Annotated in this window: 113 protein-coding genes, 1 other RNA gene and 2 pseudogenes (1 of these 116 running past the window's edge); 60 read left to right on the top strand and 56 right to left on the bottom strand. The window is 50.9% G+C overall.

Features of this window, described 5'->3' with window-relative positions; genetic code table 11:
- The 3 genes from B3355_RS08450 to B3355_RS08440 form a co-directional block, all read left to right on the top strand.
- Positions 1-870: the 3' portion of a LysR family transcriptional regulator gene (locus tag B3355_RS08450; protein WP_292782584.1), read on the top strand. 54 nt of this gene lie to the left of the window's left edge; the window shows 870 of its 924 coding nt (coding positions 55-924); its start codon lies off the left edge, out of view; its stop codon occupies positions 868-870.
- 162 nt (positions 871-1,032) lie between these two features.
- Positions 1,033-1,392, top strand: coding sequence for a nucleoside diphosphate kinase regulator (gene rnk / locus B3355_RS08445; protein WP_292782581.1), 360 nt, complete (start codon positions 1,033-1,035; stop codon positions 1,390-1,392).
- 1,142 nt (positions 1,393-2,534) lie between these two features.
- Positions 2,535-2,876: a PilZ domain-containing protein gene (locus tag B3355_RS08440; RefSeq protein WP_081624269.1), complete on the top strand. Its 342-nt coding sequence runs from the start codon at positions 2,535-2,537 to the stop codon at positions 2,874-2,876.
- Between the two features lie 87 nt (positions 2,877-2,963).
- Here the strand turns inward: B3355_RS08440 and B3355_RS08435 are convergent, their stop codons facing one another.
- The 15 genes from B3355_RS08435 to B3355_RS08365 form a co-directional block, all read right to left on the bottom strand.
- On the bottom strand, positions 2,964-3,614 hold the full coding sequence (locus tag B3355_RS08435; protein ID WP_292782575.1) for an NAD-dependent epimerase/dehydratase family protein: 651 nt from the start codon (positions 3,612-3,614) through the stop codon (positions 2,964-2,966).
- Between the two features lie 49 nt (positions 3,615-3,663).
- Positions 3,664-5,298, bottom strand: coding sequence for a hypothetical protein (locus B3355_RS08430; protein WP_292782572.1), 1,635 nt, complete (start codon positions 5,296-5,298; stop codon positions 3,664-3,666).
- Entirely contained in the window at positions 5,270-5,539 is a 270-nt protein-coding gene (locus B3355_RS08425) for a DUF3613 domain-containing protein (RefSeq protein WP_019883586.1), read from the bottom strand. The genes B3355_RS08430 and B3355_RS08425 overlap by 29 nt, the downstream gene beginning before the upstream one ends.
- Positions 5,540-5,556: 17 nt before the next feature.
- A complete protein-coding gene (locus tag B3355_RS08420; RefSeq protein ID WP_292782567.1) occupies positions 5,557-6,246 on the bottom strand; it encodes a hypothetical protein in 690 nt (229 codons plus the stop codon).
- Positions 6,243-7,160 carry a type II secretion system F family protein gene (locus B3355_RS08415; RefSeq protein ID WP_024930505.1) on the bottom strand — a complete coding sequence of 306 codons (918 nt, stop codon included), beginning with the start codon at positions 7,158-7,160 and terminating at the stop codon, positions 6,243-6,245. Before B3355_RS08415 ends, B3355_RS08420 begins: the two co-directional genes overlap by 4 nt.
- Before the next feature lie 2 nt (positions 7,161-7,162).
- Complete coding sequence (locus B3355_RS08410; RefSeq protein ID WP_292782563.1) at positions 7,163-8,080, bottom strand: type II secretion system F family protein; 918 nt, start codon at positions 8,078-8,080, stop codon at positions 7,163-7,165.
- Entirely contained in the window at positions 8,080-9,345 is a 1,266-nt protein-coding gene (locus B3355_RS08405) for a CpaF family protein (RefSeq protein WP_292782560.1), read from the bottom strand. The genes B3355_RS08410 and B3355_RS08405 overlap by 1 nt, the downstream gene beginning before the upstream one ends.
- Positions 9,346-9,352: 7 nt before the next feature.
- Positions 9,353-10,561: an AAA family ATPase gene (locus tag B3355_RS08400; protein WP_047516032.1), complete on the bottom strand. Its 1,209-nt coding sequence runs from the start codon at positions 10,559-10,561 to the stop codon at positions 9,353-9,355.
- A gap of 5 nt (positions 10,562-10,566) precedes the next feature.
- Positions 10,567-11,949 (bottom strand): type II and III secretion system protein family protein, encoded by a 1,383-nt coding sequence (locus tag B3355_RS08395; RefSeq protein ID WP_242402245.1) that lies wholly within the window; start codon positions 11,947-11,949, stop codon positions 10,567-10,569.
- A gap of 24 nt (positions 11,950-11,973) precedes the next feature.
- Complete coding sequence (gene cpaB, locus B3355_RS08390; RefSeq protein ID WP_292782551.1) at positions 11,974-12,903, bottom strand: Flp pilus assembly protein CpaB; 930 nt, start codon at positions 12,901-12,903, stop codon at positions 11,974-11,976.
- 27 nt (positions 12,904-12,930) lie between these two features.
- Positions 12,931-13,422: a TadE/TadG family type IV pilus assembly protein gene (locus B3355_RS08385; RefSeq protein ID WP_024930511.1), complete on the bottom strand. Its 492-nt coding sequence runs from the start codon at positions 13,420-13,422 to the stop codon at positions 12,931-12,933.
- Positions 13,419-13,868, bottom strand: coding sequence for a prepilin peptidase (locus B3355_RS08380; protein WP_024930512.1), 450 nt, complete (start codon positions 13,866-13,868; stop codon positions 13,419-13,421). Before B3355_RS08380 ends, B3355_RS08385 begins: the two co-directional genes overlap by 4 nt.
- Before the next feature lie 40 nt (positions 13,869-13,908).
- Positions 13,909-14,088, bottom strand: a complete 180-nt coding sequence (locus B3355_RS08375; protein ID WP_019883574.1) for a Flp family type IVb pilin — start codon at positions 14,086-14,088, stop codon at positions 13,909-13,911.
- A 377-nt stretch (positions 14,089-14,465) separates the two neighbouring features.
- Positions 14,466-15,611 (bottom strand): GGDEF domain-containing protein, encoded by a 1,146-nt coding sequence (locus B3355_RS08370; protein ID WP_292782545.1) that lies wholly within the window; start codon positions 15,609-15,611, stop codon positions 14,466-14,468.
- 205 nt (positions 15,612-15,816) lie between these two features.
- Complete coding sequence (locus tag B3355_RS08365) at positions 15,817-16,218, bottom strand: helix-turn-helix domain-containing protein (protein WP_024930514.1); 402 nt, start codon at positions 16,216-16,218, stop codon at positions 15,817-15,819.
- A gap of 76 nt (positions 16,219-16,294) precedes the next feature.
- On the opposite strand from B3355_RS08365, the gene B3355_RS08360 reads away from it, so the two are divergent.
- The 3 genes from B3355_RS08360 to B3355_RS08350 are packed head-to-tail and all read left to right on the top strand — an operon-like array spanning position 16,295 to position 17,628.
- Positions 16,295-16,783, top strand: a complete 489-nt coding sequence (locus tag B3355_RS08360) for a DUF2938 family protein (protein WP_292782540.1) — start codon at positions 16,295-16,297, stop codon at positions 16,781-16,783.
- A 14-nt stretch (positions 16,784-16,797) separates the two neighbouring features.
- Positions 16,798-17,037: a DUF2798 domain-containing protein gene (locus B3355_RS08355; protein WP_292782537.1), complete on the top strand. Its 240-nt coding sequence runs from the start codon at positions 16,798-16,800 to the stop codon at positions 17,035-17,037.
- Positions 17,038-17,073: 36 nt separating this feature from the next.
- Positions 17,074-17,628: a pyridoxamine 5'-phosphate oxidase family protein gene (locus B3355_RS08350; protein ID WP_292782534.1), complete on the top strand. Its 555-nt coding sequence runs from the start codon at positions 17,074-17,076 to the stop codon at positions 17,626-17,628.
- Positions 17,629-17,631: 3 nt separating this feature from the next.
- Here B3355_RS08350 and B3355_RS08345 read toward each other — a convergent pair whose 3' ends face one another.
- Together B3355_RS08345 and B3355_RS08340 are read right to left on the bottom strand one after the other, a co-directional pair.
- Complete coding sequence (locus B3355_RS08345; RefSeq protein ID WP_019883567.1) at positions 17,632-17,967, bottom strand: DMT family transporter; 336 nt, start codon at positions 17,965-17,967, stop codon at positions 17,632-17,634.
- A gap of 13 nt (positions 17,968-17,980) precedes the next feature.
- Positions 17,981-18,235 (bottom strand): hypothetical protein, encoded by a 255-nt coding sequence (locus B3355_RS08340; RefSeq protein WP_292782531.1) that lies wholly within the window; start codon positions 18,233-18,235, stop codon positions 17,981-17,983.
- A 241-nt stretch (positions 18,236-18,476) separates the two neighbouring features.
- On the opposite strand from B3355_RS08340, the gene B3355_RS08335 reads away from it, so the two are divergent.
- Together B3355_RS08335 and B3355_RS08330 are read left to right on the top strand one after the other, a co-directional pair.
- Positions 18,477-18,875 (top strand): hypothetical protein, encoded by a 399-nt coding sequence (locus B3355_RS08335; RefSeq protein WP_019883565.1) that lies wholly within the window; start codon positions 18,477-18,479, stop codon positions 18,873-18,875.
- 113 nt (positions 18,876-18,988) lie between these two features.
- Positions 18,989-19,777, top strand: a complete 789-nt coding sequence (locus B3355_RS08330; RefSeq protein WP_292782528.1) for a hypothetical protein — start codon at positions 18,989-18,991, stop codon at positions 19,775-19,777.
- Between the two features lie 71 nt (positions 19,778-19,848).
- On the opposite strand, the gene B3355_RS08325 is transcribed toward B3355_RS08330, so the two are convergent.
- Entirely contained in the window at positions 19,849-22,074 is a 2,226-nt protein-coding gene (locus B3355_RS08325; RefSeq protein WP_292782525.1) for an EAL domain-containing protein, read from the bottom strand.
- 291 nt (positions 22,075-22,365) lie between these two features.
- Here B3355_RS08325 and B3355_RS08320 point away from each other — a divergent pair, with 291 nt between their 5' ends.
- The 5 genes from B3355_RS08320 (at position 22,366) to B3355_RS08300 (ending at position 25,404) form a co-directional block, all read left to right on the top strand.
- Positions 22,366-22,944: a PEP-CTERM sorting domain-containing protein gene (locus B3355_RS08320; protein WP_292782522.1), complete on the top strand. Its 579-nt coding sequence runs from the start codon at positions 22,366-22,368 to the stop codon at positions 22,942-22,944.
- 165 nt (positions 22,945-23,109) lie between these two features.
- Positions 23,110-23,568, top strand: a complete 459-nt coding sequence (locus B3355_RS08315) for a hypothetical protein (RefSeq protein WP_019883558.1) — start codon at positions 23,110-23,112, stop codon at positions 23,566-23,568.
- 253 nt (positions 23,569-23,821) lie between these two features.
- Entirely contained in the window at positions 23,822-23,977 is a 156-nt protein-coding gene (locus tag B3355_RS08310; protein ID WP_081755146.1) for a DUF3309 family protein, read from the top strand.
- 51 nt (positions 23,978-24,028) lie between these two features.
- A complete protein-coding gene (locus B3355_RS08305) occupies positions 24,029-24,427 on the top strand; it encodes a PA2779 family protein (RefSeq protein ID WP_019883556.1) in 399 nt (132 codons plus the stop codon).
- Positions 24,428-24,444: 17 nt separating this feature from the next.
- Positions 24,445-25,404: a PA2778 family cysteine peptidase gene (locus B3355_RS08300; RefSeq protein WP_292782516.1), complete on the top strand. Its 960-nt coding sequence runs from the start codon at positions 24,445-24,447 to the stop codon at positions 25,402-25,404.
- Between the two features lie 55 nt (positions 25,405-25,459).
- Here the strand turns inward: B3355_RS08300 and B3355_RS08295 are convergent, their stop codons facing one another.
- Positions 25,460-27,076, bottom strand: a complete 1,617-nt coding sequence (locus B3355_RS08295; RefSeq protein WP_292782513.1) for an EAL domain-containing protein — start codon at positions 27,074-27,076, stop codon at positions 25,460-25,462.
- Between the two features lie 235 nt (positions 27,077-27,311).
- A complete protein-coding gene (locus B3355_RS08290) occupies positions 27,312-27,791 on the bottom strand; it encodes a DUF421 domain-containing protein (RefSeq protein ID WP_292782510.1) in 480 nt (159 codons plus the stop codon).
- A gap of 300 nt (positions 27,792-28,091) precedes the next feature.
- Here B3355_RS08290 and B3355_RS08285 point away from each other — a divergent pair, with 300 nt between their 5' ends.
- The 7 genes from B3355_RS08285 to B3355_RS08255 all read left to right on the top strand — a co-directional run bounded on the left by B3355_RS08285 (position 28,092) and on the right by B3355_RS08255 (position 35,703).
- Positions 28,092-28,247 carry a DUF3309 domain-containing protein gene (locus B3355_RS08285; protein WP_414683416.1) on the top strand — a complete coding sequence of 52 codons (156 nt, stop codon included), beginning with the start codon at positions 28,092-28,094 and terminating at the stop codon, positions 28,245-28,247.
- 231 nt (positions 28,248-28,478) lie between these two features.
- Positions 28,479-28,643 carry a DUF3309 family protein gene (locus B3355_RS08280; RefSeq protein ID WP_019883549.1) on the top strand — a complete coding sequence of 55 codons (165 nt, stop codon included), beginning with the start codon at positions 28,479-28,481 and terminating at the stop codon, positions 28,641-28,643.
- Between the two features lie 210 nt (positions 28,644-28,853).
- Positions 28,854-30,140, top strand: a complete 1,287-nt coding sequence (locus B3355_RS08275; RefSeq protein ID WP_242402247.1) for a sensor domain-containing diguanylate cyclase — start codon at positions 28,854-28,856, stop codon at positions 30,138-30,140.
- A 138-nt stretch (positions 30,141-30,278) separates the two neighbouring features.
- Positions 30,279-30,968 (top strand): hypothetical protein, encoded by a 690-nt coding sequence (locus B3355_RS08270; RefSeq protein WP_292782503.1) that lies wholly within the window; start codon positions 30,279-30,281, stop codon positions 30,966-30,968.
- Between the two features lie 136 nt (positions 30,969-31,104).
- Complete coding sequence (locus B3355_RS08265; RefSeq protein WP_292782501.1) at positions 31,105-31,764, top strand: pyridoxamine 5'-phosphate oxidase family protein; 660 nt, start codon at positions 31,105-31,107, stop codon at positions 31,762-31,764.
- Between the two features lie 243 nt (positions 31,765-32,007).
- On the top strand, positions 32,008-34,641 hold the full coding sequence (locus B3355_RS08260; RefSeq protein WP_292782499.1) for an EAL domain-containing protein: 2,634 nt from the start codon (positions 32,008-32,010) through the stop codon (positions 34,639-34,641).
- 186 nt (positions 34,642-34,827) lie between these two features.
- Positions 34,828-35,703, top strand: coding sequence for a choice-of-anchor A family protein (locus B3355_RS08255; RefSeq protein ID WP_292782497.1), 876 nt, complete (start codon positions 34,828-34,830; stop codon positions 35,701-35,703).
- A 63-nt stretch (positions 35,704-35,766) separates the two neighbouring features.
- On the opposite strand, the gene B3355_RS08250 is transcribed toward B3355_RS08255, so the two are convergent.
- From B3355_RS08250 to pip, 7 genes are all read right to left on the bottom strand, one after another.
- Positions 35,767-37,227: a porin gene (locus B3355_RS08250; RefSeq protein WP_019883541.1), complete on the bottom strand. Its 1,461-nt coding sequence runs from the start codon at positions 37,225-37,227 to the stop codon at positions 35,767-35,769.
- Positions 37,228-37,420: 193 nt separating this feature from the next.
- A complete protein-coding gene (locus B3355_RS08245; RefSeq protein ID WP_292782493.1) occupies positions 37,421-38,680 on the bottom strand; it encodes an OmpP1/FadL family transporter in 1,260 nt (419 codons plus the stop codon).
- 82 nt (positions 38,681-38,762) lie between these two features.
- Positions 38,763-40,838, bottom strand: a complete 2,076-nt coding sequence (locus tag B3355_RS08240; RefSeq protein WP_292782490.1) for a bifunctional diguanylate cyclase/phosphodiesterase — start codon at positions 40,836-40,838, stop codon at positions 38,763-38,765.
- Positions 40,839-40,845: 7 nt separating this feature from the next.
- On the bottom strand, positions 40,846-41,373 hold the full coding sequence (locus B3355_RS08235) for a YfiR family protein (RefSeq protein WP_019883538.1): 528 nt from the start codon (positions 41,371-41,373) through the stop codon (positions 40,846-40,848).
- 245 nt (positions 41,374-41,618) lie between these two features.
- Positions 41,619-43,124: a tetratricopeptide repeat protein gene (locus B3355_RS08230; protein WP_292782488.1), complete on the bottom strand. Its 1,506-nt coding sequence runs from the start codon at positions 43,122-43,124 to the stop codon at positions 41,619-41,621.
- Between the two features lie 122 nt (positions 43,125-43,246).
- Positions 43,247-44,545 (bottom strand): YhjD/YihY/BrkB family envelope integrity protein, encoded by a 1,299-nt coding sequence (locus B3355_RS08225; protein WP_292782486.1) that lies wholly within the window; start codon positions 44,543-44,545, stop codon positions 43,247-43,249.
- A gap of 27 nt (positions 44,546-44,572) precedes the next feature.
- A complete protein-coding gene (gene pip, locus B3355_RS08220) occupies positions 44,573-45,523 on the bottom strand; it encodes a prolyl aminopeptidase (RefSeq protein WP_292782483.1) in 951 nt (316 codons plus the stop codon).
- A gap of 306 nt (positions 45,524-45,829) precedes the next feature.
- On the opposite strand from pip, the gene B3355_RS08215 reads away from it, so the two are divergent.
- From B3355_RS08215 to B3355_RS08195, 5 genes are all read left to right on the top strand, one after another.
- Entirely contained in the window at positions 45,830-47,695 is a 1,866-nt protein-coding gene (locus tag B3355_RS08215; protein ID WP_019883532.1) for a PQQ-dependent dehydrogenase, methanol/ethanol family, read from the top strand.
- 245 nt (positions 47,696-47,940) lie between these two features.
- Positions 47,941-48,819 (top strand): quinoprotein dehydrogenase-associated putative ABC transporter substrate-binding protein, encoded by an 879-nt coding sequence (locus B3355_RS08210; RefSeq protein WP_019883531.1) that lies wholly within the window; start codon positions 47,941-47,943, stop codon positions 48,817-48,819.
- A gap of 226 nt (positions 48,820-49,045) precedes the next feature.
- Positions 49,046-49,528 (top strand): c-type cytochrome, encoded by a 483-nt coding sequence (locus B3355_RS08205; protein WP_019883529.1) that lies wholly within the window; start codon positions 49,046-49,048, stop codon positions 49,526-49,528.
- 177 nt (positions 49,529-49,705) lie between these two features.
- Positions 49,706-50,179, top strand: coding sequence for a c-type cytochrome (locus B3355_RS08200; protein ID WP_019883527.1), 474 nt, complete (start codon positions 49,706-49,708; stop codon positions 50,177-50,179).
- Between the two features lie 68 nt (positions 50,180-50,247).
- Entirely contained in the window at positions 50,248-51,573 is a 1,326-nt protein-coding gene (locus B3355_RS08195) for an NAD(P)/FAD-dependent oxidoreductase (protein ID WP_292782479.1), read from the top strand.
- A 59-nt stretch (positions 51,574-51,632) separates the two neighbouring features.
- Here the strand turns inward: B3355_RS08195 and lplT are convergent, their stop codons facing one another.
- The 8 genes from lplT to moaA form a co-directional block, all read right to left on the bottom strand.
- The gene (gene lplT / locus B3355_RS08190) at positions 51,633-52,799 is read right to left on the bottom strand and encodes a lysophospholipid transporter LplT (protein ID WP_047516096.1); all 1,167 of its coding nucleotides are present in this window, start codon (positions 52,797-52,799) and stop codon (positions 51,633-51,635) included.
- A 20-nt stretch (positions 52,800-52,819) separates the two neighbouring features.
- Positions 52,820-54,214, bottom strand: a complete 1,395-nt coding sequence (locus B3355_RS08185; RefSeq protein ID WP_019883524.1) for a PhoH family protein — start codon at positions 54,212-54,214, stop codon at positions 52,820-52,822.
- Positions 54,215-54,226: 12 nt separating this feature from the next.
- Positions 54,227-54,688 carry a peroxiredoxin gene (locus tag B3355_RS08180; protein WP_292782684.1) on the bottom strand — a complete coding sequence of 154 codons (462 nt, stop codon included), beginning with the start codon at positions 54,686-54,688 and terminating at the stop codon, positions 54,227-54,229.
- A 97-nt stretch (positions 54,689-54,785) separates the two neighbouring features.
- Entirely contained in the window at positions 54,786-56,264 is a 1,479-nt protein-coding gene (locus tag B3355_RS08175) for a sensor histidine kinase (RefSeq protein ID WP_047516097.1), read from the bottom strand.
- A 6-nt stretch (positions 56,265-56,270) separates the two neighbouring features.
- A complete protein-coding gene (locus B3355_RS08170; RefSeq protein ID WP_292782472.1) occupies positions 56,271-57,059 on the bottom strand; it encodes an energy transducer TonB in 789 nt (262 codons plus the stop codon).
- Between the two features lie 88 nt (positions 57,060-57,147).
- The gene (gene glp, locus B3355_RS08165; protein WP_292782469.1) at positions 57,148-58,413 is read right to left on the bottom strand and encodes a gephyrin-like molybdotransferase Glp; all 1,266 of its coding nucleotides are present in this window, start codon (positions 58,411-58,413) and stop codon (positions 57,148-57,150) included.
- Between the two features lie 11 nt (positions 58,414-58,424).
- Positions 58,425-58,994, bottom strand: a complete 570-nt coding sequence (mobA, locus tag B3355_RS08160) for a molybdenum cofactor guanylyltransferase MobA (protein WP_292782466.1) — start codon at positions 58,992-58,994, stop codon at positions 58,425-58,427.
- Complete coding sequence (moaA, locus tag B3355_RS08155; RefSeq protein ID WP_292782463.1) at positions 58,994-60,004, bottom strand: GTP 3',8-cyclase MoaA; 1,011 nt, start codon at positions 60,002-60,004, stop codon at positions 58,994-58,996. Before moaA ends, mobA begins: the two co-directional genes overlap by 1 nt.
- A gap of 129 nt (positions 60,005-60,133) precedes the next feature.
- Here moaA and B3355_RS08150 point away from each other — a divergent pair, with 129 nt between their 5' ends.
- From B3355_RS08150 to B3355_RS08130, 5 genes are read left to right on the top strand one after another with little or no spacing between them, the layout of a single operon-like run.
- The gene (locus B3355_RS08150; protein ID WP_292782461.1) at positions 60,134-60,613 is read left to right on the top strand and encodes a formate dehydrogenase subunit gamma; all 480 of its coding nucleotides are present in this window, start codon (positions 60,134-60,136) and stop codon (positions 60,611-60,613) included.
- A complete protein-coding gene (locus tag B3355_RS08145; RefSeq protein WP_292782458.1) occupies positions 60,606-62,171 on the top strand; it encodes a formate dehydrogenase beta subunit in 1,566 nt (521 codons plus the stop codon). The genes B3355_RS08150 and B3355_RS08145 overlap by 8 nt, the downstream gene beginning before the upstream one ends.
- A gap of 20 nt (positions 62,172-62,191) precedes the next feature.
- On the top strand, positions 62,192-65,083 hold the full coding sequence (gene fdhF / locus B3355_RS08140) for a formate dehydrogenase subunit alpha (RefSeq protein WP_292782456.1): 2,892 nt from the start codon (positions 62,192-62,194) through the stop codon (positions 65,081-65,083).
- Positions 65,083-65,994, top strand: a complete 912-nt coding sequence (gene fdhD / locus B3355_RS08135; RefSeq protein ID WP_292782454.1) for a formate dehydrogenase accessory sulfurtransferase FdhD — start codon at positions 65,083-65,085, stop codon at positions 65,992-65,994. The genes fdhF and fdhD overlap by 1 nt, the downstream gene beginning before the upstream one ends.
- A 15-nt stretch (positions 65,995-66,009) precedes the next feature.
- Positions 66,010-66,228 (top strand): formate dehydrogenase subunit delta, encoded by a 219-nt coding sequence (locus B3355_RS08130; RefSeq protein WP_019883512.1) that lies wholly within the window; start codon positions 66,010-66,012, stop codon positions 66,226-66,228.
- 96 nt (positions 66,229-66,324) lie between these two features.
- On the opposite strand, the gene B3355_RS08125 is transcribed toward B3355_RS08130, so the two are convergent.
- The 4 genes from B3355_RS08125 to trxA all read right to left on the bottom strand — a co-directional run bounded on the left by B3355_RS08125 (position 66,325) and on the right by trxA (position 70,113).
- Positions 66,325-68,052: an ArnT family glycosyltransferase gene (locus B3355_RS08125; protein WP_292782451.1), complete on the bottom strand. Its 1,728-nt coding sequence runs from the start codon at positions 68,050-68,052 to the stop codon at positions 66,325-66,327.
- Between the two features lie 88 nt (positions 68,053-68,140).
- Complete coding sequence (gene rpmE / locus B3355_RS08120; RefSeq protein WP_019883509.1) at positions 68,141-68,341, bottom strand: 50S ribosomal protein L31; 201 nt, start codon at positions 68,339-68,341, stop codon at positions 68,141-68,143.
- 104 nt (positions 68,342-68,445) lie between these two features.
- Positions 68,446-69,705, bottom strand: coding sequence for a transcription termination factor Rho (gene rho, locus B3355_RS08115; RefSeq protein ID WP_019883508.1), 1,260 nt, complete (start codon positions 69,703-69,705; stop codon positions 68,446-68,448).
- A gap of 81 nt (positions 69,706-69,786) precedes the next feature.
- Complete coding sequence (gene trxA / locus B3355_RS08110) at positions 69,787-70,113, bottom strand: thioredoxin TrxA (protein ID WP_019883507.1); 327 nt, start codon at positions 70,111-70,113, stop codon at positions 69,787-69,789.
- A 228-nt stretch (positions 70,114-70,341) separates the two neighbouring features.
- On the opposite strand from trxA, the gene B3355_RS08105 reads away from it, so the two are divergent.
- Positions 70,342-70,821: a TlpA disulfide reductase family protein gene (locus B3355_RS08105; protein ID WP_292782440.1), complete on the top strand. Its 480-nt coding sequence runs from the start codon at positions 70,342-70,344 to the stop codon at positions 70,819-70,821.
- Between the two features lie 9 nt (positions 70,822-70,830).
- Here the strand turns inward: B3355_RS08105 and B3355_RS08100 are convergent, their stop codons facing one another.
- From B3355_RS08100 to B3355_RS08090, 3 genes are all read right to left on the bottom strand, one after another.
- Complete coding sequence (locus B3355_RS08100) at positions 70,831-71,118, bottom strand: DUF3579 domain-containing protein (RefSeq protein ID WP_019883505.1); 288 nt, start codon at positions 71,116-71,118, stop codon at positions 70,831-70,833.
- A gap of 27 nt (positions 71,119-71,145) precedes the next feature.
- Positions 71,146-71,730: a BON domain-containing protein gene (locus B3355_RS08095; protein WP_292782437.1), complete on the bottom strand. Its 585-nt coding sequence runs from the start codon at positions 71,728-71,730 to the stop codon at positions 71,146-71,148.
- A gap of 76 nt (positions 71,731-71,806) precedes the next feature.
- Entirely contained in the window at positions 71,807-72,163 is a 357-nt protein-coding gene (locus B3355_RS08090; protein ID WP_024930553.1) for a YraN family protein, read from the bottom strand.
- A gap of 78 nt (positions 72,164-72,241) precedes the next feature.
- Between B3355_RS08090 and rsmI the strand changes: the two genes are divergently transcribed.
- Genes rsmI through B3355_RS08075 form a run of 3 tightly spaced genes read left to right on the top strand, consistent with a single transcriptional unit; the run spans position 72,242 to position 74,680 of the window.
- Entirely contained in the window at positions 72,242-73,096 is an 855-nt protein-coding gene (gene rsmI / locus B3355_RS08085; protein WP_292782434.1) for a 16S rRNA (cytidine(1402)-2'-O)-methyltransferase, read from the top strand.
- Between the two features lie 13 nt (positions 73,097-73,109).
- Positions 73,110-74,144, top strand: a complete 1,035-nt coding sequence (gene pyrC / locus B3355_RS08080; RefSeq protein ID WP_292782431.1) for a dihydroorotase — start codon at positions 73,110-73,112, stop codon at positions 74,142-74,144.
- Between the two features lie 26 nt (positions 74,145-74,170).
- Positions 74,171-74,680, top strand: a complete 510-nt coding sequence (locus tag B3355_RS08075) for a BON domain-containing protein (RefSeq protein ID WP_292782428.1) — start codon at positions 74,171-74,173, stop codon at positions 74,678-74,680.
- A 20-nt stretch (positions 74,681-74,700) separates the two neighbouring features.
- On the opposite strand, the gene ung is transcribed toward B3355_RS08075, so the two are convergent.
- Positions 74,701-75,393 carry a uracil-DNA glycosylase gene (gene ung / locus B3355_RS08070; protein ID WP_292782425.1) on the bottom strand — a complete coding sequence of 231 codons (693 nt, stop codon included), beginning with the start codon at positions 75,391-75,393 and terminating at the stop codon, positions 74,701-74,703.
- 61 nt (positions 75,394-75,454) lie between these two features.
- On the opposite strand from ung, the gene rnpB reads away from it, so the two are divergent.
- Positions 75,455-75,787, top strand: an RNA gene (rnpB, locus tag B3355_RS08065) — RNase P RNA component class A.
- 43 nt (positions 75,788-75,830) lie between these two features.
- On the opposite strand, the gene B3355_RS08060 is transcribed toward rnpB, so the two are convergent.
- Positions 75,831-76,217 (bottom strand): glutaredoxin family protein, encoded by a 387-nt coding sequence (locus tag B3355_RS08060; RefSeq protein WP_292782422.1) that lies wholly within the window; start codon positions 76,215-76,217, stop codon positions 75,831-75,833.
- 329 nt (positions 76,218-76,546) lie between these two features.
- On the opposite strand from B3355_RS08060, the gene mraZ reads away from it, so the two are divergent.
- The 20 genes and pseudogenes from mraZ to B3355_RS07960 all read left to right on the top strand — a co-directional run bounded on the left by mraZ (position 76,547) and on the right by B3355_RS07960 (position 99,483).
- Complete coding sequence (gene mraZ, locus B3355_RS08055; protein ID WP_019883493.1) at positions 76,547-76,993, top strand: division/cell wall cluster transcriptional repressor MraZ; 447 nt, start codon at positions 76,547-76,549, stop codon at positions 76,991-76,993.
- On the top strand, positions 76,990-77,979 hold the full coding sequence (gene rsmH / locus B3355_RS08050; protein ID WP_292782418.1) for a 16S rRNA (cytosine(1402)-N(4))-methyltransferase RsmH: 990 nt from the start codon (positions 76,990-76,992) through the stop codon (positions 77,977-77,979). The genes mraZ and rsmH overlap by 4 nt, the downstream gene beginning before the upstream one ends.
- Positions 77,980-77,987: 8 nt before the next feature.
- On the top strand, positions 77,988-78,266 hold the full coding sequence (gene ftsL / locus B3355_RS08045) for a cell division protein FtsL (RefSeq protein WP_019883491.1): 279 nt from the start codon (positions 77,988-77,990) through the stop codon (positions 78,264-78,266).
- A gap of 25 nt (positions 78,267-78,291) precedes the next feature.
- The gene (locus tag B3355_RS08040; protein WP_369798315.1) at positions 78,292-80,019 is read left to right on the top strand and encodes a peptidoglycan D,D-transpeptidase FtsI family protein; all 1,728 of its coding nucleotides are present in this window, start codon (positions 78,292-78,294) and stop codon (positions 80,017-80,019) included.
- A complete protein-coding gene (murF, locus tag B3355_RS08035) occupies positions 80,016-82,865 on the top strand; it encodes a bifunctional UDP-N-acetylmuramoyl-L-alanyl-D-glutamate--2,6-diaminopimelate ligase MurE/UDP-N-acetylmuramoyl-tripeptide--D-alanyl-D-alanine ligase MurF (protein ID WP_349679996.1) in 2,850 nt (949 codons plus the stop codon). Before B3355_RS08040 ends, murF begins: the two co-directional genes overlap by 4 nt.
- 7 nt (positions 82,866-82,872) lie before the next feature.
- Positions 82,873-83,976 (top strand): phospho-N-acetylmuramoyl-pentapeptide-transferase, encoded by a 1,104-nt coding sequence (mraY, locus tag B3355_RS08030; RefSeq protein WP_292782413.1) that lies wholly within the window; start codon positions 82,873-82,875, stop codon positions 83,974-83,976.
- A gap of 28 nt (positions 83,977-84,004) precedes the next feature.
- Positions 84,005-85,375, top strand: coding sequence for a UDP-N-acetylmuramoyl-L-alanine--D-glutamate ligase (gene murD, locus B3355_RS08025; protein ID WP_292782410.1), 1,371 nt, complete (start codon positions 84,005-84,007; stop codon positions 85,373-85,375).
- Positions 85,360-86,534: pseudogene (gene ftsW / locus B3355_RS08020) on the top strand (putative lipid II flippase FtsW). Before murD ends, ftsW begins: the two are co-directional and overlap by 16 nt.
- Entirely contained in the window at positions 86,534-87,634 is a 1,101-nt protein-coding gene (gene murG, locus B3355_RS08015; protein WP_292782407.1) for an undecaprenyldiphospho-muramoylpentapeptide beta-N-acetylglucosaminyltransferase, read from the top strand. Before ftsW ends, murG begins: the two are co-directional and overlap by 1 nt.
- Positions 87,631-89,025 carry a UDP-N-acetylmuramate--L-alanine ligase gene (gene murC, locus B3355_RS08010; protein ID WP_024930569.1) on the top strand — a complete coding sequence of 465 codons (1,395 nt, stop codon included), beginning with the start codon at positions 87,631-87,633 and terminating at the stop codon, positions 89,023-89,025. The genes murG and murC overlap by 4 nt, the downstream gene beginning before the upstream one ends.
- Positions 89,022-89,927 carry a UDP-N-acetylmuramate dehydrogenase gene (gene murB / locus B3355_RS08005; protein WP_292782402.1) on the top strand — a complete coding sequence of 302 codons (906 nt, stop codon included), beginning with the start codon at positions 89,022-89,024 and terminating at the stop codon, positions 89,925-89,927. The genes murC and murB overlap by 4 nt, the downstream gene beginning before the upstream one ends.
- Positions 89,924-90,844 (top strand): D-alanine--D-alanine ligase, encoded by a 921-nt coding sequence (locus tag B3355_RS08000; protein ID WP_292782398.1) that lies wholly within the window; start codon positions 89,924-89,926, stop codon positions 90,842-90,844. Before murB ends, B3355_RS08000 begins: the two co-directional genes overlap by 4 nt.
- Positions 90,845-90,861: 17 nt before the next feature.
- On the top strand, positions 90,862-91,566 hold the full coding sequence (locus tag B3355_RS07995; protein ID WP_019883477.1) for a cell division protein FtsQ/DivIB: 705 nt from the start codon (positions 90,862-90,864) through the stop codon (positions 91,564-91,566).
- 36 nt (positions 91,567-91,602) lie between these two features.
- A complete protein-coding gene (gene ftsA, locus B3355_RS07990; RefSeq protein WP_019883476.1) occupies positions 91,603-92,841 on the top strand; it encodes a cell division protein FtsA in 1,239 nt (412 codons plus the stop codon).
- A gap of 82 nt (positions 92,842-92,923) precedes the next feature.
- Positions 92,924-94,087, top strand: a complete 1,164-nt coding sequence (ftsZ, locus tag B3355_RS07985) for a cell division protein FtsZ (protein WP_019883475.1) — start codon at positions 92,924-92,926, stop codon at positions 94,085-94,087.
- 114 nt (positions 94,088-94,201) lie between these two features.
- Positions 94,202-95,137 carry a UDP-3-O-acyl-N-acetylglucosamine deacetylase gene (gene lpxC / locus B3355_RS07980; protein ID WP_292782393.1) on the top strand — a complete coding sequence of 312 codons (936 nt, stop codon included), beginning with the start codon at positions 94,202-94,204 and terminating at the stop codon, positions 95,135-95,137.
- Between the two features lie 5 nt (positions 95,138-95,142).
- Positions 95,143-95,325: a hypothetical protein gene (locus tag B3355_RS07975; protein WP_019883473.1), complete on the top strand. Its 183-nt coding sequence runs from the start codon at positions 95,143-95,145 to the stop codon at positions 95,323-95,325.
- A 673-nt stretch (positions 95,326-95,998) separates the two neighbouring features.
- A complete protein-coding gene (locus B3355_RS07970) occupies positions 95,999-97,246 on the top strand; it encodes a lytic transglycosylase domain-containing protein (RefSeq protein ID WP_292782389.1) in 1,248 nt (415 codons plus the stop codon).
- A gap of 56 nt (positions 97,247-97,302) precedes the next feature.
- Positions 97,303-98,265 (top strand): complex I NDUFA9 subunit family protein, encoded by a 963-nt coding sequence (locus B3355_RS07965; protein ID WP_292782387.1) that lies wholly within the window; start codon positions 97,303-97,305, stop codon positions 98,263-98,265.
- A gap of 6 nt (positions 98,266-98,271) precedes the next feature.
- Positions 98,272-99,483, top strand: coding sequence for a multifunctional CCA addition/repair protein (locus tag B3355_RS07960; RefSeq protein WP_292782385.1), 1,212 nt, complete (start codon positions 98,272-98,274; stop codon positions 99,481-99,483).
- A 16-nt stretch (positions 99,484-99,499) separates the two neighbouring features.
- Here the strand turns inward: B3355_RS07960 and B3355_RS07955 are convergent, their stop codons facing one another.
- From B3355_RS07955 to B3355_RS07910, 10 genes are all read right to left on the bottom strand, one after another.
- On the bottom strand, positions 99,500-100,435 hold the full coding sequence (locus B3355_RS07955; RefSeq protein ID WP_292782384.1) for a GGDEF domain-containing protein: 936 nt from the start codon (positions 100,433-100,435) through the stop codon (positions 99,500-99,502).
- A 144-nt stretch (positions 100,436-100,579) separates the two neighbouring features.
- A complete protein-coding gene (locus tag B3355_RS07950) occupies positions 100,580-100,804 on the bottom strand; it encodes a DUF2788 domain-containing protein (protein WP_292782381.1) in 225 nt (74 codons plus the stop codon).
- Between the two features lie 23 nt (positions 100,805-100,827).
- Complete coding sequence (slmA, locus tag B3355_RS07945) at positions 100,828-101,445, bottom strand: nucleoid occlusion factor SlmA (RefSeq protein WP_051502169.1); 618 nt, start codon at positions 101,443-101,445, stop codon at positions 100,828-100,830.
- A 41-nt stretch (positions 101,446-101,486) separates the two neighbouring features.
- Positions 101,487-102,143 (bottom strand): pyrimidine 5'-nucleotidase, encoded by a 657-nt coding sequence (locus B3355_RS07940; protein WP_292782374.1) that lies wholly within the window; start codon positions 102,141-102,143, stop codon positions 101,487-101,489.
- Positions 102,144-102,182: 39 nt separating this feature from the next.
- Positions 102,183-103,064 carry an acetylglutamate kinase gene (gene argB / locus B3355_RS07935; RefSeq protein ID WP_292782371.1) on the bottom strand — a complete coding sequence of 294 codons (882 nt, stop codon included), beginning with the start codon at positions 103,062-103,064 and terminating at the stop codon, positions 102,183-102,185.
- A 70-nt stretch (positions 103,065-103,134) separates the two neighbouring features.
- Entirely contained in the window at positions 103,135-104,703 is a 1,569-nt protein-coding gene (gene argA / locus B3355_RS07930) for an amino-acid N-acetyltransferase (protein ID WP_292782368.1), read from the bottom strand.
- Between the two features lie 177 nt (positions 104,704-104,880).
- The gene (gene cfa / locus B3355_RS07925) at positions 104,881-106,053 is read right to left on the bottom strand and encodes a cyclopropane fatty acyl phospholipid synthase (RefSeq protein ID WP_292782365.1); all 1,173 of its coding nucleotides are present in this window, start codon (positions 106,051-106,053) and stop codon (positions 104,881-104,883) included.
- Between the two features lie 170 nt (positions 106,054-106,223).
- A complete protein-coding gene (locus B3355_RS07920; RefSeq protein ID WP_292782362.1) occupies positions 106,224-107,153 on the bottom strand; it encodes an AEC family transporter in 930 nt (309 codons plus the stop codon).
- Positions 107,154-107,191: 38 nt separating this feature from the next.
- Entirely contained in the window at positions 107,192-108,349 is a 1,158-nt protein-coding gene (locus B3355_RS07915; protein WP_024930584.1) for a hypothetical protein, read from the bottom strand.
- Positions 108,349-109,083 carry a 16S rRNA (uracil(1498)-N(3))-methyltransferase gene (locus B3355_RS07910; protein WP_292782359.1) on the bottom strand — a complete coding sequence of 245 codons (735 nt, stop codon included), beginning with the start codon at positions 109,081-109,083 and terminating at the stop codon, positions 108,349-108,351. Before B3355_RS07910 ends, B3355_RS07915 begins: the two co-directional genes overlap by 1 nt.
- 142 nt (positions 109,084-109,225) lie before the next feature.
- Here B3355_RS07910 and B3355_RS07905 point away from each other — a divergent pair, with 142 nt between their 5' ends.
- Positions 109,226-109,777 (top strand): thioredoxin family protein, encoded by a 552-nt coding sequence (locus tag B3355_RS07905; RefSeq protein WP_292782356.1) that lies wholly within the window; start codon positions 109,226-109,228, stop codon positions 109,775-109,777.
- Positions 109,778-109,780: 3 nt separating this feature from the next.
- On the opposite strand, the gene B3355_RS07900 is transcribed toward B3355_RS07905, so the two are convergent.
- Positions 109,781-110,995, bottom strand: a complete 1,215-nt coding sequence (locus B3355_RS07900) for an NnrS family protein (RefSeq protein WP_292782353.1) — start codon at positions 110,993-110,995, stop codon at positions 109,781-109,783.
- An 83-nt stretch (positions 110,996-111,078) separates the two neighbouring features.
- Between B3355_RS07900 and B3355_RS07895 the strand changes: the two genes are divergently transcribed.
- The 3 genes from B3355_RS07895 to B3355_RS07885 all read left to right on the top strand — a co-directional run bounded on the left by B3355_RS07895 (position 111,079) and on the right by B3355_RS07885 (position 113,903).
- Entirely contained in the window at positions 111,079-111,519 is a 441-nt protein-coding gene (locus B3355_RS07895; RefSeq protein WP_047516209.1) for an Rrf2 family transcriptional regulator, read from the top strand.
- A 90-nt stretch (positions 111,520-111,609) separates the two neighbouring features.
- A complete protein-coding gene (locus tag B3355_RS07890; RefSeq protein ID WP_292782347.1) occupies positions 111,610-112,809 on the top strand; it encodes a globin domain-containing protein in 1,200 nt (399 codons plus the stop codon).
- Positions 112,810-112,889: 80 nt separating this feature from the next.
- The gene (locus B3355_RS07885; protein ID WP_292782344.1) at positions 112,890-113,903 is read left to right on the top strand and encodes a Gfo/Idh/MocA family protein; all 1,014 of its coding nucleotides are present in this window, start codon (positions 112,890-112,892) and stop codon (positions 113,901-113,903) included.
- Positions 113,904-113,966: 63 nt separating this feature from the next.
- Here B3355_RS07885 and fae read toward each other — a convergent pair whose 3' ends face one another.
- Complete coding sequence (fae, locus tag B3355_RS07880; protein WP_019883452.1) at positions 113,967-114,518, bottom strand: formaldehyde-activating enzyme; 552 nt, start codon at positions 114,516-114,518, stop codon at positions 113,967-113,969.
- A gap of 270 nt (positions 114,519-114,788) precedes the next feature.
- Between fae and B3355_RS07875 the strand changes: the two are divergent.
- Positions 114,789-115,343: pseudogene (locus B3355_RS07875) on the top strand (transketolase); the annotation flags it as partial.

Raw genomic sequence — 115,343 nt, 5'->3', positions numbered from 1 at the left:
TTCTCGGCTGCAGCCAGGAAGCTGGGCATGACCAAATCCTCCGTGAGCAAGGCGGTCGCGAAGTTAGAACATGCCTTAGGCGCCAGTTTACTTAACCGCAGTACCCGGCATCTCAGCTTGACCGAAATTGGCGCAGGCTTTTATGACTATTGCACCCGCATCAGTTATGAAGCCGAAGAAGCACAGCAAATGATTGAAAGCCTGAATGCACAACCGCGCGGCGTGCTTAAAGTAGCCGCTTCAGTGGCTTTTGGCACCTTGCATATTGCGCCTGCCATTGCTGAGTTTATGGATCGATATCCGCAATTGGAAATCGACATGACGATTACCGATCGCTTAGTGGATTTGACTGAAGAGGGGTATGACGTGGTGATTGCAATCACCAGGGATTTGCCGCAAAGCCTGGTGGCGAGAAAGCTGGCACCGATTCGACGAAACCTGTGCGCAACCCCCAAATACTTCGAGCGCCATGGCATTCCCGTCATCCCGCAGGATTTAGTCAATCATAATTGCCTGGATTATATTCACTCGGGAGACAAAGGCCTGTGGCGCTTTAACGGGCCTCAGGGCGAGGTTGCCGTCAATGTCTCTGGCAGGTTGCGGATTAATGACGATGAGGCATTGTCGCAAGTCGTTTTAGGCGGCTTTGGCTTGGCGCTATTACCGACGTTTATTATTGGTAAGGATCTGCAAGCCAAACGTCTGAAATCGGTTTTGTCTGAATACATTCCTGTAGAGCAACATGTCTACGCATTGTATTTGCCTAAGCGGAATTTACCTTTGAAAACTCGTGCCTTTATTGACTATTTGTCTGAGCGATTTGGCGCAGAACCTTATTGGGATAAAGCGTCGCCATCCGACTTGGATTGAAAAAGCAGTTCTTTTATGATGCTTGATCACTGCAACATAGAGTGATTGTAGTCATATAGGAAACAGTGATGTTCTATTGCACAGGCTTATTCTTTCCAGCTGTAGCTATTATTCTGTCCGCTTGCCCTTGGGGATGATTAGCATTTTGTATGGTTGGAAAATATGGAATCTGAAAACTTAATATTGTCGGATCAGGACTATGCGCGCTTATCGACGCTGACGCATGATGAATCGTTACGGGATGAGCTAGGCCGGGCGATTGTCGTTGCCGCGGATCAAGTGCCTGTGGATGTCGTGAGGATGAACTCACGTGTGATTTACCTGGATCAAAGCAACGATTTAAAAAGGGAAATTGAGTTATGTTTTCCTGAAGAAGCTGATCTTAAACTGGGAAAGATTTCTGTATTTTCACCGGTGGGCACTGCTTTACTCGGATTAAAAGTCGGCCAGGAAATTGATTGGCCATTCCCTAATGGCGAATCCAGACGGCTGAAGGTGGTACATGTGACTCACGTACCTTGAAGTTTTTCGCGTTGATACGAAGCGCCTTCCCGGCACATTCGGGAAAATTTCCCATATGAAAGATAGGCGCTTCCCGGCATTATTCAGTCAGGGCATGCTTTGCCACTAGGACCGTTTAAACTGAGGTGACTTATTTTAAACGGGGTAAAACATTCCCTATCCGCATTCGATTAACTGCATATTGATTCAGTGCTAGAAAAGGCATCTCTTCGGAGGTGCCTTTTTACTTTTCGAGCTTATGTGCACCTGTGCATTTGTCTTTAAAAGCGAGAAGCGTACTATCGAAAGATTTTTTGCGTTCATTAAACGCGCTGGTTTTGCTATTTAACNNTTTAACTGGTCTAACTGATTTTTTAAGCCTTCTAAATTGTCATTAAATTGCTGCTGTTTTGCTTTTAATTGCTGCGTTTTTTCTTTTAATACGGATGAGTCAGCATTAAATTTAGCAATGTCTTTATTGAATTGGTCGACCTGTTGATTGATTTTCTTTGCCGTTGGCGCATCCACTCTCTGGCGCGTTTGCACAGAGAGCGCTTGTTTTCTTTGAGAGAACTGATCATTCAGCGCATTCATTGCTGCAATCTCTGACTGCACCGCACTTGCCTCTTTTTCCAAAGTCAGCCGGGCATTCTGGTTTTCCTGCACACTATTCTCGGCTTTTAATACTTCTTCGTTCATCTGTTTTGTTTCGAGTTGAAAGCTATCAAATCGCTGCCTGATCGTGACATCAGAACTCATGCATTCTTCTAGTTCGTCAAAAGTAATCGAGGGCATGTCTTTCGTCTCTTTGCCCCATACATGGTAAATGCCAGGCAGCCTGATGGTCGATGGTTGCGGCATTTCTTCGGCAGCTAAACGAGCGTTTGCAATGACAGAGAGCGCAACCATGGCGGCTGCAAAAATATGAGTCAGAGTGTTATTCATTTTTTTCGACTAAGTATGTAGTGGTTTTTATGTGCTTAACATGACCTGGCATGATGAAATGCTCAATGAGAGTCATGCCTTACTTTAATGCATTTCTCGTTGTATTTGTTATGGCGGGATAGGATGCGTAAAGTTGATTTACCTGGCTTGGCAATCCCGGTTTTTCAACAGGTGTCTATCATATAATGCCGGGCAATTAAGTCAGTCATAGTTAGTCCATGTCTTCCAGTAGTTTGCACAATACCTCAATAGACAAGAATCGTCGCTCGTGGCACAAGAAATCTCAGTTAGTCGATAGTACGGGCTGTCAATATATCGTGTTTACACACGATATCTCTTTGATGGGAATGAGCCTCTTCGCCGACAAGCAATATAAACCCGGGCAGATATGCAATGTGCATGTGCCAGTATTTGTCGGGTCGGCACTGCGTAATTACCGCTTTAATTGCCGGGTGACGTTCTCTTCGCTGTGTGGCATGAAGGGCTTTAGAACCAATCTGGAGTTTTTGGACGTCTCTTCAGAAAATCGAAGCTTGATTCAGTCGGTGATGGCGCAATAAGCTGCATTCACTGAGCGCGATCATCACACATCCAGCCGGGCATTCCGGTGGCCCTGATCCCTTGATTTCTCTCCTCTGTTGGTTTTTTCATCCATTATTTTGCAGCTCTCCAGAGAGGATGATTTTCTCACCTGACACAGCAGGCACGTGCGTCACCAGGCATGCCGCCACTTTAGAGGCCTCTACAGCGCGCAGGTGCATGGGTAAAAGCGGTGCTAACAGTTTGAAAATAAAAATACCGAGTTTTTCAGCATGTCGTTGCGGCTGCTTTAACGCGTCACGGTCACCTAGCAAAAAAGAGGGGCGCGCGATCACCAAGGTTTCAAAGGGCAGCGTGGAGAGCTCAGCTTCGAGCTCGCCTTTAATGCGGTTATAAAAGAGCATTGAATCAACATCTGCCCCCATGGCGCTCACCAAGCCGAGTCGTTTTGCGCCAGCGGTGAGTCCGGCATTTGCCACGGCCACATTTGCGTCCAGATCTATGGCTTCAAAAGCTGCCCGGCTACCAGCTTGTTTGATCGTGGTGCCTAGTGCCAGATAAATTTCATCTAGCGGCGGCAGTGGGGGTAATTGCTTGAAGTCTACTTGATGCAGGTGGAGCTTGGGATGTTGGCGCGTGAGATCGCGTCTGGACAGCAGATGGATTTCTGAGACCGTATCGTCTTGTAACATGCGCTGCAAGATATGCGAGCCTACCAGGCCTGTTGCGCCAGCAATTAATACTCTGCGATGGGTCACTTGATTCTCCTGCGGTTAAGTCAAGGGGGGATAGACAGCCAGGCCGTCGCTACATGGCCAAAGGCTTGGCTTGACGATATTGCAAATCCTCGAGGGTGACATCCATGCCACCCACCTGGATGCCTAGTAAATTCAGTAGCGGGTCTAGCAATACACGCCCGATCTCCGCCAACAGCGGGCTGACCAGTGTGGAAATCACATTATTCACCAATCCCAGATTCAGTACACTCAGAATGGTCACATTGAGCGCGTTCGATTTTGACAGGGCGTTTTCCAGGCTGCTGCCCACCGGGCTGGAGACCGACTGCATTTGGGGCAAGTGATTCTCCACCGGATTTGCTACTGAATATTGAAGCGTTTGGGCATTGGCTGGTTGAATAGGCAGGTTTAAGCCGATATCTGCAATAGGAATACTCAACAAGGTGGACACTCTTGCTGGTCCCGTACCGGCATTGTTGGTGAGCGTGAGCGCTGCGATGCCGGGGCTGGCGTCTATTTCAACCTCTGATACGCCATCATTTTGCTGTATGGTACGCAGCCCGGCAGAGCCTTGTGCGACTTCGGTATTCAACGCAAGGTCGATGCGCGCCAACAGTGGAATGTTGACCAGAACGCCAACCCTGGCCCTGATTTGCGCCGTTCGCGCGATAGCACATAGGTTGCCACTGCCCGCTGCCGGGCCTACACTCAGTTGGGGCGGTTCAATGACCGTCACTTGCGCGCTGATATTGGTGATAGAGGCCAGGTTGAGTGTTAAAGGCAGGCTGATTGCATTGGTGCCATTGGCAATCATGGCGGCCGTGGTAATCATGGATAATGCATTCAGGGCAACAGCAGCCGCGGCATTGGTGTCAGGTGTGGTCACCGCCAGCACATCCCCCAGCTTGATGGGGACATTTTTGATGGCAATCGCCGCGATACTCTGCATGGCCGAGACCGCTTGCAGATTTGCCGCCCCACTCTGGCCTGCCGCACTGGCGAGCAGATCGAGTAGATCGCCAATTTGCATATTGGTATTGAGTAAATCCTCCAGCGTACCGGCTTGGCCGGACACAGCTAGGATATCGTGCAGCGTGATTTTGGTGGCTGCGATGCCTCGATAAGTCACTGCATCCAGGTTGAGTGGCCCACCCAGCATGCCTCCGAGCAGCCCGTTCAACAGCACGGATTGCTGGCTGCTGAGGCTGGTTGTAAAACTGCCTACACTAAACACGGCTAATGGCGGATCGGACACTGACACCGCTTCCGCCCGCAAGAGCATGGTGCCACCCATCAGCCCACCGGCGACCAGGCTTTTAGCGACTTCTTTTGTCGCCCTGACATAAATCGCCTGATGACTGCCATCAGCGGTAAATTGCCGTATGCCTTGGACGGTATCCAGCCTGCCAAGCAGGACTTGGTTGGGATTGCTGGCAAGTTGTCCGCCGTAGCCATTATTCACTGCCGCTTGCTGCGCCATTTGTACGATATTTTGCAGATTGGCCTGGCAGCCAAGATAGCGTGAGGCATGGATGGCAGACATATCTGCAATCGATTGCAATTGCTTTTGCTGCATCCACAGGCGGCCACTGTCTACCACCAGGGCAGTGAACAGCAATGCCATCAATAGCAGCAAACCGCCGGCAAGGCCGATCGCTCCGCGCTGGGATTGCGCGCTAGCGGGTGGTGGGCATTGCATGCTCATAATACTCTGGGATGGGTTTCTCAAAGCTCTTGATGTAGCGGCTATGCACTTTATCCATCACCTCGCCAGAGACCGGCTGGGCTTGGGGCGAGGCCGCTTTGCCAGAGCGTTGCAGTTCCAGCCATTGTTGCGTCGGCGATAGCGCGCGTGCAGGTGGCTGAACGATGGCCTGGTTGTCTTCCGCCATGGCATGGGTGACGCTGAAAAAGCCGCAGAGGGCGAGCGTAATAAATCGTTTCATGATGCACTCCTTGCGGTTTAAGGGCCTGCTCGACGGTTTTCCGGGGTCATTTTCTTAAGTTGCTGCATTTCCTCGGCGTCGACGCCAAATTGCCTGGCAAAAGCCTCGGCCCTGGCGGTGTCGCCTTGCTGGTAAAGCAGCAGGATGAGGTTATGGGCAGCCTGCCGGTAGTCCGGTGCAAGCTCCACTGCGGTTAAAAACTCGTGCAAAGCCGGTTCTGTTGCGCCCGATTGCATCAGGACGTAGCCATGATCATTACGGATGGTATGTTCCGTTGGCAGTGCATCACTGGCTGCCTGCAAATAGCGCAGTGACTCTTGCAAATGACCGGCATTGCTGGCAATCAGCCCCAGGCCGCGATAGGCGTACCCGGAAACGCAACTGGTGGTTAACTGCTCATAAATGACCTGGGCCTGCAAGGCGCGCCCGGTTTGGCGTAAGCCATGGGCACGCAGCAAGGCCGCCTGTTCATTTTTAATGTTGGCCGCTTCCAGGTGGGCGAGTGCAGCGTGCGGTTTGCCTTCGGCCAGCATCTGCTGAATGAATCCGAGTTTTGTGGTTTCTTCAGCGGACACATCTGTGCAAGCCTTATTGGCTGGGACTTTGATCTGTCGCAGCGATTTTGTATCGGTATCAGCAGCGAGCGCATGTGGCAAGCCATGTAGCCAAAGCCCCGCTAATACCATCATGATGGTGATCGATTTCATAAGCCGTTTGCTCCTTTCAATGCTTTCGCCAGCCCGATAAATCCTGGCCCAGCCAGGAAGATCATCAGTGCTGGAAACAAGAACAGAATCATGACCACTGTCATTTTTGCCGAGAGTTTGCTGACATATTCGCGCAACTCCGAGACCTGGCGTTGCTCGATCAGTGCAGTATATTCAGTCAGTGAATCTCTGATATTGCCGCCATAGCGCGTGACCTGCTTAAGCATGGCAATCGTGTCGTTCAACTCCATCACTTCTAATGGCGCGGCCATTTCGACCAGCGCATCCGATCGGTCTTGACCCGTTTGTATACGTTTGATCACCAGGCCGAGCTCTTCGGCAAGGTTGGGAATCAGGTCTTTGCCCTGTTGCTCGATGACCAGCAGAATATGCTCCATGGACAGGCCTGCCTCAAACAGCATGCGCAGCAGGTGCAAAAACGGCACCACCTCTTTACGGATGGCATCACGCCGGCTTTGCGCTTTCCAGCGCAGCGAGCGGCGAATGAGCACAAAGGTGGCTGCAAACACAAAAAGCAAATGAAATAGCACATTGATCAGGCTGTCCTGGTTCAATATGGCATACATGGCAGAAAAGGCACCAAGTACTGTGGGCAGTCCCCATGCGATTAGCAAGAACGTACATTTTGCCTTGGCACCCGGCCAACCTGCCTGTAGCAGCAAACGCTGCATTTCCTCCATTTCGCTGCGCGAAACCTTGTCCAGCATGTTTTGCAAGGCTTCTTCAAGATCGAGTGATCCTAATTGGGCAGAGATATGAATGCCTTCCTGGTGCAAAGCTTCGCGAAAGCGTCGCTGGATATGTCTTGGGTGGCTATTTTTTTGGGCCGTGTAAAGAAATAGCCCCGCCGCCAGTAACATCAGGATGATAGAGATCGACCAGGCCATATTCATCGTCAAACACTCCGCAACATACGCCAAAGGATGAGTGCCCCCAGCCCTTGAAATACCATGGCGGTCACTATCATGGTTTGCCCAGAGGCATCCTCAAGTAACATGTTCAGGTAGTTGGGGTTGGTTAACATGATGTAGCCAGCGATGACCAGCGGCGTCACTCCCAGCACCCAGGCCGACATTCTGGTTTCGCCGGTCATGGCGGCCAGTTCACGTCGCGCCAGCTCCTGTTGACGCACCATTTTTACTACGCTCTCCAGCATGTCACGCGGGCTGCTGCCGTGGTGATTGCTGATGCGCATGGCCAGCGCAATCAGGTTCAGTTCACGCAGATTATGTAACTTGGCTGCCTCTGACAGGCTTTCGATCATATCTGCGCCCAGGTCCGCTGCGCGCACCACGCGATCCACCACGTCGCGTAATGGCGTCAGTGCCTCGCTTGCCGCAAAACGCATAGCGCTTTCCAGGCTGCGGCCGGTACTGAGACTGCGCAATACCTGATCAATAAACAGGGGGATCTGGGCAACGGTTTGTGCCCGACGCCGATGCAAGCGGCTGTATGGCAGCAAAAAACCGAACACAAAGATCGCGGCACTGAAGATCAGCACGGCGCCCACAAAACCATAGATAAGCCAACCCACCATGCCTGTGAACATAAAGGCGACCGGGATGCCAACCATATGCTTTTTTTGCAGCTCGAACCCGGCATAGATAGAGGCGCGCACCTTAAGCAGGTGCCAGTAACTTTGCTGGTCGCCGGGTGCGACGCCGGAGACAGTACTGCCATACGGCAGCACTTCTCTGAAATGAAGCATCATGCGTTCGCGCAAACGTTTCTGTTTGCTGTGTCTGAGCATCCACACGGCGAGTAGCAACATGCCTATGGCGCCGACAATGAACGAGATGGCCAGTGTATTCATTACAGTTTCCTGAACGCCAGGTCTTGTAACTTTTTATTGCAGGGACGGACCATCGGGTGTGCAAAATGCCCGGTATTGGCGTCATAAGCATAGAGTTCATTCAGCACGAAATGACCATCCCGTACCCCTGCAATCTCGGTAATCGAGATCACTTTGCGTTGCCCGTTTGGCATACGGGCGATTTGCACCACCAACTCAATCCCGGCGGCGATCATTTTGCGCAAGGTGGCTTCTGTGCCGTGGAATTTGGCTAATCCGGCCAGCATTTCGAAACGCAACATGGCATCTTCCGGACTGTTGGCATGCACGGTACTCATACATCCGTCATGTCCGGTATTCATTGCTTGCAGCACATCCATCACTTCTTCGCCGCGCACTTCGCCCAGTACGATACGGTCTGGCCGCATGCGCAAAGAGTTTTTCACCAGTTCACGTGCAGTGATTTCACCATGGTCGTCGATATTCGATGGCCGGGTTTCCAGTCTGACCACGTGTTCGTGCTCCAGTTGTAGCTCTGCGGCATCTTCAATGGTGACGATACGCTCGCTGTGGGGGATAAAACGGCTCAAGACATTCAATAAGGTTGTTTTACCGGCGCCCGTCCCGCCACTGACAATCAGGTTGCAGCGGCGCTCAACAGCGGCGGTCAGAAATGCCAGCATATCGTTGTCTAATGTGCCGTATTGCAGCAAATCACCAGACAGCAAGGGTTGCTTGCGGAATTTACGAATAGACAGGCAAGGGCCATCAAGCGCCAGCGGCGGAATAATGGCATTGACCCGGCTGCCATCCGGCAAGCGGGCATCCACCATGGGGCTGGCTTCATCAATACGACGGCCCAAGTGTGCGAGAATGCGGCGAATCACACGTAATACATGTTCGTTATCAATGAAGCGCAACGAGGTGGTTTCGAGTCGCCCATCCCGTTCTACAAAAATCTTTTTAGGGCCGTTCACCAGAATATCGTTAATACGGTCATCCTTGATCAGGCTTTCCAGTGGGCCATAGCCCGCCAGCTCATCCACGACTTCCTCGACCAGGTTATCCAGGTCGTAACCACTGATGGGCAAGTGCCGTTCGGCGACATAGCTGATCACCTTCTCCCGCACATAGTCTGCGATGTCACTGCGGGCGAGGTCAAGCAGGCCGATATGGTCACGTTCAATTTCTGCAATCAGGTGCTGATGGAGTTGAAACTTGAGCTCCTGATAGTCTTGCGCCTGTTTCAGGCCATAATCAAATCCACGTAGCTGCAGGTTCATCATTGCCTCTCTAGTGCTTTTCACGCAGAGGCGTGATCGCAGAAATCAGTTTGTGAAGCAGACCGTCCTTTTTCTCTGAGGCAGAGACGGGGGCGTCCAGTAGTTTGTCAGCCAGTTTGCGTACACTGACGCTGTATGGGTCATTCGGCGACAGCTCAAACATGCTTTCCCCTGAATTCATGGTGGCCAGGCGCGCCATGCCTGACGAGGATAGGGTGGCCAGCAGCGGCAGGCCAAAAGACTGGGCAATACTCTCGGCATCAGGCGGCATTTTTGACAGGTAATGATCTACCACAACACCCGCGCCACTCAATGCGACTTTTTCTTCTCGCAGATGTTTGATCAGTTGCATATTCTGTCGGCAGCTAGGCACACTTTGTTCGACTAACAGCAGCACTTGATCGACATTGCCTAATAACAGCAGCAGGAAATCCGAACCGACCATGCCACCAAGATTGACGATGATTCTGGGGAAGTGTCGACGCAAACTCCGTAACAGCACGCATACATCTGCTGCCGTGAATTGTGCGCCTGCCCAGGGGTCTTCCGGCATTGAGAGTACGGTGAGGCCACTTTTATGTCGGCCAAAGCCGGTCTGGATCAGTGTGGAGTCGATTCTGCGCAGGCTGCGAATGGCATCAATAAAACTGTAGGACGAGGTCAGCCCCAGGTATAACATGGCATCCCCGTGCGGGACGCCGAGGTCAAGCAGCAGGGTAGGTTCCGTCTCTTGCACGGCCAGGGCCAGGTGCAGGGCCAGCATCGGTGAATCACTGCCAGGTCTCGCACTGATCACGGCAGTGATTTTGCCGCCATGATCTGCTTGCGGTGCATGCAGTGCCGCATCGCGAGGGGTCAGGCGTTTGACTTCAGCCACCACTTCGCTGGCACGGGTATCGGTCTTGATAAAGTCGCGCGCACCCAGGCGCATCACCGTTAATAGCAAATTCTGGTCAAAAGAGTCTGCAACGACGATCACCGGCAAGAATGGTTTGGCTGCAATAATGCCTTCAATCAACTGCGCCTCTTGCCGATAGTCGGCGGGATTCAGCTGGATAAAAATGGTGGTAGCGCCCACTGCATCCGAGAGTTGTACTATGCGCTCTGTTGCAGGAGAGTCACCGGGAATCACATCCCCTTCATCCTTGAGTGATTGGCTTAACCATTGCAGGCATTCCTGGGTCTGGGTGATGGCAATATAGCAGTTGCGTTCACTCATCTCGATTACCTCGAAAAACCGGTGGCAGGGATGCCAGCATCTGGCTGGGGCCCTTTTTGGAAAAACAAGTCACTAAAACTGGGGTTGTAATCACGCAGGTTGCCGCCCGGCAATACGGGCATGGCTGCATCTTTGGCAATGGGACGCACCAGGTGTGGGGTCACGATCATCAACAATTCCTTATCTTCACGTTCGAAGCGGGTCGAGCGGAAAAAAGCGCCGATAATCGGTAAATTTCCCAACCCTGGCAATTTGTCCACGTTTTGCAGCGTATTACGGCTGACCAGCCCGCTAAGCACAAAACTTTCGCCATCCCCTAAAGCCACGCTGGTGTCCGTCCTGCGCACACGCAGGCCTGGCACGGCCACGCCGCCACTTTGCACCGCATTGGAGAAGTCGATTTCACTGACTTCAGGCGACACCTTAAGGAATATTCTGTTTGCATCCAGCACGGTGGGCGTGAGCATGAGGCGCACCCCGTATTCTTTGTAGCGTATGGTGACGGTGCTATCGCCCCCGGCGCCAGCGCGGATGGGTACCGGAAACTCGCCACCCGCCAGGAAGCTTGCACTTTGGCCAGAGAACGCGGTCAGGCTGGGTTCTGCCAGGGTGTAGGCAAAGCCATTGGACTCCAGAATGCTCAGTGCACCGAGTAAACCCCGACTGGCATTCCCAGCCACAAAATTGAAGGCACTGGCTGTAGGCAAAAAGCCTGAGGCACTATTGAGGATGAAATCTTCACTAGGGTTACCACTAAAGGTCCCTGTCGGTCCCTTGTTAACACCGTTAAGATTGCCTGGGGACCCTAGGGCAAGCGTGGAGTTGCGACCATTTTTACCCAGGAAAAAACCTGCGCGCATCATATTCTGGCGGCTGACTTCTACCACCTTGATATCAATCTGTACTTGGTTGTCAAAGTTGCTCAACGTGGCGTCCATGGGCGCCTCGGCCTTTTTATCTATCGCCTGGCGTGCTAATGCGTGTTCTTCCAAGGAGTCTGCATCGCCAGCAATCGCTACCTGGCTGCCTGCCGGTAATAGTTTGATCGATTTGGAAAATTGCAGCCTTTGCTTTTCAATCGCCGTGCTAATGCTCACGCTGACCTTGATCTGCTTGGCGGGCGCTGCCGCCTGTTCGCTCTCCCAGATTGAAATCTCGGTCGCGCCCGGCTGTTTACCTGTAATCATGAGATTACGCGATGTCAGCATAGTGATATTTGCAATGTCCGGGTTACCTACCGCGACACGTTTGACCGCTTTGGCATGTACATACACCTGCTGGGTCCCGACAACCAGGCTCAGCTCATTGGGCTCCTCAGCCTGCGCAAGCAGCGCCAGGCTGCATAGGCAACTCAGCAGCATTGACCAGGCATATTTCATTGTTTGCATGATGTATCCTTGGCTTTCTTATTGTTATTTTTTCACGTTGACAACGTCTACCTGCTCACCGCGATGAACAATAATGCGTTGCCGTTTTGTGGCAGGCGTATGCTGTTTCACGGCAACTTTAGTGGTCTCCGCTGTGGTGCTAACCGGAGTGGCGGGCGCTATCCCTGCAGGCTGGGAAACTTCGCTAAGGCGGACAAACTGGTTGGTTGTCGTCGCTGATGCAGCTGTCCCAGGCAGTGGTTCGCCGCGCAGGGCTAAACGCAATATGCCCGTGCTATCTGCCAGCATCAGTTTTGACGTATCTTGTGCATGTACCGCCAGAATGGCAGAACGACTGTCCCGGCCATTTTTGCTGTCGATCCGGCTATTGCTCAGCCCCAGCTTGTTTGGTGTTGCTTGAGCGACTTCTTCCTGTGGGATGGGTTCAGGCTCTCCCGTCTGTGTACCGTAGGCCAGCACTTTCACATTGGTCAGCACCACTTGGCTGGAACTCACTTGCCCGGTTTCCTGGTCTCTGTGCAAATACAGCAGCACGTCTACACGATCCCCCGGCTTGATAAACCCCCCGACCCCGATCACTTCATTGACCTTGATGGCAACTGCACGCTCATCAGGCGCAAGTCCCTGGCCAAATACATTCTTGGCAGGAAAGTGCGAGGTTTTGAATGGCGTATCTTTCATGATTGTGCTGGTGGTTGCTTTACCTATCAGGTGTTGTGGGTCACTGAAGGCCTGCTTGTCATGTTGTTGCGTGGTAGCTACTTTGAGGTCTTCAGCGGTCAGCACGTGCCCGGCGGCAATATCGTTTGTGGCCAACACGTGTGAGTACGAGGGCACGACAACGGTTAATGACTCCGCAGGTTTTTTGTTGCTGATCCGATAACCGAGATAGCCGGTAACGATGGCGGCGATCACCATCAATGCCGCTAATATACGCAGGAATGTACTGTTCATGATGTCATCCTCCGTGTGGTGTCTTTTTTAAAGTTCGATCACTGCTGTGCCCGCCAGATCGGCAGGTACCCTGGGGATCTGGCCAATCACAGGTAAGGTCAGCATGGGGATCAGGGGGTCATTGGCATAACTGCTATACACCACGCGAACAGTCAGCTGGTTGCCATTCATAGACAATTGCACTTTGCTGTTAGCGGAACCCAGTACTTTATCTTTTGGCTTGGCAGGCAGCCAGTTCAGTGAATTGCCAACCACCGTTCTGACTCTTGGATCTACGCCATTGCTGAGATAAGCCGAATTATTGGCATATGCCAGACGATCCACTGCAATCGCCGCCCGCGCTCCTTCTTCCACCGCATGCACAAACGCAGATTGCATGAGCATCACAATGGCGTAATTCACCATGGCGTAGAACAGCGCAAAGAAAATAAGAAACAGCATCACAAACTCAATCGCAACCGATCCTGTTTGTGTGCCCAATCGTGGCAGGCGGAAAATTTTATTGATTGGTTTTATCATTTCACCATTCCTATGACACAGAGTAGTCCCGCGCTTAAGGCGGCCCCAAAAGGCATCCACCGTTTGGGGATTGCTTGGTTTGTCCTTAATCGAATGAATAGCATGTACACCAGGCCGAATACGCTTGCCAGCATGGCTGCAATCACGAAGGTGAGCAGCATCGTGTGCCACGGGCCAAGTAAAGCAATGACCAGCAAGCATTTGACATCACCGGCGCCCAGCATGCGTGCAGCATAAGCTGGCAATGTCAGTAGCAGGCTGGCGACGACACCAAGCGCGACAGATTGCCAGTTTGCGCCAAGCATGGCTTGCCCGGTGATCAGCAACCAGCCTATGGCGATCAAGCCTAACCCAAGCGTTAAGATGTTTGGGATACGCCTTGCATACAAATCCGCCAGGCCGATCCCCAGGCACCAGACAATGATGATTGTTTCTGCGATAGGCATAGGCTGCATTCAGTGTGCAATTGCCTGATGTTCGCAGTGATTATGGAGTGAGTGCTGTTGAAATCTGGGTAAAAATGTCGGAAATGAGGCCGTTAATCGGCTTCACGAAAGTGACCAGGGCAATGGCTACCATCGCTGCAAGCAGTGCGTACTCAATGGCGCTGGCACCTTCTTCGTCGCGCAAAAATTTTGAAATGACTACTTTAATCGTGTTGTGCATTTTGATTCCCCGAGTATTTTTTTGGGCTTGCTTTGACTTTAAGTTGTCGGCATAGACCCAAATTAATTTTACAAATGACAAAACCAACTTCTAAAGAGCGACTGAAATGATTGCTGCAGTGGGTCAGGCTTCATTGCTTTACCCAAAAAAACATTTATGTAATTTTTATAGCAACTAATGTGCCCACTTTACAACTGGTATAAGCATTATTTAAATTGTTTTTTTATAACTGTTTGATTTTTAGTGATTTTTGTTGAAAATAATTTACTATGTCTTGGCTGAAAATGCATTGGCCTTGTTTACAATTTTTGTCTAGGGATGACAAAATATGACAGAGATGTAAAAGTCTTTGTAACATTCGAGGGCATGCAAGCCCTTTAGACTTCTTTTGTGGGGCTTAATATTTGCCATTCGGCGCGATTGCGCCCATTTTCCTTGGCGCGATAAAGGGCTTTATCCGCTTCTTCTATCAGTTGTTGCATGCTGTTTTCCATCGTTGGCACGATGGTTGCAATGCCCATCGAAATGGTGACGATTTCATGCGTGGATTGTTCGTGCCGGATATTGAGCTTCTGGACAGCCGTCAGCATGCTGTCGCTGATATTGCGTGCTTCGTTTAAGGGTGTGTGAAACAGCACCACCGCAAACTCTTCACCACCGTAACGGGTGACTGAGTCGCCTGTTCTGCGCGCGCAACTATCCAGTGCTGATGCAACTTGCCTAAGGCATTCATCCCCTGCCTGGTGACCATAACTGTCGTTGAATTTCTTGAAGAAATCCACATCCACCATCATTAATGACAGCGGCACTTTGGCGCGGGAGGCTTGCGCCCAGGTCGTTGCCATGTTGGCATCAAAACTTCGGCGGTTGCCAATGCCGGTCAGGCGATCTTCCCAAGAGGCCTGTTCTGACGATATTTGTTTGAGCAAGACATCAATCAGAATTTTGCGTACTTCGCTTGCCGATGCCCACAGTGTTGCACCCACTACCACCAGGATGACCAGCACCATATGTAAGGTTTCAAAATCCAGGAACGGTGTCGCCAGCAGCAGGGGCGCATAGACGCCAATCGCAAAGGCAAAGAAAATCGGCAGGAATACGACCAGACGCGGCAGTGCCACGATGACCGCGATGAGCATAATGATCAGAATAGCGGCTTTGCTTGAGCGACCCAATAGCGGCAGTGCGATAGAGAGCGCCCCCCAGCCCAGCCCAGCCATGCCTGCGGCCATGACATGTCGGTTGATGCGTGCCAGTTCAATGCTGACATTGGCCGAGAGAAAGTCCAGGCGCCCCAGCCACCAGTGCCAGGCATGTGCAATCAGCAGCCAGGCGTACCATGCGCCTGCATAGACGCCGCCGATGTCCCAGGCCAGCATGGCAGCAGCCACCAGGCCACTGAACAATACAATCAGCTTGCCACTGTTTTTGCCGCGGTACACGTGGCGCAGCTCTTCACAGGCAAGATCATGCGGATTGAACTCCAGAGTCTTAATGGCACTTTCTCTTGTTTTATTGACCACGTTCAATCCTGTTCTAATGCGTTGATTATTTGAATGTGGCAATCGGCAGTTACAGCACTGAACATGACCGGATGCCAACGATTTATCGCATGACGAGTGTGCTTATTATGCTGCATTTTGTAGGACTGTGCCTGTTAGCTTGCTGCAAATTGTACGGCTAGTCCGGTCTAGGTCTGGTCAGGGCAATTTATGGATATTGTGTGCTTTAATCGCTGCCAGTCAGCCTGCCTTTGATGGCTGCTTTCATCAGCCTTCTGAAGGATGGGCACTCCAAGTGTGACGGCGCTTGACACACAGCGGCATGCTTGAGGCAATTGCTCATGATGGTGAGTCGTTGAATGGTCTCGTCGATATGTGCCGCTTTATCCAATAGCTTATTGCGATCCACCAGGTGTTGTTGGTTTGCGGCAAACATGGTGCTGATTTCTTGCAAGGAGAAATCAGCACATTTGGCCAGGGAGATCAGGGCCAGTTGATCCATTACATCCGCTGAGAAATATCTTTGCAGGCCTCTTCTGCCCAAGGATTTGATTAATCCTATTTCTTCGTAATACCTGAGCGTCGATGCTTTGATCCCTGTCTTTTTCACGACTTCAGAAATGTTCATTTCAGGCTTGACCTCAAGTTAGCTTGAACTTGTATAGTGCTTTACACGGTATGCATTCGTCAATAAAGGGAGCGATATGAAAGTGACTATTTTATACAATGGGGTGCTAGTCGGCCTGGTAGCGACTATGTTGTTTGATGGCTGGTTATGGGGGCAGAAACAATTAGGGTTAAAAACACTCAATTTTGCCTATCTTGGTCGCTGGTTCGCACATTTCACACAAATGAAATTCGTGCATGACAATATTGGCAAATCACCAGCATTGACTCATGAATGGGGTATAGGCGTGGCCGGACATTATGCCATTGGCATATTGATCGCTGAGCTATTACTACTGGCTTGTGGTGAGCAGTGGATGCGCGAGCCGGAAATTGGCGCAGCGCTGGTGGTTGGAATGCTCACGGTTGTTTTTCCACTGTTGATCATGCAGCCGGGTATGGGCGCCGGCATCGCATTTAGCAAAACGCCGCAACCATTCATGAATAGCCTGAAAAGCCTGCTTAACCATACTATTTTTGGCTTATGTATGTTTTTAGCCGCAGAATTGATGAATCTATTGCGTTGAATAGAACTGAGGATATGAAGATGCGTTACAAACTACCACGTAAATATACACCGGTTGTATTTGCTTTTTATATGTCTGCTGTCATGGCCTTGTTGATGTGTATGGTGATTGTGGCCATCAATACCGGTGTGGATGGGCATTATTTCATCAGGGTTATCAAAGCCTACGCACTGGCGATGCCAAGCGCATTTGTCTTTCTGCAATTGGTGAGGCCGCTCGTTGTGAGGCTGGTGAATGCAACAGTCGCGAGCTGATCATATAATAAACGCATATGATATTCGGGAGTGGCGATGGGTAAGCAGTTTCAAGCATTAAGTGAGGCACATACGCAGTTTATTGCCGAGCAGAAAGTGTTTTTTGTTGGCACCGCGGTGGATCAAGGGCGGGTGAATATTTCTCCCAAAGGCATGCACACGCTTAAAGTGCTTTCGCCGCATCAGTTGGTTTGGCTGAACGTGACGGGGAGCGGTAATGAAACTGCCGCCCATGTGCAGCAGAATGCCAGAATGACGATCATGTTTATGGCGTTGTCGGGTGATCCATTAATTCTGCGTGTATACGGTCAGGCCAAGGTCATCCATAAACATGACACTGAATGGGATACATGGATTAGTCAATTTGATCCCTTGCCTGGTGCACGGCAAATATTCGTATTGAATATTGAACTGGTACAAACCTCTTGTGGTATGTCAGTGCCTTATATGGATTATGTTGGAGAGCGCGAACAGCTTAATGATTGGGCTGCGGCTAAAGGTGAGGCTGGGATTGCGGACTATTGGCAGGCAAAAAACCACACCAGCATCGATGGGTTGCCTACCTATATTCAAGGCAAAGGGATTGATTGAGCGTTAGTGCGCCACTGCTTTTGAGAACACATTCATGATGATGACTCCAGCCAGAATAAGTGCGATGCCGATCAGGGCAGGGGTATCCAGCGTTTGGTCAAAGAATACGCGGCCCACCACGGCCAGCAGCACGATGCCCAGGCCTGCCCATACCGCGTAAGCAATGCCGATAGGGATGGCTTTTAATACCAGCGATAAAAAGTAGAATGACAAGGCATAACCGACCACCACAATCACGGAGGGAATAGCTTTGGTAAAGCCCGCGCTGGCTTTGAGTGATGAGGTCGCGGTCACTTCGCTGAGAATCGCCGCGAACAAAAACAACCAATATTTAAACATGACTCTTTTTCCTTTATGATTTCTTTGAAACCACAGACTTCTTCCAGGCGCCGGTTTTCTTCCAGGTAAAGGTGCCGCAAGTAATCAGGTACAAAATCGCCGAGAAAATATTCAGCACGGGCACCATGCTTCTGAACGCCAAAAAGAATGCTTTGCTCAATGCATGTCTGGGCGTATCAAATTCACAATTTTTGAATTCAATTAAGCCGCCAATTGCCGAGATCAATAGCGGTACCAGATAGAAGGCAGAAAGCACATTGAAGTCCATGGTTTTTCCTTGTGAAAATACGTCTGTATTGCATAACGATGTTCATTATAAAACGATCGTGGTGATGGCGGCGCTTCTGGTTTATTGCTGGCGGTTCATGGTTCGCGGTTCATGGTTGGGCTATGTCCGATAATTCCTACAACAGATTCAGCGCGAGTGGGATAGGGCGACGCTGTGCAGTACGGCATGATGGCACCTGTATTGATTTGACCAAAATCTAAAAACCGGGAGGCTGTTCATCATGAAAAAACCTAATCCAGTGCCAGGTGCGACCAGTGCTATGTCTTTGATCGCGATCACGGCAGGAGCGGTTTCCGCCGCGCTGGTGATTATGTTTATCGGGATGTTTATGACCGTGGTCTCGATTGGATCCAATCCACCAAGCGATATGCATGCCGAGGGCCCCATGGTTGCCAGCCATGTGTTGGTGGTGGATGCGGTGAGTAACAGGGCTGGTCAGCGTGCACACAAAGCTGAAAAAGGGCATTTTATGGATGCTTTATTGCGCGAGGATATGCATAACCCCTCTGCAATGGCTGCCGAGGGGCATGGCCAGCCAGCGGCAAAAGTGACACGTATTTTCGCGAATCCGATGTCGATGCCCTTTGTGTCAGCAAAATCCCGTGTGACCAGGGTTTAAGCCAGTATCCTTAAAATATTTGGACTTCTTGAATCTTGAGCATTTTTAGTGCATTGTTCGACATTGAGCGGAAGATTGGTATTAGCACACCTACAACAGTATTTATGAGAGATATGCTTCATTCTGGAAATACACATGCATCCCTCGACCAAGTATCTCGGTCGGCGGCAGACGGAACACGCTCTGAGAAGTCGCCAGGTGCTGAGCGCGGTTCAGTCGATTTTGGCAAAGTTAATCTCATTCTCATTGGTCTGATTGTGGTGATTCTGTTCGGCCTGCTATCCAAGGAGGATGGGAATACCGCCTACTCCAGCCACGAAATGCGCATGCAGACGCAAGTGGTGTCAGAAGCCGGGCCTGAAACGAATGCCTCTGCCGCCGAAGCCGATGTGCCTGAAATTACAAGCGCAAGCGCGGCCCAAAACGAGGTGAGTGCCACGCCAGCGGCGCCAGCAAAATCCTCACCTAAACCAAGCAGCAAGAAATCTAAAAAAACTGAAGCAGCAGAGCCTGAGCCGGTGCAAGCCCCCGTGGTAGAAATACATGCCAGCCAGGCACTGCCCGTGGTCGAGCCTGTGCAGCAAAAGGATACCTCAAGAAAAATGCTGGTTTTTAATATCTGGAGTGTTTCTGAGCTGAGATTAAGAAGTGCTTACACCACATTTATGAACGATAGTTCTATTCCTGCTGCGCAACTTGAGGCCAGAAAAAAAGATTATTTGAGTTTTGTGAACCATCGCGCCAAAAAATGTGGCGAGCTCGACAATAAATTTGCTGGCAATATCAACACGGTTGAGCGGCTCACGTTTAGCAAGGGTGATGTCGACATTTTGGAGTGTCACGCGGCAGAAAATAATAGTGAGTTGGATAAGCTGCACGCTTCCCGCGAGCAGAGCTTCTAGTCTGTTATCAGCGTACTTGTGATTGATCAAAGACTCCAGGTTCAGGCCTCGAGTCTTTTTTATTGATGGGCTTATAAATCCTCCAGATCAGATGGCCGCGCGCGGTAATAGCCTTGTGAGTACTGGCAACCCATTTCTTTCAGTATGTGTTCCTGCTCCAGTGTTTCAACGCCTTCGGCAATCAGCCTGATATTCAGCTGTTTACCCATAAAGATAATGGTTTTGCATAAGGCCTGATCATTCAGGTTCACTGTAATATTCTTGATAAACGATTTATCAATTTTGACATAATCAATTTTGAATTTATTGAGGTAGGCCAACGAAGAATAGCCAGTGCCAAAGTCGTCAATCGCCAGTTTGATGCCGTGCTCATGCATGCTGTTCAGGGTTTCAACCACGTTGCTGGAGGGCTCTAACAGCAGCCCTTCAGTGATTTCAAAGCAAAAGTGGTCGCCAGAAATACTGCGGGCGGCCAGGCTGGAGATGAAATGGTGAATGGGCGCGGACTGCGAGAATTGCAAAGGTGAAATATTGATGCAGATTTCTACCGGACCAAAGCGCTGCTTAATCTGCTCAAAGTCCCTGATAGTTTGCTGGAACACCCATTCGCCAAGCTCAATAATATAGCCGTTCTCTTCGGCGATACTGATAAAGACTTCTGGTGAAAGCGTGCCAAATTCAGGATGCTGCCAGCGTAACAGCGCTTCTACTTTTTCACAGCGTAAATCAGTTAAATTGAAAATCGGCTGATATTGCAGATGTAGCTGATTTTTCTGTACGGCATAGCGCAACTCATTGCTGAGATGCGTTTTTTTGGTAAAAGCATCGTGCATGCCTTCGTTAAACAGAATGAATTTGTTCTTGCCCGTGCGCTTGGCCTGGTAAAGCGCCTGGTCCGCAAACATGATCAGTTCTTCTGCCTGCAGGCTGTTGTCTGGAAACAGCGAGACACCAATGCTGATGGAAACTACAAAAGATTTTTGCTGAATCGTAAATGGCGGTGCCATCGCCGTCATCAGCTGCGTACAAAGCTGGCGCAGCCTCTCCTCACTGGCCTCCTGTTGAATCACGATTAAGAACTCATCCCCACCAAATCGGGCTGTGAGGTTAGGCGGCAAGATAATGGACTGGATACGCGCCGCTACTTTAATCAGTACCTCATCGCCCACGGCATGGCCCGCCGTATCATTAATTTCCTTGAAATTGTCCAGGTCAATAATCATCACCCCCAGCTTGTTGGGGTGGTGTGTTGCTGCCTGTAGTGCCTGGTCAAGCTCATGTTTGAGTTGAAACCGGTTCGGCAGCTTGGTCAGAAAGTCATGGTTAGCCTGGAACCAGATGGCGTGTTGTGCCGCCACGGCTTGTTTTTTGTTGGCCTGGTACAGTTTAAGTAGTTGAATCAGCAACAGTACGGCAAAAAAGGACAGGGCGGAGACCAGGTATGGTGTGAGTGGATTCTCGGGTACTCTGCGCCACACTTCCAGGATGTCCGGCGGATTGATGCCTATCTGCAGGGTCGCTTTATTCAAAATACTGCGTAGCATGGGGTCGGTATCGCTGGCCGCCATAAATACTGTGCTGGTGATAGCAGTAATGCCACTTTTTCTGATGGCCTTGATTTTGTGGAAGTCCAGATGGTAGTCAAGCACCAGTTCATTGCCGACATAGGCATCTACCAGGCCAGCGTCCAGGTATTCAAAGGCTTCATCTGCAATATCGACCAGTTTGATTTTGACGCCGGGGATCAGCTCCCTGAGCTTGTGAGATAAAGGCCCATTTCTGAAGACGGCTACGGTTTTGTGGGAAAGCTGGTCCAGTTGAATCTCGCTCTGATACAGCTTGTTGTGAGACGCGACATAAATGGCATTAGGCGTTTCCAGGTAAGGCGTGGCCAGCAGGCTGAAGCCCGTAGGCATATGCTTGCCACGGATACCGGTGACGAGCGAGACCTCATTGCTGGTGATATTGTCATGGTAATCGACGAGGGTGAATTTTAAGCCCGTGAGCTGGCTAATTTTTTGCAGATATTGAATCGAAACGCCTTTGTGCTTTTGATTCTCCAACTGAAACTCAATCGGCATCCAGCCGTTTCTCACGGCAACGCGTATATTCCGATGCTGCTTTATCCACTCTGCTTCTTGGGCTGAAAGTTGCAACCGTTGCAAATTGTCTGCGGCATACAGGCTGCCAGGCAATATTTCTTGTGCTGGTAGTGACAATGACAGGCATGTTGCGATGAGTAAAAAGCATTGTTTGATCATGCTGAAACTGGATGTGGTTGAGCGATTCAGTCGCATCCGCTCTCTCCCGAAAATACATTCTTTTATGCAAATTAAATTGTAAGTGATAGTAACGCATTGCACGGTTGAATGAGGAAACTCTTTGCGTGCCTGCTGTGTTTTCGTGTGAGGGCCAGAGAGGGGCAAGTTGTGAATGGTGCGAGAATAGCTCTTATTGATGTAAATGTATTTATTTATACTTTAAAGTAAATTTACAATTATTATCAAAGTCTGTAATATCTGTCAGGTATGAGTAAGTGCAGGGTTCTTTGGCGTTATTTTTTATTATTAAACTGAGTGGAGAAACAAATGAAACAACTGAGTAAATTTGCAGTAGCCATGTCCATGGCAGTCGGATGCTCGCAGGCATTTGCGGCGGCTTCTATTTTTGTGGTTGAGCCAGGCAGTGATGGATTTAACATCCATACTGCGGCATTTAACGGGTCCAGTTACGACATTACTAAACTTGTATTCGATTTCACGACTACCGTGACTAGCGATGCGAGCCATCTGGTCATTGATGGCTCACCTAGTTCGATTGGCGCACCTGCTGGCGGTACCGCGACTTTCTTTGGCAGCGGAGCAGTGTTCGGATTTGACTTTACGAGCTTCAATTCATTTGAATCTTTTAACTTTCAATGGGATCCAGATTCAGCGATTAACGGCGCTTATGGTGCCACAGGGGCGGATTTCATCGGTGGAACCGTGACTGCGTTTACAACCAATGGCCTTTATAAGGGTACGTTTGAATTGGTTGGTACTGGGCCGGATGTGGCAGCAGGGCTTTCACCTTATACGTCATCCGTGGTGCCGGAGCCAATGACCGGTGCAAGCTTGCTGGCTGGTTTGGGTGTGTTGGGTTTGGTTGCTCGCCGCCGCCGATCATAAGCGTTGTTTGTTTTTAACGCCTAAGCCCATCGAATTTATTGGTGGGCTTTTTTATTTGAGGCCGGTATTTGGTGATTGATTGGCAAGCCGTTTTTTTCCGGATGCGGTACCATAAAGGTCATGAATGACATGGGGTCACGAAATGCTGGGTATGGAGTCTGGTGCATGAAAAATTTAGGTGTATTGTTCGCTGTAGTTTTGGTGTTGTCAGGGTGCTCAGTTAATATGGTGAAGCTGGGTGTTTATAAAAATAAGGCGCAATTAATCGGCCCGGATGGCACGGTGTATGTCGGCAGTATTCTGATCAACGACATTAGCAATGATGGCGATATTGAGTTTGAAGAGTCCCCTTATGGCAAGCTGGCGGGTAAGTGGACAGCAACCAGCGCAGCAGCGCCGGTGGCAAGAGCGGGTGCCGCTGACGCACAAGCTGTTGATGCCGTGGTACGCCGGGCATACTCGGGCAAGAGTTTTCTGGTTGCCAATCAGAAAGCGGTACTCAATTGCGACTTTAAAGCCAACATAGAAGGTGATGGCTTATTGGGTAGCGTGTATGTGATTGGTGATGGTATCTGTATAGATGACCAGAAGCGTATGATTCCGATTCAGTTTTTCAAGTCATAGCTGCGCGCAGCGTATGTGCTTTTGCCACCATAGCCCGCGGATAGCGGGCTTTTTTATGACCAACAATTTGCTTAAGACGCTCACCGAATCACTCACTGTCAGGTTCAGATTATCAGACTATTCCTACAGTAAATTCAGCCGTCGTGACATGGTATTGGGTGCCGTGTGCCTGCATGATGGAGCCTCACACATTTAATACCAACACGCTGATTGCCCGCGTAGCCGGCAATCTTTTGCTCGAGGAGCACATACGATGCTGAGAACCCTGTTGCTGGTCATTTTGATTCTGGCTTTAATCGGTGCCTTGCCTGCCTGGCCTTATAGCTCTGGTTGGGGCTATTACCCAAGCGGTGGCCTTGGTTTGGTCGTACTGATATTGCTTATTCTTGCACTCACGGGCCGGTTGTAGTTTGATGGTTGTAATGTGCCCAATTCATTCTCTCTATAAAGGAAACTAATCATGATCATGGCTAAACGTTTTTTGAGTGCTTTTTTAGCAGCTTCGCTCTTATTTACAGGATCTATGCAAGCCGTACAGGCCGCCATGATTGGCACTGAGCAAGTCGCCGAGTCTACAATATCGGCCAAGGGTGCGCAGGACAGGGCCAAAATTGTGGATATGCTTTCACGCGATGAAGTGCAGTCGGAATTGGTCAAGCGTGGGATCGATCCTGTGGAGGCCAAGTCACGCGTAGCCGCATTGACTGATGACGAAGCTAGCAATATGGCCTCTCAACTGGATAAGGCGCCTGCTGGCGGTGGCATCATTGGCGCCATTGTGCTGGTGTTTTTCGTGTTGCTGCTGACGGATATTTTAGGATTTACAAAAATATTCCCATTCACACGTTCAGTACGTTAATAGATTTTTATCTGGATATGCGTTTCAGCTTTATCAAAGCCAGCCTGCGCCGAATAAGCCTGCTGGCTTTTTTGTGCCTGTTGAGTGCTTGTGCGGCGACCGGAGTGCGTGAAGCCACGCACAATACGCAATTGCCCCGTCACGCTGAACTGACGAGCACGCCTTTTTTCCCACAGGCACAATACCAGTGCGGCCCAGCCGCATTGGCAACTGCATTGAGTGCAGCCAATATTCAAGTGACACCAGACCAGCTGACACCAGAGGTATATGTGCCCAGCCGCCAAGGCAGTTTGCAGATTGAAATGATGGCGGCAGCCCGACGGCACGGTGCGGTTTCGGTAAAAATCCCGCCGCAACTGGATGCGGTGATGCAAGAAGTCGCCGCTGGCAATGTGGTGGTGGTCATGCAGAACCTTGGTTTTTCATGGGTCCCCTCGTGGCACTATGCCGTGGTGGTTGGCTATGATCTGGATAAGGAATTGTTGTGGTTGCGATCTGGTACTTATGAGCGCTTTGAAATGTCCTTAAGTGCTTTTCAGCGTACCTGGGCGCGTAGCGAGCATTGGGCATTTGTGGCATTGCCACCAGGCAAATTACCCGCCAGCGTCAGCGCAGATGAGGTCGCCAAAGCCTTGGTAGCTTACGAGAAGAATGCTTCTGTTGCGGCGCGAAAAAAAGCCTATCAAGCAGCCGTAAGCGAGTGGCCTGATCATCAGGTACTGTTGATGGGCTTGGGCAACGCCGCCTATGCTGCCAATGACTTACCCCTGGCAGCAGTAACCTTTCAACATATGACTGAAGTGCATCCGACTTCAGCGGCAGCCTATAATAATTTGGCCAATGTGCTGCTGGCACAGAAGCACATTGCACAGGCAGAGACGGTCGCCGAGAAAGGGCTGACTGTGGCTGGGGACGACGAAAAGTTAAAGTCTCAACTCGCACAGACGCTGGTTGAGATCCGGCAGTCCCAAAAATAACCACCAATAGTGTGAGTACTTGCTTACGTTAAAGGGTAGGTTTAATCAACAAAAATCATTCGACGGAGGATTCTGCTGTCGGCGGATGTTTGTCCAAATAAGCGTAAAAATCTTTTCGCTTGAGTGATTTTGAGAACAACCAGCCTTGTACATATTTGACGCCACGTTCGTGCAGAATTTTCGCCTGCGCAGCTGTTTCTACGCCCTCGGCCACCATATCCAGTTGTAGCGTTTTTGCCATTTCAATAATGTGAAAAGCAACATGGCTGGTGACCGCGTCGGTACCCACAGAGTCCACAAAAGTCTTATCAATTTTGAGGTAGTCGAGTTGGAACTTGGTCAGGTAAGATAGGCTTGAGTAGCCGGTCCCAAAGTCATCAATAGCCACCCTTACGCCGCAATCCCGGATATCCTTGATTGTCGTCAGCGCTTCATCATCATCAAGAAACCCCCGTTCAGTGACTTCAATCAGGATTTGATTGCCCGTCGCCCCGCTGGATTTGATCAGGGTTTGAATCAGCGATAATAAGTCGCCTGACCGGATGTCGTGCGAGGAGATATTAATGCCGACATGAAAGTCCGGATGGGTATTAAAAGCGTTGCGCATATCTTTCGCTACCAGCTCAAATACGCGCTGTGTGATTTGACAAATGACGCCAGCCGCTTCGGCAGCAGGGATAAATGTATCTGGACTGATAAATGTATTATCCGGCGTTCGCCATCGAATCAATGCTTCAGCGCCCACGCAAGTGTTGTGATGCAAATGCATGATAGGCTGATATTCCAGGTAAAACTCATCGTTCGCCAACGCGCGCAAAATAGCGGATTTAGTCGAGTACCTGGTGCGCTGCATATAGATAAATAAGCCGCCCAATAACAAGCCGACAATGATGGCTAGCGGAATCAGGATTTGAATAAAAGTCACGATATCATCGTTGATGTCCTTAAGGGGGATGGCGGCGACCACTGCCGTGACATTCAGCTGGTTGGGTGCGATATACACCAGCATCTGCCGCTCTTGATCAATAAAAGTAAGTGCTTGCTTTCCTTGGTATCTTTCTAGCCAGGCGGTGGCGATCTCGCCCTTGCCGGTATACAGCCGGTGTGACTGGATGCTGAATACGCCGATGGCAACCTCCGAGTTGTCTAGCGCCTCGATCGCGTGACTGGGCACAAACATGATGGCCCAGCCTGATTTCTCGAAAATCACCAAATGCCTGTCTTGCCAGTCAGCGATCTTGATGTTGGACCACACCTTGGTACCATCCGGCTCGGTCCGGTAGGGCTTGCCTAGCACCATGCCATCCAGCAGTTCTGAGATGGAGGAACAGGCGATTTTATTGTCGCGGATATGTGCAACGCCTTGCAGAAAGAATCCTGATACATTGAATTCCTGCATTTTTTGTACCTGTTGCGGCAGGCAAGCATCTTTTTCGGCCACTGACGAAAAGTAATTCACGACATTGGCAAACTGCTGGCGTGTCGTACTCATGCGCATCAATACACCAGAGGTGATTTCCCGCAGGTGTTTCGTTTCTTTGGAAACCGCCTGGTTATGGGCAATGATTAAAGACAAGAAGATGGAAATCGAGGCGGTGATCGCAATTAGCAGCACAGTAATGCCAGTCACAATTTTTTTGTTACGCCAGCTTTTCTTTAATACGTGATCCATTTGATGCCTCCTCCCAAACGTCAGTTTCATCGCTATCGTGTCTATTGGCCAATCGGCATTATGGGATAGGCGTATGCAACCTGGAGGTGATCGAATGGGCGCAGAGTGCAAGAGTGATAAGCATAGTTTTTTTCGTTAGTGTTATTTGAATATCGATCTTGATGCTGTGAGAGACGCATGAAGCTGCGTTACTTTTACAACGCGAGAATAAACGTTAATGTGAAGAATGTCATTGTTACTTATCGTCGTGAATAATACTGAGCTGACCATCTGACTCTAATTGCATTTGTTTGACTGCTGAAATATGCTCAATGCCATCTTCACGTAGCTTGGCCAGGATATCGTCTTTGGTAATAAATTCGCGACGCATGGCACGTGTTTGCAGCACTCCGTTACGAACCAGCACCAATGGTGGTGCTTCCATCACGCGCCTGATCCATTTATTTTTGTAGCTGAGCCAGTCAATCAAGATATTCCAGCAAACCAATACGCTGATCAGCACCAGGCCGTCCATGATCGATTTAGCATCCCCGCTCATCGCGTTTTGAGAGGCATCGGCCACAATGACCACAAATAAGAAATCACCGACACCGACGCTGCCCATATCCCGGCGCAAGATGGATCTGAAGATAAGAAACAGGAACCAATAGACGATGGATCCTCGAATCACAATTTCCCACAAGGGAACGCTTAAGCTGAACGCCTCTGTATCCATGTCATTCACCCCATTTCATGATGTGCAAAGAGTCTACAGAAATAAAGCAATTGTCTTAATCAGCGCCAGATGTACTTGTTGTAGGAAAAACAAGCTATATCAAGGATGCAAAAAAACGTGCCTTATTCATTCCTACAGCAATTTCAGCCGCAGTGTCATGGTCAGTGTATTGCCATGACGGCATGATGAAGCCTTACTCATCTTGAGTATTACTTAGCCTGGGTATTCTTAATTTTTATATTCTGAATCTCGGTATTCAGGCCTGCTGTTGAGGCCGGTTTGAATCAATGACTGGAGCGTATGATGTTCAGCACTGTCCTGATTGTTATCCTCGTTGTGGCGCTGATTGGCGCCTTGCCAGCCTGGCCGCATAGTGCAAACTGGGGTTATTTTCCAAGCGGCGGCTTTGGTTTATTACTGTTGGCATTGCTGTTACTCACATTTTCTGGAGGGTAAGCGATAAGTGGTGCCACTTTAAAAATTCTACGTACGTTGATTCAGGTAGTTAATCATTAAGCACGCAGGCGCATTCCTACAAAATATTCAGTATAAATCTCATCGTTTTTCCTTATGCCATGCTGCATAATGAAGCTGGCAATAGAGTTAACTATTTCTCGCTTCAACCATTCAATATGTCTTTGCTGACTGCATGTGCTGTCAGTAAGCGTTGGATTGCAGGAGAACGACATGCTGGGTACGCTGCTGATAGTGATTTTCACGCTCGCTTTAATCCATGCTTTTCGTACCGGATTCTACCGCGTGAGTTGGGGCATGGATCCAGGCCGTGCGCTGACTGTATTGATCGCCGTCTTGATTATGATGGCGTTTGCGATTGGTTTCGTTGATCTTTAACGTACGATCAGCTGCGTGATAACACTTTTCGAGGAGATAGTGATCGCGTGAATCATTTTGAATGATTAAAGAGTAAACCTGTTGTTCTTTCTCAAAAAGAGTGGGATGCGCCTGGCGTAGAATGCAACATGGAACCTTTTGTGAAGTGAGCCAGTGCGCCCAAAACTTAGCCAAACATTTAAAAGCCAACTGATTGCAGCGTTTGCGGCAATGTTGGCTTTTTTGTTTTGGCATTTTCTGCTGGATTACCAACGCCAGAAAGCAGAGGGGGAAGCCTATCTGGAGGCAGCCTCTTATGGCAGTTTGCTGCGCGCTGAGCTGGATCGCGAATTAAATTCCCTGCTATTTATTTCTAATGGCCTGTCCAGTTTTATCAAGGTCTATCGCAATGAGCTGAAGCAGGACAAGATGCAGGCGATCTTAGCCGACCTCTGGTCCAACGCCCATCATGTCAGGAACCTGGCAGTGGCCGTGAATTACAAACTGACTTATGTCTATCCTGAAAAGGGCAATGAGCAGATCATCGGTATCGATTATCGTGAGGTTGCCTCGCAATGGCCCAAAGTGAAGCTGGCGATTGAGTCTCATGAGGGGGTGCTGGATGGCCCGCTGGATTTGATACAGGGTGGTAACGGCATGATTTATCGCTTCCCGATTTTTGTCGATGGCCATTACTGGGGCATTATGTCGACGGTGATTGATACCCATAGCTTTTTGCAGGCGGCTTTTCAGACTGTGCAAAATCCTCAGTTTTCATTTGCGATCAGGACGGTAGAGCAGAAGCGCGTGTTTCATGGCGATGCGGCGTTATTTGATCAAAAGAACATTTTTATTCAGCAAAGCGAAGTGCCCAATGGCAAATGGGAGTGGGCCATCGAGAATAAAAATAGCCATCATCTGCCTAGTCGCAGCCTTGGCATGGTGTTGAGTGTATTGTTAAGCCTGTTGGTCGGCGGTGTTGCCTACTTCTTCGCCCAGGAACGCTATTATTTGTCCGAAGGGGCGCTCATGGACAGCCTGACCGGTTTGCCGAATCGCCGCTTGCTTGAAAGTCGTTTGAACTATGCACACTCAGAAGCCAAGCGCGATCACAAGCGATTCGGCCTCATGGCACTGGATGTGGATCATTTTAAAGCCATTAACGACCAGTATGGCCATGATGTGGGCGATGAGGTCATTAAAGCAGTGGCGGCCAGGTTGAAGTCCAATATGCGCGATATGGATACTGTGAGTCGGCTCGGTGGTGATGAGTTTGTGATTGTGGTCAAAGACCAGATGTCTGAGCAAGGGTTGGTTAGAGTCGCGACCAAGTTACGGGATATTTTCAATGTACCTATGTTGATTAATGATAGGGAAATCGCCGTGCATTTGAGTATTGGACTCACTTTGTATGATCCTGCATCCGATGTCACCTTAAAGCAATTGCTTAAGCAAGCCGACATGGCACTTTATCAGGCTAAGCATAGCGGCAGGAATACTTACAGCGTCTGGAAGTAAACCAGCATTTGTTACACGCGCCCAGCGTGTTAGTATGGTATTTTTATTGACGTAAATGTATTAATGAAATGCGCTCATATCGTTGTTGTTTTGTCGCTTCACCTCGCCATCATCCCACGGCTTAATGCTTCAGAAATCATGCCCGAGCCTGCGTTTATTGAACCTGACGCAGCGCACAGTGACCGCTTGTTAAGGATTCCCGAACCCATGGTGTATGACCTGGTGAGACCCTTAGGTGTCAGGCAGGGTGAAATGGAGATCAATGCGCTAGGTGACTATAACCCTTATAACGGTGATTTTAGCTGGGCACCAGAGTTGGAGTATGGCCTGGCGGATGACCTGGCGATGGAGGTCGAGCTGCCGTTTGAGGATGCCAGCCATGAGCGCTATAAAGTGGCGATCCAGCAAACACTGGGGGTCGACTATGCGCAAGGCACAGCCAATGGCTGGCAAGCATTTGTCGATGTGAACAAGCATACCAAAGCCATGTCTGCGGACGCGACATACATCCATGCCCGGCAGTGGACAGACCAGTGGTCGTCGTTAAGTATGCTGGGCTTGCGTGTACACAATATTAACCGCAGTGCACAAGTAGACTATTTGCTGAACAATACGGTGTTTTATGATGTCTCACCGCGGCTGACACTGGGCCTGGAGCTTAATCAGGAAATCAGCACTGGCGGCACCTGGCGTTATCGGCTTACACCGCAGGTACATTACGACGCCAGCCAGTATTATACTTTGCAGATGGGGACCGCCTGGTCGACGCTGGATCATCCGGAAAAAACACAGCGGCTGTGGAGTTTTCGCCTTATCCGGGTGTTTTAATGACAGCATGGAGTGGACATCCTACAATAGTGCCGTCTGGGTCACGCGTTTAGCCAGCTAGGCATTAAGCGCAGCGTGGTAGCCAGCGTTTACACATCATTGAATAGAATCATTGAATAAAGCCGTAGGGGGAAATATGAGTCGTTTGTTTGGAGAAACACACCGCAAGGTGCAGGACCAGCAAGGCACCAGGAAGCTGGCAGACCGCATTGAAGAAATCGCCTGCAAGACCGAGATTGATGAAGATGCCAAAGGATTTATAGAGTCGCTGGATATGTTCTTTTTATCCACGGTGGACCACAACGGGCGACCGACAGTGTCATATAAAGGTGGATTTACCGGTTTTGTGCGCGTGATCGACGACAAAACGCTGATTTTTCCGATTTATGATGGCAACGGTATGCAGCTATCTGTCGGCAATATGGTCGAGAATGCAGAGATTGGCATGCTGTTTATTTCGTTCGAGCGCCCGCACCGTATTCGCTTGCAAGGGGTGAGCAGCGTGTCTAATGAGCCTGCTTTGCTTGCCATGTATCAAGAAGCCGAGTTTGTGGTGAAAGTGACGTTGTCTGAGTTATGGCAAAACTGTCCGCGCTATATTCACCGCTATACCCGTGATAGCAGCTCGCGTTATGTGCCTGTGGCAGAGTGCCAGACGCCGTTGGCGGAGTGGAAGCGCCTGGAGTTCGTGCAGGATGTGATCTCCGACGAAGATGCCAAAAAAGCGCAGGATGCCGGTTTTATTCAGGTGGAAGACTGGATTGCCAAGATTAAGGCAGGAGCGCCAGACGTTTAGAGAGTATTAAAAGCCAGGGTTGATACAAGCGCAGGCGTTTTCCTGCGCTTTTTTATTGATCAGTATTCCTGCAAGCACCAATCTGGTGCCAATGAAAAAAGATTTTTGTGGTAAATATCGTCAGCATCACGTTGTACAAAAAGACAATTGCCGTAAATGTTTGTATTATTCTGTCGATAGTATTGTTAAGCTTTTTTTGACTCAGCCTTTTTAACTAATCTCAGGGTCTACATCTGATTGCCCATGAATAAGTTTGCAGCCATGTTTACACGACACTTCTATCGTCGCGTCATGACCTTGCTTTGCCTGCTGGGTTACAGTGCTATGCTGTTTGCCAGCCTGCCTGCGCGCGATGCCCGGGCAGAGGCGATTACTGTGATTAGCGATGATAATTACCCGCCTTATTTGTTTAAGGATGCCAACGGTAACACGGTAGGCATCGTGGCTGATTTCTGGAAGTTGTGGGAGCAGAAAACCGGCGTGAAGGTGACGCTGGTATCGACCGTCTGGGAGCAGGCGCAGCAGCAGTTACTGAGTGGGCATGCTGATGTGATCGAGATGATTTTTCGCGACGCCGAACGCGAACAACGGTACACCTTTACCAAGGCTTATGCCACGCTGCCGGTGGGCATTTATGCGCACGAAAGCCTGAGCGGTCTGGCATCCCCTGAGGTGCTGAGTGGATTTACTGTCGGTGTACAAAAAGGCGATGGCTGCATCTTCAAATTAAAAGAAGCGGGCGTGAAATCGTTTCGCCTCTACAACAATTATGAAGAAATCATCCAGGCCACGTTAAGTGGGCAAGTCAAAATCGTCTGCATGGATGATTACCCGGCGCATTATTACCTGTATCGCATGAATGCAGATAGCCAGATTCTGCGTGCGTTTACCTTGTATCAAGGACAGTTTCACCGCGCTGTCAGAAAGGGCGATGTGCGCACACTGAGCTTGCTTGAGCGTGGTGCCGCTGCCATTAGTCCGGCTGAAATGACGGCGCTGGAATCTAAGTGGAAAGGCAGTTCTCTGCAACGCGGGGTGTACTCCAAGCAGGTGATTTTGACATTAGCATTATTGCTGGTGGTCGGCTTAACGTTGCTGTTGCTGATTTTCATGTTGCGGGTCGCCGTGAAAAGAAAAACCGCCGAAATAGAAAGCAAGCGTGAAGAGCTGGAACTTGAGCGCTTGCGCCTCACCAACATTATTGACGCCACCCGTGCCGGTACCTGGGAGTGGGATGTACAAACGGGGATGTTCCAGTTTAATGAGCGCTGGGCAGAGATACTTGGCTATACCCTGGAAGAGCTGGTGCCACATAATCTTGAAACAGCGAAACGCTTAACGCACCCCGATGACTGGCAAACCTCCATGACGCTGGTAGCGCGTCATTTACAGGGGGAGATCGAATTTTATGAGTGCGATATCCGCATGCAGCATAAAGCGGGGCATTGGATCTGGATTGTGGATCGTGGCCGCTTGATTTCACGTACGGCTGCGGGTGAGCCAGCGATGATGCGCGGCACACACATTGATATTACTGATAAAAAACAGGCCGAAGCTGCAATCTGGCGGCAGGCGAATTATGACAGCCTGACCCAGTTACCTAACCGCCACTATTTTCATCATCAAATCAAAGAGGCGATTGCTGCGGCTGCGACAAGGCAACAGCGATTGAGCCTGCTATTGCTGGATCTGGACAGGTTTAAGGAAGTGAATGACAGCCTTGGCCATCGGCGTGGTGACGAGCTATTGATGGAGGTTGGCCAGCGTATTCGCCAGTGCGTATCGTTGCCAGCCACCGTGGCCAGGCTGGGCGGCGATGAGTTTGCGATTATTGTGCCAGAAGGCTTGCATGCCGATCTGCAAGGCTTGGGTAATCAGCTGATGCAGGAGATTTCCAAGGCGTATATTCTGGGCGGTGAGCGTGTGTTTGTCACGGTTAGTATCGGTATTAGCCAATATCCTGAAGACGCATTGCATGCCGAAGAGATAATACAGCACGCAGACCAGGCTATGTACGACGCAAAAAGCCGCGGCCGTAATAGCCTGCGCTTCTTCTCATTGGCGATTCGTGAGGCACTCTCGCAACGCGTGAATCTGGCGCGTGATTTACGCATGGCTTTGGACAATGGCGAATTGCGTGATTACTACCAGCCGATTGTCAGTTTGCATAATGGCAAAATCGTCAAAGCAGAAGCACTGATGCGATGGCAGCATCCTGAGCGTGGCCTGATTAGCCCGGCATTGTTTATCCCGGTGGCAGAAGAAACCGGTGACATTATTGCCATGGGTGACTGGATTTTTCATCGCGCTGCGCAACACGCCATGCAATGGCAACCCTTGATGGGCGATGACTTTGCCATTAGTGTCAATAAATCGCCGGTGCAATTTATTGAGCAACTCAACTTGCAAAGTGATTGGGTGCATGCATTGCGCGCGATGGGCGTAGAAGGTAAGCGTATCGTCGTGGAAATTACTGAGGGCTTATTGCTCAATCCGGATCCGGTGGTCGAAGAGCGCCTGCTGCAGTTTAGAGACATGGGCATCCAGGTGGCGATTGACGATTTCGGCACGGGCTACTCTTCGCTCTCCTATCTTAGCAAGTTCGATATCGACTATCTCAAAATAGACCAGTCATTCACGCGTAATCTCAATGCGGGCAATGAAAGCTATGTGTTGTGCGAAGCGATTATTGTAATGGCGCATAAGCTCGGCCTGAAAGTGATTGCTGAAGGCGTAGAGACAGCGCTACAACGTGACTTGCTGATGGATATTCATTGCGATTACGCACAAGGTTTTTTCTATTCACCCCCCGTGCCAGCGGATGCATTTGAGCAAATGCTGGTGCAGCAATCGCGCGAAGCTGCCATTGCCAGATAGCCGCGTTGACTACCGCACGGCTTAGGTTTACCCGAATGGGCTATCTGATGCGAGAAGTAAAAGTGTTATAAGTCACTTATACGATCATAAAACATTATTTATGATGACGATTATTTGGCTATTAAAGGGTGATGTATGAATTGGGTGTTCAAAAGTGCGGTTATTGCCACACTTGCAATGCAAAGCATGGCTGCCTCGGCTGATGTGCTGGATTTTGGCGTAGCTGGCCAGTTTAATGTATTCGTGTTTAACAACTTTACCAGTAGTTATAGCGATGTTGAAGGCGCGGTAGCCGTGGGCGGTAACTTTAATGTGACTGGCTATGCGGTGAATGAGCTCAACAAAGCGGTCGCTGGTAATTCGCTGGTGGTTGGCAACAATCTGACCTATAACAACGGCAGCGTGAAGAACGGTAACATTGATGTAGGTGGTACGACCAGCACTTCCAGCTTTGGTTTTACCGGTGCTTATACTGATAGCGACCCTATCAATTTCACCAATGAGCGCACTTATTTGCTCAACCTGTCTGCCAGCCTGAATAACCTGGTGAATACTGGAACAGCGACTTACAACTACAGTGGCTTGCAACTCACTGCCAGCAACAATAGCAGTGCGCAGATTTTTGATATTGATGGCAGTTTTTTCAACTCCAGAAACAATACAACTTTTAGTGGTTTTTCAGCAGGCCAGACCATTATCCTGAACATCTCAGGCAGTGGCTTGACCTTTAATGGCGGCACCGGTACTGACTTTGCCAGCTATGGCTTTAATGTGGTTTATAACTTCTATGAAGCCACGGCATTGAGTACCGGTTCTGGTGCAACAGGCACCATACTGGCGCCACTGGCGGACATCACTGGTGGCTTTACGGCGATCAACGGTAACGTGATTGCCAATAGCTGGAACACCAATACCCAGGTGAACGTTACTGGCATGTTTAAACCGACAGAAATTACCGGCCTGGTGGTAACGCCGGTGCCAGAGCCTGAGTCTTTCGGCATGTTGCTGGTGGGTTTGGGTGTGGTGGGATTGCTGGCGCGCAGACGCAAATATCACGCTTGATCAGCGTAGCACGATAAAAAAAGCTCAAGCATATGCTTGAGCTTTTTTATTTCAACACTGGCTTTAGAACTTCATGCGTAAACCGGCACCGTAGCTGGTCACGTTCGTGTAATTCGAAGCGCTTGGATATTTGTCGCCCGAAAAATGGTTGGTGGTATAAGCCAGATAAGTATCGAAACGCTTATTCAGTTTATAGTCCAGCATCGCCGTCCAGGTATCGATCTTACCCTGCGAGTTGGTGGATACGGTAGGGCCGTCAATAGCATCCGCCTTGGTCAGGTAATAGCCGATGGACGTTGTCAGGCCAGCCAGTGCAGGCACGCGCTGCGCAAAGTCAAAGTTGGCACCGAGGTAATACACATAGTTATCCTGCTTATAGCCTGGTTTCAATGCAGAGTTTGCCACGCCGCCAAAGACGGTTTGATCATAGATAGAGTGATAATCAATGGAGCGCGAGGATGATGGTTGTAATTGATACCATTCCACACCACCGATGATTTTCAAATCTTTCGTTGGTAACCATTTACCAGTGAGCAATACAGCTTGCGTGTTATATAGGGACACCGCAATGGTGTCATTCGCCAAAGGGTTGCCAGCTCCGGCAATCCCAGACTTCACTGAATCGAAGAATCTATCGTAGGCCAACTGCACGCCGAACGCACTGCTTTCGTAGCCCAGTTGAGTGGTATAGCCATTGCCGTGCGAGGTGCCCGCTGAGTTACCGAACTGGTTGATGACAGCATAGTTGATTTTGTCATGGCTCTCCAGCTCGTAAGTATTGGCATATTTGAGAGAGTTTTTCATGCGTGAGTTTTCAGACACACCACCGCCACCGCCGACGGTACCGCTTTCACCCAATGGTGAAAAACTATCCGCTTTACCGTTAGGGTCATAGGTCACTGTGATCTCAAAGAACGGGTTGTACTGCGTACCATAGGTCAATTTACCCCATGAGCCCGCATCAATCCCTGCCCAAGCTTGGCGGGTAAATAATTCACCGTTCATGGAAGAGTTCGCGCTGACGCTGGAGTTGGCATTGGTACCAGAGTTGTCTGCCAGTGTTTGTGCTGCATCATGCAATTTCATATCCAGCGTATTAAAGCCAGCTTCCAGTTGGTAGATAAATTTAAAGTCATGATCCCATGCTTGCAGCTTGGCGACTTCGCCTTTAAAGCCCAGGCGTGAACCCTGCCAGCCGCCATTTACCCAGTTGGTTCTGGAGGTTGTTCTGTCGGTTTTTTTTGCGCCCGAATAAGGATAAAAGTTATTCGCTAACTCATAGTTCTCTGGCAAAGAGTGATTGATATGCGTCAGGCCGATATCGACCAGACCGTAGACCTGAAAGTAGGAAGGATGATCACCCAAGTCGAAATTGATACGAAACGGGTTGTCCTCGTTCATAAAACGTGACACCAAAGAAGGGGATTCTTGTGAGGTCGTGCTGGATTGGTCTGCCTGGGCTGCGAATGCCTGGCTAATTGCCAGCGGCAGTAATGCCAGTTTGAAAAAGTGCGCTATGGTCATCTTCTATCCTAAAAAGCGATGTTTCGGGTTGTTTCAAGACAGGCATTTTCAATCTGCTAGATGAAGTTTAAATGACAAGCGGCTTACACGAAACTTACAAGATGAAATATGCGCTTGTGAGATGTCATGCGAGACAGCCGTGATGCCATCAGCAATCACGGCTGGATAGGGGTGTTTTCAGTCCTGGCGCGGCTTAGAACTGGTGTGTGAATTGCATGCTGAGAATATCAGCGCTGCCATCATATTTGCCAGCAATCAGGCCTCTGCTAGGTACAGCGGTCCGTTGATCATCGTAAATTCTGGCTTCTTTAATAAAAAGATGCGCATAGCCTACATCAAATTTAGTCTGCGGACTATATTGCCAGCTGGCACCCAAAGAAAGCCAGATGCGGTCATTGCCAGGAATGCGTGCGGTTCTATGGTTGTTATCGATGGCTTCTTCATCATAAGCAACACCGGTGCGCAGTTTTAAGGTGTCTGTGTAACGATAGTTGACGCCCAGAGAATAGCGCAGCGTGTTGTTCCAGTGTTCTTGGGTTGAGCCTACCTCTGTATTGGAGCCATTGTCACGCATGATCGTGAGTGTCTTAAATTGGCTCCAGCGCGTCCAGGTCACATCCGCCAGTAAATCCCAGCGCTCATCCAGGCGACTAAAACTGCTGAAAGACAATGTTTCTGGCAAGGTTAAATCTGCAGTGATATCTGTATTCAGGGTCCGGCCAGGAACCTCGTTTAATGCAGTAAAAGGTGAGCGTGCATCACCTTTTAAGTGTTGCTCGACTTTGGAGCGAAATGCCAGGCCTAATCGGGTATCAGGCGTTACTTGGTAAATCGCTCCCAAGTTATAGCCGAAGCCCCAATCTTTGCCTTTGTTGTTAATGGAGGATTCTGCTGCGCCTAAATTAACTGCGCTGGTAAGTTCGGCTTGTGCCCACATGGCAGAGACGCCAAAGCCAAATGACCATTGATCGTTTAGTTTCCAAGCCAATGACGGATTAATGTTGACCGTTTTGAGTTCTGATTTTAGGGCATGGAAACGCCCGAGCCAGTTTTTATCATATTCAGTTTTGAGGCCAAAAGGCGTGCTGATACCTAAACCAAATTTGAATTGTTCGTTGATGTCTTGTTTGTAAAACAGGTTTGGGATGGCAGCTAGGCTACCTAGATTCCCACCTTCTGGCCCGATGGGTGTACTGTTCTTATTGTCAAAATCGCCATTGGTCTTGATGAAATGCAAGGCACCGACGATCTGACGGCCTTCCAGATAAGTCATCCCGGCCGGGTTGAAGAAGATTGTGCTCGCATCTTCGGCGATGGCAGAAGCACCGGCGTAGGCATTGCCCAGGCCGCTCGCGCCTTGCTCAAACAGCGCAAAGCCGGCAGCCTGGCTGGATAACTGGTAGCCTGAAAATAGCAAGCCGATGAATAAGTAAGATGGTTTTAAACGTAGCATATATCTCCCTGATGGCTTTTTATTGTTTATTTTTATATAACGGCTAAATCCGGCTATTTTTGATTGTCGATGCCTGTATTTTTTAGACTTCTGACCCTGCAATTTTACGAAAAACGCTCGGAATACTTTCCGGAAACTCGGCCATGAACGCTGTGGTTTGGCTGGCAGACAAGGCGGCGCTAAATAAATAGCCCTGCACATGGTGGCAGAGTTTGTATTGCAGGTATTCAAACTGGATCGCGCTTTCTACGCCTTCAGCAACCACTTTCAAATTAAGGCTGACCGCCAGGGCGACCAAGGCGTCGACAATGGCGATATCGACTTTGTCTTGCGGGATGCCCGCCGTAAACTGCTTGTCAATTTTGAGGATATCGACTGGTAATTGCTTGAGGTAATTCATCGACGAATGGCCGATGCCAAAGTCGTCGATGGCAATGCCTATGCCCAATTGTTTGAGTGAATAAAGAATTTGCTTGGCCGACTCAATATTGCGCATCACCATAGACTCTGTGATTTCCAGATTGAGCGTGCGTGGAGACACATGGTAAAAGTCCAGCGCATGGCGGATGGTGTCTGACAAACTGTCATCATCCAGTTGGCGCGAGGAAATGTTCACGTTCATGAACAAGTCACGGTCGAACATTTCCTGCCACATCGCCAGTTGTTTGAGTGACTGGTGGATGACCCAGGCGCCAATGCTGATAATCAGCCCGGAGCCTTCTGCCAGGTGAATAAACTGGTCTGGCGTCAGCAGGCCTTTGGTCGGATGGCGCCATCTGAGCAGTGCTTCAAAACCAATGGTTTTCAGCAGTTGTGTGTGGATGATCGGCTGGTAATACAGCTCCAGCTCCTGGTTTTGCTGGGCGAAGTGCAACTCTTCACGCAGGTTGCGCAACTCGGAGGTATTGGCCTCATCCGATTCACTGTAAAAGCGGAAGGTATTGCGTCCGGCATCTTTGGCCTGATAAAGCGCCACATCCGCATTTTTCATGACTTCCGTTTTCGAGTCAAAACCGGGCCGCAACAGCGCAATTCCGATGCTGACACCAATATGGATTTCATGGTCGTCGACGATAAACTGCGCAGAAATGGTTTGGATAATGCGTTTGCAGACCTGCTCGATCAGCGTGCGTCCGGGCGCATCCAGCAATATGGCAAATTCGTCACCGCCCAGGCGGAAAATAGCGTCTTCTTGCGACATGTTGCCGCGCAGCCTGTGAGCCACTTGTTGCAACAGTTTGTCGCCAGTATTGTGGCCAAAGGCATCATTGACGATTTTGAAACGATCCAGATCTAGCAGCAGCAGGTAAATATGCTTGCGGTCATCTGGCGTGGCAGTGATTTTACGTGTGATCGCTTCTTCAAACGCATGGCGATTCAGCAGTTGGGTATTTTTATCGTAATGGGCTAAAAACTGCAGTTTTTCTTCAATAACTTTGCGATGTTCCAGTTCAGCTTGTAACTGGGCGTCTCGCTGGCGAATACTTTCCAGCATATTGTTAATATCATGGCTCAGCATGCCAATTTCATCGGCGCTGGTTACCTTGATGCGCTGGTCGTAATGGTGGTTGCGTGTGATCTTGCTGACAAAGCTTTGCAGTGCATGAATCGGGTCCACAATATTGCGGTTCAATCGCCACATAATCAGGCAGCCGACTAAGGCCGCCGCCAGTACGGCAATGGCATTCGACCAGGCAAAGCCAATTAATACATCGACAATTTGTTCTTGTTTGATGGTGGCATGCAAACTGCCCACGGTTTTTTCATTGACCACAATCGGCGTGGTCACTTCCATGTCGCCAAAGTAGGGATATAACCATTGCCAGCCCGCTGGGCTTTGGGGGTGCTGTGGATGCAGGCTTTGCAGCGGTTGTTGTTGCTGGTTAAGAATGACGACGCTGCGGATATTCTGGTTGTCTGTAAGTGGCTCTAGTGTTTTGGCGGCTGAGCTTACCTCGCCAAACATGACGGCGGGGCCGATCGAGTTTGCCACCACATTCATTTGTACCAGGATATCGCGAATCAGGTGGGAGCGCAGGCTGTGGTAATGGCTACCAAACGCAAAGACAATAAACACCAGCAACATACTTAAGGTCATCACCAGTTCGGTGAGCAGCAGTTTGTGTGCAATTTTGAGGTGAGGTAATAGTCTTAACATACTCAAGTTAATTAATGATATTGGTCGCCAGTTTCATCAGTCGCGTGTCAAATACAATGCCGGCCTGTTTTGCCGAGGTCAGATGCAAGGCAAACTGGTAATGCTTATCCTGCTCATTGATTTCTACATGCCCATACTCAGAAAATTTATTACCGTTATACACCACGGTCAATACGGATTCTTTCTGAATGATTTGTTGTAATTCTAGCGGCTTTTGTGAGCCATAGTCTTGAATATATAACAGATTGCAGCGCTTGACGTCGGTTGGTGCTTTTACAGTGACCAAAAATATCTGCAAATTCTGTAATTTTTGCGATTCCAGCGCGGTGGCCTTCAAATGGCCGATATCTTCTTCAAATGCACAAATCGCATAAGTGTCTTGCGGCTGGCGGTTGGGCATCTGGCTCAGTAGCGCCAGGTTAAACAGTAATTCACTCTTGGTTTCGCGGACTTGCTCAGCCCCTGCCTGGGATAGGCCGCTGGCACCCATGCCGAGCAAGGGGAGTAATAAGCATGTCCGGCGCACTGAAATCATATTGAGCTGACTCCATCAGAGTTGGTTGAGGTGACACGCGATGAGGTGTATTGCAACGCAATCTTTCCGGATGGTTGCATCAGTTGCAAGCCCTGCTTCTGTGCCGGTTTAAATAGCCATTCCTCATCAAGTATCATACCTTGCGCCATGGAATCTACAATCAGCAATTTTGATAAATTCTGTATCAGTTTGATAAGCCAGTCACAGCATCTTGGCTGTGATAAACGTTGGATGTGCCGCTTGGCTTAATACTGGCTGCGTGCGGTTGGCAGGTGTGCGGCAGGTTTCAAGTCAAATGCCACGCAAATGCGCTCTGCTTCGGCATGGAAGGGGATGGTTCTGTGAAACAGCGATGACGGAAATAACACAATATCGCCGACGGCTGGTTTGATAAAGCGCGTTGGGAAATTGTCATGTAATTGCGGGTATTGGTCGCCATGTGTGCCATACTCAAAAGCACCTTCCTGCGGATCTTCCGTCTCTGGCATAGCGAGATAAACGGCGCCACTGAGCCAGCCAATTTCATGAATATGGGCATCCAGATGGCCGCCTTTTTGCATGTTGACGTACCAGGAGCTGGTGAATTCCAGTGATTCTGGGAAGTGGGTGATCAAGGCACAATCAGCCTGGCTGAATTGGGCCTGGTAATGGCGGAACTCACGTTTAACCAACTCGCCCAGCGCCCTGAAGGCCGCTTCAGGCCGCTTGAATAAATTGCCGGCAGACTGTTTGCCATTGGTCAGGCGCGCTTGCTTACGCTCGGCGATATCGGCCTGCGCAATATTGGCCAGTAATTCTGCTAGTAACGGGCTGCCCGGTGCCAGTTCTGGCAGGCTGCGGTGATAAACAAACGACAGGCCATCCGGACAAAACTGGTAAGGGTCCGCCTGGTCGTGGTTGAGGCTGTAATGTGTGGATAGAGTCGCAATAAACGGTGCGGTATGTGGCCCCTGCTTAATAATGTCATCGCGTAACTGCTTGAACGCTTCGAACTTTTCGGCACGGTATAAGCAGTAAAGTACCCTGGATTGCCAGTCATCCAATTGCGAGGCCTGAAAGTGCGGAATCGCCTCTTCAAATCGCTTGGCCAGGTATAAAAACTCGCCCATATTGTAGTTGGCGCCCGGGTGTTGCGGGTTGCGTTGTAGTGCCTGCTGGTAATGTTGCACCGCTTTGGTCATGTCGCCCTGGTCGCGCCAAGTTTCGCCCAGGTTGTTATAGGCGTCCGTGTAGTTGGGGAATAATGCGATGGCGCGTTCATAACTTTGCACGGCTGCCGGCAATTGCCCTTTGTCACGCAGTACTGTTCCAAGGTTGAAATGGCCGCGCGCATCTTGTGGCTGGATGCGCAATCCCTGTTGGTAGCTAGCCATCGCCTCATCCAGTTTGCCCTGTTTTTGTAGCACCGTGCCCAGGTTGCCATGCGCTTCAAAAAACTGCGGATTCAGCGCAATGGCTTTGCGGTAAGCCTGTTCGGCGGTGGCTAATGCATCAAGCTGGGTTTGTACAATGGCATAGTTAAACCACAGTTCTGCGGCTTTCGGGTTGAGTTGCAACGCTGTTTCGTATGCACTTGCTGCCTCCGGGTACTGCTGGGTTTGGTCCAGCGCCAGCGCCAGCAGGTGATGTAAGACAAACTCTCGCGGATGCTGTGCCGCCAATGGGCGTGCCCGTTGAATGACGGCAGTAAATTGTCCGTGATTCAACTGTTGTATCAGCGTATTGATTTCTTGCGAAAGTGGGATGGCCATCGTGCAAAATTCCAAAGATAGTTACAATTTTGTAACACATCTTACAATTCTGCAATGGTTGTGTGACTTGATTTAGCGCAAAACGCGGCTGATCTATGTTGTTTATTCAGGCACTGGGCTGTTTATACGGCGCTTGATGATACAAATGTGTTCTTTACCTGCGCATGATGGGAGAGTTGTTTTAGCAGGCGCACAGCAATATGCGGGTCTTCCTGCAACAGGTTCTCCATGCAGTCGGCATAAATTTCAATCACTGATGCTTCTGGCGAGACGACCACCGCGCTGGCCGTTACGGGTTGCGCCGAGAACAGGGCGATGTCACCAAAAAAATCACCATACTGCAAGATGCGCAGTGTCTTCTCGCTGCCGTCAGTGTGTTTTTGCGTCAAATGCAAGCTGCCATCGACCACCATATAGTAGTGATGGCTGGCATCCCCCTCTTTCAGCACATAACTGCCTTGCGCATAGGTTTTACCGTATTTGCCCATCAGCGCCTGCAAGTAGTGTTGCTGGTTGGGGATATCTTCAAACAGGCCTTTCAGTAGCAATACGTCTTTTTGCCTCAGTGTGACCATTAACTCTATGCCCACCAGAAACACGGCAAAATTAAGATAAAGCCAGCTGATGGAGACAAACATGGCCTTCATGCTGCCGAACACGGCGCCAAAGTTTTTATTCACGCTTAAAAACAAGCCAAAGGCCGGGCGCATCAGCATCCACAAGGTGGCGGTGAGCAGGGCGGATAACAGCAAATGGCGCCAGTGCACATTGAGCGGGCAAAAGGTGTGATAAAAACCTGCAATCAATAGCGTGGTTAAAGTAAGCGATAGTAGTGAGCCGACTACATTGATCGATGCGGATGGCAAATGGTTGGCTAAGAAAACAATAATAGACTCCAGCACAAAACCGGCGGCGGTAAACAAGAAGAACACCAGCAATACACCCAGCACGGCGACGATATCGCGTAACTTTTTATGCCAGAAAGAAGGCACGTCATTGCGGCTGGCAATCAGGTGAAAGCTGGCGCGCATATGTGTTGCCAGTGGTGTGATGGTCCATAACAACACAAAAAAACCAACCGCGCCCCAGGCGGCTTTGGTGCGGGTATTTTCATACACTTCTATCATGATGCGCTGGCTGAATTCTGGCAGCAGGTTGCTGGTCAGAATGGCCAGCTTCACAATGGCGTAATCGGACGAATACACCAGGTGGCTGATTAAAAAGAAAATCAGCACGATCAGCGGAATCAGTGCGAACAAAGCGTAAAAGGAGAGTGCGGCAGAAAGCCCCATTAACCTGTGCTTGGCCACGCCTTGCCAGGTTGTTTTTATCACGAACAGCGGCGTGCAGTAGCTATAGGCCGATAATTGCTGCTTCAGGCCGCGCCACTGTGTTTGTAATGTCGTCCATAACGCAGGCATACACTCCGCTTTCATTGGGGGTGATTGTTAGGAACTGAGTTGCTTGTATTGTTCCGTCGCATTCAATAAAGCCTGGCACGTACCAGCCTCCATCGCTGAGTGACCGGCATCCGGCACCATGACCAAGGTCGCGTGTGGCAGTACTTTGCTTAATTCCCAGGCAGTTTGTGGCGGACACACCATGTCATAACGCCCTTGCACAATGGTTGTCGGGATGGATCTCAGTTGCTCCGCGGCTGCCTGTAACATTTGATCGCCATCGACAAAGCATAAGTGCTGAATGTAGTGAATTTGTACCCGTGCCCGCGCCAGTTCGACGGCGCCATTGACCTCTGCACTGTCTGCTTTAGGGATCAGGCTCATAATGCTGGATTCAAATGCGTTCCAGCGGATGGCTGCTGGAATACTGATGGCAGTGTCAGCGTCAAACACCTGTGTGGCATAGTAATCCAGGACATTTTCCTGATGGCTGGTGGGCACCGGTGCCAGCAGTGTCTGCCAGGCCTCCGGGAAGAAAAGCGCTACCTGGCCCAAAAACCAGGCTATCTCATGCTGCCTGCTCAAAAAGATACCGCGCAAAGTCAGGCTGATCACTGTGTCAGGATGGCCGTTTGCATAGGCTAATGCCAGCGTGCTCCCCCATGAGCCTCCAAACACATGCCAGCGATCAATATTCAAGTGCTGGCGTATCGCCTCTATATCTGTCACCAGGTCTTGCGTCGTATTGTCTATGGTCTGCCCAGCTGGCAGGCTGCGACCACATCCGCGTTGATCAAACAAAATGATGTGGTAATGCGCAGGGTCAAAAAAGCGTCTTTGTCCCGGATTGCAGCCGCTGCCAGGGCCGCCATGTAGAAAAATAACGGGTACGCCATGCGGGTTGCCGCATTGTTCAATATAGATTGAATGTAACGGGCTGACTGCAATATGGGTATTTGTAAACGGCTGGCATTCAGGATAAAGGTAGAGGGTGCTCATAAATTATTTTCTTAACTGTATGATTTTTAATGGTAATTTATTTTATGACAAGCTTGCTTAAAAATAACAAAAAATATTTCGAAATATTTGTAACCGATTTGTAACCAAACTGTTGCAATTGAAAACAAATTGTTCTATATTGCAATCCTCACATGCGGCAAGTGATAAATTCTAAGGTGTTTCAGGAGTTTTTCCCTTGTCTCTGGAGTGAAAAGTATGCGGGAGATTTGGTTTGCCAATCCTAGTGGTGGCAGAATTTAACGTGTACTTAATATTAAACCCTTAGTTCTAACTTTGGAGATCAATATGCAAGTTAACAAAATCAAACTGGCCTTGGGTCTGGTAGCAGCATTGCCATTGGTTGCTTTCGCAGCAGCTGACCAAGAAGCCGCGTTGAAAGATGCCAACAACTGGGCACATCCACGTGGTCAACACAACAACAACGGTTACAGCGCCTTGGCACAAATCAACAAGGGTAACGTTAAAAACCTGAAAGCAGCTTGGACATTCGCTACTGGTGTAAACCGTGGTCATGAAGGTTCACCAGTGGTTGTGGGCAACATGATGTACGTTCACACAGCTTTCCCAAACAACGTATACGCTCTGGATCTGAACGACAATCAAAAAATCGTTTGGTCCTATTTCCCTAAACAAGACCCAAGCGTTCAAGCAGTTCTGTGCTGTGACAACGTTTCTCGTGGTCTGGGCTACGGCGACGGTAAAATCTATCTGCAACAAAACGACGGTATGTTGGTTGCTTTAGATGCAAAAACCGGTGCTAAAGTATGGGACGTTAAGAACACTGATCCAAAAGTTGGTGCAACTAACACTAACGCTCCACACGTAATCAAAGACAAAGTATTGACCGGTTGCTCAGGTGCTGAGTTCGGCGTACGTTGCTTTATCGCTGCATACAACCTGAAAGACGGCTCTCTGGCATGGAAAGCATTCTCTACAGGTCCAGACAGCGAAGTATTGATCGGTGCTGACTTCAACAAAGAAAACCCATCCTACAATGCTCTGTCAGTTTACGAAGATGTAAACGGCGGTAACAAACAAGGTGGTTCTTTCAAAAAATTGGCTAACGACAGCCTGAAAATTGGTGAAAAAGAACTGGGTACACGTACTTGGTTGAAACCACAAGCTGTTAAAGACGGCTGGCAACATGGTGGCGGTTCCGTATGGGGCTGGTGGCCATATGATGCACGTACAAACCTGGTTTACTACGGTACTGGTAACCCATCCGTATGGAACCCAGATGTACGTCCAGGCGACAACAAATGGTCTATGACAATTTTCGCTCGTGATTTGGACACTGGTGTGGCTAAATGGGGCATGCAAATGACTCCACACGATGAGTGGGACTACGATGGTATTAACGAAGTAATCCTGTTCGACAAAGGTGGCAAAACTTACGCATGGCACCATGACCGTAACGGTTTCATCTACACATGGAACGCTCATAACGGTTCATTGGTTGCAGCTGAAAAAGTACACCCATTCGTTAACTGGGCAACTGATGTTGACCTGAAAACAGGTGTGCCAAACAAATTGGCAACTGCTTCTACTCACCAAGACTACAACGCTAAGGGTGTTTGCCCAGCTGCTTTGGGTACTAAAGACCAACAGCCTGCTGCTTACTCTCCAAAAACTGGTTTGGTGTACACACCATTGAACCACGTATGTATGACATACGAGCCAGTTGAGTCTAAATACGTTGCTGGTCAACCATGGGTTGGTGCTACTTTGACTATGTTTGCTGGTCCTGACGGCGTAATGGGTGGCTTCGGCGCTTATGATCCAATGACCAACAAAAAAGTTTGGTACAACAAAGAGAAATTCTCTGCATGGGGCGGTGCTCTGACTACAGCTTCTAACATCGTGTTCTACGGTACTTTGGATCGTTGGTTCAAAGCTGTTGATGCACAAAACGGTAAAGAACTGTGGAAATTCCAAGTTGGTTCCGGCGTGATTGGTAATGCATTCACATACGGCAACAAGGGTAAACAATACGTTGGTGTACTGTCCGGTATCGGCGGTTGGGCTGGTGTTGCGATGAACTTGGGTATGACCAACGACACAGACGCACTGGGTGCTGCTGGTGGTTACAAAGAGTTGACTAAGTACAACGCTGCTCCTGGCGGCGGTGCACTGAACGTTTTCTCACTGTAATTTGAGCTTGTCTTAAGTTACACGTAGTAATACGTTGACTCCTCTAACACCCTGCTTCGGCAGGGTGTTTTTTTTCATGAATATCATGATTCAAAAGTATCGCAATAAAATTAAATGTGTTTTGGCTACAAATGAAAACGCATTCACGCTAAGATGATTCACTTTGTCGTTGATTGGTAGAACTTTTGAGCGAAGCCAGGCTCCAAAAACGACAGGAAACAATCACAAAAAAGGATGAAGTCAAAATGAGAATTACATGGAATATTCTGGGTGCGTTTGCGATGATGTTTGCCACACAAAGTGTGGTGTTTGCTGAAGAGATTGACATCCCCTCTCTAAATCCGGACGAAGGCCGTATAGGTGAAGTGCGCCGTGTCGCGGATGAGTCCGAATTTAAAGTCTGCTCAGACCCGGACAATATGCCTTACTCCAATATCAAACTGGAAGGCTTCGAAGACAAGATTGCCAAGGTACTGGCAGATGATCTCGGTAAAAAATTGACCTTTCAATATGCCTATAATCGCCAGGGCTTCTTGCGTAATACGATCAACGCCATGCGATGTGATGTGATTATCGGCATGACTTCTGATTTTGATGGTTTGAGAACATCCAAACCTTACTATCGTTCCGGCCATGTGTTCGTTTGGCGTAAAGACAGTAACTATGACATTAACAACTGGGATTCACCGGATTTGAAAAAAGGCATTATCGGCATTGTTGATAAAAGCCCGGCAACGATTCCTTTGAACGATTACGATTTGATGACCAATGCACGCCCTTATCGCTTGCAGCGTGATTTAAATTTGCCAACCAGCTTCATTATTGATGACCTGGTGAAAGGTGATATTGATGTTGCTGTGATGTGGGGCCCAATTGCTGGCTATTTTGCCAAGCATTCTAAAGTGCCTTTAGAAGTACGCCTGATTCCTGAATACAACAAGGTGAACCTTAAAGGTAAGGAATACTGGAATATTTCTGTGGCTGTGCGCATGAAAGATAAAGACCGCATCAAGATGATCAACGAAGCTCTGGAGCGCAACAAAGATAAGATCGATGCAATCCTGAAAGATTACGGTATTCCAACGGTGCCAGTGGTTGAAGGCGACAGTGTGTATAAAAAGTAACACACATAGTGAAAAAGTTTTAAAAACAGGCAGTTGCTAATGACAAGGTAAAAGAAACGCAGTAGAATCGTGGCCTTGTTTTGAGATGGCTAAGTGAAATATTCTGTAATTAATTTCGGAAATATTCGTCAACCGTTTCTGGAACGATTCGTTAAATGAGCATACGTTAATGTTGGTTGGGTCTTGATGTTAACGTCGCTCATTTTGTTTAGGATTAGGAGAAAACATGTTAGGCAACACATTTAAATCAGCATTGTTGATTTCCTTGATGGCATTTGCCACAGGTGCGATGGCTGATATCACTTTTTCAGCTACTCAAGACGGCTCAACCATCAGTATCGATAAAGCAATGTTTGATACAGACGCTTCGAAAGAGTTTTTAGCTACAGGTAAAAACCCTTACATCGGTAACGATGAGGCGATTAAAAAAGGCAAAAAGATTTTCAATCTGTACTCTTGCGTGGCCTGTCACGGTGGTAAAGGTGAAGGCGCAGTAGGTCCAGGCTTGATCGGTTCAAACTTCCGTTACGCGAAAAACGCAACGAACAAAGGTATGTTTGAAACTATCTGGCACGGTACTAACGGTGGTATGGGTGCTAAAGGCTTTGGCTTGATGGCTCCAGATGATGGTATCAAACCAGATGAAGTGCTGAAAGTGATTGCTTTCATTCGTAGCAATAGCAATGTAGGCACGACAGGTAACGAGTAATTCGTTACGAATAAAAACGGTCACTAAGGTGACCGTTTTTTGTTTTTGTGGCACAATAAATGCAGTCGGTTTGATTATAAAAAACAATTAAAAACCGTTTTATTTCAAAGAACATGGATCTTAGGAAAGATGGGGGTAATCATGAGAAGTATGCTTTTAACTACACTGCTCGCCGCAATGCTGGCAGCCTGTAATAACGGTGGTCAATCTGGTGCTGCAGCGGATGCTGGTGGTGACATCAAGGCGATTCAGTTTGTGGCAACACAAGATGGTCAGCCGCTGGCAATTGACGTGAAAATGTTTGATACACCAGCAGCAAAAGAGTTTTTGGCGACGGGTAAAAACCCTTACATCGGCAATGAAGAGGCGATTAAAGAGGGTAAGAAAAGATTTAACCTGTATTCTTGTGTAGCTTGCCACGGTGGGCATGGTGAAGGCGCAGTTGGTCCTGGTTTGATTGGTGAAAATTTCCGTTATTCCAAAAATGCAACCAACAAAGGAATGTTTGAAACGATTTGGCATGGTACCAATGGTGGTATGGGTGCTAAAGGTTTTGGTTTGATGGCGCCAGATGATGGTTTGAAACCGGATGATGTGTTGAAAGTTATCGCGTTTATTCGTAGTCATGCCAAAATTACTGGTAACGAATAACGGTATAATTAAGTTGTTGTGCGCGCTTGGCAGTACGGCAGGCGCGCTTTTTTATTGAAGGATAGAGCGTGACAGACGAAAATGATTTACACCATGTCATCATTGTAGGTGGCGGTGCAGGTGGCCTTGAGTTGGCGACCAAACTGGGTGACTCTCTGGGCAAGAAGAAAAAGGCCAGAATTACGCTGATTGATGCCACCAGAACCCATGTATGGAAACCATTGCTGCATGAAATTGCAGCGGGCAGTATGGACCCTGACCGTCATGAGTTGGAGTACCTTGCACAAGCGCACTGGCATCATTTTAAATTTCGTCTGGGTCGTATGGATGGCCTCAACCGTAGCACACGTGAAGTGTTGCTGGCGCCGGTGCATGATGAAGATGGTAATGAAATTATTGCGCGTCGTTCGTTCAAATACGATACCCTGATTATTGCCGTGGGTAGCACGACCAATGATTTCGGCATTAAGGGCGCACGCGAGTTCTCGATGGCGCTGGACACACAGGCGCAAGCGCAGAAATTCCATCGCTATTTGCATAACGCTTTATTACGTGCGCAAACCCAGCCCGAGGCATTAAAACCTGGTCAACTGGAAGTAGCCATTGTTGGCGCGGGTGCGACAGGTGTTGAGTTGGCGGCAGAATTACATAATACAACGCGTGAGTTGGCCGCTTATGGCCTGGACAAAATTGATGCGGACCGTGACGTCAAGATTTCCTTGATCGAAGCCAGCGACCGTATCTTGCCTGCATTACCGGCTAAACTATCTTATGCGGTAGACGTAGAGTTGCGTAAGCTGCGTGTCAATGTGTTTACCGGTGAGCGCGTGACCGAAGTGTCTGAAAAAGGCATTACTACACACAGTGGTCGCACCATTCCGGCAGAACTCGTGGTGTGGGCAGCTGGTATCAAGGCACCGGACTTCCTGAAAGATATCGATGGCTTGGAAACCAACCGGATTAATCAGTTGGTGGTCAATCAGCATCTGCAAAGCACGCGTGACGAGAACATTTTTGCTTTCGGTGACTGCGCAGCTTGTCCATGGTTAGGCCATGACACCACTGTGCCGCCACGTGCTCAGGCGGCGCACCAACAGTCCTCTTTACTGGTGAAAACAGTCAAGGCGCGCGTGGCTGGTAAAGCACAATTGCCCGAATTCCACTATACCGATTACGGTTCATTGGTGAACCTGGGTAAATACTCGACTGTTGGCAGCCTGATGGGCGCCGTTGCAGGTGGCAGTATGTACATTCAGGGCCTGTTTGCGCGCGTGATGTATCGCTCTTTGTATAAGATGCATTTGATGGCATTACACGGTATTTTTGCCGTGATTGTGCATACCATCGGGCGTATTATTTCAAGACGTACTGAGCCGCATGTAAAACTGCACTAATGGCATGGCAATAAAAAAGGCGCTTCAGGCGCCTTTTTTATTGGGTAAACTCAATCCGCTTATTGTCGGATTTGTTTGCGATACACCAGGGTGATCAACGACATGCTGACGATGATAAACACGCCGAAAATGGCAACGATTGTGTTGATCTCCAGCTTTGCCCCCACCATCCAGGTGTAGGCACCTAGCAACAACAAAATACCTATATTCTCGTTAAAGTTTTGTACCGCTATCGAATGGCCTGCACCAAGCAGATGATGCCCGCGATGTTGTAGCAACGAGTTAAGCGGCACCAGAAAATAACCAGAGAGCACGCCAATCACAAACAGCAGAATGCCGGCCAGGATAGGGCTGTGGATCACTATCATGCTGATGACCAAAATACCCATGTATATGCCGGCAGGCAAGACTTTAACGGCATTTTCCAGCTCGACATAACGCGAAGCGATGATGGAGCCAACAGCAATGCCGACGGCCAGAATTGCAATCAAATAGGTGGCTTGCTGTTGTGAGAATCCGAGCCTGACATCAGCCCATTGCAACACTACAAATTGTAGTGTTGCGCCTGCACCCCAAAACAGCGTTGTCACTGCCAGCGATACCTGGCCTTGCGGGTCTTTCCATAGCGTCACAAACGCATGCCAGAAGTCCTTGAGCAAAAAGCGCAATGTTTTTTGTGCGACTTTATGGTCGATGGGTACTTTAGGGATGTAATAATTAAAGCCTGCGGCCAGCAAATACAGCAGCATGATGCAGGCAATGCCTATGTATGGGTTGTTGATCGACAGCGTAGAGCCTAAAACCGGGCCGAGGATGATGGCAGTCACGGTCGTGCCTTCCATCCAGGCGTTGGCCTTGATCAGCAACTTCGACGGTAGCATCTCGGTCAGGATGCCGTATTTTGCCGGAGAGTAGGCCGCTGCGCCGACGCCGACCATGGCATAGGCATACAATGGTGGGACGCCGACCAGGGCCATTAAACAGCCGATAAACTTCAAGCCGTTACTCAAGAACATCACGCGGCCCTTAGGGAGCGCATCGGCAAACGGGCCGACAAAAGGTGCCAGCACGATGTAGGAAATGACAAAGAACTCTCGTAGCAGCGGTTCATGCCAGCTCGGTGCGTTGAGCTGGGCCAGCAGCGCAATCGCTGCAAACAAGAGTGCATTATCAGCGATTGCCGATAAGAACTGGGCAATCAGTAAGGTATAAAAGCCTTTAACCATCACATTCAAGCAGACTACGTCTACAGGACCTCGGCTGCAAAATCCGCCAGGCGTGAGCGTTCGCCACGTACCAGCGTGATATGGCCATTATGTGACCAGTTTTTGAAACGATCGACCACGTAAGTCAGGCCAGAGCTACCTTCAGTCAGATAAGGCGTATCGATCTGGGCGATATTGCCCAGGCACACCACTTTAGTGCCAGGGCCTGCACGTGTAATCAAGGTTTTCATTTGTTTTGGCGTCAGGTTTTGCGCTTCGTCGATAATTAAAAATTTATTGAGGAAAGTACGGCCACGCATGAAATTCAATGATTTGATTTTAATGCGGGTGCGGATTAAGTCCTGGGTGGCAGCACGCCCCCATTCACCTACGTCCTCATCTGTTTTGTTCAATACATCAAGGTTGTCTTCCAGGGCGCCCATCCATGGCGCCATTTTTTCTTCTTCGGTGCCTGGCAAGAAGCCGATGTCTTCCCCCACCGGTACCGTGACGCGGGTCATGATGATCTCGGAATAGCGTTTTTTATCCAATGTTTGCGTCAGTGCTGCCGCCAGGGTCAATAGGGTTTTGCCGGTACCGGCCTGGCCTAACAGTGTGACAAAATCTATGTCAGGATCCATCAGCAAGTTCAAGGCAAAGTTTTGTTCACGATTGCGTGCCGTAATGCCCCAGACACTGTGTTTAGGGTTGGCGTGGTCATGCACCACTTCCAGCACGGCTGAATTGTCTTCAATTTTACGCACAATGGCATGGAACGGTTTGTGGTACTCATAAAACAAAAACTCGTTGATTAGCAGTGACTTGACGATAGGGCCGCTGATTTTATAAAACATGCGGCCGGCTTCTTGCCAGGAGTGCATATCTTTGCTGTGAGCTTCCCAGAAGTCTTCCGGCAGTTCGCGCAGGCCGGTATACAGCATGTCGCTGTCTTCCAGCACTTTATCGTTAAAGTAATCTTCAGCCGGCACGCCCATGGCGCGGGCTTTAATGCGGATATTGATATCCTTGCTGACCAGGATGACATTACGTTTGGAAAACTGTTTTTTCAGGGACAGGGCGACGCTGATGATCTGGTTATCCGCCTTGCTGCCTGCCAGGCCTGGCAGGTCAGTCGGCACATGCTCCATCTGGAAGAACAGCTTGCCGGTCAGGTGGCGATTACCCTGAATACCCAGTGGGCAGCCTTCTTCCAGTTTGTCAGTGTCTATGCTGCCGATGATTTCTTCCAGAAAACGGCTGGCCTGACGGGCGTTACGGGCGACTTCAGTCAGCCCCTTCTTGTTATTGTCTAGCTCCTCCAATGTCACCATCGGCAAATAGACATCGTGCTCTTCAAATCTGAATAGCGACGACGGGTCGTGCATCAGAACGTTGGTATCAAGAACAAACAACTTGGTGTGTGCAGCACGGGCCATAGAAAATCACTTTTATGAGTGGGAAGACTGAATACTGGCGTATACCTCGGCGGCATGACCATCCACTTTGACACCACGCCATTCGCGCACAATGGTGCCTTGTGGGTTGACCAGGAATGTACTGCGTTCAATGCCTCGTACTTGTTTGCCGTACATGTTCTTCATTTTAATCACGTTGAATGCCTGACAGGCGATTTCTTCGCTGTCAGAAATCAGCTCAAACGGAAACGTGTACTTGGCTTTGAAATTTTCGTGTGATTTCAGGCTGTCGCGTGAAATGCCAAAGACCGCGGCATTGGCTGCAGCAAACTGCTCATGCATATCGCGAAACTGCATGCCCTGCGTAGTACAGCCGGGCGTGGCATCTTTGGGGTAAAAATAGAGAACGAGAAACTTACCCAAATAGTCTTTGCTATTAAATTGGAGGCCAGAAGTGGCCGGTAAGATGAGTTCTGGAACAGGTGAATTCAACATAGTAGTCATGACAATCACTTAATCACATTGTTGATAAAAATACAAAATTAAGCAAGCACAAAACGAAAATTCTCATGTCAGCCGCAGGTCTAGTCCGTTATTGCGGTAACGTGATGGTAATGTGCGTGCCTTGGCCAGGCTCGCTGTCAAAGGCCATGGCGCCGCCCAACTCCTCGCATACCTTGAATGCAAATGGAATGCCCAGGCCGGTGCCAAAGCGTTTGGTGGTCGGGCCCGGCGTCAGCGCATGGGGCTCCGGCTTGAATGGCATGCCCGGCCCTTGGTCGATAATGGTGATAGTGAGCAGGTTATTAGCCAGTCTGCATGTTAACTGTATTTCTGTGCCTCGCGGTGAAGCCTCTGAGGCATTTAGAAGCAGGTTGTACAGCATTTGTTCCAGTAAATGTTCGTCTGTAAGCACCAGACGTTTGATCGTTGTGCTGTTTTCAATGACCCTGATCTGCTTTTCATTGAGTTTTGGCTGCAAGGTGGTGATGGCACCCTGCACAATAGAGGAAAGCAGTAACTGGTTGAGCATGGGTTTGATCGGGTGCAGGTAAGACAGCAGGCTGCCTGTCCAGCGCTCCAGCCTGTCCACCGTATGGATAATGCCTTGAATCGACTCCAGCGTGTCTTTATCCAGCAAGGGGTCGTCAATGACTTGTGCGGTCGCACGTATGCTGGCCAGCGGGTTGCGGATGTTGTGCGCCAGCATGGGCACCAGCAGGCCGAGTGCCGCCTGTTTTTCGCTTTTAACCAGTGCGTCACGACTGGCTGCCAGGTCTTCGGCCATTTTATTAATTTCTCTCGACAGCACCGCCAGCTCCTCTGCACCGGCCTCCGGTACCTGATGGCTCAGGTTGCCGGTACTGATGGCATTGGTGGCTTGCATGATGTCGTTAATTGGCCGGACGATGGAGTTTTTCAGAATCCGGCGTGAATACACAATCAGGATGCAGGCCAGTAGCAGTGGTAATGAGAGCACCGCAATCGAGTTGCTTCTGGCCTCGTCCAGGCGTTGCTTGATTTCACCCTGTTTCACAAACAGCAAGTTTTCGGCACGCTTGGAAACCTCTTCATAGTGCCTGAAAATGCCGGTTTCAATATCCTGGTAAATGGACTTTTGCGCTTTGCGATCAGGGTTATTCTGATAACGATAAAACAAGGCCGGTGCTTCATTGACCAGGTTGCGGTATTTCAGCTCTATGTCCATCAGCGCATCGCGCTCTTCCTGATCGATGGCGACGTTTTGCAAGCGCTCCAGGTGATCCAGGATGGAGGTGGTGTATTGGTTGTATTCATGTAATGCATTCTCTTCCTGCAAGAAAAACGCATCAAATAACTCTTTGGTTTGACGATACAGGTCGCCACGCACCAGGTAGATTTCCTGAATGACAAAGTTAATGCGTTGCGATTGCTTGGAGGCTTTGTCCCACAGATAAATACCGTAGCCGCCGCTGGCAACTGCTAACACGATCAGTGCAATAAAATACAGGTCATGAAACAGCAGTAAGTGCCTGAGCGGCTTGTCGTGAGCTCTGGCTGAGGTGCCTAAGGAGGTGCGTTTGAAAAACATGGCCGCTTAACTTGCCAGCTTGAAGCTGACTGGCACATTGGTTGATTTCAGCCTGCCGCGCAATAAATCGTTAAACAGCGACTTTAGCTGTGACTTCTTGATGGTGGCAATGGCAGCCTCATCGATGGCCTTGTTGCCGCTAGACTCCACCACTTCAATGCTAGTCACGTTGCCATGGTCGTCAAAGGTAATGTGCAGGTTGGTCACCCCTTCAATGCCGCGCTCCAGCGCAATTCTGGGATAGCGCAGGTTCTTTTGAATTTCACGTTGCGCAGCCTCTTTAAACGCATTGCGCGCAGCCTCAATATCGCCTTCGCTCGGCCCACTGGCTTTGACCGCCTCAGGTGGCGGTGCAGGCGGCGCTGGAGGCGCCACCATCTCAGACTTTGCTTCGCTAACAGTTGGTTTGGCTGTAATCACTGCCGGGGCTGGGGACTCAACGACCTGGCGCGGTGTCTCTGTGGGAGGCTCCGGGGTTGGGGATGGTTTTTGCGGCGCGACTGGTTTTTGTTCCACCGGCTTGTGCTCAACCGGTTTGGGCTCGCTCTTTACCGGTTGTGGCTTGGGTGGTTCAGGTTTTACGGGGGTAGGCTCCGGCTCGGCGACTGGCAGCGCTGGTGCAGGTGGCTGCTCTTTCACCAACTCAATGCGGATTTCCTGCTTTTTGGGCGGTGGCAGGTCATAGTCTGGCTTGGGCATGGTAAACATGATCGCGGCATGGATAAGCAGTGAAGCAATCAAGCACCACTCTAATACATGACTGAACTGTTTAGACTCTTTTAACACGGCTTGCACGCCAACACCCTTATGATTAACCCCCGCTGCGACCCGACACTATAAGCTATTTTTTATGATTCATGCCAGCTTGTGTGGGTCGGGCGGCTTAGCAAATGCCGCTGAAAGGTTGCACCTCAACCAGCGTGCCTGCTGCCAGTGTGCTGGTTTTGTCATCCAGCACAATAAAGCAATTGGCCTGGCTCATGCTGCTCAAAATCCCCGAGCCTTGCTCACCGGTGGTTTTGACCTTCCAGTCTTCGCCTGCTTTAAATAAGATGCCACGCTGGAACTCGGTACGGCCGGGCGCTTTTTTAATCGCGCTGACACATTCGACCTTGAATGAGGGCTGGCTAAAGGTATTCGAACCCATCAGATTTTTGAGGGCTGCTTGTACAAACTGGTAAAAGGTCACCATGGTAGACACCGGATTGCCGGGTAAGCCAAAGTAATGTGACTGGCCTATTTTGCCGTAGGCCAGCGGGCGGCCCGGTTTCATATTGATTTTCCAGAATAATACCTGGCCGTGTTTTGCCAGTAATTGTTTCATAAAGTCAGCTTCGCCTACCGATACGCCGCCACTGGTAATCACCACATCATGTTCGGCAGCCGCTTGTAGCAATGTTTTTTCCAGCGCAGCTGGGTCATCGGCGACATTGCCCAGGTCATGCACGTCTACCCCTAGTGCTTGTAACATGCCCCATAAGCTATAACGATTACTGTCGTAAATCTGGCCCGCCTGTAGTGGCTGACCGACACTGACCAGCTCATCGCCGGTGCTGAAAAAAGCCACTTTCAAGCGGCGGTACACCTGGACTTCTGCAATGCCCAGCGAGGCCAGTAGCCCCATATCGGCCGGTTGTATTTGATGGCCGCGCGCCAGCACGGTTTGACCAATCGTGATGTCTTCCCCTGTCAGGCGGATATTGGCACCTTGGGCCGGGATTTTGAGCACTGTGACCATCTCACTTTCAGTGGTGGTGTGCTCTTGCATGACGACGGTATCCACGCCAGATGGAATCACCGCACCTGTCATGATTTTGACGCAGCCGCCTGTGGGTAACTCACCGGTAAATGGATTACCTGCAAATGCGGTGCCCACGATTTGTAGCGGTTGCGTCGCTTCTGCATGGCGGAACGCAAAGCCGTCCATGGCCGAATTGTCATGGCCAGGCACATTGAGGCCAGATGTCACAGACGTTGATAGTGTGCGCCCCAGCGCTTGTTTGATGCTAATGGTTTCGCTGTCTTGCACAGGCGATAAAAATTGCTGGATATACTGGCGTGCTTGCGTCACAGACATGGCATTAGGGTCATAGTCATCTGCGCAGGAAGGATTGCTGGCCAGTTGTTGCAAAAGGGCTTGATTAGTCATGATCGCTAAGGCTAAGAGGGGTGGTGGTTGATGTTAGTAAACGCTTGCTCATCTTCAAAGCTCACGAATACATGGGGATGCTGGGCTTGCCAGGCACTCACTTTGCGCTGGCCTTGTTGCAGAAAAGCATCGAGGTCGACGCTCAATTGGCGTGGCATCAGGCAAAACACTGGGTGCGTGCCACTGGCGCTGCGCGCAATGGCCAGCAGGGCGTGGGTGTGATTAATTGCCGAAGCTTCGCTGATGGCGCGACGCAGTCGACTGACTAAATCCAGTGGCAGCAGTGGTGAGTCACAAGGGACGCTGAGTATCCAGTCAGTGCTGGCATGATGCATGCCTGCTTGCATACCTGCCAGTGGGCCATCAAACTGGTCGTTGTTATCGGTGACCACCGGGACGCCAAATCCCTGGTACTGCTCTACATGGCGGTTGGCATTGATGATGACATGATCCACCTGCGGCTGTATGCGTTCCAGCACGTGTGCGACCAGGGGCTTGTCTTGATAATTCACTAAGCCTTTATCGGCACCGCCCATGCGCATGCCGCGCCCACCGGCCAGGATGACTGCGGTAATCTGCATTAACCACCCGTATGCGACATAAAGCGGACAACCGCAGGGGCTGCCCGCCGTAAATCGAAATCGTGCCCTTGAGGCTTGATACGCATGCCATGCAGAATGGCGTCTACCAAGGGTTGGTCGTCGTCAGGGTGCGCGCGCAGTAACGGCAGCAAATTGACTTGATGGTCTTGGCCCAGGCACAGGAACAGTTCTCCCTGACAGGTGATGCGCACACGGTTACAACTCTCGCAAAAATTGTGGCTATGCGGTGAGATAAAGCCAATCTTTGTTGGCCGGCCATTGACTTGCCAATAGCGCGCAGGGCCGCCTGTCCTGTGGGTGCTCGGCGTGAGTGAGAACTTACTTTTTAGCAGGGCAAGCGTTTCGGTGTTGCTGACACAGCTTTGTTCGCGATCATGCTCCACTGCCCCTAGCGGCATTTCTTCAATAAAGCTGATATCGACCTGTTTTTCAATCGCAAAGTTGACCAGGGCTTCGGCTTCATCATCGTTGATGCCACGCATCAGCACGGTGTTGATTTTTATATTGTCAAAGCCTGCCGACCTGGCTGCGTCCAGTCCGGTGAGCACTTTTGATAATTCGCCCACACGGGTGATGGTTTTAAAACGGTCTGCCTGCAGGCTATCGATGGAGATATTGATGCGTTTGACGCCAGCAGTTTTCAGCGCCACTGCGTATTTATCCAACTGGCTGCCATTGGTGGTGAGTACACACTCATCCAGGCCGGGCAAGTGGCCAATTTCCTCAAACAGCCACATGGCATTTTTGCGTACCAGTGGTTCACCACCGGTGATGCGAACTTTACGCACGCCCATACGGACAAACAGTTTAACGAGGCGTGCACATTCTTCGAGTGATAACACGGCATCGCGTGGCAGAAACGTCATGTCTTCTGCCATGCAGTATTGGCAACGGAAATCACAACGATCGGTGATCGACAGGCGGATATAGTCCACCCGCCGACCAAACTGGTCGATCAATTGTGTAGGAATGGTGGCCGTTGTTTGCATGACTATATTAAGGTCTAAAGTAATTCGTATTTTATGCCCTTTTTAGGCTTTCACAAGGCATAAATAGAGGATATGATTCGAGGGTGATAGAATGTAACTAAATTGTAACCAGTTAAATGTGAGGTCGGTTTGGATAACACATTAAGCCACGAGCAACACGCGCAGATACAGGCGCATATTCAAGCACACCAGCATGTGCCGGGTGGGCTGATGCCTTTGTTGCATGCGATTCAGGACGATATTGGCTATGTGCCGGAAGCCGTATATCCGGAAATTGCCAAAGCGCTGGCCCTGTCTGTGGCCGAAGTCCACGGTGTCGTCAGTTTTTATCATCATTTCCGTACCCATCCCATCGGCAAGCACGTATTGCAAGTGTGTCGTGCCGAGTCCTGTCAGTCCATGGGGTCTGCCAAGCTGGAAGCCGAGCTAAAAGCGAAACTAGGTGTGGATTATCACCAAACCACGGCTGACGGTAATCTCACTTTGTTGCCAGTGTATTGCCTGGGTAACTGTGGCTGTTCACCGGCAGTGATGCTGGATGATGAAGTGTATGGTCGCATGAGTGCCGACAAGGTCACCGCATTGATTAGCGAGGTGTGCCATGGTTAAGGTATATGTGCCCATAGACTCCACCGCACTTTCCCTGGGCGCCGAGCGTACGGCTAAAAAAATCATGCAAGAAGCGCAGTCACGGGGTGTCGAGATGACATTAGTGCGCAACGGTTCACGTGGCTTGTTTTGGTTAGAGCCACTGGTGGAAGTTGAAACCGCGCAAGGCCGCGTCGCCTTTGGTCCGGTGCAGCCCTCAGACGTGGCTGGCTTGTTTAATGCAGAGTTTACCAATGCACTCGCTGACAAAGCCAAAGCGCATCCTTTATATTTAGGGTTGACCGATGAACTGGCCTGGCTGAAAAAACAGCAACGTTTAACCTTCGCCCGCGTGGGCATTACCGATCCGCTTTCGCTGGAAGATTACCTGGCGCATGATGGTTACAAAGGCCTCAAAAATGCCCTGGCCATGTCAGGTGCCGATATTGTTAAAACAGTCACCGACTCTGGTTTGCGAGGTCGTGGTGGTGCGGCTTTCCCCACCGGCATCAAGTGGAATACCGTACTCAATGCCCCGGCAGAGCAGAAATATGTTGTTTGTAACGCTGACGAAGGCGACTCGGGCACCTATTCTGACCGGATGATCATGGAAGATGATCCTTTTGTGCTCATTGAGGGCATGACCATTGCCGCGATTGCAGTGGGGGCTACCCAAGGTTATATCTATTTGCGCAGCGAATATCCGCATGCGCTGAAAACACTGAATGAGGCCATCCGTAAAGCGAATTTAGCGGGCTACCTGGGCGAAAATATTCTGGGCTCGGGCCATACTTTTCATCTCGAAGTGCGTCGTGCCGCGGGTGCCTATGTCTGCGGCGAAGAAACCTCCTTGTTGGAAAGCCTGGAAGGCAAGCGTGGCCTGGTCAGATTTAAACCACCATTACCTGCGATTGAAGGCTTGTTTGGCAAGCCGACCATTGTTAATAATGTGATTTCACTGGCGACCGTGCCAATTATTCTGGATAAAGGCGCGCAATATTATGCCGATTACGGCATGGGCCGTTCACGTGGTACTTTGCCTATTCAACTGGCCGGCAATTTAAAACAAACCGGTCTGGTCGAGCTGGCGTTTGGTGCCACTTTACGTGAGCTATTGTATGACTATGGTGGCGGTTCTGCCTCGGGTCGGCCTATTCGCGCCGTACAGGTAGGTGGCCCATTGGGGGCTTATTTGCCGGAGAGCCAGTTTGATACCCCGCTGGATTATGAAGCGTTTACCAAGATTTGGGCCGTGCTGGGCCATGGCGGTATTGTGGCGTTTGATGACAGTGTCGATATGGCCAACATGGCACGTTATGCCTTTGAGTTTTGTGCCATTGAAAGTTGCGGCAAATGTACGCCGTGCCGTATAGGCTCTACGCGCGGCGTAGAGGTGATGGACAAAATTGTGCTGGGCAAGAACCACCCGCAAAATGTGCAGTTACTGCGTGACTTGTCCGACACCATGCTGAATGGTTCCTTGTGTGCATTGGGGGGCATGACGCCTTACCCGGTGTTGAGCGCCCTGAATCATTTCCCTGAAGACTTTGGTCTAAGCAATAAAGAAGCTGCTGCCTAAGGGCGGCGAAGGATGACATTATGGATGACATCAAATACTCCTCTTCACAGCCGCAAGCACTTAAATACGATGCGGATACCGATTACGGCACGCCCAAGTCTGACGGCACCACCATGGTGACGCTGAATATTGACGGCATAGATGTGACCGTGCCTGATGGGACTTCTATCATGCATGCCGCGCAACTGGGCGGTGTGACCGTGCCTAAGTTGTGCGCGACTGACTCATTGGAGCCATTTGGCTCTTGCCGTTTATGCCTGGTCGAGATCGAAGGCCGCCGCGGTTACCCGGCGTCTTGTACCACGCCAGTGGCGCCTGGGCTCAAGGTGAAAACGCAGACGCCTAAACTGGCCGATGTGCGCCGTGGTGTCATGGAACTCTATATTTCAGACCATCCGCTGGATTGCCTGACCTGTGCAGCTAACGGTGATTGCGAGCTGCAAGATATGGCGGGCGCGGTAGGTTTGCGCGAAGTGCGTTATGGCTATGATGGTGAGAATCACCTCGGTCAGGCCAAGGATGAGTCCAATCCCTATTTCACATTTGATGCTTCTAAATGTATTGTCTGTTCACGCTGCGTGCGTGCGTGCGAAGAAACACAAGGGACATTCGCACTGACCATCCAGGGCCGCGGCTTTGATAGCAAGGTCTCTGCCGGCGGCAAAGACTTTCTGGAGTCAGAATGCGTGTCTTGTGGCGCTTGCGTCCAAGCTTGCCCTACCGCGACGCTGATGGAAAAAACCGTGATTGACGCCGGTACGCCAGAACACAAAATCACCACCACGTGCGCTTATTGCGGCGTGGGTTGCAGCTTTGACGCCGAAATGAAAGGCGAGCAAGTGGTGCGTATGACGCCGACCAAAGAAGGTGGCGCCAACCACGGCCATAGCTGTGTCAAAGGCCGCTTTGCCTGGGGCTACGCGACGCACGCTGACCGTATTACCACACCCATGATCCGCAAGAGTATTCATGACCCATGGCAAAAAGTGGGCTGGGATGAGGCGATTAATTATGCCGCCAGTGAAATCCAGCGTATTCAAAAGCAATATGGTAAAGAGGCGGTCGGGGGGATTACTTCCAGCCGTTGTACCAACGAAGAAGTCTATGTGACACAAAAGCTGATCCGGGCCGTATTTGGTAGCAATAACGTAGATACCTGCGCACGCGTCTGCCACAGCCCCACTGGTTATGGCTTGAAGCAAACCCTGGGTGAGTCTGCCGGTACGCAGACCTTTGATTCAGTCATGCAGTCTGACGTGATTTTTGTCATGGGTGCGAACCCAACAGACGGTCACCCGGTCTTTGGCTCCTTGATGAAACGCCGCTTGCGTGAAGGGGCCAAGCTGATTGTGGTCGATCCACGAGAAATTGACCTGGTGTCTAATTCGGCACATGTGCGTGCGGATTACCATTTGAAACTGCGTCCTGGCACCAATGTGGCCATGATTTCTGCCATTTCGCATGTGATTGTGACTGAAGGTCTGGTGCAGGAAGAGTTCGTCAAAACACGTTGCGAGTGGGATTCGTATATTGCCTGGCGTGACTTTGCGGCCAAGCCGGAAAACTCACCAGAAACCTTGGAAAGGGAATTGGGTGTGCCTGCCAATGAAGTACGTGAGGCTGCACGCTTATATGCCACGGGCGGTAATGCTGCGATCTACTACGGCCTGGGTGTCACCGAGCATAGCCAGGGTTCTACCACTGTGATGGGTATTGCCAATCTGGCAATGGCGACAGGTAATCTTGGCCGTGAAGGGGTGGGCGTGAACCCATTGCGTGGTCAAAACAATGTACAAGGCTCTTGTGACATGGGTTCCATGCCGCATGAATTCCCTGGTTATCGTCATGTGTCTGATGACGTAACACGTGCGCAATTTGAGCAGGCCTGGGGCGTGACGCTGAGTGCAGATCCTGGCTTGCGTATCCCCAATATGCTGGATTTAGCCGCAGAAGGCAGCTTTAAAGCAGTGTATTGCGTGGGTGAAGATATTGCCCAGTCTGACCCTGATACCCAGCATGTGACCCATGCGCTGGAAAGTATGGAGTGCGTGATTGTGCAGGACTTGTTCCTCAATGAAACGGCCAAGTTTGCCCACGTATTTTTCCCTGGTGCGTCTTTCCTTGAGAAGAACGGTACCTTTACCAATGCCGAGCGTCGTATTTCTCCGGTGCGTAAAGTCATGACGCCAAAAAATGGTATGGAAGATTGGGAGATTACTGCCAAATTCTCAGAAGCCTTGGGTTATCCCATGCATTATGCGCATGCCAGCGAAATCATGGACGAGATTGCCGCATTGACGCCGACTTTTACCGGTGTCAGCTTCAAAAAACTCGATGAACTGGGCAGCATCCAGTGGCCATGTAATGACGAAGCGCCTAGTGGTACGCCAACCATGCACGTCGATGAATTTGTGCGTGGTAAGGGCAAGTTCTTTATTACCCAATATGTACCGACCACAGAGCGCGTGAACCAGAAATATCCGCTGATTCTGACCACTGGCCGTATTCTGTCGCAATACAATGTGGGCGCGCAAACACGCCGCACAGAAAATGTGGCCTGGCATCATGAGGATCTGATTGAAATTCATCCGCACGATGCTGAAGACCGCGGTATTGCCGAAGGCGACTGGGTAGGCATCAGCAGTCGTGCCGGACAAACGGTATTGCGTGCCAAGATTACCGAGCGCGTACAGCCTGGCGTCGTTTATACCACGTTCCATCATCCTGAATCCGGTGCGAATGTGATTACCACAGACAACTCCGACTGGGCGACCAATTGCCCGGAATACAAGGTGACGGCAGTGCAAGTGTCTAAAGTCAATCAACTGTCGGATTGGCAGCAACATTACCGTTCGTTTAGCGACACGCAAATTGAATTGTCGGGGATGGATCCCCACACGGTTGTTTCTTGATGACAGTTGAAGTTGATGTAAAAGATTGCCCGCTGCCTGCGAGCAGTGAATGGCAAACCATTGCGGCTGAACAGGCGGTGAGTACGCTGCACGTGACCCGCTGGCGCGAAGGGGCGTCATCTGCCTTGCCGGATGCGGTGGCAGAAGAGGTGCCGATTGCGCTGGTGTATAACGGTATTTCGCATGTGGTGATGCTGGCGACCCCGGCTGATCTTGAGGATTTTGCCTATGGCTTTTCGTTTACTGAAGGCATTATCAGTCATCGTAGCCAGATTTATGGCATAGATGCGAAAGCCTTGTTTCATGCTAACGGGCCATTACAGGGCATAGAGTTACATATTGAATTGGCCGCAGAACAGTTTGCCATGCTCAAAGCGCAGCGGCGTAATTTAACCGGGCGCACAGGGTGTGGTTTGTGTGGCGCTGAGAGTTTGCAGCAAGTGTTTAAACAGCCGATGTCGGCGACTGGGCCATTGGTGACGGTGTCATTGTCGGCCATTGATGCGGCGCTGGCTGGATTGAAATCACAGCAACCCTTGCAGCAACTGACGGGCGCTACGCATGCGAGTGCGATTGCGGATGCCAGTGGGCAGGTGGTGTGCGTGCGCGAAGATGTCGGCAGGCATAATGCACTGGATAAGCTGATTGGCAGCCTGTTGCGCCAGGGCTGTGACTTTTCAACCTTCTGGGCGCAGCACTGGGTGTTGACGACTAGCCGGGCCAGCTACGAAATGGTGCAAAAAGTCGCGATGTGTGGCGGGCAGGTATTGATCGCGCTGTCTGCCCCCACTGCGTTGGCAGTCAATTTGGCGCAGGAATATGGTTTTTTGCTGGTTGGCTTTGCCAAAACCGGGCAGTGCGTGGTGTATAGCGGTGCACTGTCAGAACCAGATGCGCGTGCGTTTCGCTAGAAAGAGTGTAAGCCTATGGAAGTGGAAAAATTAATCAAGATGGCCAACCAGATTGGCGACTTTTTTGAAGCGAATCCAGATGTGGAAGAGGCTAAGCTGGAAATTGCCAGCCACCTTAAAAAGTTCTGGAATTCAGTCATGATTAAATCGCTGGTTGCCCATGTGCAGCAACATCAAGGGCAGGGGCTGCATCCGCGAGTGATTGCCGCTATCCAGCAACACGTGCAGGCATAATATCCCTTTTTAGCATAAGCGCACGGCTGCGCGCGCATTATTGGGGGCATTTGCCCTGTCGCTGGGCTGCTAGAAATCAGCAGCCATCCCGAGTCTTTAGTGGCGCTGCAATAGTCTGAAAGATTCCCGGTTCTGGCGGGTTTGTTCGCCTTCCCAGATCACACGCCACTCTTCACCAGGCAATATGTGGCGCTTGCCCGGCTGGTCTTCAATCAAATACAAATCGCACTGCGTAGACTTGGCTTGCTCGTGGTCTTTTAGGTGTATGCCTGCATGCAAGCGTATGCCAGAATGATAGTGCAGCAAGTCTTCTTGTGACGCACCGATATTTTGTGCGTGGATGCAATTGTAATGCGCAGGCAGGTGCTTGCGCAGGTCTTCAAACAGTGGCTGGTAGGTACGTGCGGCTTCTATCATTGGCAGCCATAAGCTCATAAACACTGTCCAGGCACAGGTCATGCCGATGGCCCAGTTGGTGGCGCTAGAACGGTTGGAGTGCTTGGCACGCAACACAATTGACAGCCAGATCAGGGTCACCGCAACGGCAATCGCGCCGTATAACAGGCTGAAATGGATGGTTTCCAGTCCTGACAGGTAACTCAGGCGCTGGTAGAGCTTCACTGGCGAGCCGTTGAGCATGGCCCACCAGCCCAGCCAGGCCGTGGCAATCAGAATGCCAAACAAAATCAGGCCAAACCAGTTTAAAGCACCGGCGGCGCCGCGTTTAAGGGTTTCGATGCTGCCTGCAGCCAATACGGTCAATGGCACCAGTAGAGGTAATGCGCTTACTTCGCTGCGGTCGCTCATGAAGCCGATCAATATAAAGGCAATGCCGAAGAAAATCAGCCCGAGCTGAAAGCGGTAAGTGGTCAGCACGGAGTGCCTGAATCGCCAAACGCCCCACATGGCGAACGGCAGGGCTGGCCAGGCATACCAAGCCAGTGTTCTTAAAAAGTAGCCATGATTGCCAGGCAGCTGGAGTTGCCATTGCGATTGCCACCACGCGTGCCACAGGCCAGGCGCCCATTGCTGGCATAGCCAGCACCATAGCCAGATCCCGGGCATGGCAAGCAAAGTGCCCGCTAACATGGCCCGGTAGGTGGGTTTGTGCTGGCGAATGGCGGGGACCAATAACAGGCCAAGCACAGATAACATAATCGTGAGAGCAGGCAGCACGCCACCTGCCAAAAAGGCGATTAACAGGCCGGTGCAAAGTAACCACATGGCGCGTATCGGTTTGCGCATCACGAGGGCCAGGGCGTAAAAAGCCATGGTGATGCCGCTGAGAGCGGCAACGGCAGGCATCATGGTATGGGCGCTGACGACCAGTCCCAGGCAGCCGATAAAAATAAAGTTGGTTTGACGACCTACGCCCAGATTCCATAATTCGCGACCACTCAGCCCGGTCATGATCAGGGTCAGCAGCATCCAGAGACCTACACTGAGCCTGGCAGCGTCGTGCGTTGGTAGCAAGGGTGCGAGTAAATTGGCAAAGCCGGTGGCCGCCCAGTAAAACAATGGTGGCGTTTCCAGTAAGGGATGTCCGGCTGAGACTGGCGCAATCCAGTGGCCGTGTGTCCAGCTGGTCGCAGACAGGAAAGGGTGATCGATCAAGCTTTGAATAATGCTGGCCGATTGCGATTCAAACGGTTTCCATGGTGAGTGGCCAATCAAACCCACGCACAGCCAGATGGCGCATAGCAAAATCAGCAGATGCGTTTTGGCGCGCTCCCCCACCTTGGCGCGTGGGGTGGCCATGTTTTCTTGCCAATCGTGATCAATATAAAACTGCATGGTTGGATGTGGGTCGCGGGATGAACGCATGATCAGAGTGTGATATTACCCCTGAAATGCCTAGCTATAAAAACAAAAAAGGCAGCCATGCTGCCTTTCTGGACCATATTCGCCGAAATTACATGCCGTATTTTTGGCGGAATTTCTCAACGCGACCAGCAGTATCCACGATCTTCTGTTTGCCAGTGTAGAACGGGTGGCACTGTGAACATACTTCAATGTTCAGGTCTTTGCCTGTCGTAGAACGAGTTTGGAATTTGTTGCCACAGCTACATGTGACGTTGATTTCCGGGTAATTTGGGTGAATATCAGCTTTCATGCTTTCTCTCTAATCTTTAAGCAGTTGCAGTAAACGCGCGATTATCTATGATTTTTATTGATTTATCAATAGCAGATCGATAAATAATTGCATCCGAGGTGGCGCTAGCCTCTACGCATACTGTCGAAGAAGTCGTTGTTGCTCTTGGTCGCCTTGATTTTGTCGAGCAAGAATTCCATCGCCTCGAGGTCGTCCATCGGGTAGAGCAGTTTGCGCAATACCCAGATTTTTTGCAGTACGTCTTTGTCCAGTAGCAGCTCTTCGCGGCGGGTGCCAGACTTGTTCACGTTAATGGCAGGGTAAGTACGTTTTTCGGCCATGCGTCTATCCAGATGGATTTCCATGTTGCCGGTACCTTTAAATTCCTCGTAAATCACGTCATCCATGCGCGACCCGGTATCTACCAGCGCAGTGGCGATAATGGTCAGTGAACCACCTTCTTCGACGTTACGTGCCGCACCAAAGAAACGCTTGGGTTTTTGCAGGGCGTTGGCATCCACACCACCGGTTAATACTTTGCCAGAAGAAGGAATCACCGTGTTGTAAGCACGTGCCAGGCGGGTAATCGAATCCAGCAGAATCACCACGTCTTTTTTGTGTTCTACCAGGCGTTTGGCTTTTTCCAGCACCATCTCGGCCACTTGCACGTGGCGGGTCGCTGGTTCGTCAAAGGTGGATGCCACTACTTCGCCGCGTACAGAACGTGTCATTTCTGTCACCTCTTCCGGACGCTCATCAATCAGTAACACGATCATGATACAGTCAGGATGATTAGCAGTAATCGCATGGGCAATGTTTTGCAGCATGACGGTTTTACCGCTTTTCGGGCTGGCAACCAATAGTGCACGCTGACCTTTACCGATCGGCGCAATCATGTCGATCACGCGGCTGGTAATGTTTTCTTCGCCGCGGATTTCGCGTTCCAGTGTCAGTGGTATGGTTGGGAACAGTGGCGTCAGGTTCTCAAACAGGATTTTGTGTTTGGTATTTTCCGGCGCTTCATTATTGACGCTATCCACTTTCACCAAGGCAAAATAGCGCTCACCATCTTTAGGCGTACGAATTTCGCCTTGAATGCTGTCACCTGTGTGCAGGTTAAAGCGGCGTATTTGCGACGGAGATACGTAAATATCGTCCGGGCCCGCCAGATATGACGTATCCGGGGAGCGCAAAAAGCCGAACCCGTCTGGTAATACCTCCAGCGTGCCATCACCAAAAATGCTGTCGCCTTTTTTGGCCTTGTTTTTAAGGATCGCAAAAATAAGATCTTGCTTGCGCATGCGGCTGGCATTTTCAATGTCATTGGCAATGGCCATGTCGACCAGTTCGGTCACGGGGAGATGTTTGAGGTCGGATAAGTGCATTGAGTAACTCGCTAGACTGAGAAACGGCGGAGAGATTGAAAAGAAAACCCGGTTTCGCAGACTGGAAACCGGGTAAGTAGATTAAATGTTGCTGTCGATAAACGCGCTGAGTTGAGACTTGGACAATGCACCGACTTTAGTCGCTTCCACATTGCCGTTTTTAAACAACATCAGGGTTGGGATACCACGAATGCCGTATTTTGGCGGCGTATTCTGGTTATCATCAATGTTCAGTTTTGCCACTTTCAGGCGACCAGCATATTCTTTGCTGATGTCATCCAGAATCGGCGCAATCATTTTACAAGGGCCGCACCATTCTGCCCAATAATCAACCAATACTGGCACTGTGGATTGCAGTACTTCTTGTTCAAAGCTGGCGTCGCTTAAATGGGTAATGTTGTCGCTCATTATTGCCTCTTAAGAATGGTGAAGAATTTAAATCAAATGTAGACTGGATTTAAACAGAAATTTTTTGAAAGTGTGGCTAAATTTTGTTTGAATTAGTAATTTGCTGAAAGATGAAATTACCAAACGAGATAACAACTAGTATAGCAACAGTTTTCCCGCATAATCAAGTTTTTTCCGTCTATGCTATCCAGTATGGGGAGCGTTTTGATTAAAAACAAGGGCTGCAGCATGTTATTTCATCTATTAAAGGTTGTGTTGGGCCTGTGCCTGACAACGCAATGCCTGGCTGCAGCACCCGTGACGAACTGGCACATGCAAGATATGGCAGGCCACAGTCATCAGCTTGCGCAGTACAAAGGCCGGTGGCTGGTAGTGAATTACTGGGCGCCGTGGTGCCCGCCATGTCTTGAAGAAATGCCGCAGTTGGTGACTTTTTATGATGCCCATGCCAAAGAGGGGGTGATGGTGCTGGGGGTGGCTGTGAAGTATGAGTCTGTGCAAAGCGTGCAAAAATATGCGGACGACATGCTGATTTCTTACCCGATTGTGCTCGGGGAGGCGCAAAAGATGGCGATACCAAGCCCTGAGGTGCTGCCTACTACTTATATTTATGCACCGGATGGTTCGCTGTACAAAGTAAAACGCGGCGCCTTAAGCAGGCAATGGTTAGAAGGCTTGCTTAAGGAGGCCGCGTCAGCGCCTAAATAACGTTTAAAACTAGATAGTCACCGCTTCCCCTGCCGGGTTAATCACGCTGAGCTGATTCTCTTTGGCAAACTGAATCAGTTGCTCAAAGCCTGCCGGATTGACGTCTTTCAACTTCATGTCTACCGACAAGCTGCGCACGTTATTGACCAGTTTTGGCTTCAGGTAAGGCGAATAACGCAACTTTTTGTCGTCGCCAAACGTGGCGTAGGTACTGCACATGCGGTCCACCCAGTCACTCGGGCGAAAAGGCTTTCCGGCCAATGTAATGCCCTGAATAATAATTTCCTGATTTTCCATGCAGATTCCTTAAAGCGAAGTTAACAATTAATTGGTGTATTCAAATACTTTGACGACTTTAGTCACGCCTTCTGTCGTTCTGGCAATTTCTACGGCGTCGGTGGCTTCTTTCTCAGAGACAATGCCCATCAAGTAAACCACGCTGGCTTCCGTGACCACTTTCACCACATTGGCCGGGAACAGGCGCTCACTGACGAAACGCGCTTTCACTTTAGTGGTGATATAAGTGTCATTGCTGCGGTCACCAATGGAAGAGGCGGGGGCAACGGTCAACCCGTTGTGAATGTTGCGCACATTGGAGATTTCACGCGTCAGTGTTTCTGCCTGCGTGAGCTGGGCGTCGTTCGGTACCTCGCCAGACAGCAGCACAATGCGGTTGTAGCTGGTGACATTGATATGCGATGCTTTGTCCATGTATTGCGACAAACGCTTCAGTGTTTTTAATTCGATATTTTCATCTTCGACATAAATGCCAGACGTACGACGATCTGCTGCCATCGCGCCACCGGCTGCTGCGCCGCCCACGACTGCAGGAAAACAGCCACTCAACTGCGTGCTGATCAATAACAAGGCAATAGCAGAGACTTTTCTGGTGAAAATTTGTTGGGTCATGAAACTTCCTTGATCTACGAGAAAAACTTAAAGATGTTGGGTGTGACAGCAGAGGATAAATAAAATTCTACGCTTTTTATGTGTCGATTGCATTACGAATCCAATTCGGCGCGCGGTATTGGGGGTTGTCAAACAGGATCGCATCGAAGCGACACGGCGTGTTGAGGTCGTTTATTTGTAAGTAATGCTGGGCAGCGCGGATGAGTTTCTGTTGTTTGCGATGGTCTATGCTGTCGGCCGCACTGGCAAATGCCTGGTGGCTGCGTAAGCGCACTTCAACAAAAACCAGGGTGTGTTGATCGCGCATGATCAAATCAATCTCACCAAAGCGGCAACTATAGTTTTGCGCCAATAGCACCAGGCCTTGCTGCTGCAAGAAATGCACAGCCGCCACCTCTGCGGCCAGTCCTTGATTATTAGCGTTGAGTTTCATGATGCCTTTGGCTTTTGTTGCATCACGCAGCCTGCTTTAGTGCTTAGCGAAACTGGCGCGATGGCATAAAATACGTGCATGAACGAGATTGGTACATTATATGTGGTGGCAACGCCCATCGGCAATCTGGGGGATATCACCCAGCGCGCACTCACCACCTTACAGCAGGTCGATGCGATCGCGGCCGAAGATACCCGCCATAGTGTCGGTTTGTTGCGGCATTTCGGTATCAGCAAGCCTTTACTGGCAGTGCATGAACATAACGAGCAGCAGTCGGCGCAAGGCCTGGTGAAACGCTTGCTGGCAGGTGAATCCATCGCGCTGATTACTGACGCCGGTACGCCAGCAGTCAGCGATCCTGGTGCAGTAGTAGTGCAAGTGGTGCGACAGGCGGGCCTGAAGGTGGTACCTATCCCCGGTGTGAGTGCGATCATTACGGCGTTGTCGGCCGCAGGCATTACCCAGCCTGGTTTTTATTTTGAAGGTTTTTTGCCGGCAAGTGGTTCACAGCGCCGCAAGCGCTTGCAGTTGCTTAAGGCAATTCCGTCTACGCTGGTGTTTTACGAGGCGCCACACCGCATTGTCGAGTGCGTGCAAGATTTGCATGATGTGTTAGGTGGTGCGCGGCAACTGACGCTGGCGCGCGAGCTGACCAAGACCTTTGAAACCATCCATACCTGCCTGTTGACAGACGCGGTAGACTGGTTAAATGCGGATACCAATCAGCAGCGCGGCGAGTTTGTGGTGCTGGTGCATCCTGATCTGCAGGAAAAGCCCGATGGCCTGGATGAAGAGACATTAAGGATATTGCAGCGTCTATTACAGGAGTTGCCACTCAAGCAGGCGGTGGCGCTGGCAACCGATATTACAGGCCAGAAGAAAAACGAATTATATGAAGCAGCGCTTGCGCTTAAAGCGGCGAGCCCAGATTAAAAAGGTAACACGTATGACTATTGAAATCACCCTGACCCGCCCGGATGACTGGCATTTACACCTGAGAGACGGCGCTGGGCTGCAGTCTGTATTGCCAGACACGGCGAAACAATTTGCCCGCGCCATCGTTATGCCCAATTTGCGGCCACCGGTGACGACAGCCGACCTGGCGCTGGCTTATTATCAACGCATCAAACAGGCGCTGCCTGCCAGGCTTGCATTTGAGCCGCTGATGACTTTGTATTTAACTGACAATACACCGGCGCAAGAAATTGCGGCGGCCCGCGCGAGTGGTGTGGTGCAGGCGGTGAAGTTGTATCCGGCTGGCGCGACCACCAATAGTGACTCTGGCGTGACCAGCCTGGCCAAATGTGCAGGCGCATTGGCAGAGATGGAAAAGCAGGGCATGCCTTTGCTAATCCACGGCGAAGTGACCGATGGCGATGTGGATGTGTTTGATCGTGAGAAAGTATTTATCGAGCGTCATTTGCAGCCATTGTTAAAGGACTTCCCTGGCCTCAAAGTGGTGTTTGAGCATATCACCACCAAGGACGCGGCTGAGTTTGTAGCCGCAGGACCGGCCAACCTGGCCGCGACCATTACTGCACACCATTTGCTGATGAATCGTAATGCCATGTTTACCGGTGGTATCCGCCCGCATCATTACTGCTTGCCAGTACTCAAGCGTGAAACACATCGTGAAGCCTTGGTGAAAGCGGCGATTTCAGGCTCATCCAGATTTTTCCTGGGCACTGACAGTGCGCCGCATCCTAAATCCGCCAAAGAGGCGAGTTGCGGTTGTGCGGGCATGTATACTGCCCATGCGGCGATTGAGTTGTATGCCGAAGCATTTGAAGAGGCGGGTGCGCTGGATAAGCTGGAAGGCTTCGCCAGTTTTTATGGGGCAGATTTTTACGGTTTGCCGCGCAACACTGACGCCATCACCTTGCGCAAGGAAAGCTGGCTGGTGCCTGAAAGCATTCCGTTTGCGGATGATGTGCTGGTGCCATTGCGTGCCGGACAAACCATTGCATGGAAGCTGGTGTAACACTTTAAAACATTGGAGGGTAAGCGATGAACAACAAGTGGTTGATGGCAGGATTCGGTGTGATGTCTGGTGTGATATTCAGTGCGCAGACATTTGCGGTGACGATAGACGAAATGCGCGGAGAGCAAGCGCCGTATGCACAAGCCTTTAAAGCGGTAGATGCGGATGGTAATGGCAAGTTGTCCAAGAAAGAGGCTGCCAAGGATAAGGATTTTCACACCGGCTCTTTTGCTAAAGCGGATACAAACCATAATGGCAGCCTAGATCTGGACGAGTTCGCCGCTTATAAATCCAAGGTGGATAACGCTGAAAATAAACAGGCAGCGACTGACAGTGCCATTACCGCCAAAATCAAGTCTAAACTCCTGGTAGAAAAAAACTTTAGCAGCTTTAAAGTCAGTGTCGAAACCAAAGATAATGTGGTGATTTTGAGCGGCTTTGTCGATAACGCCGAGCAGAAAACGCGCGCTGAAAAGATTGCCGCCAGTGTCAGTGGCGTGAAATCAGTCAAAAATGCGCTGGTTGTTAAGCCTTAGTTGGCGGTGCTTGTCCGGATTTATAGTTGCCAGTTAATCGGCGCCTGCCCTTTGCTGCTTAGGTACTGATTGATGCTGGAAAACTGGTGATTGCCAAAAAATCCCCGGTGCGCCGACAGTGGTGAAGGGTGTACGGATTTTAAAACCAGATGTTTATTGGGGTCTATCATGGCCCCTTTCTTTTGGGCATAGCTGCCCCACAATACAAACACCAAGCCTTCCCTATGCTGGTTGAGCGCGGCAATGGCGGCATCGGTAAATTGCTCCCAGCCCCGGTTCTGGTGCGAGCCAGCATTGGCCAGTTGTACCGTCAGTGTAGCGTTCAATAGTAATACGCCCTGATCTGCCCAGGCAGTCAGGTCGCCGCTCCCGCTCATGCGTACGCCTAAATCCGCCTGAATCTCCTTGAAAATATTCATCAGCGAAGGCGGCAAAGCGACGCCTGGCGGTACTGAGAAACTTAGGCCATGCGCTTGTCCCGGGCCATGGTAAGGGTCTTGCCCGATAATCACCACACGCACTTTGTCGAACGGGGTATGGTTAAACGCATTGAAGATCAGTGGCCCCGGCGGAAAGATGGTTTTGCCGGCGACTTTTTCCTGCTGCAAAAACGTTTTCAGTGTTTGCATATAAGGCTTGTCGAATTCAGCGCCGATGTGGGTTTGCCAGGAAGGGTCTAGCTGGCCGGACTTTTCTGTTGTGGTCATGATCATTGGAGACGGGAATGTTTTTTCAATATTATAGGTCTAGTGGTCCGCGTGGTAAAATAGCCATGAAGCCAACCAGACAGTCGCCGCCTGTGCAAACAGGGGGAGGAAAGTCCGGGCTGCACAGAGCGGGATGACGGCTAACGGCCGTACGCTGAAAGCTGGTAACAGTATAAGGTGAGGAATAGGGCCACAGAGACGAGCGTATTAAGTTACGGTGAAACGCGGTAACCTCCATCTGCAGCAATATCAAATAGGCTGGCATTTTACGCAAGTAATAAGGCGTGGCTCGCGCTGCCAGCGGGTAGATAGCTTGAGCGTGTGAGCAATTGCACGCCTAGATGAATGACTGTCGCCACGCAAGTGGATACAGAACCCGGCTTATCGGTTGGCTTTACTTTCTCTTGCCTCACCATTNNCAGAACCCGGCTTACCGGTTGGCTTTATTTTTCCTTCATCATGTTTTGCTTAAGCATGGTCTGCGCCTGGCGCGCTTGCCATTGATCCAGCGCTGCGCTGATGCGCTGTTCGTTGTACCCTCGCACCACTTCCCCTGCAATCAGCAACACCGGCACGCCTTTGCCTGCCAGCCGCTGGTATTGAGCCTGCGCTTCGGCAGACCTTTCAATGTTGACTTCCTGATAGCTAATCTGCCGTTGTTGCAGTAATGCCCTGGTCTTTTCGCAGTAAGGGCACCAGTCGGTGGCGTACAGCAGCACTTTGCCGTGGCTGTAGTCTGGTGTCGGCGTCAAGGAGTACCACCATGCGCGCCACTCCATGGCCAGTAAAATGCCTGCGCCTATGATTAAAAATTTCAATCTGCTGGACATATATGTATTGGATGGTTGGGTGCTGGTTGGTGTGTTTTATTTGACCAAGTCGGACCTTTTTTGATGCTAAAAAAGTCAGCAGAAAATAACATTTTTTAATTATTCAATATTTTCAATGNNCAATTTTATGTGTTAATTGCGCCAATCTCTTGATTTAAATTGCTTTGTTAAAACGCTCTAAGTCTTTGTCTTTAAAAGAGATTTTTTCTCCCAAAGTGCTTGCCAAGCACTTTTTTTTTATCTATAGTGTGCAAAAGGGTGATTTTGTGTTGAATTGTGGGAAATTTATCCCGCTTTTGATCAAAACAGGTTGGTAAGGACAATATTCCATGTTTCGCGGGGCGGTACAGTTAAGTTTGGATGCAAAGGGGCGGCTCAGTGTGCCAGCCAAGCATCGTGACGCCCTGACGGCTGGCGGGCAGGGCGAAGTTGTGCTCACGGCCCACCCGCACCGTTGTCTGATTCTGTATCCAAAAACAGCTTGGGAGCCGATTGAAACCAAGCTGACCAGTTTGTCCAGTTTTAATCCTCAGACCAGTGGTATTCAGCGCATGATCGTCGGTCAGGCAGATGTGATGCATCTGGATTCTGCCGGTCGCTTGCTGGTGAATGCCGTACTGCGCAAGTTTGCCAAGCTCGATAAAGACGTGATGATGGTCGGGCAAGGTAGTCATTTTGAGTTGTGGGATCTGGCAGCATGGGATCAGCAGCTGGAGAGCCTGATGGCGACCGACCAGTTGCAGATACCGCAAGAGCTAGAAGGATTCTCGCTATGACGCGGGGCGCGAAGTCAGCGCCCGCGTCCTTGACGGAAACGTCAGTGTCACCAGTCGCCGCCAGTCATATCACCGTGTTGTTGCATGAGGCGGTGGATGCGCTGAACGTACAGGCCGATGGCGTGTATGTCGATGGCACCTTCGGGCGTGGCGGGCATAGCCGACTTATTCTTTCCAAATTAGGTAGCAAAGGGCGCTTGATCGGCTTGGATCGCGATCTGGCAGCGGTCGCGCATGGGCAAACGATTGCCGATGCGCGTTTTACGATGGTACATGCGCATTTTTCCGCCATGGCAGCAGTGTTGGCCGAGATGGATGTGCAGGCGGTAGACGGAATATTGCTCGACCTGGGCATTTCGTCGCCGCAAATTGATGAGGGTGTGCGTGGTTTCAGTTTCCGTTTTGACGGACCGCTGGATATGCGCATGGATCAAAGTCGGGGCAAAACCGCCGCAGAGTGGCTGGCGACGATGTCTGAAAAACAATTGGCTGAGGTGATTAGAGATTATGGTGAAGAACGGTTTGCTAAGCAGGTTGCAAGGGCGATTGTTAAAGAGCGCGAAGATGGGCATGCCATCACCACTACAGGGCAACTTGCCAAGATCGTGGCAGGCGCCATCCCCAAGAATGAGCCGGGCCAGAACCCTGCAACGCGCACATTTCAAGCTCTACGGATTTTCGTCAATCAAGAGCTTGAGGAACTCTCGCTAGTGCTGCCAGATTGCCTGCAGCTGCTGCGTCCGCAAGGTCGGTTGGCGGTGATCAGCTTTCACTCGCTGGAAGATCGTATCGTCAAGCGCTTTATCCAGTCTGAAGTGGATAGAGATAACTTGCCTGCCGGATTGCCTGTGCGCGCTAAGGATTTACCGCAGCCGCGCTTACTGGCTGTGGGTAAGGCCATCAAGCCTGGTAAGGCGGAAGTGGCGGCTAATGTGCGTTCACGCAGTGCGGTGTTGCGTGTGGCTGAACGCACGCAGGTGCAATAGGCTGTTTCATGATCCGGCTCAATTTGATTTTGTTTGCGTTGACGATTGCCATGGCTTTGGGCGTGGTGACGGCGCAATACAAGGCGCGCAAATTGTATTTTGAGCTGGACAGGCAAGAAGTGTTGACCAAGCAATATATGACGGAATATGACCAGTTGCAGATCGAGCAAAGCACCTGGGCCATGCATTCGCGGCTGGAAGACTTTGCGACCACGCGTTTGCATATGCATAGCCCGAGCATGCAGCAGACACAAGTGATCATGGTTGATGTGCCGCCTGCGCCATAACCGGAATCATTGCGAGTGAATGGTCATGCTGCTTAAAGAGAGTCAACACAAGCTGGTGAAATTGCCGGCCTGGCGCAGAAGAACGCTGCTGGTATTGCTGTTGTTGAGTTTTGTCTTGCTGCTGGGGCGCGGGTTTTACCTGCAAACCTTGCATAAAGACTACCTGATTAAAAAAGGTGAAGCGTTTTCGCGACGCAAAGTGGTGTTGATGCCGCATCGCGGCAAGATTTATGACCGTAATTTCAAGCCATTGGCGATCAGTTTACCGGTGGAGTCAGTGTGGGCAAACCCGACTGACGTGCAGGTGACTGCGGTGCAGTTGAAGCAAATGGCCAAGCTGCTGGATATGCCAGCCAAGGAATTGCAACAAAAGCTGCAAAAAAAGAAAAAAGAATTTGTTTATATCAAACGGAGAGTGGCGCCCGATGTGGCAAAACAGGTGATGGCGATGAAAGTGCCCGGCGTATTCAGTCAAAAGGAATACAAACGCTTCTACCCGGCGGCAGAAGTGACGGCGCATATCGTCGGTTTTACTGGGGTGGATGACACTGGCGTTGAAGGTATGGAGCTTTACCGTAACCACGTATTGTCTGGCAGCGCAGGTAAGCGTGATTTTGTGCGTGACCGCAAAGGCCATGTGGTGGAAGACCTGGTCGCCGTGAAGTTGCCGCACGATGGCCAGGACCTGGTGCTGAGCATAGACCGTACTGTGCAATATGTGGTGCATAGAGAATTGTCACGGGCGGTTGAAAAACATAAAGCCAAAGCGGCGGCGGCTGTGGTGCTGGATGCAAAAACCGGTGAAGTGCTGGCGTTGGTGAATATTCCGACCTACAACCCGAACAATCCGGTCAATGTGGCCAGCAAGTTGCGCAACTCCGCCATCGTGAATATTTTTGAACCGGGTTCGACCATGAAGCCGGTCACTGCGGCGGCGGCGATGGAGTTTGGCCCATATCAGCCGGATACCAAAATCCAGACGGCGCCGGGCTACCTGCGCATAGGTACGGCCACCATTCATGACGCGCACCCGAACCAGGTGTTGACCGTGTCACAAGTGATCCAGAAATCCTCCAACGTCGGTTCGGCCAAAATGGCGCTCGATTTAAATCGCGAGCAGTTGTGGAACACCTATGTACAACTGGGCTTTGGCTCAGCCACCAAGATTGGTTTTCCTGGTGAGGCCTCAGGCAAAGTGCGCGACTACAAAACCTGGCGCCCGATTGAGCAGGCCACCATGTCTTACGGTCACGGCATTAGCGTGACCTTGTTGCAATTGGCGCGCGCCTACACCGTGTTTGCCAATGAAGGTGAGTTATTGCCGGTGACTTTAACCAAGTTGTCTGAGCCGCCGGTCGGCCGTCCAGTGTTTTCTGCCAAAGTGGCCAACGCAGTTAAGGATATGCTGGAGCTGGTAGTGCAGCCAGGCGGCACAGCATTAAAAGCACAGGTGACGGGTTATCGCGTCGCTGGCAAAACCGGCACCGCGCATAAATTGGGTGATCATGGCTACGAACATGATAAATATGTGGGTTCTTTTGTTGGCATGGTGCCTGCCTCCAATCCGCGCCTGATTATGGCGGTGATGATAGATGAGCCCAGCAATGGTGAATATTACGGCGGCAGTGTGGCTGCGCCGGTGTTTAGTGCCGTCATGAATGATGTGCTGCGTATGCTGGTGGTGCCGCAAGATGGCAATGCTATTCCAGCGACCACCCCGGCTGATGCGGCTGAAGTGAAGGAGGCGATGTGAGTAAATATATTATTCCAGCGCCGGTACATGGCATCACCGCAGATAGCCGCCAGGTGGAAAAGCATGGCTTGTTCCTGGCTTACCCGGGACAGCACAGCGATGGCCGCGATTATATTGAAGATGCGATTGCCAAAGGCGCCAATACCGTGATCTGGGATAGTCAGGGCTTCGACTGGAATCCATCCTGGAATGTACACAATATTGCTATTGCCGATCTGAAGTCGCAGGTTGGTCATATTGCCAGCCAGTTTTATAAAGACCCGTCCGAACAAATGTGGTGCATAGGGGTGACTGGCACCAACGGCAAAACAACGGTGACGCACTGGCTGGCCCAGGCTTACCGTTTCCTGCAACAAAAATCTGCTGTGATTGGCACATTGGGTAATGGCGCGCTGGACGATTTGCAGCCGACGCAAAATACCACGCCCGGCCCGGTAGAGCTGCAAAAAGTGCTGGCGAATTTTGTGCTGGATGATGTGCGCACGGTGGCCATGGAGGTGTCTTCTCACGGTCTGGATCAAGGCCGTGTCAATGGCGTAGCCTTTGATGTCGCGGTGCTAACCAATATCACGCGTGATCATCTTGATTATCACCTGACCATGGAAGCCTACCAGGCGGCCAAACGCAAACTGTTTGACTGGCAAACCCTGTCGGCTGCTGTAGTGAATGCTGATGATGCATTTGGCCTGGCATTGATTGAAGACCTGCGTAAGCAAGGTAAAAAAGTATTGAGTTATGGCCTGCATCAGGAGGCGGATGTGTGCGCAACCGCCGTCACCATGCATGCCACTGGTTTTGAAATTCAGGTGCGTATGGAACAAGGCAGCGGCGATATTCAGTTGCATGCCCTGGGGCAGTTCAATGTCTACAACGCCTTGGCTGTGCTGACTTGCCTGTTAGCGCAGGACGTGGCTTTGCCAGCAGCGCTGCAAGCCGTATCTGGCCTGGTGCCGGTGGCGGGGCGCATGCAGATGTTTGGCGGCGGTGATTTGCCATTGGTGGTGGTTGACTATGCGCATACGCCAGATGCCCTGGAAAAAGCATTACATACCTTGCGTATTCAGGCGCGCGGCAAATTGAGCTGCGTGTTTGGTTGCGGTGGTGACCGTGACAGCGGCAAGCGTAGCGAAATGGGGCGTATTGCTGACACGCTGGCGGATAGCGTGATGGTGACCAATGACAATCCACGCAGTGAAAATCCTTACGCGATTATTGCGGCGATTGCCGAAGGCATGGCGCGTGAAGTGACCGTGGAAACCGACAGGGCCAAAGCCATTGCTCTCGCCATTAGCCAGGCTGGCAAGGGCGATGTGGTGCTGGTTGCCGGTAAAGGCCATGAAGATTATCAGGAGATCCAGGGCATACGCTATCCATTTAGCGATGCCGCTTGGGTGCAAAGCGCGTTGAAAAAAAAACGTGTTGAATCAGAACGCTTTGAATCAGAAGGCACAGGCATGATCGCGCTGCAAACCATTGCTGAAGTATTACAAGGCCGTTTACAGGCGGTGAATGGGCATGGCGCGGATATCACTGTGACCTCTGTCGATACCGATAGCCGTCGCGTGCAAGTCGGGCAGTTGTTCGTTGCCTTGCCAGGTGAAAAATTTGATGGCCATGATTTCTTGCCGCAAGTGGCGACGCAAGGTGCCGTCGCTGCGCTGGTGAGCAAGCCTGTCGATGGTGGTTTGCCAACAGTGCTGGTCAAAGATACCCGTCTGGCTTTGGGGCAGTTAGCCAGCTGGTGGCGCCAGCAGCTGGCTTTGCCGCTGATTGCAGTCACCGGCAGTAATGGCAAGACCACTACCAAGGAAATGATCGCCGCCATTATGCAAGTGCATGTCGGCAGCGCTGACAAAGTATTGGCCACGGCCGGTAACTTTAATAACGATATCGGTATGCCGCTGACCTTGTTGCGTTTGCGTGCAAATCATCGCTGTGCCGTGATTGAAATGGGTATGAATCATTTAGGTGAGATCGATTACCTGACCCGCCTGGCACGACCGAATGTGGCGGTGATTAACAACGCCGGGACGGCGCATATTGGCGAATTGGGTTCGCGTGCAAACATTGCCAAAGCCAAAGGCGAGATATTTGCAGGCTTGAACCATGACGGTATCGCCGTGATTAATGCGGACAGTGAGTTTGCAGAGGACTGGCGTGGTTTGAACGCAGGGCGTCGTGTGCTGAGTTTTGGCTTGCACGCCGCCGCCGATGTTCGTGGTGAAATGCTGGATGCTGAGGCTGGCTTCAAGCTGCATTATCAGGGCAACAGCATCACGTTAACACTGGCAGTGCCGGGCGTGCACAACATCATGAATGCATTGGCAGCTGCCGCTGCGAGTTTAGCCGCAGGCGCCAGCCTGGCCGATGTTACTCAAGGGTTGCAAGGCTTTGCCGGGGTCAAAGGGCGTTTGCAAGTGAAAACGGCTGCTAACGGCGCCAAAGTGATTGATGACACGTATAACGCCAATCCAGATTCCATGCAGGCGGCGCTGGATGTGTTGAAAAATGCCGGTTCAAATACGGTGTTTGTGATGGGTGATATGGGCGAGCTGGGGGCGGATGCAGAAGCCATGCATGCGCAGATCGGTCGTTATGCAAAACAGCAAGGGATTGGCAAATTGTATGCACTGGGTCAATTCACGCAAGCGGCAGTGCAGGCGTTCGGTGCGCAAGCACACCATTTTGCCTCGGTAGAAGCCTTGGTTTCTGCTTTGCAGGCAGAGACCACCGCCGATGATGTGGTGTTGGTAAAAGGCTCGCGCTTTATGCAAATGGAGCGTGTGGTGAATGCGCTAGTGGAATCGTTGGTGGAATCGCAAGCCACTGAATTAGTGGGGAAATAGGAAACATATGTTATTAGAACTGACGAAATGGCTGGCATCGGATGTACATGGATTTCATGTGTTTAACTACATCACGTTCCGTGCCGTCCTGGCGACGCTGACGGCGCTGGCGATCTCATTCCTGGTTGGCCCGGCCATGATTCGCAAGCTGACCGAGTACAAGGTCGGCCAGGCGGTACGTGATGATGGTCCACAAACACACCTGGTCAAGGCAGGTACACCAACCATGGGTGGTGCCCTGATCCTGGTGGCGATTTCAGTGTCGACTTTGCTATGGGGTAATTTGCATAACCGCTTTATCTGGGTAGTGCTGATTACGACACTGGGATTTGGCGCAGTGGGCTGGGTCGATGACTACCGCAAAGTGGTCTATAAAAACCCTAAAGGCCTGTCTGCCAAAGCTAAATATTTCTGGCAAAGCCTGGTTGGCCTGGGGGTAGCAGGGTTTTTATATGCCACGTCGACCACACCGGTTGAAACGACGTTGATCGTACCTTTCTTTAAGCACCTGGTATTCCCGCTGGGCGCGGTGGGCTTCATCGTGCTGACTTACCTGGTGATTGTCGGTAGCAGCAACGCCGTGAACCTGACCGACGGCCTGGATGGCCTGGCGACCTTGCCAACCGTGATGGTCGGCAGTGCGCTGGCGATTTTCTCTTATGTGGCTGGTCACGCGGTGTTCTCCAAATACCTGGGTATTCCTTATGTCGCCGGTGCCAGCGAATTGATGGTGTTTTGCGCGGCCATGGCGGGTGCCGGCTTGGGCTTTTTGTGGTTTAACGCTTATCCGGCAGAAGTGTTTATGGGCGATGTCGGCGCGCTGGCACTGGGTGCTGCACTAGGTGTAGTGGCGGTGATTGTGCGCCAGGAGATCGTACTGTTCATCATGGGCGGTGTGTTTGTGATTGAAACCTTCTCGGTGGCGGCACAGGTGCTGTATTTCAAATATACCAAGAAGATGACAGGTACCGGCAAGCGTATTTTTCTGATGGCGCCTTTGCATCATCACTACGAGCAAAAAGGCTGGAAAGAGACGCAAGTCGTCGTGCGTTTCTGGATTATTACCATGATGTTGGTGCTGGTGGGGTTATCCACCTTGAAATTGCGATAAGACACGGAATGCATCGTCAGGCGTGAACATGAAAAAACAGTTTGAACAACAGCGGATTGCAGTACTGGGACTGGGTGACACCGGCTTCTCGGCTTTGCGCTGGCTGCGCCATATGGGTGCAGATGTAGTGATGTTCGACTCACGCCTGCACCCGGCTGGGCAAGATCGTTTGCTTGCGGAGTTTCCGGAGGTGGAGTGCCACCTGGGGCCTTTTAACCATGCCTTGTTATCCAGCATGGATTTGATTGTGGCCAGTCCTGGCGTCTCTCTCAATGAGCCAGTCATTGCACAGCTGATGGCGCAGGGCAAGCATGTGGTCGGCGATGTTGAGTTGTTTGCGCGCTTTCGTGCCCCTTATGCCAAGGTGATCGCGATTACCGGTTCCAACGGTAAAACAACCGTCACGTCACTGGTGGGTGAAATCTGCAAGCAGGCTGGATTGAATACCATTGTTGCCGGCAATATCGGTTTGCCAGTGCTGGATACCTTGCAGATGACGGCACCTGATGTTTATGTGCTGGAGTTATCCAGCTTCCAGCTGGAAGGGATCCATCAGCTGCAAATAGATGCGGCGACTATTCTCAACCTGTCTGAAGATCATATGGATCGCTATGACGGCATGGAAGGCTATGCGCAAGCCAAGGCACGCATTTACCAGCACGCGCGCATTGCTGTGGTGAATCGTGATGACCCTGCCAGCGCGGCCTTGGCCGGTCAGTTGCCACAGGTATCGTTTGGTGTGAATCCGGCACCGTCGATCAATGATTACGGACTCAACGACGCCGGCTGGTTATGCGCGGGCAACCGTCATTACATTGAAGCTGACAGCTTGCAGATTCGTGGCAAACACAATATCGCCAACGCGCTGGCAGCCATTGCGCTGACGCAAGCGATCGGCATCGACAAAGTCTCTATCCTGCATACGGTGCAAGCATTTGCAGGCTTGCCGCATCGCGTAGAGTGGGTGGCGAATATCGACGATGTCGATTTCTATGATGATTCTAAAGGCACCAATGTGGGCGCGACCTGCGCTGCGATTAGTGGCATGCTCAAGCAGGGCAAGCCACAGAAAGTAGTATTGATTGCCGGTGGTGATGGCAAGGGCCAGGACTTTACGCCTTTGCGTGAAGCGATTTTGCATCACGCCAGAGCCGTGGTGCTTATCGGTCGCGATGCGCCAAAAATCCAGCAAGTCTTGCATAACCTGCAATTGCCAGTCGTCGATGCTGTCGACTTAACCGCCGCTGTCCATATTGCCAAAACCCTGGCCGAAGAAGGCGACGCAGTTCTGTTATCACCAGCTTGTGCCAGCTTTGATATGTTCCGCAATTACGAACATCGAGCCGAAGTATTCGTTGAGGCTGTGAAAGCCATGGAGGCCGCATGCTTGGGCCATTGATGATGAACCGCGAGCGTTATAACTCCCCCAGTTACGATGTATCGCTGTTGTGGGTGGTGTTGTCCTTGCTGGCGTTTGGCATGGTCATGGTGTATTCCGCCTCGATTGCTTACGCAGACTCAAGCAAGATGTTTGGTCATAACAGCACTTATTTCCTGATGCGTCAGGCCTTGTATATCGTGGTCGGCCTGGTGGCGGCCGTGATTGTGTTCCAGGTGCCTATGGCCTGGTGGCAAAAGATGTCGCCTTACCTGTTCATTATGGGCATCGTCTTGCTGATCATGGTGCTGATTCCCGGCATCGGCAAAGTGGTCAATGGCAGCCGTCGCTGGATTTCCTTGCTCGTTATGAATCTGCAACCTTCAGAGCTCATGAAGCTGTTTATCGCCATGTATGCCTCCGATTACGCTGTACGCAAAGCCGGTAGCATGCATAGCTTTAAAAAAGGATTCTTGCCCATGCTGGGTGTGATGGTATTTGTCGGTGTGTTGCTGCTGAAGGAGCCGGATTTCGGTGCCTTTGCCGTCACCGCCTCCATTGCTTTCTCCATCATGTGGCTGGGCGGCGTCAACCTCAAGGTGTTCCTGGCCATGCTGGGCGCATTGCCATTGGCTGTGATCGGCCTGGTGGTGATGGAGCCCTATCGTCTGGAACGTATGAAAGGCTTCCTGAATCCCTTTGATGACCCGTTTGATACCGGTTACCAGTTGTCACATGCGCTGATCGCGTTTGGCCGTGGCGAGTTCTGGGGTGTAGGGCTCGGTGGCAGCGTGGAAAAATTATTGTACTTGCCAGAAGCGCATACCGACTTCCTGTTGGCGGTGGTGGCTGAAGAGCTGGGGTATGTCGGCGTGCTGGTAGTGGTGTTGCTGTTTGCCTGGCTGGTCATTCGCGCCTTCAGTATTGCCAAAGAAGCCGTGGCTAACGAACGTTATTACTCTGCCTTGCTGGCGCAAGGCATTGGTGTGTGGATGGGCGTGCAAGGCTTTATCAATATGGGCGTGAACATGGGCCTGCTGCCGACCAAAGGGCTGACTTTGCCATTGTTGTCTTACGGCGGCAGCAGGCCCATGTTCNNATCCTGGCGAATTGCATTGCGCTGTCGGTGCTGCTGCGTATCGATTTCGAGAACCGTCGCTTGCAGAAAGGCTTGAACTGATGAGCCGTTCATACACATTGATGGTGATGGCCGGTGGCACCGGTGGGCATGTTTACCCAGCCATGGCGGTGGCCGACGCGCTGCATGCGCAAGGCTGGAAAATCGTCTGGCTGGCCACTGAAGGCGGTATGGAAAATCGCCTGATTGTCGACAAACCTTATGACAAAGCCATGATGACCATGCGAGGCGTGCGTGGCAAAGGCCTGCTGGGCTGGCTGACTTTGCCGGTGAAGCTGGTGCGTGCCTTTGCACAAGCCAGGCAGGCGATCCGTCAACATCAGCCGGATGTGGTGCTGGGCATGGGCGGTTTTGCTGCGTTTCCGGGCGGTGTGATGGCCAGGTTAGCTGGCGTGCCGCTGGTGATTCATGAGCAAAACTCAATTGCAGGGCTGACCAATAAAGTGTTGGCCAAGATCGCTCACCGTGTATTGACTGGTTTCCCGGGGGCTTTGGGCACTAAAGGCGAGATGGTAGGTAATCCTGTACGTGAAGGCATTACGACATTGCCCACGCCGGAGCAACGTTTTGCCGAGCATCATGGCGTGCTGCGTGTGTTAGTGGTGGGCGGCAGCCTGGGTGCAGTGGCGTTGAATACCTTGTTGCCACAGGCGTTTGCGCAATTACCTGTCAATGCGCGTCCGCAGATTATTCACCAGGCCGGTGAAAAACAGTTTGAAGCACTGAAAAAGGCTTATGCCGATGCTGGTGTAGCTGCAGATTGCCGTGCCTTTATCCACGATATGGCAGAAGTGTATGCCTGGGCGGATTTGGTGATTTGCCGCGCTGGGGCATTGACCGTGGCTGAACTGGCTAATGTTGGTGCCGCCAGCATCCTAGTGCCGTTCCCGTTTGCGGTGGATGACCACCAGACAACGAATGCGGCCTATTTGCAACAGGCGGGCGCCGCTTTACTCATACAGCAACGTGATATGGATGTCGCGCAATTAGCGGCGACTTTGCAAATGCTGGATAGACCGACTTGCCTGGCGATGGCACAGAAAGCACGGGCGTTGGCCAGGCCGCAAGCCACGCAACAGGTTGCACAAATTTGCCAGCAACTGGCGACAGGCAATAAAAAAGGAACACCGGGTTCAGCATGAAACATAAAGTTAAAAAAATACATTTTATCGGTATCGGCGGCTCAGGCATGAGCGGCATTGCCGAGGTGTTGCTGAACCTGGACTTTGAAGTCAGCGGCTCTGACCTGGCCAGCAATGCGACCACCAAACGTTTGCAAGGCTTTGGCGCAACGGTGTTTCAGGGACACGCGACCGAGCATCTCAATGATGCGGACGTGGTGGTAGTATCCAGCGCGATTAACGAAGAGAACCCGGAAATTATCGCCGCACGCGCGCGTAAGGTGCCGGTGATTCCACGCGCAGTGATGTTGGCAGAACTTATGCGCTTCAAGCAAGGCATTGCCATCGCAGGTACGCATGGCAAAACCACGACCACCAGCCTGATTGCCAGCATCCTGGCCGAAGCAGATATGGACCCGACCTTTGTCATCGGCGGCAAGCTGGAAGCTGCCAGCGCTAATGCACGCCTGGGTACCGGCGAGTGGATCGTGGTGGAAGCCGATGAATCTGATGCGTCCTTCTTGCACCTGACCCCGATCATGGCGGTGGTGACCAATATCGATCAGGACCATATGGACACCTATGAACACAGTTTTGAAAAGCTCAAAACTGCGTTTGTTGAATTTTTGCAGCAGATTCCGTTCTGGGGCATGGCGGTGTTGTGTATTGATGATGCCAATGTGCGTGAAATCCTGCCACGCGTGACCCGCCCGGTTACCACTTACGGCACACATGAAGAGGCTGCGATTCGCGCCGAGAATATTGTGGCCGATAACGGCAAGATGCATTTCACGCTAGTGCGTAAAAACGGCGTGACCGTGCGTAACGAAGTGACACTGAACTTGCCCGGCCATCATTATGTATTGAACGCGCTGGCCGCGATTGCTATTGCCACCGAATTAAATGTGCCGGATGCCGCCATTTTGAAAGCCCTGGCAGAGTTCCGCGGCGTTGGTCGCCGTTTTGAGCGTTATGGCGAGATTCCGGCCAATGGCGGGCACTTTACCCTGGTGGATGACTACGGCCATCACCCGATTGAGATGCAGGCTGTGATTGCGGCGGCGCGTGGCGCTTTTCCAGACCGCCGCCTGGTGCTGGCGTTCCAGCCGCATCGTTACACGCGTACGCGTGACTGCTTTGAAGATTTCGTCAAAGTGTTGTCCACCGTTGATGCCTTGTTGCTGACAGAAGTGTACTCGGCAGGAGAAGCACCGATTGTGGCCGCGGATACGCGTAGCCTGATTCGCGCGATTCGGGTGAATGGCAAGGTCGAGCCACGCTTTGTCGAAACCACAGATGAACTGCCAGCCACCATTCTGGAAAGTGTACAACCGGGTGATGTAGTGGTGGTGATGGGCGCTGGCAATATTGGTAGCGTTGCAGCGAAAACCAGAGAGTTGGCTAGCGTATGAGCGCCTCAGGATTAAAAGCGACTGGCCTGCAAGTGCTGAATAACGAGCCATTGGCACGCTATACCAGCTGGCGCGTCGGTGGTCCGGCCGATCGCCTGGTGCTGGCTGATAGCGTAGAGCATTTGCAGCAATTTTTGCAGCAGTTGCCAGCCGGCGAACCACTGACCTTTATTGGTCTGGGCAGTAACTTGCTGGTGCGTGATGGCGGTGTGCGCGGCACAGTCGTGGTCATGCATCAGGCACTGCAAGCGCTGGAGATTCAGGGTGAGCGTGTGTACGCCGATGCCGGTGTGACTTGCGCTAAATTGGCCCGTTTTGCTGCCAGTCACAATAAAGCAGGTGCGGAGTTTATGGCAGGCATTCCAGGCACCGTAGGCGGTGCGCTGGCGATGAACGCCGGTTGTTATGGCGGCGAAACCTGGCAATGGGTAGATCAGGTAAAAACGATTAATCGTCGTGGTGATGTGCAAGTGCGATCACGTACGGAATACCAGCCTAGCTATCGCCATGTGGTGCATCCGGCGGCAGACGAGTGGTTTCTGGGCGGCTGGTTTACGGTGCCCGCAGGCGATGGTAAGGCGTCTGCCGAACAGATCAAGCAGTTGCTGGCAAAACGCCTGGCGAGCCAGCCACTGAATATGCCGAGCGCAGGGTCAACGTTCAGGAATCCTGAGGGGGATTTTGCTGCCAGGTTGATAGAAGCGTCGGGACTCAAAGGCACCACCATTGGTGGGGCGCAGGTGTCTGAAAAGCATGCCAACTTTATTGTGAATTTGGGTCAGGCGACAGCGGCTGACATTGAAACCTTGATTGAGCACGTTAAAACCACGGTGCTTGAACAGCAAGGGATCGCGTTAATACAGGAAGTGAAAGTGATTGGGGAAGGTGTTTTAAAAGTATGAGTGTGAGTCAACAGTCATTTGGCAAGGTCGCGGTACTGTTTGGCGGCCGTTCTGGCGAGCGTGAAGTGTCGCTCAAAAGTGGTTCTGCTGTCTTGGCGGCATTGCAACGTCAGGGCGTGGATGCGCATGCGTTTGATCCGGCCAGTCAGGACCTGTCTGCCTTGAAAGCGTTTGACCGCGCCTTTATCGCCTTGCATGGCCGCTACGGTGAAGACGGCACGATTCAAGGTGCGCTAGAACTCATGGACATTCCTTACACCGGTAGCGGCGTCATGGCCTCTGCGCTGGGCATGGATAAATGGCGCACCAAATTGTTGTGGACAGCTGCTGGCGTCACCACGCCTAACTATGTGCTGATGGACGACCGCACGCACGCTGAAAATGTAGTCACTGCGCTTGGCTTGCCGCTGTTTGTAAAACCGGCCAACGAAGGCTCCAGCATTGGTGTAAGCAAAGTTAAACAGGCGGGCGATTTAATGGCGGCTTATCACCTGGCCAAACAGTCAGACCCGCTGGTGATTGCCGAGCAGTTTGTCGGTGGCGGCGAGTATACCGTCGGCATCCTGGGTGAGACTGCACTGCCTATCGTGCGCATCGTGCCTAAAAACGAATATTACGATTACGAAGCCAAGTATTTGCGTGATGACACCGAGTATCGCTGCCCGAGCGGCCTGTCTGCCGAACAGGAAAAGCAAATCCAGGCCGAAGCCTTGCAGGCTTTTAACGTACTGGGTTGCCGTGGCTGGGGCCGTGTCGACTTTCTGATGGATGAGTCTGGTAAGCACTATTTCCTGGAAGTGAATACCAGCCCGGGTATGACGGATCACAGCCTGGTGCCGATGGCGGCCAAGGCTGCTGGCATGGACTTTGAGGCACTGGTGATTCGTATTTTGCAACAAACGTTGCGTGAAGTGTAAAGAGGACGACTACGACGATGTGGGATAGACCAACATTGCTGAACTGGATCGCCAACCTGCTGTTTTCACTGGCAGTGGTGATGCTGCTTTACGCCATGTTGTTTGTGGTGCTGCATTTGCCTATCTTCCCGGTCAAGCAGGTACAGGTCGAAGGCAACCTGGATCATGTCAATCATGAGCAGATTCAGTTGATCGTCAGCAAGTACCTCAAGGGGAACTTCTACACCCTGGATTTGCAGCGTACGCGTGCCGCATTTGAAAAATTGCCCTGGGCACGCAAGGTGAGTGTACGTCGCCAGTGGCCGGACACCATTGTCGTGCAGATTGAAGAACATCAGGCCCTAGGTCGCTGGGGCGGCGTGGCACTGGTCAACCGCCATGGTGAGTTGTTCCAGGCCGCGTCTGACGAACAATTGCCGACTTTTTACGGCCCGGGCGATGCGATCAAAGAAGTGGCGCAAGGCTATGCCAGTTTTGCCCAGATGCTGACGGATACACCACTGCAGATTCAGCAGTTGAGTTTGTCCTCACGCCGTGCCTGGGAGATCAAGACCGTGGATGGTCGACAAATGATGCTGGGCCGTGAAGCGGCCAAGCAGCGATTACAACAGTTTGTGTCGGCGTATCGCCAGCAGGCAAGTATCGCGGAAAGTGACTGGCGTTATGCCGATTTGCGTTACCCCAACGGCTTTGCCTTGCGCATGCCGCGCAGTGGCGCCTGAGAATAAGACTGCCAGAAAGAAGTTCAAGGAAAAGACATGAGTAGAGTCAGAGAAGATAAGAATTTAATCGTGGGGCTGGATATCGGCACCTCGAAGATTGTTGCGATTGCGGCCGAGATTTTGCCGGAAGGCACATTGAAGGTGATTGGTGTCGGGCAACATGCTTCCCGTGGCTTGAAAAAAGGCGTGGTGGTGAATATTGACTCCACCATGCAGGCGATTCAGCGTGCGATTGAAGAAGTCGAGCTGATGGCGGATTGCAAAATTAATACCGTGTACTCAGGCATTGCTGGCAGCCATATCAAGAGCCTGAATTCACATGGCATGGTGAAGATTAAAGAGAGCGAAGTGTCGCAGATGGATATCGACCGCGTGGTGGAAACCGCCCGCGCGATTGCCCTGCCTGCTGACCAGCAGATTCTGCATATCCTGACCCAGGAATTCATTATCGACGGTCAGGAAGATGTGCGCGAACCCTTGGGTATGAGCGGTATTCGCCTCGAGGTGCGTGTGCATATCGTCACTGGCGCCATTGCGGCGGCACAGAATATCGTCAAGTGCATCAAGCGTTGCGGACTCGAAGTGAGTGACCTGATTTTGCAACCATTGGCGTCGAGTGAGTCCGTACTCACTGATGATGAAAAAGAACTGGGCGTGTGCCTGGTGGATATTGGTGGTGGTACGACTGATTTGGCTGTGTTCAAGAATGGCGCCATTCGTCATACGGCCGTGATCCCAATTGCCGGTGACCAGATTACTAATGACATCGCGGTGGCCTTGCGCACGCCGACGCAGTCAGCAGAAGAAATCAAGGTCAAGCATGGCTGTGCCTTGCGCCAGCTGGCTGATCCGCGTGAAGTGGTGGAAGTGCCGGCGGTGGATGGCCGTGAGCCACGCCAGTTGTCTTGCCAGGCCTTGACCGAGGTGATTGAAGACCGGGTGGAAGAGATTTATGAGTTTGTGCAGCAAGAGCTGCGCCGCAGCGGCATGGAATCCATGATTGCCTCCGGTATTGTGATTACTGGTGGCGCGGCACAGATGCGCGGCATGGTTGAGTTGGGTGAAGAAATTTTCCATACCCCGGTACGCCTGGGCGTGCCCAGGGGCGTGGAAGGATTGTCCGAAGTGGTGGGCAATCCACGTTATGCCACCGGCATAGGCTTGTTGCTGATGGCCAAGCAGCAGGTAGAAAAACAAATGGTGGGTAATTTGCAATCTGGCTCAGTTGGCAGATTGCTGGAGCGGATGAAGAGTTGGTTTACCGGTAATTTTTAGGGTTTTGTTGTTTTTTAAACTGTTTTAGGGCGAGTGTGCGGGGCAAACCAATCACTCAAATAATAGGCAATGGAGGGTTAGTATGATTGAGATTTTTGACAAAGAGAATGACGGCGCCGTGATCAAGGTAATTGGTGTCGGTGGTTGCGGTGGTAACGCCGTTGAGCACATGATGACCAAGAGCGTGACTGGCGTTGAGTTTATTTGCGCCAACACCGACATGCAGGCACTGAAGAAGAGCCATGCCAAAGTCGTGCTGCAAATTGGTTCTGATATCACCAAAGGTCTGGGCGCTGGCGCCAAGCCGGAAATCGGCCGCGAAGCTGCTTTGGAAGACCGCGACAGCATTGCAGAAACCATTGATGGTGCTGACATGTTGTTTATTACTGCAGGTATGGGTGGCGGTACTGGTACTGGTGCGGCACCCATTATTGCCGAAGTGGCGCGTGAAATGGGTATCCTGACGGTGGCTGTGGTGACCAAGCCTTTTGCATTTGAAGGCAAGCGCGCCAAAGTGGCACAAGAAGGCCTGGAAGAACTTTCACAGTATGTCGACTCTCTTATCGTTATCCCTAACGAAAAGTTGATGGACGTATTGGGTGAAGACGTGACCGTAGTGGAAGCCTACCGTGCTGCCAACGACGTGTTGCATAACGCAGTTTCTGGCATTGCTGAAATCATCAATTGCCCAGGTATGGTCAACGTCGACTTTGCTGACGTACGCACCGTGATGTCTGAAATGGGCATGGCGATGATGGGGTCTGCCGAAGCTAGCGGCCCTAACCGTGCACGTATCGCGGCTGAACAAGCGGTGGCCAGCCCGTTACTGGAAGACGTCAACCTGGCAAACGCCCGTGGTGTATTGGTCAACATCAGCGCCAGTGGCAGCTTCAAAATGCGTGAATACTATGATGTGATGAACACCATCAAAGAGTTCACCGCTGAAGATGCGACCGTGATCGTGGGTAATGTGATGGACGAAAGCATGGGTGACAACCTGCGCGTGACCATGGTAGCCACCGGTTTGAACGGTTCACTGGGCAAACGCCAGGCCAAGCCTGAGCTCAAAGTCATGACCACGCTGCGTGACGGTACGACCAACCAGCCGATCTTCAACACGGTGGTGGAAGAAGATGAGCCAGCGGTATTTACCAGCAACAGCCGTCGTGCACAGGTTGAAGCCATGAAAAACTCCGGGATTGAAGAATATGATATCCCAGCGTTTTTGCGTAAACAGGCTGATTAATCGTCAGGGTTGGATTGCCTGACCAGCAAAGGCTGGTGCAATCTTGCCATGCGATTAAATGGCTAGTGACGGATTGGCTTATAATAATAGTGATTCATTAACACAGAGAAAACCATGTTAAAGCAACGCACGCTTAAACAATCGATCAGCGCCACTGGCGTTGGGCTGCACAGCGGTGAGAAAGTCACGCTGACGCTCAAACCTGCGCCCGCTGATCACGGAGTGGTGTTCCAGCGTGTCGATTTGCCCGATACGCCTGCCATGCGGGTCGCCCCGACGGCAGTGAATGACACTCGCCTGAGCTCCGCCCTAGAGTTTTCAGGTGCGCGCGTTGCAACCGTGGAGCATTTGATGTCTGCCCTCGCCGGTTTGGGGGTAGATAATGTGCTGATAGAACTGACGGCCGCTGAAGTGCCCATCATGGATGGCAGTTCAGGGCCGTTTATCTATTTGCTGCAGACTGCGGGTCTGCAAGAACTGGAAGTGCCGAAGAAATTTGTGCGCATCCTCAAGCCGGTTGAAGTGACCGATGGCGATAAATGGGCAAAATTTACGCCGCACCATGGCTTTAAAGCCGAATTTACCATTGATTTTGCACACCCTGTGTTCGAGTTCTCCGGCAAAACCGTGACCATTGATTACGATAGCCAGAGTTACGTCGACGAAATCAGCCGTGCCCGCACGTTTGGTTTTATGCACGAGGTGGAATACCTGCGCGCGAATGGTTTAGCGAAAGGTGGCAGCCTGGATAATGCGATTGTGCTGGATGAATATAAAGTCCTCAATGGCGGTGGCTTGCGCTATAACGATGAGTTCGCCAAACACAAGGTACTGGATGCGATTGGTGATCTGTATATTCTGGGCTACCCGATTATTGGCCAGTTTACGGCCTTTAAATCTGGCCATGCGCTGAATAACCAGTTATTGCGCGCTTTGCTGGCAGATGAGAGCGCCTGGGAATATTGCACCTTTGACAATGATGCACAGGCGCCGGTTGGCTTTCTTAAACAACGCGACTATTTTAGTCCGGCCCCTTTGCTGCCTGCCTGATTCATATGTGGTGGATACGTATTTTATTTACAGTGCTGGTGATCAGTACGCTGGTACTGGTACTGTTAGGATGGCAAACTGGCCAGCCACGTTATTGGCGCTGGCTCAAAACCGTCTGGCGCAGTGGCTTTGTGCTATTGCTGCTACTGTTGCTGTTTTTCTTTCTGAGTCGCTTGGCCAGAATTTAACTGTCGTCACGTCGTGTACGTGATCGTTGACACATGAAGACTAGACTCATTTCCCTCCTTATTTTTGGCGCCTGTTTGCTCGGTTTGGCCAAGTCAGTCTTCGCTGGAGATGGCGATGTCTATCTCCAGGCCAAGCAGGCCTATCAAACCCGCAACCTGCCACAACTCGCTGAGGCTACTGAAACCCTCAGGCAGCGTCGTTCGCCCTTATTGCCCTACCTGCAATACTGGCAAATGATCCTGACCATGGACCAGCTGTCTTACACCCAGGTACAGGTATTTTTGCAGGAAAACAATGAGTCCCTGTTATCACAGCGCGTACGCGAGCTGTGGCTCAAACGGCTGGGCCGCGTACAGTTCTGGGACCAGTTTATCGAGATGCGCGCGCAAATGCCGATGTATTACAGCATCAATGATGTGGGTAACCAGTGTTACCAGGTACAGGCAGGTATTGCGCTGGATGACCCCAATGCCTATGAAGATGGCAAAAAACTGCTGCTGGCAGGTAAAGATTTGCCCGCAGATTGTCAGGGCATGCTTGAAGCCTTGCAGCAAGTGGGCGTGCTGGATGAAAAGCTATTGCTGACCTTGTATCGCGATGCCTTGTTTAGCAATAAAACCGGCCTGGCCAAAGTGTTGGCCAAACGTAGCAGCAAAACNNCGTGCGCTGTACATGTATGCGATTCATCGCCAGGCCAAGGCGGATCTTGGCGTGGCTAAAACCAGCTACCAGAAATACAGCGGTTTGCTCGATAACGATGAAAAGCAACTGGCTCAGGCCTATATGGCACTCGAAGCCGCGCGCAAGCATGAGCCAGAGGCATTGCAGGGCTTTGGCAAAGTCAATGCCACGTTGTTAAGCAGTGAGCAATGGGAGTGGTATGCACGCACTGCCTTGCGCCAGCAAGACTGGGGCACGGTGCTGAAAGTCATTAATGACATGCCGGCCGTCTTGGCTGAAGAGTCCACATGGCGTTATTGGAAAGCACGTGCATTGATCGCCAAAGGCCAGGTGGCGGATGCTAACCAGATACTGGCCAAGCTCTCCCAGGAACGTCATTTTTATGGCTGGCTGGCGGCGGAAGATTTGGGGCCGGTGGTCAGTGAGCCAATGGCGACTTATCAGCCCAGTGATGAAGAAGTTCGCCAGTTCGCCAAACAACCCGCAGTGAAACGCATGGAGGCCCTGTTCGATGTAGAGGCCCGCTATGAGGCGCGGCTGGAGTGGATGTATCTGCTAGAAGCGCTGGATGATCCTACGCGTATCGTCGCCGCACAATATGGTTTGTTAAAGGGCTGGTACGATCTCGCTGTGTTAGCTGCAGACAAAACCAGTCGTACGCACAATTTTGAATTACGCTACCCGACGCCGTATCGCGATTATTTGCAAAAAGCTTCGCGCAGCCGCGCCATTGACGAAGCCTGGGTCTATGGCATTATCCGCCAGGAAAGCCGTTTTATGCACTACGCCAAGTCATCGGTGGGGGCAGGTGGCCTGATGCAGGTAATGCCTGCTACCGCCAAATGGATTGCTAAAAAACTCGGCTGGAGCAGTTATAACGATGGCATGTTGCACGACATTGATACCAATGTGAACCTGGGTACTTATTACATGCGCTATACACTGGATACCTTTAACGGCCAGGAAGTGATGGCGACGGCGGCTTATAATGCAGGTCCCAGCCGCGCCAGGCGTTGGGCAGCCAACGCCCCCTTGGAAGGCGCCATTTACGCAGAAACCATCCCGTTTAGTGAAACACGCAATTATGTGAAAAAAGTGTTGGCTAATGCGCATATGTACGCCCCGCGGTTGGGCCTGCCCATGCTGACACTTAAAAAACGTTTGGGCACCATCCCTGCCCGCGGTACGGGTGACGTTGAAAACGTGACCACCACTATCAGCATTTCGGAGCAGGAGTAGCTTGCATCTGGATTTTGGTACAATAGGGCTAATCGCAAGACGGATCAGGAATAAGCATGATGAAGACAGTGACTGTATTAGGTGGTAGCGGCTTTGTAGGCAGTAGTGTAGTTGCCAGGTTAGACCAGGCAGGCTATCAGGTCAAAGTACTGACGCGCCGTCGCGAACAGGCCAAGCACCTGATCCTGTTGCCCAATGTGCAGGTGGTTGAAAGCGATATCCACGACCAGGCCGCACTGAAGGCGCAACTGCAGGGCAGTGACGTGGTGATTAACCTGATCGGTATTTTGCATCAGACCAGCGACGACGGCTTTGAAAAAATGCATCACCAGTTTCCGCGCCGTGTCGCGCAATTATGCGAAGAGTTAGGCATTCCACGCTTGTTGCATATGAGTGCCTTACAGGCTTCTGTGAATGCGCCGAGTGAGTATTTGCGCAGCAAAGCGGCTGGCGATCAGGCCGTATTGGAATTTAGCAAGAAACTGCATGTCACCATTTTCAGACCCTCGGTTATTTTTGGGACCCGCGACCGCTTTATTAATTTATTCGCCAAACTGATACAGGCTATTCCGGTGCTGGCGCTCGCCATGCCGCAAGCCAAGTTTCAGCCAATCTGGGTAGAGGATGTCGCCGCTGCCATGGTTAATGCTGTGGATGAACCCGCAACTTATGGCAAAACCTATGAGTTGGGTGGCCCGGCCATCATGACCTTGCAGCAAATCATGGAAGCGGTGATGAAGACGATTAACGTACAACGCCCCATTATTGGCCTGAGCCTGAATATGTCCTTGTTGCAAGGCAGTTTTATGCAGCTGCTACCGATCAAACTCCTCTCTCGCGACAATGTGAAATCGATGCAGGTGGATAATGTCTGCCAGCAACCGATGGCGAATGAACTGTGTGTGGTGCCTACGGATATGTTTGCGGTGATCTCGGGTTACCTGGTGAAGAACAATCCGCGCGGCGCTTATGATCAGTTTCGTGCCGCTGCCGGTCGTGTCATTAACGCCAGGCGCTAACCAGGCATGCAGATTTACCAGGTAGGCGGCGCGGTCCGCGATAGTCTGCTTGGCTTGCCGGTGAAAGACCGTGATTATGTGGTCGTCGGTGCCACGCCGGAACAAATGCTGGCTGCAGGTTATCGCGCCGTTGGCAAAGACTTCCCGGTGTTCCTGCACCCCAAGACTCAGCAAGAGTATGCGCTTGCGCGAACTGAGCGTAAAACCGGCAAAGGCTACAAAGGATTTAGCGTCTATGCTGATCCTGAAGTGACGTTGGAAGAAGATCTCGCGCGACGCGATTTTACGATCAATGCCATCGCGCAAGCGGAAGATGGCAGCCTGATAGACCCTTTTAGCGGCCAATTAGATATCCAGAAAAAAGTCCTTCGACACGTCACCGATGCTTTTGGTGAAGATCCGGTGCGTATCCTGCGCGCCGCCCGTTTTTTAGCGCGGTTTACCGAGTTTACTGTCGCGCCAGAAACCTTGTCCCTGATGCGCGAGATGGTGGCTGCCGGCGAGGTTGACGCGCTAGTGCCTGAACGTGTGTGGCAGGAAATCGCCAAGGGCCTCATGGAAAAACAGCCTAGCCGTATGTTCGAGATGTTGCGTGACTGCGGCGCGTTGAAAATCATCCTGCCTGAGCTTGAGCGCTTGTGGGGAGTGCCGCAAACGGCTACGTATCACCCGGAAATCGATACCGGCATTCACGTCATGATGGTGATTGATTATGCCGCCAAGCAAGGCTACAGCTTGCCAGTCAGGTTTGCTGCACTGACCCATGATTTGGGCAAGGGCACAACACCTGTAGAGGTATTGCCGCGCCATATTGGCCATGAGTTGCGCAGTGTGGACCTAATTCGCGAAGTGGTTGCCCGCTTGCGGGTGCCGAATGATTGCAAGGATCTGGCACTGGTCGTGGCTAAATATCATGGCAAATTGCACGCCGCCCGGCAAATGAAAGCCAGTACTTTATTGCAGTTTCTCGAAGAGCTCGATGCTTTCCGCCAACGTCCACGTTTCGCGGATTTTTTGCTCGCTTGTGAGTGCGATAGCCGCGGGCGCTTGGGGTTGGAGGAATGCCCCCTGGAAGATGCCGCGCATCTGACCATTGCCTTGCAAGCGGCACTCACTGTAGATGCAGGTACCATTGCCAAACAATGCAGTTCTCCTGCCCATATCAAGCAATCTGTGGCCGAGGCGCGTATACACGCCATTCAGGCCGCGCTGCATTAGCGCCGCCAGGCCTGCTTTAGATGCTTTTTACCTCAATCCGATTCCTGCCATTGCGTTTGGCTTGATACATCAGGGCATCCACAGATTCAACAAATGTTTTGAGGTCATCGGTTTGGCTGGGGGTGATGCTGCCCGCACCAACACTAATCGTCAGTATCTGGCTGACTTCTGATTTTGCATGCGGGATTTGCTCTTTGAACACCAGGTTACGGCAACGCTCGGCAATTTTGCTGGCCGACACGTCATTGGTCTCTGGCAGGATCAGCGCAAACTCTTCACCGCCAAAACGGGCAAAAAAATCCTTGGCGCGCACACCAGCTTGCGCCAGTGTCTGAGCCACCTGCTTGAGCACTTCATCGCCTTGCAGGTGTCCGTAAAAATCATTGAACTGCTTGAAGTAGTCGATATCAATCATGATCAGTGATAACGGCTGCTGGTGTTGTCTGGCTTCCAGCCATTCGCGTTCCAGCACCGTATCAAACATGCGGCGATTGGCGACACCGGTCAAGCCGTCTTTGTAAGAAAGCTCTTCCAGTTTTCTTTGCATGATCAGCAATTGCTCTTCGGTCTTTTTACGTTCACTGATATCAAACATAAAGCCGATGAGCGCTTCGGGCTCACCGCCAGGCGTCCGTATGACATGCACGACATCACGTATCCAGACAAAATCACCAGTGGCCGTCAGTGCGCGGTAATCCGCTTCGTGATCCAGGCCTTGCAGCGATTGCTGTACGCAAAAGTTGAACACACGTTCACGGTCTTCTTCATGAATACGGTTAACCCAGTCTTCAACTGATTGCCAGCTCGATGGTGCCCAGCCCAGCAATGGCTCGATTTGCGGGCCGATGTAGCTGAATTGCTTGCTAGCCCAGTCTATCTTCCACGGGATGGCCTTGGTCGATTCGAGTAACGTTTTGTAGATGTCACTGTCGTTGGGAGGGGAGTTGTCCATATCACGCAAGTATTTATCACTATGTATGGCTTAGATTAGCGGACTGCGGCAAACGCCGCAATAGTCCATTGGCGTCATTCACGTAATAAAGCGTTAATCAGGTGAGCCACGGCATGGCTGGCGGTGACCTGTTTAGCTGTGAGATTATTGGATATTCAGGTAGTGCTGAATCACCAGCTTGGCCAGGAAACCCACCATGCCTAATGTGAGCGCGAGAAATAAGGCGAATGTCCCGGTTTTACCCGCTTTGGATTTCCAGGCCAGGTTGCCGACAATAAAAACGATGAACAGAATGAGGCCGGCAAGGCCCCAGCTCATGCCAAACTCGGTCAGCTGGGCTTCATTCATGCCAAAAACAGTGGTTTCCATCTATAACGCTTTCTTACTATTGCTTATTGCAAACAGCCGGTAATCAGTTGTGTGACGTGCTGTTCAAGGTTGTCGCTGGGTTTACGCTTGAAGCCGCTTTTGGCAAAGGCATGCCAGCGGCCAAGTACAAAACTGATCATGGTGTTGGCGGCGATGCCAGCATCGGTGATTTTATTGCCTTGTGCCTCAGCAATACGCAGTGACTGCTTCAGGCTGGCTTCGAGGCGGTCCAGTAACTGGTTGATGCGGGCTTGCAAGGCGTCGTCTTCATTGACCAGCGCATCGCCTATCAGCACGCGTGACATGCCCGGGTTGCGTTCGGCAAACTTGAGCATGGTTTGCAACATCAGTTGCACTTGCTTGAGGCCGTCGGTTTCATCGGTGGTGATTTTATTCATCACGCCAAACAGCGCGCCTTCAATAAACTCAATCAGGCCTTCAAACATTTTGGCTTTGTTGGCAAAGTGGCGATATAACGCTGCCTCTGACACATCCAGTTTGGCTGCAAGCGCGGCGGTCGTGATTTTTTCACCGCGCGGTGTTTGCAGCATGCCAGCCAGTGTTTCCAGAATTTGCTGTTTGCGGTTTGCGCGTACTTCTTTATTGATGGTTGCCATAATGATTTCGGGACCCAACCCCATGCTGATGTTGTTATTTTGACCGCTATTTTAACTGTATTCGCTTAGCACGGGAATGCATAGGGTGCTTTTTTCAATGCACTGTGAGTGAGTGCCAACACATGTGGCAACCTATATTGCACAAAGTTTGGTTTGTGCAATCGACGGCTGATCCATACAGTGCGCATGCCGAGTCGTTTGGCTGTCATCAGAGCGGGCAGGCTGTCTTCAAACAGGGTGCAGTCTTCGGCGCGGCATTGCAGTTGCCGCAATAACAGGCGAAAACCACGGACGCTGGGTTTGGCATGGAAACGGCTGGATTCGACGCTGAATACCAATGAAAAACAATCGGCAATACCCAGCACTTCCAGCACATGCAGGGCATACGCGCGCGGCGCATTGGTGAAAATGCATTTTCGCCCTGGCAAGCGCTGAATCAATTGACGTAATTGCTTGGTGGTTTGCACCATGTCGTTAGTCAAAAAGGCGTGCGTTGCGGACAGGAAATGATGGGGATTGACACCATGATGGCGCATCAGGCCTTTGAGGGTAGCGCCATAAACGCGCCAGTAATGCTGGCGTAGCTGGTGCGCGGCCGCTTCTTCCATATCCAGCGTCTGCATGATGTAACGCGTCATGGATTGATTCATGACCGGGAAAATATGCGCAGAGGCATTGTGCAGGGTGTCATCCAGATCGAAAATCCACACCCTGCGCGACATATATTGCAATGCTTGATTTGTTGGTACGTAAGTGGGCGCTTACTTGGCTTTGATTAATGTGCCAACGCCTTCATCGGTCAACACTTCCAGCAATAAAGCATGTTCTACGCGGCCATCAATAATATGCACCGATTTAACACCACTGCGCGCAGCATCCAGCGCTGAGCTGATTTTTGGCAACATGCCGCCACTTAAGGTGCCGTCTTCTACCAGATCGTCAATTTGTTTGGGCGTCAGGCCGGTCAGCAGTTGGCCATTTTTATCCAGCACGCCAGGTGTATTGGTCAGCAAAATCAGTTTTTCTGCATTGAGGATTTCTGCCAGTTTGCCCGCCACCACATCGGCGTTGATGTTATAGGTTTCGCCATCACGGCCGACCCCAATCGGCGCCACCACAGGAATAAAGTCGCCACTATCGAGAAAGTTGATAATACTCGGGTCTATGGCAGAAATTTCGCCAACCTGGCCAACGTCAATCATCTTGCTCGGGTCTTTGAGGTCTTCCATCAGCAGCTTGTGCGCATGGATAAAGTTACCATCCTGCCCGGTCAGGCCCACGGCCTTGCCGCCATGGCGGTTAATCAGGTTCACAATCTCTTTGTTCACCTGGCCGCCGAGTACCATTTCCACCACGTCCATGGTTTCTTCATCAGTCACGCGCATGCCCTGGATGAACTCGCCTTTCTTGCCTAGCTTATCCAGCATTTCATTAATTTGCGGGCCGCCGCCATGCACCACCACCGGGTTCATGCCAACCAGTTTGAGTAACACCACGTCTTGTGCGAAGCACTCTTTTAGGCGCTCGTCAGTCATGGCATTGCCGCCGTATTTAATGACAATGGTTTTATCAAAAAAGCGTTTGATATACGGAAGCGCTTCGGACAGGGTTTGTGCTTTATGGCTGGAGGTCGAGGTTTGCATAGGTCAAACTTTCATTCAATCATCAGGCGATTGCAGTCAATCGGGTACAGGCGGAATTTTAGCTAAAAACTCATAACGATTTGATGAAAACTTTGGATTTTCTTTGAAAATTATAGAGTTTTTGTTTTTCGTGCGGTAATTGGTCGACATTTTGCTCGGTAAAGCCGCGCTCCAGGAACCAATGCTCAGTGCGCGTGGTCAGGCAAAATAACCTTTTAAAGCCTTTTTGGCTGGCTTGTTCCTGGCAATAGTTAAACAATTTATCGCCACGGCCACCGCCACGATAGGTCGGGTCTATCGCCAGGCAGGCAAATTCCACCATTTTTTCCTGGGCAAACGGATACAGCGCCGCACAACCAATCACGCGGTTATCGTGTTCCATCACATAGAAGTAATTAATTTCCATCTCGATGCGTTCGCGCCCGCGCCGCACCAGGATACCTTCGTTTTCCAATGGTTCAATCAGCATTAGGATGCCGCCGACATCATCAATATTGGCTTGGCGCATGGTTTCCAGCGGCAGCTCGGTAATCATGGTGCCTATGCCTTGCCGCGTAAACAGCTCCTGAATAATGGCGCCATCGATATGGCGTGAGATCAGGTGCGTCCTGGTCACGCCATGCTCGCAGGCGCGCACGGCGGCAGGCAGGTAGTAATTGACGTCTTCCGAATAATGAATAGGCACATCGCTCTCCTGCACATTACGCAGCAGGTTTTTGGCTTTGGCCGAAGTCATTTCACGTAACAGTTCGCCGCGCAGGTTATGCACGCCTTCTGAGTCCATGAGGAAGATCAGTTTTTCCGCATCCAGCGCACTGGCCGCGCTGACCGCCACATCTTCCAGTGTTAGGTTGAAGGTTTCACCGGTGGGTGAGTAGCCCATGGGGGATAAGAGCACCAGTTCGCCGTCATCGAGCCGCTTTTGGATGCCAATAGCATCTATCTTGCGCACTTCTCCGGTATGTTGCAAATCTACGCCATCACGCACGCCTAGTGGTTTTGCCGTGACAAAGTTGCCACTGGCGACGCGGATATCACTGCCCGCCATCGGCGAGTTGGCAATGCCCATCGAGAGCAGGGCCTCAATTTCGACGCGGATGGCGCCATTGGCTTCTTTCACTGCCTCCATGGCGGCATCGTCAGTAATGCGCAGGCCGTTGTGCAATTTTGGCGTCAGGTTGTCTCGCTTGAGGCGCTGCTCGATTTGTGGTCGGGCGCCATGCACCAGCACCAGCCTCACTTCCAGGCTGGCTAACAGGTTGAGGTCATGTGAGAGTGCGACAAATTGCTGCTCGCTGACCACTTCGCCACCAAAGGCAATCACAAACGTGTTGCCGCCAAAGGCGTGGATATACGGCGCCGCCGAACGGAACCAGTGCACAAAGTCTTTGCTATTGGCACTGGAAAGGATGGCCGGCGGCGTATTGGTCAGTGAGACGGGTGTCAGGTTGGCATCATATAAGCGGCCAGGTGTGGTGTTCAATGCCTGTGCCGCTGCGCGTAACAGGACTTCTGAAATACCAATTTCGCCACGTTCAATGCGTGACAAATTACTTGCGTCTGTGCCCATACGTGAAGCCAGTTGCTGCAAGGTTAAATTTTGCGATTTACGCAAATCTCTGATGTTTGATCCGAGCATTTGTTATTTATTCATAATGATTATGCAAAATAATAATTAAAAATGGTTTTTATTGCAAATAAAGTGGAGGTAAGGGCGGAGGTTTTATCTGTGTGCATTGGTGCATGCATTCAACGCATAAAAAAATGACGGCAATAGCCGTCATATGAGGTCAAGAACAGAGAGACTACGTCAACATCAACTTGCTGGCGCCGGGCGCATTGAGCGGTACATACGGTTGCTCTGCCGTTTGCTCAATACCAGTTGCCAGAGTTGCCCTTGCCGGGCGCGGAAATAGCCTGCGCAACACATCAGGTAGTATTTCCACATCCGGTAAAAACTTTCATCATATTTAAACTGCAGTTCCGGCCAGGCGCGATTGAATTTGTCCCACCAGGCCATCAGCGTACGGTCATAATCGGGGCCGAAATTATGCCAGTCTTCGATCAGGAATTTTTGTTCAATGGCCTGGCTGATTTCGCTGGCCGAAGGCACTTTGCCATTGGGAAAAATATAGCGGTCTATCCAGGCATCGGTATGCAAGGCGGTTCTGTGGTTGCCTATGGTGTGTAGTAAAAACAGCCCGTTATCCTTAAGCAGTCGGTGCGCCGTTTCAAAATACATGGCGTAATTTTTTTGCCCGACATGCTCGAACATGCCCACGGATACGATCTTGTCGAATTGGCCGTGCAGCTCGCGGTAATCCTTTAATTGGATGTCTACCGGTAATCCGGCGCAGCGTTCTTTGGCCACGGTTTGTTGCTCGACCGAGACGGTGATCCCCACGACTTGTACGCCATAGTGCTTGGCCATGTGTCTGGCCAAGCCGCCCCAGCCGCAACCGATTTCGAGAACGCGGTCGCCGGGTTGCAAATCAAGTTTTTGGCAGATCATGTCTAGCTTGTTAAATTGCGCTTCTTCCAGGGTGTTTGCGTGCTGCCAGTAGGCACAGGAGTAGCTCATGCTGCTATCCAGCATGGCTTCAAACACATCATTGCCAATATCGTAATGTTGTTGCGCCACCTGGTAGGCACGGTGCGGCGCCTGCAAGTTAAACAGCGTGTGGCGGATCACTTCGCCCAGCAAGGTCAGTTTGGCCATACCGCCCATTTTTTCATCAATGTCGGCACGCATCACGCGGTGAAAAAATTCGTCCAGGCGTTTGCAGTCCCAGCGGCCTTCGATAAAAGCCTGCCCAAGGCCAAGCGTGCCTTTGGTCAATACGTCGCGGTAAACACTTTCTTCATAGACCTGGATATCCCATGGTGCATTGCCATTAATGGTCACGCCGGTTTCAGCGAGCAGGCGGGTGAGCGTCTCGGGTGGCGCAGGCTGCTGCGCAATATATTGGTTGGTCGTGGTTTTCGGCATAATCGTCTGATAATCCCAAATAACACAAAGCGAAAGGGTGGCGGGTTAGTAGCATCTTAAAAACAGTCGCTGCTGCTGACAACTCGTCATATGACGTATGACAGCATGCATCATAAAAATTCACATGAAATGCGAGATTTCACGTGTTGATGCGCGAAATAATATTGAATTTATGGCTGCAAGATGGCAAACCAGAGTGACAGGCTGCCGATGCTGAGCAGGGTGCTCATGAACACGGCTGCGGCGTAGAGAGCGCCGTCCAGTCGGTAGCGTTCGCAAATGACAATACCAAACACCATGGTAGGCATGGCGGCGAGCAGAATGCAGGCCGTGAGCTGGTCGCCATGCAGACCGAGGGCGATGGCGACATATTGCGCCGCCAATGGTGCAATCAGCAAACCGATCACGCACACAGGCAGCAATAAGGGAATCAATTTGAGTTTAAAGGTATCCCAGCGAATGCTCATGCCGAGGGCGATCAGCATCAACGGCACCACGCCGCCTGCCAGCGTGTGCAGCGCATGGCCGATCATGACGGGTTGCGGTACATGGCTCACGTTCAAAACGGTCGCCAGCAGCAATGCCCACAGCGGAGGCACGCGCATTAACTCCCTGATTGGGTGCGATTTGTGTTCAGATTGGCCATAGGTTTGCGCCATCAGCATGCCCAGCGTCAGCAATACCGGCGTACAGGCAAACAGGTCAAATTTAAGTACGATTTCATGCGTCCAGTCGCCAAGTACTTCGCTGGTCACGGGGAGCCCTAAATAAGTCGCGTTGGGAAACGTGGCTGCCAGCATCAATGCGCCTTGTTGCGCACGCGAAATAATCATGACGCGCTGCAATAATTGCAGCGTCAGCCACATGCACAAGGCGGCCACTGTGAGGCGGCTGAGCGCGGTCAGCGCAATGCTGAGCGTGCTGGCATCAAATGGTGCCTGCCATAAGATATCCAGCACCAATGCAGGTAGCAATATGTAAAACACCAGGTCGGTCAGCGCGCGGCGGTGCGCAAGCGCAGACATATGGTCAGGCGCCATGCGTTGCCAGAGTATCCCGGCAGCGATCATCAGCGCCATTTGTAACATGACTTGGAACATGGGGCGATGCTACCTGATTAAAGAGTCTAAAAGAGTCATTAAAAGTCACCTTCTATTGCAGGCGGATTCATTTTCTCGATTTTTTTAAGCCATGGTTGATGCAAAAAACCACTTTTGATGCTGACCTTTACTGAATCATTTTTTTCTATGTGATTATAAAATTGACCTGAAATACTGAGGTTATCCGGTAAGGGTGGTTGGTTCGGGCTAACAACCAAATGATATGTATGGTATTTGCCATTCTTTACGCGATGCGTCACGGAATATTTATCTGTTACATGGAGTACACGGGTCTCGTAGGGGCTGTGGTCAAGCCGAATATTGGCATCGTACATCCAGCCGTAACACGCAAAGGCCAGTCCAGGAAAACCAAACATACATATTTCAGCGAGTATCAGGTGTCGGCGGGCAGAAACCGTGATTGAAGTCAGGCAAAAAATAATGATGAGTATTGCACCTATGAGGGCGGTAATGATGGCATAAGGGGCCAAATCCCATGGGTGGAGTAATTCGTTGTCGTGAAAACCAAAGAAACGGATAAATTCCAGTCCTCCTACTACAGCCAGTGCTGAACTGAGGGCCAAGGTAATGGCTGCGTTGCGCTGGTTAGGCACTTTCCAGAAGTGAGGGTTTAACTCTTTTTGCTGCCTTAATGCGTTCGCCAGGGATTGTAGAGCGGGTAGTTTCTCATCAATAAAATTGTCTTTAGCAGGCCGATCCTTGGCGGGATAAGAGAGCTTCAAAAAAAGATGCTGCCCATCACAAATTAATTCGCTGCCGGGATGAAATGAAATATTGTTTGCATCTGTTTGGAGTGCAAGAATGATTTTTTGTGAGAGTTCTGGTTGTTGGCCAATCAGGTCTGCATCTTCCTGGGTAATGCAGCTCAGATAAATGCGCTCATCAAAGCTTTTTTCTCCAGTCTGGCATTCATAAGATAATCCTGTAAATTTTGCCCACTTATCAAAGCCTCTTTCAAGTCTGGCAGAAAACTGTAATGAGGATGAACAGGGAATTTCGAGACGACCAGTCGCTGGCGCTTTATCAGTTGCATCGGACCAGTTGTATTTGTATTTTCCATGAACCGGGATAAGGCTTTTATCCCGGTCCTGCAAGGCTGAATGCAGGGACGTTTTCTGATGCAGGCGGATGATAATTGCGATGACAGTGGTAAAAACTCCCAAATAAAACCACATTAAAAATCGCCCCACAGTGACTGCATGCTGGCGATGGCAGTGAGTGCGGCGGTTTCGGTGCGTAAAATTCTGGGGCCGAGCACGATAGATTGGAAGTGGTGTTGTGTCGCGAGTTCAATTTCAGCAGGGCTCAAACCACCTTCCGGACCAATCAGCAGATGTATTGCGCTCGTGGGTTTGCTTAAAGCCGCCAGCCGTTTGGCACCTACCGGATTGAGTAATAAATTGAGGCAATCTGGCGTGGCATGCTGGTTCAGCCATTGCGCCAGTGTGGCTGGCGCATGCACCAGCGGCACAGTAGCGCGCCCGCTTTGCTCGCAAGCGGCAATCGCCACACCTTGCCAGTGCTCGGTGCGTTTCTCGGCACGGTCGCCGCTGAGTTTGGTCACGCAGCGCTCAGTACTGAGCGGGTAAATCTCGGTCACGCCAAGCTCTACCGCTTTCTGGATGGTGTAATCCATGCGGTCACCGCTGGAAATGCCTTGCAGCAAACGAATATTGAGTGGTGATTCGTTATTCACTTCGCTTCTGCTCAACACCTCAACCTGTGCCGACTTTTTCTCTATGCTGGTCAGCGCGCACTGGTAGTCAAAACCATCGCCGCAAAACAGTGTCAGCGTATCGCCCACCTTGAGCCGCATGACCCTCACTGCATGTGCCATAGCGTTTTCACTCAACGAGGCTTGCTGGCCGACAATCAATGCAGTCGGGCTATAAAATCGTAAATTACTCATGACTGGCATTGTAACCAAAATGCCACTATTTATGGCGCTAGCGTGGTACGCATGGCGATGCGGGCGCGCTGTCCACGAGATTCACCTCGGCGCCTTAATCACGTACCATATGGTTTTAGAATTTAATGGCAGGAGTATTCTGATGGCAAGTATTAGCCCACCCGTATGTGATTTTGGCTGGAAGGCCCCTCTGTTTAATCTGTTTAGCACCGATAAAAAAGCGGTCAGCATTAGCGATAGCATGGGTTCAAACGGCTTGTTGGTGATGTTTATCTGTAACCATTGCCCGTATGTCAAAGCCATACTGCCGCGGCTGATTGCTGATGTGCGCGAGCTGCAAACCTTGGGCATCAATACCGTGGCTATTTCGAGCAACGATGACTTCGAATATCCTGAAGATAGCTTTGAAAACATGCAAAAAATTGCTACAGAGATGCAGTTTCCCTTCCCTTATTTGTGGGATGAGCGGCAAACTGTGGCGCAAGCTTATGGTGCAGTCTGTACGCCTGACTTCTTCGGCTTTAATAAAGACTTCGAGCTGCAATACCGTGGCCGCTTTGATGAAAGCCGCAAGGAGACCGCGCCTGGAAGTACGCGCGACCTGTTTAATGCCATGAGGCTGGTGGCAGAAACCGGGATAGGGCCACAGGAACAGATCGCAAGTATCGGTTGTTCTATTAAGTGGAAAGAATAAGTCTTAACCGGGCGTCCCATCGATACGTGGTTGACTGAGTATCGGCCAATAGACGATCGCAAAGAGCGTGAATGCGGCGATCCAGCCACCAGCCGCCAGCATCACGGATAAGCGGTAAAACTCAGGCAGCACGATGGGCAGGAGCACCCGGCTCAGGGTAGCGAAAATCACCAGGCCAAATACCCAGACCACACTGCGTGGTGGCGTGTGGATATTGCGGCCGGTGTGACCTAATGAGACGCGTGCCATCATGGCCAGTGTAATCGCGCCGATGCCGCCAATGGCCCAGCAGTGGATAGCAAGAATGACGGAAATGCTGTGTGCGAAAAAGCTTGTGGCATAAAGTAGAAATCCCAGATTGATTAACCACAATCCACAATAAAAGCTCCATAGCAACGGCACTTGCCAGATACCTGGCGTGTGCCAGCGCCATAATCTAAACCCGGCACTCAGGCTGATAGTGAGTCCTAACAACACGTTAAGTGTTTCGGCGTTAACGGTCAAGATATTGATCAGTAAGGCTGCCAGGCACAGCATCAGCAATCGGTCTATCCAGGCGCTGTTTTTCAGGGTGACTTCTTCTTTCACGCCGCGTTCGATAAACATTGGCAAGATGCGGCGGCTGATGACCATAATCAGGCTGACATTGAGCAGCAGGCCTATCCATAATGCAGCGTGTGCGCCATTTGCGGTCCAGCCTAGTGCCTGGGTATAAAAAGCTGCATTGCCTGCCGTGAGAAAAATGATTTTCGATAGTACGCCAAGTTGCCGCCATTGCTTGACCTTGATAATCGGATGGGCGACTGCGACGATGAGCCATCCATTAAAGAGCAAATCGAATATTGCTGCCAATAACACTTGGCCTGGGGCGATCAACATCACACTGCGGGCAATGATCCAGCAGGCGGCGAGCCCCAGTAACGGGCGGCCATGCAGGGTTTGTATGCCGGTCCAGTTTTTGACCGCTGTCAGCAAAAAGCCGGCAATCACGGCAAAAGCAAAGCCATACAGCATTTCATGGGCATGCCACTGCGAAGGGGAAATGGTGGCCAATGGCTGGGCATACAGCTGAAAATAGTTCGCCATCCAAACCAGCATAGACAGGGCGGCAAAGCCTGCCGCCAGCAGGAAGAATGGCCGGAAACCGAGGTTCCATAGCGCAAATCCTTGCGCGGAGAGTTTGCGGCTAGGCGGGGAAATTTGAATCAGCGGCTGCATGGATGCTCCTTGGAGACTGGCAATGCATATCAGCATAGCAATTTAAAGTTGCATTGTAAATGAAACATATTTAGAATGCAGGCATGCAACTCAACAAATTTACCGATATTGGCCTGCGCGTACTCATGTATTTGTCGCAGTCGCGCTTTGGTCAGCAGGTGACCATAGACGAGATCGCTACGACGTTTGATTTACCGCGTAACCACCTGATTAAAGTGATTACACGCCTGAATAAACTGGGCTGGATCAAGGCGACACGTGGCCGCAATGGCGGGTTGGAACTGAATCCCGACTCACTCAATTTGCGCATAGGCAATATTTTGCGCGAGCTTGAGAATACGACTGAGTTGATTAATTGCGAGAAGCCGGTGTGCCAGTTTCATGGTAATTGCCTGCTCAAAGATGCCTTGCAGACGGGGTTGGAGTCTTTTTATACCCATATGAATCAACATCGACTGCTGGATATCGTCAACAACAATACCAGGGACAAAATTATTTTTATGCACAAAGCCCATGCGGCATAGATTGCAGTGATTTGAGTGAGCGGTCTTTTTTTAAAAGACCATTTTTTTACATTAAATGTTTCATTTTAAATGCTAGTTTAAGGAGTGTTTATGTTATCCAGTGCCGCCCGTCCGTATATCCAAGCCAGTGTGCCCGTGTTGCAAGCGCATGGTTTGGCGATTACCACCACGTTTTACCACAATATGTTTAACGCGCATCCCGAGTTGAAACATCTGTTCAATATGGGCAACCAGGCCAATGGTAGCCAGCAGCAATCGCTGGCTGCGGCGGTATTTGCTTATGCGGCCAATATTGACCAGGCCCATGTGCTGCAGCCAGTGATCGACCGTATTGTGCACAAACATGCTGCGGTAGGCATCAAACCAGCGCATTACCCGATTGTGGGCCGTCATTTGCTGGGAGCGATTGCCGAAGTGCTGGGTGAAGCTGCCACGCCACCCCTGATCGCGGCCTGGGATGAGGCTTACTGGTTATTGGCAGGGGAGTTTATCGCTGCCGAAGCCAGGTTGTATCAAAGCACCGGCTATGCGGCAGACCAATGGATAGCTGCGCATATCATTGAGGTCAACCCAACCGCAGACGGTATTCTGTCGATTCAGCTAGCGGCCGAAGATCAGGCATTGCCCGCGTTCAAGGCCGGGCAATATATCAGCGTTGCTGTTACCTTGCCTGATGGTTTGCGTCAGATCCGCCAATACAGTCTGTCAGATGCCGAACAAAACGCGGGCTACCGCATCAGTCTCAAACGTGAAGCAGGTGATACACACACGCCACAGGGTACGGTGTCTAACTGGCTACATCAGCAGGCAGCAGTGGGCGGGCAATTGTTGATCAGCCATCCTTATGGTGAATTCACGCCCGACCTCAAGGCAAAGCAGCCATTGGTGCTGATTTCGGCTGGCGTTGGTATCACGCCCATGTTGTCGATGTTGAAAACGCTGGTGCGTGACCAATCCACACGTGATATCTGGTTTTTACATGCTGGCCGCAGTTTGCAGCATGTACCGCATCTGGATGAGCTGATTGCCAGTACCGAGCAACTGCCAGCGCTGAATTTGGCCTTGTATATTGAAGACAAGCCGGGCTTTGTGACAGAGCGTCTAGTACAGGCCGGACGTATGCGTGTGGCTGAGTGGCCATTCAATGCCGCACTCAATGCCGAGTATTATCTGTGTGGCTCGCTGCCGTTTATGATCGAACAATGGCAGGCATTGCTGGCGCTGGGTGTCCCGCCACAGCACATTCATCGCGAAGTGTTTGGCCCCGAAAGCCTGAACCAGGCCGCTTAGCGGCATGTACAAAAGCAGCAGTATTCACAAACTGGCGTTAGAATGACGGTCTTCGATCAGCGCCTGGAAAGGGTTCAAGCATGCAAAAACAACTTAAATGGGGCATTCTCGGGGCTGCGCGGGTCAATGAGCGGTTGCTGCCCGCCATTGTTGAGGCCGCGAACTCGCAATTGGTGGCAGTTGCCAGCCGCCGCGCCGGGGCAGCCAAAGCAACGCTGGATAAATATGCGCCCAACCTCGGCGGTGTCGCTTGCTATGACGACATGGATAGCCTGCTGGCTGACAGTAATGTTGAAGCCGTGTATTGCCCGATGGCCAACGAGGAGCATGCTGAATGGGCGCTGAAGGCGATTCAGGCGGGCAAGCATGTGCTGATTGAAAAACCGATGACCACCAATCTGGCTGATATCGATACCATTGAGTCCGCGGCCAAAGCCAAAGGCCTGACGGTGATGGAAGGCTTTATGTACCGCTTTCATCCGCAGCACGCCAAAGTGGCCGAGCTGGTGGCTTCCGGCCTGATTGGTGATGTATTGTCCTGTCGCGCCAGTTTTTCGTTCCTGATGGCGCCGTCGCGTATGTACCGCATCAACCGTGATATGGCAAACGGTGGCGGAGCGATGTGGGATATTGGGCCTTATGCGATACACGCTTTGCGCTGGTGTTTTGGCAAAGACAATGTGCCTGCCGAACCGCAACATGTGGTGGCTTATGGCAAACTGAATGAACATGGTGCGGATGTGGTGGCCAGTGGTGTACTCGATTTCGGGCCCGATGCGCAAGGCCGTGCGCGTTTTGGCAACTTTGATGTCAGCTTCGAGCGTGGTCGCAAAGCCGAATATGAGCTCATAGGCGATAAAGGTTGGATCAAGTGCCACAATATGTGGGCTTACCCAGGTGATGACCCGGTGATTAGCTGGGAGGCCGGTGGCAAATCAGAAACCATCGTGTTGCCCAAAGCCAACCATTTTAATTTAGAGATTGAGCACTTTAGTGACTGCGTGCTTTATGGCAAAACACCGTTGCTGACCTTTGATGATGCACGCGGTAACTGCAAGGCGATTGAAGCGGTGATCACTGCGTTAAAGCGCTAAAGTGAGCTTAATAAAAAAGGATGCCTGGGCATCCTTTTTTATTATTTAAATCTTGCCGTGCTTTTAGATCTTTCCATCTAAGCCCATCTGGTAATACTTATGCACGATTTTCTCCTGGTTTTCCAGTAACCAGTCAATGCTGGGCTCATTACGCAAGGCTTTTTGAATGGCCTTGAAAGTCGCTTCGCGGTGAATATCAAACAGGGCTTTATGGTCGATTTTTTCCTGTTCCAGAATCGCCGGGCTTAGCCACACGGAGACGATAATGCCCAGGTCGTTGGCTTTCTCTTTCGGGATATCACCGCTACGCACCGCATCCAGCACACCGTTGGCAATTGCGCCTTGCACGGTGCCCATCAATATATTGGTATAACGTGGGTCTTTCACCGTCACCTTGCTCACCATCAGGGTCGCCGGGCGCACCATAATGTCGGTATTCATAATCGCCAGCACACGGGTATGGCCTTTAACCTGGTCACCCAGCAGGTTGGCAAATGCTGTGCCCATAGGCCCGTTCATTTCGCCAATCGCCACTTCCGGCTCCGCTGCGGTTCCTGGTGGGCCGCCAGCGACCAGAGCTTCACCTACACGCATGATAATTCGTTCGTCAGACATCATTACTTCCTTTGCTATCAATGTTTTGTCATGGTAGGGGAAACCCTCGCTGAAAGCTACCCTTGCAGGCAGCAGAATGACCTTTTTCATAGGTCAGCCATAGCAAAACCATCATGAGAAAAAGGTGATTAACGCTTGAAGAAAAACAGGTTCTAGTGAATAATCTAGCCTTTCCGTAAAAGGCGGGTTTTCTGGCCTTTTTAAAGAATTCAATCAAGGTTTTGCAGCATTTTGTGTAAGACCGCTCACTTTCACTCTAGGGAGAAAACAATGGCAACTCGTGTCGACTTGTGCAACGCCATCCGTGCTCTGAGCATGGACGCTGTACAAAAAGCAAATTCCGGTCACCCAGGCGCACCTATGGGCATGGCTGAAATTGCTGAAGTAGTGTGGAACCACAACCTCAGCCACAACCCAACTAACCCACAATGGGCTAACCGTGACCGCTTCGTGTTGTCTAACGGCCATGGCTCTATGCTGATTTACTCCTTGCTGCACCTGACAGGTTACGATGTTTCTATCGACGACATCAAAACTTTCCGTCAATTGCACTCCAAGTGTGCTGGTCACCCTGAGTTTAGCTACGCACCAGGCGTAGAAACCACTACTGGTCCATTGGGCCAAGGTATCGCTAACGGCGTTGGTTTCGCGATGGCTGAAAAATTGCTGGCTAGCCAGTTCAACAAGCCAGGCCACGACATCGTTGACCACTACACATACGTGTTCCTGGGCGACGGTTGTATGATGGAAGGCGTTTCTCACGAAGCTTGTGCTTTGGCTGGTACATGGGGCCTGGGCAAACTGGTTGCTTTCTGGGATGACAAC

The sequence above is a fragment of the Methylophilus sp. UBA6697 genome (assembly GCF_002454655.1).
Lineage (GTDB): Bacteria > Pseudomonadota > Gammaproteobacteria > Burkholderiales > Methylophilaceae > Methylophilus.
This window is presented reverse-complemented; position numbering and strand designations above follow the sequence as displayed.

Coding starts and splice junctions, on each gene's coding strand:
- B3355_RS08240 (WP_292782490.1), bottom strand. CDS start 40,838: ATGTTAAGACTATTACCTCACCTCAAAATTGCACACAAACTGCTGCTC.
- trxA (WP_019883507.1), bottom strand. CDS start 70,113: ATGAGCGACAACATTACCCATTTAAGCGACGCCAGCTTTGAACAAGAA.
- B3355_RS08145 (WP_292782458.1), top strand. CDS start 60,606: ATGGTTAAGGTATATGTGCCCATAGACTCCACCGCACTTTCCCTGGGC.
- B3355_RS08205 (WP_019883529.1), top strand. CDS start 49,046: ATGTTAGGCAACACATTTAAATCAGCATTGTTGATTTCCTTGATGGCA.
- B3355_RS08385 (WP_024930511.1), bottom strand. CDS start 13,422: ATGATAAAACCAATCAATAAAATTTTCCGCCTGCCACGATTGGGCACA.
- fae (WP_019883452.1), bottom strand. CDS start 114,518: ATGTCTGACGAACGAATTATCATGCGTGTAGGTGAAGCTCTGGTCGCT.
- B3355_RS08345 (WP_019883567.1), bottom strand. CDS start 17,967: ATGTTTAAATATTGGTTGTTTTTGTTCGCGGCGATTCTCAGCGAAGTG.
- B3355_RS08210 (WP_019883531.1), top strand. CDS start 47,941: ATGAGAATTACATGGAATATTCTGGGTGCGTTTGCGATGATGTTTGCC.
- B3355_RS08230 (WP_292782488.1), bottom strand. CDS start 43,124: ATGGCCATCCCACTTTCGCAAGAAATCAATACGCTGATACAACAGTTG.
- B3355_RS07885 (WP_292782344.1), top strand. CDS start 112,890: ATGCAAAAACAACTTAAATGGGGCATTCTCGGGGCTGCGCGGGTCAAT.
- pyrC (WP_292782431.1), top strand. CDS start 73,110: ATGACTATTGAAATCACCCTGACCCGCCCGGATGACTGGCATTTACAC.
- B3355_RS08340 (WP_292782531.1), bottom strand. CDS start 18,235: ATGGACTTCAATGTGCTTTCTGCCTTCTATCTGGTACCGCTATTGATC.
- B3355_RS07905 (WP_292782356.1), top strand. CDS start 109,226: ATGGCAAGTATTAGCCCACCCGTATGTGATTTTGGCTGGAAGGCCCCT.
- rnk (WP_292782581.1), top strand. CDS start 1,033: ATGGAATCTGAAAACTTAATATTGTCGGATCAGGACTATGCGCGCTTA.
- B3355_RS08250 (WP_019883541.1), bottom strand. CDS start 37,227: ATGACCATAGCGCACTTTTTCAAACTGGCATTACTGCCGCTGGCAATT.
- B3355_RS08105 (WP_292782440.1), top strand. CDS start 70,342: ATGTTATTTCATCTATTAAAGGTTGTGTTGGGCCTGTGCCTGACAACG.
- cfa (WP_292782365.1), bottom strand. CDS start 106,053: ATGCCGAAAACCACGACCAACCAATATATTGCGCAGCAGCCTGCGCCA.
- ftsL (WP_019883491.1), top strand. CDS start 77,988: ATGATCCGGCTCAATTTGATTTTGTTTGCGTTGACGATTGCCATGGCT.
- B3355_RS07955 (WP_292782384.1), bottom strand. CDS start 100,435: ATGGACAACTCCCCTCCCAACGACAGTGACATCTACAAAACGTTACTC.
- pip (WP_292782483.1), bottom strand. CDS start 45,523: ATGAGCACCCTCTACCTTTATCCTGAATGCCAGCCGTTTACAAATACC.
- argA (WP_292782368.1), bottom strand. CDS start 104,703: ATGCTCGGATCAAACATCAGAGATTTGCGTAAATCGCAAAATTTAACC.
- cpaB (WP_292782551.1), bottom strand. CDS start 12,903: ATGAACAGTACATTCCTGCGTATATTAGCGGCATTGATGGTGATCGCC.
- ftsA (WP_019883476.1), top strand. CDS start 91,603: ATGAGTAGAGTCAGAGAAGATAAGAATTTAATCGTGGGGCTGGATATC.
- B3355_RS08365 (WP_024930514.1), bottom strand. CDS start 16,218: ATGAACATTTCTGAAGTCGTGAAAAAGACAGGGATCAAAGCATCGACG.
- B3355_RS08125 (WP_292782451.1), bottom strand. CDS start 68,052: ATGCGTTCATCCCGCGACCCACATCCAACCATGCAGTTTTATATTGAT.
- rho (WP_019883508.1), bottom strand. CDS start 69,705: ATGCACTTATCCGACCTCAAACATCTCCCCGTGACCGAACTGGTCGAC.
- B3355_RS08310 (WP_081755146.1), top strand. CDS start 23,822: ATGCTGAGAACCCTGTTGCTGGTCATTTTGATTCTGGCTTTAATCGGT.
- B3355_RS08375 (WP_019883574.1), bottom strand. CDS start 14,088: ATGCACAACACGATTAAAGTAGTCATTTCAAAATTTTTGCGCGACGAA.
- B3355_RS08255 (WP_292782497.1), top strand. CDS start 34,828: ATGGCTGCCTCGGCTGATGTGCTGGATTTTGGCGTAGCTGGCCAGTTT.
- B3355_RS08285 (WP_414683416.1), top strand. CDS start 28,092: ATGATGTTCAGCACTGTCCTGATTGTTATCCTCGTTGTGGCGCTGATT.
- B3355_RS08075 (WP_292782428.1), top strand. CDS start 74,171: ATGAACAACAAGTGGTTGATGGCAGGATTCGGTGTGATGTCTGGTGTG.
- B3355_RS08305 (WP_019883556.1), top strand. CDS start 24,029: ATGATCATGGCTAAACGTTTTTTGAGTGCTTTTTTAGCAGCTTCGCTC.
- moaA (WP_292782463.1), bottom strand. CDS start 60,004: ATGCAAACAACGGCCACCATTCCTACACAATTGATCGACCAGTTTGGT.
- B3355_RS08315 (WP_019883558.1), top strand. CDS start 23,110: ATGAAAAATTTAGGTGTATTGTTCGCTGTAGTTTTGGTGTTGTCAGGG.
- B3355_RS08245 (WP_292782493.1), bottom strand. CDS start 38,680: ATGCTACGTTTAAAACCATCTTACTTATTCATCGGCTTGCTATTTTCA.
- B3355_RS07915 (WP_024930584.1), bottom strand. CDS start 108,349: ATGTGGTTTTATTTGGGAGTTTTTACCACTGTCATCGCAATTATCATC.
- B3355_RS08090 (WP_024930553.1), bottom strand. CDS start 72,163: ATGAAACTCAACGCTAATAATCAAGGACTGGCCGCAGAGGTGGCGGCT.
- B3355_RS08095 (WP_292782437.1), bottom strand. CDS start 71,730: ATGACCCAACAAATTTTCACCAGAAAAGTCTCTGCTATTGCCTTGTTA.
- rpmE (WP_019883509.1), bottom strand. CDS start 68,341: ATGAAAGCTGATATTCACCCAAATTACCCGGAAATCAACGTCACATGT.
- B3355_RS08330 (WP_292782528.1), top strand. CDS start 18,989: ATGCTTCATTCTGGAAATACACATGCATCCCTCGACCAAGTATCTCGG.
- B3355_RS08100 (WP_019883505.1), bottom strand. CDS start 71,118: ATGGAAAATCAGGAAATTATTATTCAGGGCATTACATTGGCCGGAAAG.
- B3355_RS08440 (WP_081624269.1), top strand. CDS start 2,535: ATGTCTTCCAGTAGTTTGCACAATACCTCAATAGACAAGAATCGTCGC.
- ung (WP_292782425.1), bottom strand. CDS start 75,393: ATGATCATGACCACAACAGAAAAGTCCGGCCAGCTAGACCCTTCCTGG.
- B3355_RS08325 (WP_292782525.1), bottom strand. CDS start 22,074: ATGCGACTGAATCGCTCAACCACATCCAGTTTCAGCATGATCAAACAA.
- B3355_RS08350 (WP_292782534.1), top strand. CDS start 17,074: ATGGGTAAGCAGTTTCAAGCATTAAGTGAGGCACATACGCAGTTTATT.
- B3355_RS07920 (WP_292782362.1), bottom strand. CDS start 107,153: ATGTTCCAAGTCATGTTACAAATGGCGCTGATGATCGCTGCCGGGATA.
- B3355_RS07995 (WP_019883477.1), top strand. CDS start 90,862: ATGTGGGATAGACCAACATTGCTGAACTGGATCGCCAACCTGCTGTTT.
- murD (WP_292782410.1), top strand. CDS start 84,005: ATGAAAAAACAGTTTGAACAACAGCGGATTGCAGTACTGGGACTGGGT.
- B3355_RS08405 (WP_292782560.1), bottom strand. CDS start 9,345: ATGATGAACCTGCAGCTACGTGGATTTGATTATGGCCTGAAACAGGCG.
- B3355_RS08280 (WP_019883549.1), top strand. CDS start 28,479: ATGCTGGGTACGCTGCTGATAGTGATTTTCACGCTCGCTTTAATCCAT.
- rsmI (WP_292782434.1), top strand. CDS start 72,242: ATGAACGAGATTGGTACATTATATGTGGTGGCAACGCCCATCGGCAAT.
- B3355_RS08000 (WP_292782398.1), top strand. CDS start 89,924: ATGAGTGTGAGTCAACAGTCATTTGGCAAGGTCGCGGTACTGTTTGGC.
- lplT (WP_047516096.1), bottom strand. CDS start 52,799: ATGGTTAAAGGCTTTTATACCTTACTGATTGCCCAGTTCTTATCGGCA.
- B3355_RS08300 (WP_292782516.1), top strand. CDS start 24,445: ATGCGTTTCAGCTTTATCAAAGCCAGCCTGCGCCGAATAAGCCTGCTG.
- murG (WP_292782407.1), top strand. CDS start 86,534: ATGAGCCGTTCATACACATTGATGGTGATGGCCGGTGGCACCGGTGGG.
- B3355_RS08180 (WP_292782684.1), bottom strand. CDS start 54,688: ATGTTGAATTCACCTGTTCCAGAACTCATCTTACCGGCCACTTCTGGC.
- B3355_RS08060 (WP_292782422.1), bottom strand. CDS start 76,217: ATGTCCAGCAGATTGAAATTTTTAATCATAGGCGCAGGCATTTTACTG.
- B3355_RS08395 (WP_242402245.1), bottom strand. CDS start 11,949: ATGCAAACAATGAAATATGCCTGGTCAATGCTGCTGAGTTGCCTATGC.
- fdhF (WP_292782456.1), top strand. CDS start 62,192: ATGGATGACATCAAATACTCCTCTTCACAGCCGCAAGCACTTAAATAC.
- B3355_RS08360 (WP_292782540.1), top strand. CDS start 16,295: ATGAAAGTGACTATTTTATACAATGGGGTGCTAGTCGGCCTGGTAGCG.
- B3355_RS07975 (WP_019883473.1), top strand. CDS start 95,143: ATGTGGTGGATACGTATTTTATTTACAGTGCTGGTGATCAGTACGCTG.
- B3355_RS07910 (WP_292782359.1), bottom strand. CDS start 109,083: ATGAGTAATTTACGATTTTATAGCCCGACTGCATTGATTGTCGGCCAG.
- murC (WP_024930569.1), top strand. CDS start 87,631: ATGAAACATAAAGTTAAAAAAATACATTTTATCGGTATCGGCGGCTCA.
- B3355_RS07965 (WP_292782387.1), top strand. CDS start 97,303: ATGATGAAGACAGTGACTGTATTAGGTGGTAGCGGCTTTGTAGGCAGT.
- B3355_RS07895 (WP_047516209.1), top strand. CDS start 111,079: ATGCAACTCAACAAATTTACCGATATTGGCCTGCGCGTACTCATGTAT.
- mobA (WP_292782466.1), bottom strand. CDS start 58,994: ATGCAGATTACCGCAGTCATCCTGGCCGGTGGGCGCGGCATGCGCATG.
- B3355_RS08295 (WP_292782513.1), bottom strand. CDS start 27,076: ATGGATCACGTATTAAAGAAAAGCTGGCGTAACAAAAAAATTGTGACT.
- B3355_RS07960 (WP_292782385.1), top strand. CDS start 98,272: ATGCAGATTTACCAGGTAGGCGGCGCGGTCCGCGATAGTCTGCTTGGC.
- B3355_RS08420 (WP_292782567.1), bottom strand. CDS start 6,246: ATGAAATCGATCACCATCATGATGGTATTAGCGGGGCTTTGGCTACAT.
- murB (WP_292782402.1), top strand. CDS start 89,022: ATGAGCGCCTCAGGATTAAAAGCGACTGGCCTGCAAGTGCTGAATAAC.
- B3355_RS07940 (WP_292782374.1), bottom strand. CDS start 102,143: ATGTCGCGCAGGGTGTGGATTTTCGATCTGGATGACACCCTGCACAAT.
- B3355_RS08430 (WP_292782572.1), bottom strand. CDS start 5,298: ATGAGCATGCAATGCCCACCACCCGCTAGCGCGCAATCCCAGCGCGGA.
- B3355_RS08215 (WP_019883532.1), top strand. CDS start 45,830: ATGCAAGTTAACAAAATCAAACTGGCCTTGGGTCTGGTAGCAGCATTG.
- B3355_RS08225 (WP_292782486.1), bottom strand. CDS start 44,545: ATGCCTGCGTTATGGACGACATTACAAACACAGTGGCGCGGCCTGAAG.
- glp (WP_292782469.1), bottom strand. CDS start 58,413: ATGACTAATCAAGCCCTTTTGCAACAACTGGCCAGCAATCCTTCCTGC.
- lpxC (WP_292782393.1), top strand. CDS start 94,202: ATGTTAAAGCAACGCACGCTTAAACAATCGATCAGCGCCACTGGCGTT.
- slmA (WP_051502169.1), bottom strand. CDS start 101,445: ATGGGGTTGGGTCCCGAAATCATTATGGCAACCATCAATAAAGAAGTA.
- ftsZ (WP_019883475.1), top strand. CDS start 92,924: ATGATTGAGATTTTTGACAAAGAGAATGACGGCGCCGTGATCAAGGTA.
- B3355_RS08130 (WP_019883512.1), top strand. CDS start 66,010: ATGGAAGTGGAAAAATTAATCAAGATGGCCAACCAGATTGGCGACTTT.
- B3355_RS08355 (WP_292782537.1), top strand. CDS start 16,798: ATGAAGATGCGTTACAAACTACCACGTAAATATACACCGGTTGTATTT.
- B3355_RS07950 (WP_292782381.1), bottom strand. CDS start 100,804: ATGGAAACCACTGTTTTTGGCATGAATGAAGCCCAGCTGACCGAGTTT.
- B3355_RS08270 (WP_292782503.1), top strand. CDS start 30,279: ATGCCCGAGCCTGCGTTTATTGAACCTGACGCAGCGCACAGTGACCGC.
- mraY (WP_292782413.1), top strand. CDS start 82,873: ATGTTATTAGAACTGACGAAATGGCTGGCATCGGATGTACATGGATTT.
- B3355_RS07900 (WP_292782353.1), bottom strand. CDS start 110,995: ATGCAGCCGCTGATTCAAATTTCCCCGCCTAGCCGCAAACTCTCCGCG.
- B3355_RS08415 (WP_024930505.1), bottom strand. CDS start 7,160: ATGAATATGGCCTGGTCGATCTCTATCATCCTGATGTTACTGGCGGCG.
- B3355_RS08290 (WP_292782510.1), bottom strand. CDS start 27,791: ATGGATACAGAGGCGTTCAGCTTAAGCGTTCCCTTGTGGGAAATTGTG.
- B3355_RS08400 (WP_047516032.1), bottom strand. CDS start 10,561: ATGAGTGAACGCAACTGCTATATTGCCATCACCCAGACCCAGGAATGC.
- B3355_RS08425 (WP_019883586.1), bottom strand. CDS start 5,539: ATGAAACGATTTATTACGCTCGCCCTCTGCGGCTTTTTCAGCGTCACC.
- mraZ (WP_019883493.1), top strand. CDS start 76,547: ATGTTTCGCGGGGCGGTACAGTTAAGTTTGGATGCAAAGGGGCGGCTC.
- B3355_RS08175 (WP_047516097.1), bottom strand. CDS start 56,264: ATGTTTTTCAAACGCACCTCCTTAGGCACCTCAGCCAGAGCTCACGAC.
- B3355_RS08380 (WP_024930512.1), bottom strand. CDS start 13,868: ATGCCTATCGCAGAAACAATCATCATTGTCTGGTGCCTGGGGATCGGC.
- B3355_RS08235 (WP_019883538.1), bottom strand. CDS start 41,373: ATGATTTCAGTGCGCCGGACATGCTTATTACTCCCCTTGCTCGGCATG.
- B3355_RS08320 (WP_292782522.1), top strand. CDS start 22,366: ATGAAACAACTGAGTAAATTTGCAGTAGCCATGTCCATGGCAGTCGGA.
- B3355_RS08200 (WP_019883527.1), top strand. CDS start 49,706: ATGCTGGCAGCCTGTAATAACGGTGGTCAATCTGGTGCTGCAGCGGAT.
- B3355_RS08410 (WP_292782563.1), bottom strand. CDS start 8,080: ATGAATACACTGGCCATCTCGTTCATTGTCGGCGCCATAGGCATGTTG.
- argB (WP_292782371.1), bottom strand. CDS start 103,064: ATGCAAACCTCGACCTCCAGCCATAAAGCACAAACCCTGTCCGAAGCG.
- rsmH (WP_292782418.1), top strand. CDS start 76,990: ATGACGCGGGGCGCGAAGTCAGCGCCCGCGTCCTTGACGGAAACGTCA.
- B3355_RS08335 (WP_019883565.1), top strand. CDS start 18,477: ATGAAAAAACCTAATCCAGTGCCAGGTGCGACCAGTGCTATGTCTTTG.
- fdhD (WP_292782454.1), top strand. CDS start 65,083: ATGACAGTTGAAGTTGATGTAAAAGATTGCCCGCTGCCTGCGAGCAGT.
- B3355_RS08275 (WP_242402247.1), top strand. CDS start 28,854: ATGTTGGCTTTTTTGTTTTGGCATTTTCTGCTGGATTACCAACGCCAG.
- B3355_RS08265 (WP_292782501.1), top strand. CDS start 31,105: ATGAGTCGTTTGTTTGGAGAAACACACCGCAAGGTGCAGGACCAGCAA.
- B3355_RS08040 (WP_369798315.1), top strand. CDS start 78,292: ATGCTGCTTAAAGAGAGTCAACACAAGCTGGTGAAATTGCCGGCCTGG.
- B3355_RS08185 (WP_019883524.1), bottom strand. CDS start 54,214: ATGGCCCGTGCTGCACACACCAAGTTGTTTGTTCTTGATACCAACGTT.
- B3355_RS08260 (WP_292782499.1), top strand. CDS start 32,008: ATGAATAAGTTTGCAGCCATGTTTACACGACACTTCTATCGTCGCGTC.
- B3355_RS07970 (WP_292782389.1), top strand. CDS start 95,999: ATGTATGCGATTCATCGCCAGGCCAAGGCGGATCTTGGCGTGGCTAAA.
- B3355_RS07890 (WP_292782347.1), top strand. CDS start 111,610: ATGTTATCCAGTGCCGCCCGTCCGTATATCCAAGCCAGTGTGCCCGTG.